The organism is Aeromicrobium phoceense (assembly GCF_013868155.1).
GTDB lineage: Bacteria > Actinomycetota > Actinomycetes > Propionibacteriales > Nocardioidaceae > Aeromicrobium > Aeromicrobium phoceense.
This window is the reverse complement of sequence record NZ_JACEOG010000001.1, coordinates 2,601,349-2,694,450: the sequence shown is the minus strand read 5'-3', so window position 1 is coordinate 2,694,450 and position 93,102 is coordinate 2,601,349. Positions and strand designations below refer to the sequence as shown.

The 93,102-nt window shown below is 71.6% G+C and carries 91 protein-coding genes and 4 tRNA genes (1 of these 95 only partly in view); 41 read left to right on the top strand and 54 right to left on the bottom strand.

What is annotated here, in order from left to right:
- Positions 1-263: 263 nt before the first annotated feature.
- The 4 genes from trpC to lgt are packed head-to-tail and all read left to right on the top strand — an operon-like array spanning position 264 to position 3,998.
- Positions 264-1,079: an indole-3-glycerol phosphate synthase TrpC gene (gene trpC, locus H1W00_RS13140; RefSeq protein ID WP_181756101.1), complete on the top strand. Its 816-nt coding sequence runs from the start codon at positions 264-266 to the stop codon at positions 1,077-1,079.
- A 39-nt stretch (positions 1,080-1,118) separates the two neighbouring features.
- Positions 1,119-2,366, top strand: coding sequence for a tryptophan synthase subunit beta (gene trpB / locus H1W00_RS13135; protein WP_181756100.1), 1,248 nt, complete (start codon positions 1,119-1,121; stop codon positions 2,364-2,366).
- Positions 2,363-3,157 carry a tryptophan synthase subunit alpha gene (gene trpA / locus H1W00_RS13130; protein ID WP_181756099.1) on the top strand — a complete coding sequence of 265 codons (795 nt, stop codon included), beginning with the start codon at positions 2,363-2,365 and terminating at the stop codon, positions 3,155-3,157. The genes trpB and trpA overlap by 4 nt, the downstream gene beginning before the upstream one ends.
- A gap of 1 nt (position 3,158) precedes the next feature.
- The gene (gene lgt, locus H1W00_RS13125) at positions 3,159-3,998 is read left to right on the top strand and encodes a prolipoprotein diacylglyceryl transferase (protein ID WP_181756098.1); all 840 of its coding nucleotides are present in this window, start codon (positions 3,159-3,161) and stop codon (positions 3,996-3,998) included.
- A gap of 32 nt (positions 3,999-4,030) precedes the next feature.
- Here lgt and H1W00_RS13120 read toward each other — a convergent pair whose 3' ends face one another.
- Positions 4,031-4,252, bottom strand: coding sequence for an antitoxin (locus H1W00_RS13120; RefSeq protein WP_181756097.1), 222 nt, complete (start codon positions 4,250-4,252; stop codon positions 4,031-4,033).
- 90 nt (positions 4,253-4,342) lie between these two features.
- Between H1W00_RS13120 and miaA the strand changes: the two genes are divergently transcribed.
- Genes miaA through galE form a run of 6 tightly spaced genes read left to right on the top strand, consistent with a single transcriptional unit; the run spans position 4,343 to position 12,249 of the window.
- Complete coding sequence (miaA, locus tag H1W00_RS13115) at positions 4,343-5,251, top strand: tRNA (adenosine(37)-N6)-dimethylallyltransferase MiaA (RefSeq protein ID WP_181756096.1); 909 nt, start codon at positions 4,343-4,345, stop codon at positions 5,249-5,251.
- A 9-nt stretch (positions 5,252-5,260) separates the two neighbouring features.
- Complete coding sequence (gene dapF / locus H1W00_RS13110) at positions 5,261-6,073, top strand: diaminopimelate epimerase (RefSeq protein WP_181756095.1); 813 nt, start codon at positions 5,261-5,263, stop codon at positions 6,071-6,073.
- Positions 6,070-7,464 carry a GTPase HflX gene (hflX, locus tag H1W00_RS13105; RefSeq protein WP_181756094.1) on the top strand — a complete coding sequence of 465 codons (1,395 nt, stop codon included), beginning with the start codon at positions 6,070-6,072 and terminating at the stop codon, positions 7,462-7,464. Before dapF ends, hflX begins: the two co-directional genes overlap by 4 nt.
- A gap of 56 nt (positions 7,465-7,520) precedes the next feature.
- Positions 7,521-9,470 (top strand): ATP-dependent DNA helicase, encoded by a 1,950-nt coding sequence (locus tag H1W00_RS13100; RefSeq protein WP_181756093.1) that lies wholly within the window; start codon positions 7,521-7,523, stop codon positions 9,468-9,470.
- 42 nt (positions 9,471-9,512) lie between these two features.
- Positions 9,513-11,258, top strand: coding sequence for a carboxypeptidase-like regulatory domain-containing protein (locus H1W00_RS13095; protein ID WP_181756092.1), 1,746 nt, complete (start codon positions 9,513-9,515; stop codon positions 11,256-11,258).
- Between the two features lie 22 nt (positions 11,259-11,280).
- Positions 11,281-12,249: a UDP-glucose 4-epimerase GalE gene (gene galE, locus H1W00_RS13090; protein ID WP_181756091.1), complete on the top strand. Its 969-nt coding sequence runs from the start codon at positions 11,281-11,283 to the stop codon at positions 12,247-12,249.
- A gap of 7 nt (positions 12,250-12,256) precedes the next feature.
- Here galE and lexA read toward each other — a convergent pair whose 3' ends face one another.
- The gene (gene lexA / locus H1W00_RS13085; protein WP_206680025.1) at positions 12,257-12,943 is read right to left on the bottom strand and encodes a transcriptional repressor LexA; all 687 of its coding nucleotides are present in this window, start codon (positions 12,941-12,943) and stop codon (positions 12,257-12,259) included.
- An 82-nt stretch (positions 12,944-13,025) separates the two neighbouring features.
- Here lexA and H1W00_RS13080 point away from each other — a divergent pair, with 82 nt between their 5' ends.
- A complete protein-coding gene (locus tag H1W00_RS13080) occupies positions 13,026-13,334 on the top strand; it encodes a hypothetical protein (RefSeq protein ID WP_181756090.1) in 309 nt (102 codons plus the stop codon).
- Between the two features lie 7 nt (positions 13,335-13,341).
- On the opposite strand, the gene H1W00_RS13075 is transcribed toward H1W00_RS13080, so the two are convergent.
- Complete coding sequence (locus H1W00_RS13075) at positions 13,342-13,812, bottom strand: hemerythrin domain-containing protein (RefSeq protein ID WP_181756089.1); 471 nt, start codon at positions 13,810-13,812, stop codon at positions 13,342-13,344.
- A gap of 122 nt (positions 13,813-13,934) precedes the next feature.
- Positions 13,935-14,861 carry a YihY/virulence factor BrkB family protein gene (locus H1W00_RS13070; protein ID WP_181756088.1) on the bottom strand — a complete coding sequence of 309 codons (927 nt, stop codon included), beginning with the start codon at positions 14,859-14,861 and terminating at the stop codon, positions 13,935-13,937.
- 173 nt (positions 14,862-15,034) lie between these two features.
- Here H1W00_RS13070 and H1W00_RS13065 point away from each other — a divergent pair, with 173 nt between their 5' ends.
- Positions 15,035-15,436 (top strand): LysM peptidoglycan-binding domain-containing protein, encoded by a 402-nt coding sequence (locus H1W00_RS13065; RefSeq protein ID WP_181756087.1) that lies wholly within the window; start codon positions 15,035-15,037, stop codon positions 15,434-15,436.
- A 184-nt stretch (positions 15,437-15,620) separates the two neighbouring features.
- A complete protein-coding gene (locus tag H1W00_RS13060; RefSeq protein ID WP_181756086.1) occupies positions 15,621-16,109 on the top strand; it encodes a hypothetical protein in 489 nt (162 codons plus the stop codon).
- 62 nt (positions 16,110-16,171) lie between these two features.
- On the opposite strand, the gene H1W00_RS13055 is transcribed toward H1W00_RS13060, so the two are convergent.
- Together H1W00_RS13055 and H1W00_RS13050 are read right to left on the bottom strand one after the other, a co-directional pair.
- Positions 16,172-16,678 carry a Dps family protein gene (locus H1W00_RS13055; RefSeq protein ID WP_181756085.1) on the bottom strand — a complete coding sequence of 169 codons (507 nt, stop codon included), beginning with the start codon at positions 16,676-16,678 and terminating at the stop codon, positions 16,172-16,174.
- 54 nt (positions 16,679-16,732) lie between these two features.
- On the bottom strand, positions 16,733-17,836 hold the full coding sequence (locus tag H1W00_RS13050) for an RNA polymerase sigma factor (RefSeq protein ID WP_181756084.1): 1,104 nt from the start codon (positions 17,834-17,836) through the stop codon (positions 16,733-16,735).
- Positions 17,837-18,232: 396 nt separating this feature from the next.
- Between H1W00_RS13050 and nrdR the strand changes: the two genes are divergently transcribed.
- The 5 genes from nrdR (at position 18,233) to H1W00_RS13025 (ending at position 25,480) form a co-directional block, all read left to right on the top strand.
- The gene (gene nrdR, locus H1W00_RS13045) at positions 18,233-18,748 is read left to right on the top strand and encodes a transcriptional regulator NrdR (protein ID WP_181756083.1); all 516 of its coding nucleotides are present in this window, start codon (positions 18,233-18,235) and stop codon (positions 18,746-18,748) included.
- Between the two features lie 84 nt (positions 18,749-18,832).
- Positions 18,833-21,751, top strand: coding sequence for a vitamin B12-dependent ribonucleotide reductase (locus H1W00_RS13040; RefSeq protein WP_181756082.1), 2,919 nt, complete (start codon positions 18,833-18,835; stop codon positions 21,749-21,751).
- Positions 21,752-21,945: 194 nt separating this feature from the next.
- Positions 21,946-23,121 (top strand): NAD(P)/FAD-dependent oxidoreductase, encoded by a 1,176-nt coding sequence (locus tag H1W00_RS13035; RefSeq protein ID WP_181756081.1) that lies wholly within the window; start codon positions 21,946-21,948, stop codon positions 23,119-23,121.
- A gap of 161 nt (positions 23,122-23,282) precedes the next feature.
- Entirely contained in the window at positions 23,283-23,909 is a 627-nt protein-coding gene (locus H1W00_RS13030) for a TetR family transcriptional regulator (RefSeq protein WP_181756080.1), read from the top strand.
- The gene (locus tag H1W00_RS13025; protein WP_181756079.1) at positions 23,906-25,480 is read left to right on the top strand and encodes an MDR family MFS transporter; all 1,575 of its coding nucleotides are present in this window, start codon (positions 23,906-23,908) and stop codon (positions 25,478-25,480) included. Before H1W00_RS13030 ends, H1W00_RS13025 begins: the two co-directional genes overlap by 4 nt.
- Before the next feature lies 1 nt (position 25,481).
- Here H1W00_RS13025 and recD read toward each other — a convergent pair whose 3' ends face one another.
- The 3 genes from recD to recC are packed head-to-tail and all read right to left on the bottom strand — an operon-like array spanning position 25,482 to position 33,786.
- Positions 25,482-27,173 carry an exodeoxyribonuclease V subunit alpha gene (gene recD / locus H1W00_RS13020; RefSeq protein ID WP_181756078.1) on the bottom strand — a complete coding sequence of 564 codons (1,692 nt, stop codon included), beginning with the start codon at positions 27,171-27,173 and terminating at the stop codon, positions 25,482-25,484.
- Positions 27,170-30,499, bottom strand: coding sequence for a UvrD-helicase domain-containing protein (locus H1W00_RS13015; RefSeq protein ID WP_338072902.1), 3,330 nt, complete (start codon positions 30,497-30,499; stop codon positions 27,170-27,172). The genes recD and H1W00_RS13015 overlap by 4 nt, the downstream gene beginning before the upstream one ends.
- Complete coding sequence (gene recC / locus H1W00_RS13010; protein ID WP_181756077.1) at positions 30,496-33,786, bottom strand: exodeoxyribonuclease V subunit gamma; 3,291 nt, start codon at positions 33,784-33,786, stop codon at positions 30,496-30,498. Before recC ends, H1W00_RS13015 begins: the two co-directional genes overlap by 4 nt.
- A 139-nt stretch (positions 33,787-33,925) precedes the next feature.
- Here recC and H1W00_RS13005 point away from each other — a divergent pair, with 139 nt between their 5' ends.
- Positions 33,926-34,507 carry a hypothetical protein gene (locus tag H1W00_RS13005; protein ID WP_181756076.1) on the top strand — a complete coding sequence of 194 codons (582 nt, stop codon included), beginning with the start codon at positions 33,926-33,928 and terminating at the stop codon, positions 34,505-34,507.
- A gap of 74 nt (positions 34,508-34,581) precedes the next feature.
- On the opposite strand, the gene H1W00_RS13000 is transcribed toward H1W00_RS13005, so the two are convergent.
- From H1W00_RS13000 to H1W00_RS12990, 3 genes are all read right to left on the bottom strand, one after another.
- Entirely contained in the window at positions 34,582-36,201 is a 1,620-nt protein-coding gene (locus H1W00_RS13000) for a solute symporter family protein (RefSeq protein ID WP_181756075.1), read from the bottom strand.
- Complete coding sequence (locus H1W00_RS12995) at positions 36,198-36,557, bottom strand: DUF485 domain-containing protein (RefSeq protein ID WP_338072901.1); 360 nt, start codon at positions 36,555-36,557, stop codon at positions 36,198-36,200. Before H1W00_RS12995 ends, H1W00_RS13000 begins: the two co-directional genes overlap by 4 nt.
- Positions 36,558-36,732: 175 nt before the next feature.
- Positions 36,733-37,242 carry a hypothetical protein gene (locus H1W00_RS12990; RefSeq protein ID WP_181756074.1) on the bottom strand — a complete coding sequence of 170 codons (510 nt, stop codon included), beginning with the start codon at positions 37,240-37,242 and terminating at the stop codon, positions 36,733-36,735.
- Positions 37,243-37,385: 143 nt separating this feature from the next.
- On the opposite strand from H1W00_RS12990, the gene H1W00_RS12985 reads away from it, so the two are divergent.
- Positions 37,386-39,056 carry an AAA family ATPase gene (locus H1W00_RS12985; protein ID WP_181756073.1) on the top strand — a complete coding sequence of 557 codons (1,671 nt, stop codon included), beginning with the start codon at positions 37,386-37,388 and terminating at the stop codon, positions 39,054-39,056.
- A gap of 5 nt (positions 39,057-39,061) precedes the next feature.
- On the top strand, positions 39,062-40,342 hold the full coding sequence (locus tag H1W00_RS12980; RefSeq protein WP_181756072.1) for a 5-methylcytosine restriction system specificity protein McrC: 1,281 nt from the start codon (positions 39,062-39,064) through the stop codon (positions 40,340-40,342).
- A 26-nt stretch (positions 40,343-40,368) separates the two neighbouring features.
- Here the strand turns inward: H1W00_RS12980 and H1W00_RS12975 are convergent, their stop codons facing one another.
- Positions 40,369-42,948, bottom strand: coding sequence for a DEAD/DEAH box helicase (locus tag H1W00_RS12975; RefSeq protein WP_181756071.1), 2,580 nt, complete (start codon positions 42,946-42,948; stop codon positions 40,369-40,371).
- A 75-nt stretch (positions 42,949-43,023) separates the two neighbouring features.
- Between H1W00_RS12975 and H1W00_RS12970 the strand changes: the two genes are divergently transcribed.
- Positions 43,024-43,866, top strand: a complete 843-nt coding sequence (locus H1W00_RS12970) for a dioxygenase family protein (protein ID WP_181756070.1) — start codon at positions 43,024-43,026, stop codon at positions 43,864-43,866.
- Here the strand turns inward: H1W00_RS12970 and H1W00_RS12965 are convergent.
- The 3 genes from H1W00_RS12965 to H1W00_RS12955 all read right to left on the bottom strand — a co-directional run bounded on the left by H1W00_RS12965 (position 43,853) and on the right by H1W00_RS12955 (position 46,951).
- The gene (locus H1W00_RS12965; protein ID WP_181756069.1) at positions 43,853-44,947 is read right to left on the bottom strand and encodes a serine hydrolase; all 1,095 of its coding nucleotides are present in this window, start codon (positions 44,945-44,947) and stop codon (positions 43,853-43,855) included. The two genes, H1W00_RS12970 and H1W00_RS12965, sit on opposite strands and share 14 nt — an antisense overlap.
- Before the next feature lie 80 nt (positions 44,948-45,027).
- On the bottom strand, positions 45,028-46,533 hold the full coding sequence (locus tag H1W00_RS12960) for an acetyl-CoA hydrolase/transferase family protein (protein ID WP_181756068.1): 1,506 nt from the start codon (positions 46,531-46,533) through the stop codon (positions 45,028-45,030).
- Between the two features lie 13 nt (positions 46,534-46,546).
- Positions 46,547-46,951, bottom strand: coding sequence for a thioredoxin family protein (locus H1W00_RS12955; RefSeq protein WP_420826884.1), 405 nt, complete (start codon positions 46,949-46,951; stop codon positions 46,547-46,549).
- A 298-nt stretch (positions 46,952-47,249) separates the two neighbouring features.
- Here H1W00_RS12955 and H1W00_RS12950 point away from each other — a divergent pair, with 298 nt between their 5' ends.
- Positions 47,250-48,167 (top strand): PQQ-dependent sugar dehydrogenase, encoded by a 918-nt coding sequence (locus tag H1W00_RS12950; RefSeq protein ID WP_206680024.1) that lies wholly within the window; start codon positions 47,250-47,252, stop codon positions 48,165-48,167.
- A gap of 269 nt (positions 48,168-48,436) precedes the next feature.
- Here the strand turns inward: H1W00_RS12950 and cspE are convergent, their stop codons facing one another.
- The 3 genes from cspE to H1W00_RS12935 all read right to left on the bottom strand — a co-directional run bounded on the left by cspE (position 48,437) and on the right by H1W00_RS12935 (position 51,107).
- On the bottom strand, positions 48,437-48,640 hold the full coding sequence (gene cspE, locus H1W00_RS12945; RefSeq protein WP_078700805.1) for a transcription antiterminator/RNA stability regulator CspE: 204 nt from the start codon (positions 48,638-48,640) through the stop codon (positions 48,437-48,439).
- A 374-nt stretch (positions 48,641-49,014) separates the two neighbouring features.
- The gene (locus H1W00_RS12940; protein WP_181756066.1) at positions 49,015-49,812 is read right to left on the bottom strand and encodes an exodeoxyribonuclease III; all 798 of its coding nucleotides are present in this window, start codon (positions 49,810-49,812) and stop codon (positions 49,015-49,017) included.
- A gap of 53 nt (positions 49,813-49,865) precedes the next feature.
- Positions 49,866-51,107 carry a geranylgeranyl reductase family protein gene (locus H1W00_RS12935; protein ID WP_181756065.1) on the bottom strand — a complete coding sequence of 414 codons (1,242 nt, stop codon included), beginning with the start codon at positions 51,105-51,107 and terminating at the stop codon, positions 49,866-49,868.
- A 65-nt stretch (positions 51,108-51,172) separates the two neighbouring features.
- Here H1W00_RS12935 and H1W00_RS12930 point away from each other — a divergent pair, with 65 nt between their 5' ends.
- On the top strand, positions 51,173-51,895 hold the full coding sequence (locus H1W00_RS12930; RefSeq protein WP_420826879.1) for a queuosine precursor transporter: 723 nt from the start codon (positions 51,173-51,175) through the stop codon (positions 51,893-51,895).
- Here H1W00_RS12930 and tgt read toward each other — a convergent pair.
- The 8 genes from tgt to H1W00_RS12890 form a co-directional block, all read right to left on the bottom strand.
- On the bottom strand, positions 51,880-53,094 hold the full coding sequence (gene tgt / locus H1W00_RS12925) for a tRNA guanosine(34) transglycosylase Tgt (RefSeq protein ID WP_338072900.1): 1,215 nt from the start codon (positions 53,092-53,094) through the stop codon (positions 51,880-51,882). The two genes, H1W00_RS12930 and tgt, sit on opposite strands and share 16 nt — an antisense overlap.
- Before the next feature lie 34 nt (positions 53,095-53,128).
- Entirely contained in the window at positions 53,129-53,533 is a 405-nt protein-coding gene (locus H1W00_RS12920; RefSeq protein ID WP_206680023.1) for a tetratricopeptide repeat protein, read from the bottom strand.
- Positions 53,534-53,588: 55 nt separating this feature from the next.
- Positions 53,589-54,254: a hypothetical protein gene (locus tag H1W00_RS12915; RefSeq protein WP_181756062.1), complete on the bottom strand. Its 666-nt coding sequence runs from the start codon at positions 54,252-54,254 to the stop codon at positions 53,589-53,591.
- Between the two features lie 49 nt (positions 54,255-54,303).
- Positions 54,304-55,449 (bottom strand): cystathionine gamma-synthase, encoded by a 1,146-nt coding sequence (locus H1W00_RS12910; RefSeq protein ID WP_181756061.1) that lies wholly within the window; start codon positions 55,447-55,449, stop codon positions 54,304-54,306.
- Entirely contained in the window at positions 55,446-56,819 is a 1,374-nt protein-coding gene (locus H1W00_RS12905; protein ID WP_181756060.1) for a cystathionine beta-synthase, read from the bottom strand. The genes H1W00_RS12910 and H1W00_RS12905 overlap by 4 nt, the downstream gene beginning before the upstream one ends.
- A gap of 36 nt (positions 56,820-56,855) precedes the next feature.
- A complete protein-coding gene (locus tag H1W00_RS12900; RefSeq protein ID WP_181756059.1) occupies positions 56,856-57,272 on the bottom strand; it encodes a TM2 domain-containing protein in 417 nt (138 codons plus the stop codon).
- Between the two features lie 20 nt (positions 57,273-57,292).
- Positions 57,293-59,593 carry a protein translocase subunit SecD gene (secD, locus tag H1W00_RS12895; protein WP_181756058.1) on the bottom strand — a complete coding sequence of 767 codons (2,301 nt, stop codon included), beginning with the start codon at positions 59,591-59,593 and terminating at the stop codon, positions 57,293-57,295.
- A 66-nt stretch (positions 59,594-59,659) separates the two neighbouring features.
- A complete protein-coding gene (locus H1W00_RS12890) occupies positions 59,660-60,004 on the bottom strand; it encodes a hypothetical protein (protein WP_181756057.1) in 345 nt (114 codons plus the stop codon).
- Between the two features lie 31 nt (positions 60,005-60,035).
- Between H1W00_RS12890 and H1W00_RS12885 the strand changes: the two genes are divergently transcribed.
- A complete protein-coding gene (locus H1W00_RS12885) occupies positions 60,036-61,004 on the top strand; it encodes an aldo/keto reductase (protein ID WP_338072899.1) in 969 nt (322 codons plus the stop codon).
- Between the two features lie 169 nt (positions 61,005-61,173).
- Here the strand turns inward: H1W00_RS12885 and H1W00_RS12880 are convergent, their stop codons facing one another.
- The 3 genes from H1W00_RS12880 to H1W00_RS12870 form a co-directional block, all read right to left on the bottom strand.
- Positions 61,174-61,764, bottom strand: a complete 591-nt coding sequence (locus tag H1W00_RS12880; RefSeq protein ID WP_181756056.1) for a hypothetical protein — start codon at positions 61,762-61,764, stop codon at positions 61,174-61,176.
- A gap of 70 nt (positions 61,765-61,834) precedes the next feature.
- Positions 61,835-63,070 (bottom strand): HRDC domain-containing protein, encoded by a 1,236-nt coding sequence (locus tag H1W00_RS12875; RefSeq protein WP_181756055.1) that lies wholly within the window; start codon positions 63,068-63,070, stop codon positions 61,835-61,837.
- Complete coding sequence (locus H1W00_RS12870; protein ID WP_181756054.1) at positions 63,067-63,645, bottom strand: DUF3000 domain-containing protein; 579 nt, start codon at positions 63,643-63,645, stop codon at positions 63,067-63,069. The genes H1W00_RS12875 and H1W00_RS12870 overlap by 4 nt, the downstream gene beginning before the upstream one ends.
- Before the next feature lie 66 nt (positions 63,646-63,711).
- Here H1W00_RS12870 and hemE point away from each other — a divergent pair, with 66 nt between their 5' ends.
- Genes hemE through hemQ form a run of 3 tightly spaced genes read left to right on the top strand, consistent with a single transcriptional unit; the run spans position 63,712 to position 66,812 of the window.
- Positions 63,712-64,773 (top strand): uroporphyrinogen decarboxylase, encoded by a 1,062-nt coding sequence (gene hemE / locus H1W00_RS12865; RefSeq protein ID WP_181756053.1) that lies wholly within the window; start codon positions 63,712-63,714, stop codon positions 64,771-64,773.
- A gap of 1 nt (position 64,774) precedes the next feature.
- Positions 64,775-66,109 (top strand): FAD-dependent oxidoreductase, encoded by a 1,335-nt coding sequence (locus tag H1W00_RS12860; protein WP_181756052.1) that lies wholly within the window; start codon positions 64,775-64,777, stop codon positions 66,107-66,109.
- A gap of 10 nt (positions 66,110-66,119) precedes the next feature.
- Positions 66,120-66,812, top strand: coding sequence for a hydrogen peroxide-dependent heme synthase (gene hemQ, locus H1W00_RS12855; RefSeq protein WP_181756051.1), 693 nt, complete (start codon positions 66,120-66,122; stop codon positions 66,810-66,812).
- 54 nt (positions 66,813-66,866) lie between these two features.
- On the opposite strand, the gene H1W00_RS12850 is transcribed toward hemQ, so the two are convergent.
- From H1W00_RS12850 to H1W00_RS12830, 5 genes are all read right to left on the bottom strand, one after another.
- On the bottom strand, positions 66,867-67,583 hold the full coding sequence (locus H1W00_RS12850) for a hypothetical protein (RefSeq protein WP_181756050.1): 717 nt from the start codon (positions 67,581-67,583) through the stop codon (positions 66,867-66,869).
- Entirely contained in the window at positions 67,580-68,107 is a 528-nt protein-coding gene (locus H1W00_RS12845) for a DUF6318 family protein (RefSeq protein WP_181756049.1), read from the bottom strand. Before H1W00_RS12845 ends, H1W00_RS12850 begins: the two co-directional genes overlap by 4 nt.
- Positions 68,108-68,318: 211 nt before the next feature.
- Positions 68,319-68,738 carry a peptide-methionine (R)-S-oxide reductase MsrB gene (msrB, locus tag H1W00_RS12840; RefSeq protein ID WP_181756048.1) on the bottom strand — a complete coding sequence of 140 codons (420 nt, stop codon included), beginning with the start codon at positions 68,736-68,738 and terminating at the stop codon, positions 68,319-68,321.
- Complete coding sequence (locus tag H1W00_RS12835; RefSeq protein ID WP_181756047.1) at positions 68,735-69,232, bottom strand: universal stress protein; 498 nt, start codon at positions 69,230-69,232, stop codon at positions 68,735-68,737. Before H1W00_RS12835 ends, msrB begins: the two co-directional genes overlap by 4 nt.
- Before the next feature lie 9 nt (positions 69,233-69,241).
- Positions 69,242-69,940 (bottom strand): pyrimidine reductase family protein, encoded by a 699-nt coding sequence (locus H1W00_RS12830; RefSeq protein WP_181756046.1) that lies wholly within the window; start codon positions 69,938-69,940, stop codon positions 69,242-69,244.
- Positions 69,941-69,977: 37 nt separating this feature from the next.
- Between H1W00_RS12830 and H1W00_RS12825 the strand changes: the two genes are divergently transcribed.
- Positions 69,978-70,814 carry a PPK2 family polyphosphate kinase gene (locus tag H1W00_RS12825; RefSeq protein ID WP_181756045.1) on the top strand — a complete coding sequence of 279 codons (837 nt, stop codon included), beginning with the start codon at positions 69,978-69,980 and terminating at the stop codon, positions 70,812-70,814.
- Between the two features lie 28 nt (positions 70,815-70,842).
- Here the strand turns inward: H1W00_RS12825 and H1W00_RS12820 are convergent, their stop codons facing one another.
- The 4 genes from H1W00_RS12820 to H1W00_RS12805 all read right to left on the bottom strand — a co-directional run bounded on the left by H1W00_RS12820 (position 70,843) and on the right by H1W00_RS12805 (position 75,382).
- Entirely contained in the window at positions 70,843-71,604 is a 762-nt protein-coding gene (locus H1W00_RS12820) for a sirohydrochlorin chelatase (RefSeq protein ID WP_181756044.1), read from the bottom strand.
- Positions 71,601-71,801 (bottom strand): hypothetical protein, encoded by a 201-nt coding sequence (locus H1W00_RS12815; protein WP_078700833.1) that lies wholly within the window; start codon positions 71,799-71,801, stop codon positions 71,601-71,603. The genes H1W00_RS12820 and H1W00_RS12815 overlap by 4 nt, the downstream gene beginning before the upstream one ends.
- A complete protein-coding gene (locus tag H1W00_RS12810; RefSeq protein WP_181756043.1) occupies positions 71,798-73,474 on the bottom strand; it encodes a nitrite/sulfite reductase in 1,677 nt (558 codons plus the stop codon). The genes H1W00_RS12815 and H1W00_RS12810 overlap by 4 nt, the downstream gene beginning before the upstream one ends.
- 264 nt (positions 73,475-73,738) lie before the next feature.
- Positions 73,739-75,382: an acyl-CoA dehydrogenase family protein gene (locus tag H1W00_RS12805; protein WP_181756042.1), complete on the bottom strand. Its 1,644-nt coding sequence runs from the start codon at positions 75,380-75,382 to the stop codon at positions 73,739-73,741.
- A gap of 90 nt (positions 75,383-75,472) precedes the next feature.
- Between H1W00_RS12805 and H1W00_RS12800 the strand changes: the two genes are divergently transcribed.
- On the top strand, positions 75,473-75,727 hold the full coding sequence (locus H1W00_RS12800) for a helix-turn-helix domain-containing protein (RefSeq protein WP_172806380.1): 255 nt from the start codon (positions 75,473-75,475) through the stop codon (positions 75,725-75,727).
- Positions 75,724-76,632 (top strand): zinc ribbon domain-containing protein, encoded by a 909-nt coding sequence (locus tag H1W00_RS12795; protein ID WP_181756041.1) that lies wholly within the window; start codon positions 75,724-75,726, stop codon positions 76,630-76,632. Before H1W00_RS12800 ends, H1W00_RS12795 begins: the two co-directional genes overlap by 4 nt.
- Here the strand turns inward: H1W00_RS12795 and H1W00_RS12790 are convergent, their stop codons facing one another.
- The 5 genes from H1W00_RS12790 to H1W00_RS12770 all read right to left on the bottom strand — a co-directional run bounded on the left by H1W00_RS12790 (position 76,633) and on the right by H1W00_RS12770 (position 78,301).
- Complete coding sequence (locus H1W00_RS12790; RefSeq protein WP_181756040.1) at positions 76,633-77,106, bottom strand: YbaK/EbsC family protein; 474 nt, start codon at positions 77,104-77,106, stop codon at positions 76,633-76,635.
- Positions 77,107-77,128: 22 nt separating this feature from the next.
- Positions 77,129-77,869 carry an SGNH/GDSL hydrolase family protein gene (locus tag H1W00_RS12785; protein WP_181756039.1) on the bottom strand — a complete coding sequence of 247 codons (741 nt, stop codon included), beginning with the start codon at positions 77,867-77,869 and terminating at the stop codon, positions 77,129-77,131.
- A 169-nt stretch (positions 77,870-78,038) separates the two neighbouring features.
- A tRNA-Val gene (locus H1W00_RS12780) sits at positions 78,039-78,110 on the bottom strand.
- Between the two features lie 20 nt (positions 78,111-78,130).
- Positions 78,131-78,201, bottom strand: a tRNA-Cys gene (locus H1W00_RS12775).
- 28 nt (positions 78,202-78,229) lie between these two features.
- Positions 78,230-78,301 (bottom strand) — tRNA-Gly (locus tag H1W00_RS12770).
- An 81-nt stretch (positions 78,302-78,382) separates the two neighbouring features.
- On the opposite strand from H1W00_RS12770, the gene H1W00_RS12765 reads away from it, so the two are divergent.
- The 4 genes from H1W00_RS12765 to H1W00_RS12755 all read left to right on the top strand — a co-directional run bounded on the left by H1W00_RS12765 (position 78,383) and on the right by H1W00_RS12755 (position 80,331).
- On the top strand, positions 78,383-79,216 hold the full coding sequence (locus H1W00_RS12765) for an aminotransferase class IV (protein ID WP_181756038.1): 834 nt from the start codon (positions 78,383-78,385) through the stop codon (positions 79,214-79,216).
- 12 nt (positions 79,217-79,228) lie between these two features.
- A complete protein-coding gene (locus tag H1W00_RS17180; protein WP_420826883.1) occupies positions 79,229-79,438 on the top strand; it encodes an HNH endonuclease in 210 nt (69 codons plus the stop codon).
- A 74-nt stretch (positions 79,439-79,512) separates the two neighbouring features.
- Positions 79,513-79,584 (top strand) — tRNA-Val (locus H1W00_RS12760).
- Positions 79,585-79,872: 288 nt separating this feature from the next.
- Entirely contained in the window at positions 79,873-80,331 is a 459-nt protein-coding gene (locus H1W00_RS12755; RefSeq protein ID WP_181756037.1) for an LURP-one-related/scramblase family protein, read from the top strand.
- A gap of 110 nt (positions 80,332-80,441) precedes the next feature.
- Here the strand turns inward: H1W00_RS12755 and H1W00_RS12750 are convergent, their stop codons facing one another.
- From H1W00_RS12750 to H1W00_RS16270, 3 genes are all read right to left on the bottom strand, one after another.
- A complete protein-coding gene (locus H1W00_RS12750; RefSeq protein ID WP_181756036.1) occupies positions 80,442-81,812 on the bottom strand; it encodes a YncE family protein in 1,371 nt (456 codons plus the stop codon).
- A gap of 95 nt (positions 81,813-81,907) precedes the next feature.
- Complete coding sequence (locus H1W00_RS12745) at positions 81,908-82,294, bottom strand: DUF1304 domain-containing protein (protein ID WP_181756035.1); 387 nt, start codon at positions 82,292-82,294, stop codon at positions 81,908-81,910.
- 60 nt (positions 82,295-82,354) lie between these two features.
- The gene (locus tag H1W00_RS16270) at positions 82,355-82,705 is read right to left on the bottom strand and encodes a nuclear transport factor 2 family protein (protein WP_181756034.1); all 351 of its coding nucleotides are present in this window, start codon (positions 82,703-82,705) and stop codon (positions 82,355-82,357) included.
- A 78-nt stretch (positions 82,706-82,783) separates the two neighbouring features.
- Here H1W00_RS16270 and H1W00_RS12735 point away from each other — a divergent pair, with 78 nt between their 5' ends.
- Entirely contained in the window at positions 82,784-83,590 is an 807-nt protein-coding gene (locus tag H1W00_RS12735) for a MerR family transcriptional regulator (RefSeq protein ID WP_181756033.1), read from the top strand.
- 31 nt (positions 83,591-83,621) lie between these two features.
- Here the strand turns inward: H1W00_RS12735 and H1W00_RS12730 are convergent, their stop codons facing one another.
- Positions 83,622-84,776, bottom strand: a complete 1,155-nt coding sequence (locus tag H1W00_RS12730) for an MFS transporter (RefSeq protein WP_181756032.1) — start codon at positions 84,774-84,776, stop codon at positions 83,622-83,624.
- A gap of 79 nt (positions 84,777-84,855) precedes the next feature.
- On the opposite strand from H1W00_RS12730, the gene H1W00_RS12725 reads away from it, so the two are divergent.
- Positions 84,856-85,443 carry a TetR/AcrR family transcriptional regulator gene (locus tag H1W00_RS12725; protein ID WP_181756031.1) on the top strand — a complete coding sequence of 196 codons (588 nt, stop codon included), beginning with the start codon at positions 84,856-84,858 and terminating at the stop codon, positions 85,441-85,443.
- Here H1W00_RS12725 and H1W00_RS12720 read toward each other — a convergent pair.
- Entirely contained in the window at positions 85,436-85,807 is a 372-nt protein-coding gene (locus H1W00_RS12720) for a VOC family protein (RefSeq protein WP_181756030.1), read from the bottom strand. The genes H1W00_RS12725 and H1W00_RS12720 overlap by 8 nt on opposite strands.
- A 58-nt stretch (positions 85,808-85,865) precedes the next feature.
- On the opposite strand from H1W00_RS12720, the gene H1W00_RS12715 reads away from it, so the two are divergent.
- Both H1W00_RS12715 and H1W00_RS12710 read left to right on the top strand, forming a co-directional pair.
- On the top strand, positions 85,866-86,471 hold the full coding sequence (locus H1W00_RS12715; protein WP_181756029.1) for a phosphoribosylanthranilate isomerase: 606 nt from the start codon (positions 85,866-85,868) through the stop codon (positions 86,469-86,471).
- A gap of 77 nt (positions 86,472-86,548) precedes the next feature.
- Complete coding sequence (locus H1W00_RS12710; RefSeq protein WP_078700849.1) at positions 86,549-86,728, top strand: hypothetical protein; 180 nt, start codon at positions 86,549-86,551, stop codon at positions 86,726-86,728.
- Between the two features lie 13 nt (positions 86,729-86,741).
- Here H1W00_RS12710 and H1W00_RS12705 read toward each other — a convergent pair whose 3' ends face one another.
- A complete protein-coding gene (locus H1W00_RS12705) occupies positions 86,742-87,200 on the bottom strand; it encodes an RrF2 family transcriptional regulator (RefSeq protein ID WP_181756028.1) in 459 nt (152 codons plus the stop codon).
- 50 nt (positions 87,201-87,250) lie between these two features.
- On the opposite strand from H1W00_RS12705, the gene H1W00_RS12700 reads away from it, so the two are divergent.
- The gene (locus tag H1W00_RS12700; protein ID WP_181756027.1) at positions 87,251-88,255 is read left to right on the top strand and encodes an asparaginase; all 1,005 of its coding nucleotides are present in this window, start codon (positions 87,251-87,253) and stop codon (positions 88,253-88,255) included.
- Position 88,256: 1 nt separating this feature from the next.
- On the opposite strand, the gene H1W00_RS12695 is transcribed toward H1W00_RS12700, so the two are convergent.
- Genes H1W00_RS12695 through H1W00_RS12680 form a run of 4 tightly spaced genes read right to left on the bottom strand, consistent with a single transcriptional unit; the run spans position 88,257 to position 92,050 of the window.
- Positions 88,257-88,439 (bottom strand): hypothetical protein, encoded by a 183-nt coding sequence (locus tag H1W00_RS12695; RefSeq protein ID WP_181756026.1) that lies wholly within the window; start codon positions 88,437-88,439, stop codon positions 88,257-88,259.
- Positions 88,436-90,478, bottom strand: coding sequence for an alkaline phosphatase family protein (locus tag H1W00_RS12690; protein WP_181756025.1), 2,043 nt, complete (start codon positions 90,476-90,478; stop codon positions 88,436-88,438). The genes H1W00_RS12695 and H1W00_RS12690 overlap by 4 nt, the downstream gene beginning before the upstream one ends.
- Positions 90,475-91,251, bottom strand: a complete 777-nt coding sequence (locus H1W00_RS12685) for an MBL fold metallo-hydrolase (protein ID WP_181756024.1) — start codon at positions 91,249-91,251, stop codon at positions 90,475-90,477. Before H1W00_RS12685 ends, H1W00_RS12690 begins: the two co-directional genes overlap by 4 nt.
- Before the next feature lie 43 nt (positions 91,252-91,294).
- Complete coding sequence (locus H1W00_RS12680; protein WP_181756023.1) at positions 91,295-92,050, bottom strand: hypothetical protein; 756 nt, start codon at positions 92,048-92,050, stop codon at positions 91,295-91,297.
- A 145-nt stretch (positions 92,051-92,195) separates the two neighbouring features.
- Between H1W00_RS12680 and thrS the strand changes: the two genes are divergently transcribed.
- A protein-coding gene (gene thrS, locus H1W00_RS12675) for a threonine--tRNA ligase (RefSeq protein ID WP_181756022.1) crosses the window boundary here: on the top strand, positions 92,196-93,102 show its 5' end (the start). The gene runs 1,079 nt beyond the window's last position; the window shows 907 of its 1,986 coding nt (coding positions 1-907); the start codon lies at positions 92,196-92,198; its stop codon lies beyond the right edge, outside the window.

Genomic DNA, 93,102 nt, shown 5'->3' with positions numbered 1-93,102 from the left:
GTCCTGTCCCGCCCCCGCCGCCGTAGGACGGCGGCGGGGGCGGGACAGGACCACCCGGGGTCTCCGGGTCGGGTCCGGTGGGCGGCTCGTTGGTCGACATGGGGCGAGCATAGGGAGGTTGAGCGGCTCCGTACACCGTGCGGAACATCGATCATGCCAGTGATGCTGTCCCGAAACGGAGGGTGCGTGCCGGTTGACCGCGGTGCGGGGATACGCTGGAGGTCAGTTCGGAGCCGAGTCCCGACAGGGGAAGGGAGAGTGCGATGACCGTGCTCGACGACATCCTCGCGGGGGTGGCCGAGGACCTGGCCGAGCGTCAGAGCCGGGTCTCCCTGGACGACCTCAAGCGCCAGGCCGACAAGCAGCCGCCGGCCCTGGATCCCATGCCGGCGTTCCGCGCCGAGGGCGTGTCGGTGATCGCCGAGGTCAAGCGTTCCAGTCCCAGCCTGGGCGCGCTCGCCGACATCAAGGACCCGGCCCAGCTCGCCGCCGACTACGCGGCCGGCGGCGCCGCCGCGATCAGCGTGCTCACCGAGCAGCGTCGCTTCAACGGCACCCTCGACGACCTGCGCGCCGTGCGTGGCCAGGTCGACGTGCCGGTGCTGCGCAAGGACTTCATCACCACGTCGTACCAGCTGTGGGAGGCGCGAGCCGCCGGCGCCGACATGGCCCTGCTCATCGTGGCCGCTCTCGACCAGAACGCGCTGGAGTCGCTCATCGACCGTGCCCGGTCGATCGGCCTGACCCCGCTGATCGAGGTCCACGACGAGGCCGAGGTGCGCCGCGCCCTCGCGGCCGACGCCGACCTCATCGGCGTGAACGCCCGCAACCTCAAGACCCTCGAGGTCGACCGCGGCACCTTCGAGCGCCTCGCCCCCCGGATCCCCGACTCGGTGGTGAAGGTCGCCGAGTCCGGTGTCCGTGGACCGCACGACGTGATCGAGTACGCGCGCTTCGGCGCCAACGTCGTGCTCGTCGGCGAGACCCTCGTGAGGGGCGACGATCCCCGCGCCACCGTGGCGGACCTGGTCGCGGCCGGCTCCCACCCGGCCCTGCAGCACCGATGGCAGCCGAGCTGAGACCACCAGCTCCCCGCCGACCCCTCACCCAGGACGACCATGACTGACATCTCCGGCCGATCGCCGTCGCGATCGGCGCTTCCCGACGGTCCGGGCCACTTCGGCCGCTTCGGCGGCCGGTTCATGCCCGAGGCCCTGATCGCCCCGCTCGACGAGATCACCCGCGAGTGGGAGGCCGCCCAGGCCGATCCCGCGTTCCGCGCCGAGCTCGACCGCATGCTGCGCGAGTACGCCAACGTGCCCAGCCCGCTGTACGAGGCGCACCGGTTCTCCCGGGCCGTCGGTGCGCGCATCCTGCTCAAGCGCGAGGACCTCAACCACACCGGCGCCCACAAGATCCGCAACGTGATCGGGCAGGCGCTGCTGGCCAAGCGCATCGGCAAGCCGCGCTGCATCGCCGAGACCGGGGCCGGCCAGCACGGCGTCGCCTCCGCCACGGCGTGCGCCTACCTCGACCTGGACTGCACCGTCTACATGGGCCAGGTCGACACCGAGCGCCAGGCGCTCAACGTCGCCCGCATGCAGATGCTGGGCGCCGAGGTCATCCCGGTCACCACCGGCAGCGCCACCCTCAAGGACGCGATCAACGAGGCCCTGCGCGACTGGGTCACCACGGTCGACACCACGCACTACCTCTTCGGCACCGCCGCGGGCCCGCACCCGTTCCCGACGATGGTCCGCGAGCTGACCCGGGGCATCGGCGACGAGGCCCGCGCCCAGGTCCTCGATCTCGACGGCAGGCTGCCCGACGCGGCCGTCGCGTGCGTGGGCGGCGGATCGAACGCGATCGGCCTCTTCACGGCGTTCGTGCCCGACGAGAGCGTGCGGCTCATCGGCATCGAGGCGGGCGGCGACGGCTTCGAGACCGGTCGGCACGCCGCCACGATCACCGCCGGCGAGGTCGGCGTGCTCCACGGTGCCCGCTCGTTCCTGCTGCAGGACGAGGACGGCCAGACGATCGAGTCGCACTCGATCAGCGCCGGCCTCGACTACCCGGGCGTGGGCCCCGAGCACGCGCACCTGGCCGACATCGGACGGGCCCAGTACCGGCCCGCCACCGACGCCCAGGCGATGTCCGCGTTCGACCTGCTGTGCAAGACCGAGGGGATCATCCCGGCGATCGAGTCGGCGCACGCGCTGGCCGGCGCGGTCGAGCTCGCCAAGGAGCTGGGCCCCGACGCCACGATCCTGGTCAACCTCTCGGGCCGCGGCGACAAGGACGTGCACACGGCCGCGAAGTACTTCGGGCTGCTGGACGAGAACGACCGGGCGGAGACCGACCGATGACCGTCGTTGACGAGCTGTTCGAGCGGACGCGCGCCGAGAACCGCGCGGCCCTCGTGGGCTACCTGCCCGCCGGGTTCCCCACGGTGGACGGCTCCATCGCCGCCATCGGCGCCATGATCGAGGCCGGGGTCGACCTGGTCGAGGTGGGCCTGCCGTACAGCGATCCCGTGATGGACGGGCCCACGATCCAGGCCGCCGCGGAGGCCGCGCTGGTCAACGGCACCCGGGTCGACGACGTGTTCCGCGTCGTGGAGGCCTCGGCCGCCGGCGCCCCCACCGTCGTCATGACCTACTGGAACCCGGTGGAGCGCCGCGGTGTCGACCGGTTCGCTGCTGACCTCGCCACCGCCGGGGGAGCGGGGCTCATCACGCCCGACCTCATCCCCGACGAGGCCGTCGACTGGGAGCGCGCCTCCCGCGAGCAGGGCCTGGACCGCATCTACCTCGTGTCGCCGTCGTCGTCCGACGAGCGGCTGGCGATGACGGCCGAGGCCGCCAGCGGCTTCATCTACGCCACCGCGGTCATGGGCGTCACGGGCCAGCGTGAGCAGACCAGCAGCCTCGCGCCCGAGCTGGTCGGCCGCCTGCGCAAGGTCACCGACAAGCCCGTCGGCGTGGGTCTCGGCGTCAGCAACGGCGCCCAGGCCCACGAGATCGCCGAGTTCTCCGACGCGGTGATCGTGGGATCGGCGCTCGTGCGCTGCCTCCTCGACCAGCCCGACGAGGCCTCGGGGCTCGCCGCCATCCGCGACCTCGTGACCGACCTGCGCACCGGCGTCGAACGGGACTGACATGACCATCGCCACGTTCATCCCCTCGCCGGAACAGGCCGTCTGGCACCTCGGGCCGCTGCCCCTGCGGGCCTATGCGCTGTGCATCATCGCCGGCGTCTTCGCCGCGATCTGGATCACCGACCGCCGGTTCGTCGCGGCCGGCGGCCGCCCCGGCGCGATCGGCGACGTGGCGATCTGGGCCGTGCCGTTCGGCATCATCGGCGGGCGGATCTACCACGTCCTCACCGATCCCCAGCTCTACTTCGGCGACGGTCGCGACCCGATCGACGCGCTGAAGATCTGGGAGGGCGGCCTGGGCATCTGGGGCGCCATCGCGTTCGGCGGCCTGGGCGCGTGGATCGCCTGCCGCCGGTACGACATCGACTTCCTGAAGATGGCCGACGCCCTGGCACCCGGACTGCTGGTCGCGCAGGCGATCGGGCGGCTCGGCAACTACTTCAACCAGGAGCTCTTCGGGCGTCCCACCACGCTGCCGTGGGGCCTGGAGATCTCCGAGCAGCACCGTCCCGACGGCTACGAACAGTTCGCCACCTTCCACCCCACGTTCCTCTACGAGGCGCTGTGGAACCTCGCGGCCGCGGCGCTGCTGGTCTGGCTGGGCAAGCGCTTCGCGCTGACGCACGGACGGGTGTTCGCGCTCTACGTCATGCTCTACACGCTCGGGCGCGGCTGGATCGAGGCGCTGCGGATCGACACGGTGAACCACATCGGCCCGTTCCGGCTGAACATCTGGACCTCGATCGTGGTGTTCTGCCTGGCGCTGGCCTACTTCGTCTGGGCCGGCCGCCGGTACCGCGAGACCCCTGAGCGTGACGTTTCCGGGGCCGACACGCCGTAGGTGACCCCGGGAACGTCACTGCCAGCGCCTCCTCAGGCCGTCGGGTCCTCGTCGAGCCGGTCCGCGGCCTCCTTGAGCCTGGCCGCCGCGTCGTCGATCTTCTCGGTGAACTTGCCGTCGGTGGCCTTGTCGGCGAGGTCCGCGACCTTGTCGATCGCGGCGTCGATGTCCTCGTCGTGCCGCGCCGCCTCCTCCTTGGCCCGGTCGACCAGCTGCTCGGCGTCCTTGCCCTTGAACCTGTCCAGGAAGCCCATGGGTGCCCCTCTCGTCGATGAAGGACCGCCCGGCGGTCCCGCACGTCACGGTACTTCGGGTCGGCCGCGTCCGCCTGAAAGACTGGGCCCATGAGACCGAGCCGTCCCGTCGTCGCCGTCGTGGGCCCCACCGCCTCGGGCAAGACGCGGCTCTCGGTCGGCCTGGCTCGTGCGGTGGGCGGTGAGATCGTCAACGCCGACTCCGTGCAGCTGTACCGCGGCATGGACGTGGGCAGCGCGAAGGCCACCGAGGCGGAGCGCGCCGGGGTCCCGCACCACCTGCTCGACGTCCTCGACCCCTCCGAGGAGGCGAGCGTCGCGGCGTTCCAGCGGGAGGCGCGCGCCACGATTGAGCAGATCCGTGGGCGCGACGCGGTGCCGATCCTCGTGGGTGGCTCGTCGCTGTACGTGCGCGCCGTGATCGATCCGCTCGACTTCCCGGGCACCGATCCGCAGGTGCGCGCGCGGTGGGCTGATCGCCTCGACGAGGTCGGTCCCGAGGCGCTGCACGCCGAGCTCGGCCTCCGCGACCCGCAGGCCGCCGCGGCCATCCTGCCCACCAACGGGCGCCGGATCGTCCGTGCCCTCGAGGTGGGCGAGCTGACGGGCGAGCCGTTCACGGCCACGATGCCCGAACCGGTGTCGATCTACCCCGAGGTCGTGATGATCGGGCTCGACGTGCCTCGCGACGTGCTCGACGCGCGCATCGACGCCCGCGTCGACGCGATGTGGGCCGACGGCATCGTTGACGAGGTCAGGGGACTGCCCGGTCTCGCGGGCTCGCCAACGGCCTCGCGGGCCCTCGGGTACCAGCAGGTGCTCGCGATGCTGGCCGGTGAGCTGACCGAGGACGAGGCGCGCGACGAGACGAAGTCCGGCACCCGGCGGTTCGCGCGGCGCCAGGACCGGATGATGCGCAAGGACCCGCGTATCCACTGGCTGCCGTTCGACGACCCCGACCTGCTCGGGCGGGCGGTGGCACTCGTCGATCACCCGTAGGCTGGGGACATGGAATTCACGTGGTTCAAGGGGCACGGCACCGAGAACGACTTCGTGCTGCTGCCCGACCACGACGGCACCCTCCACGGTGACCTCGACCCGGCATTCGTGGCCGCCCTGTGCGACCGGCGCCGCGGCATCGGCGCCGACGGTGTCATGCGTGTCGTGCGCTGCACCGCGCTGGGGCACAACTCGCCCGCGGAGTGGTTCATGGACTACCGCAACGCCGACGGCTCGCTGAGCCAGATGTGCGGCAACGGCATCCGCGTGTTCGCGCGCCACCTGCTCGAGCAGGGTCTCGTCGAGGGGCCGGAGTTCCCGATCGACACGCGGGACGGGCTGAAGTTCCTCTCCGTCGTCGGCGACGAGATCGCGGTCGACATGGGGGCTTTCACCACCGGCACGCACTCCAAGGTCTCGGCCGCCGGCCAGACCTGGGAGGCGCTCGAGGTGCACACCGGCAACCCGCACGCCGTCGCGTTCGTCGACCGCGTGCAGGACGCCGGCACCCTGCTGGAGCAGCCCGCGTTCTCCGAGTCGGTCTACCCCGAGGGCGTCAACATCGAGTTCGTCGAGCGGCGCGGCACCCACCATGTGGGGATGCGCGTCCACGAGCGCGGCTCGGGCGAGACCCGCTCCTGCGGCACCGGCGCGTGCGCCGCGGCGATCGCCACCGCCCGTGCGGACGGAGCACACGATCCCACCGAGTACCGGGTCGACGTGCCCGGCGGAACCCTGCACGTGACCGTCGAGCCGGAGCGCACCGTCCTGCGGGGACCGGCCCGGATCGTGGCCGGCGGAACGATGGAGTGGCGCGGATGAGCGACGAGACCCGTCCCGACCTCCAGCAGGGGGAGATGGACCTGCAGGACCGTTCGTCGCTGCGCCGTGTGGCCGGACTGTCCACCGAGCTCGAGGACATCAGCGAGGTCGAGTACCGCCAGCTGCGGCTCGAGCGCGTGGTGCTCGTCGGCGTGTGGACCGAGGGCACCGTCGAGGACGCCGAGAACTCCCTGACCGAGCTCAAGGCGCTGGCCGAGACGGCCGGCTCCGAGGTGCTCGACGCGCTCATCCAGCGCCGCCCGAAGCCCGACCCCGCCACCTACATCGGCAGCGGCAAGGTCGAGGAGCTGCGCGAGGCGGTGCGCGCGACCGGTGCCGACACCGTGATCTGCGACGGCGAGCTGGCGCCGAGTCAGCTGCGCAACCTGGAGGACCGCGTCAAGGTCAAGGTCGTCGACCGCGTGGCGCTGATCCTCGACATCTTCGCCCAGCACGCCAAGAGCGCCGAGGGCAAGGCCCAGGTCGAGCTGGCGCAGCTGCAGTACCAGACCCAGCGCCTGCGCGGCTGGGGCGGCAACCTGTCCCGGCAGGCCGGTGGCCAGGCCGCCGGCGGCGAGGGCATCGGCGGCCGTGGTCCCGGTGAGACGAAGCTCGAGACCGACCGCCGCCGCATCCAGGCCAAGATGGCGAAGCTGCGCCGCGAGCTCAAGGAGCTGCGCGGCACCCGCGAGACCAAGAAGGCCGAGCGCCGCCGCAACAAGATCCCGTCGGTCGCGATCGCCGGGTACACCAACGCCGGCAAGTCGAGCCTGCTCAACCGGCTGACCGGTGCGGGCGTGCTGGTCGAGGACGCGCTGTTCGCCACCCTCGACCCCACCACGCGTCGCGCCGAGACGTCGGATGGACGCGTCTACACGCTCTCGGACACCGTCGGCTTCGTCCGACACCTGCCGCACCAGCTGGTGGAGGCGTTCCGCTCCACCCTCGAGGAGGTGGCCGACGCCGACCTCGTCCTGCACGTGGTCGACGGGTCGCACCCTGACCCCGAGGGCCAGATCGCCGCGGTCCGCGAGGTGTTCGCGCAGATCGAGGCCGTCCGGGTCCCGGAGGTCATCGTCATCAACAAGGCCGACCAGGCCGACCCCCTCGTGCTCAAGGCGCTGCTGGCCCGCGAGCCGCACGCGGTCGTCGTGAGCGCCCGCACGGGGGAGGGCATCGACGAGCTGCTGAACGCGATCGAGGCCGACCTACCGGTGCCCGAGGTGCTGGTCGACGCGGTGGTGCCGTACTCGCGTGGCGACCTCGTGAACCAGCTGCACCTGCACGCCGAGATCGAGCAGCTCGAGCACGTCGCCGACGGCACCCACGTCGTCGCGCGCGTCCATCCCGAGCTCGCCGCCGAGCTCGAGCAGTTCGCCCGGGCCCACTGAACCGGTCCCTGTGGATCGGTGAGCCCGCGGCTCCGGCGGCCGGGTAGCGTTCTGCCATGCCCTCCCGACCCGGTGTGACCGACGTTCTCGGTGCCGCCGTCGCGGCGGTGGGCGGATCCGAGCGCCCCGGGCAGGTCGCGATGGCCGAGGCGGTCGCGCAGGCCCTCTCCGAGGAGCGCCACCTGCTGGTCCAGGCCGGCACCGGCACCGGCAAGTCGCTGGGCTACCTCGTGCCGGCGCTGCTGCACGACAAGCGCGTCGTGGTCGCCACGGCCACGCTCAACCTCCAGCACCAGCTGGTCGAGCGCGACATCCCCGCCCTCAAGGAGGCGGCGCGCGGCACCATGTCCACGGTGCCGCACCACGCCGTGCTCAAGGGCCGCGCCAACTACGCGTGCCTGCATCGGGTCCGGCAGGGCGCTCCCGACGACCAGGGCGTCCTCGTCGAGGTGCCCGAGGGCTCGCTGGGCGCCGAGGTCGTGCAGCTGCGCGAGTGGGCCGAGGACCAGGCGCAGGGCGGCCACGCGGGCGACCGCGACGGCGCGCCCACCCACGGCGAGCGCGCCTGGCGCCAGGTCAGCGTCTCCTCGCGCGAGTGCCTCGGCGCCGCGCGCTGCGAGTACGCCGCCGAGTGCTTCGCCGAGCGGGCCCGCGAGGACGCCGCCAACGCCCACGTCGTCGTCACGAACCACGCGATGCTCGCGATCGACGCGATCGAGGGCATCCCGATGCTGCCGGAGTTCGACGCGGTGGTGGTCGACGAGGCGCACGAGCTCGCCGCCCGGGTGACCCAGGCATCCACCGACGAGCTCGACCCCGGCCTCATCGAGCGAGCCGCCCGCCGCGCTCGGTCCTACCTCGACGACGGGGGCACCGCCGACGACCTCAGTGACGCCGCCGACGCCCTCGCCGATGCGCTCACGCACGTCCAGCCCGGCCGGATCGACGCGATCGAGCCCGCCCTCGCCGGAGCGCTCGCCCTCGTCCGCGACAGCGCCCGTGCCTGCTTCTCGAACTTCACCAAGGAGAAGGGCGAGGAGGCCGACCCGGGCCGCCAGCAGGCGCGCACCTCGATCGACGACGTCCGCAGCGTGGCCGAGCGCATGGCCGCCGGGCGCGAGACCGAGGTGCTGTGGCTGGGGGAGGGCCGCACCGGCCTGCACCTGCGCATCGCGCCGATCGACGTCTCGGGCGCGCTGCGCGAGAAGCTGTTCGGGGAGAAGACCGTCGTGCTCACCAGTGCGACCCTCACCCTCGGTGGCTCGTTCGGTCCCGTCGCCGCGTCCCTCGGGCTGGACATGAAGGGCGAGAACTGGACCGGGCTCGACGTCGGCTCGCCGTTCGACTACCAGCGCCAGGGCATCCTCTACGTCGCGCGCCACCTGCCGGCGCCGGGCCGCGACGGGCTCGAGGCCGAGCAGCTGGGCGAGATCACCGCCCTCGTGAAGGCGGCCGGCGGCCGCACCCTCGGGCTGTTCTCCTCGCGGCGCGCCGCCGAGCGGGCGGCCGAGTACGTGCGCGAGTCCCTGCCCGACCTCGACATCCTCTGCCAGGGCGACGCCCAGCTGCCCGAGCTGGCCCGCCGCTTCGCCGAGGAGCCGAGCGCGTGCCTGTTCGGCACGCTGAGCCTGTGGCAGGGCGTCGACCTGCCGGGGGACACGTGCACCCTGGTGATCATCGACCGCATCCCGTTCCCGCGCCCCGACGACCCACTCAGCAGCGCCCGCCAGCGCCTCGTCGAGCGTCGCGGCGGCAACGGCTTCATGCAGGTGGCCGCGCAGCACGCGGCGCTGCTGCTGGCCCAGGGCGTCGGACGCCTGATCAGGCGCTCCACCGACCGCGGCGTGGTGGCGATCCTGGACTCGCGCCTGGTCACCGCGCGGTACGGCGGATTCCTGGCTTCCTCCCTGCCGCCGCTGTGGCGTACCACCGACCGATCGGTCGTCACCGCGGCGCTGCGCCGCCTCGACGAAACGGCGAAGGCGGGGAATCAGGCCTCGGTTTGATACCGTGGCCCGGACTCATCGCTCAACCAGCTCGGGGATCCCATGCCGTTCCGTCTTCCCTCGCTCGCCGCTGCATGCCTGGCGCTCGTCGGATCTCTCTTCGTCGCCGTCGCACCTGCGCAGGCCGCGGGCACACTGTCGACCAAGACCGCCCTCGTGGCCATGACCGACGCCGGGTACGGCGCCGTCTGGGCGCGCTGCACCAAGAAGAAGACGTGCAAGGGCCACATCTGGGTCGACGGCGTCTCCTCCCAGAAGCGCAGCTTCAAGGTCAAGGCCCGGTCGTCGCGTTACGTGACGTTCCGCAACACGACGTGGCGCGCGAAGCCGAAGGCGGTCGTGCGGATGAGCGGCGCGGCTGCGCGCCCCATCACGCAACAGGCCAAGGTCACCTACGGCACCATCTCCGGCACCGTCGCCCGCACCGGCGGCGCGGCCGCCACCGGCGTCAAGGTCGAGCTGTGGCGCCTGGGCTCGCGCAACCGCAACGTGCTGATCTCCACCGCCAACGACGTCGAGCGCAACGGCGGCCGCTTCTCCTTCCGCGTCCGCATGGGGGCGAACAACTCCCCGTCCGCCAGCTACAAGCTGCACATCATCGGCACCTCCGGCGGCGAGCGCCGCTCGTGGTGGTTCCGTGGCAACGGCGCGGGCGCCTTCGCCGGCGGCGCACGTGACATGAGCGCGGGCACCACGATCCGCGTCACCCGCGGCGGGAAGTACCGCTACGTCGCCAACGCGCGCTACGCCTCGATCCGCGGCCAGGTCGTCAACGGCTCGAAGCCGGTCGCCGGCTCCGAGGTCACCATCGTGGGCCGTCCGCCGTACTGGTCCCGCTCCTCGCGCGTGCTGCGCGACCTGGACTTCATGTCCTGCGCCAACGTCTACGGACGCACCCGCACCAACTCCAGCGGTCGTTACGAGGTGGGGTTCCTGCCCACCTCCGGCAACCGCATCTACGCCGTCAAGCCCGCCGGTGGCCTGTGGTTCGGCGCCAACGACCGCGGCTGGGGCTCGTGCCACACGATGGTCAACCAGCGTGCCGAGGCCAGCTCCACGGGCCGCATGCTCCAGCTGCCCAACGGCGGCCTCTCCGGCCGCGTGCAGAACATCGGCCGGCACCGCACCAAGGTCTCAGTCATCGCCGGTGGCTACCAGGGCCGCTCCAGCTCGGCCAAGGTCGACCGCTACCTGACGATCCGCGAGTACGCGACGGGCCGCGCGATCCTCGCGTCCGACGTCGTCCGTGCCGGCAGCGGCCGCCAGGTGAGTCTGGGCGAGGGCTACTACTGGTTCGAGATGGGCCGCCGCACCGGCTGCCACGCCTGGTACAAGAGCCGTTACAAGAACAACGACGGCTACTTCAACGGACTCGATCGCGGGTTCGAGAAGTGGAAGGCCAAGAACTACAAGATGTACCGCCAGCACTGCCGGGCCTGGACGTCCGGCACGTACAAGCGCGTGTACGTCAAGGGCTCGTCGATGCGCGTCGGCCTGAAGAACTACAAGGGCGGCTCGGTCAGCGGTCGTGTCACGGCGAACAAGGTCAAGCCGCGCACCGAGCTGATGATCCGCCTGACCTCCACCGACGGCAAGAAGGTCTACCGCACCGCGATGACCGACGGCGGCGGCCGCTTCAAGGTCACCGGCTTGGCGTCGGGTCGCTACCGCATCGTCGTCAACGCCGACTCGTGGCGCGGCATCTCGCGCGGGTTCTCCGGTCCGAAGACCGTCAAGGTCACGCGGGGCAAGAACAAGTCCGTGGGCACCCTGAAGTTCCGGCAGTAGCCCGGCGTCCTAGGCTGCCAGCATGGCGATCCTGGTCACCGGCGGAGCCGGCTACATCGGTGCTCACGTCGTCCGGGCCCTCGAGCGCGCCGGCCTGGAGTCTGTCGTCGTCGACGACCTCTCCAGCGGCCACCGCGAGTTCGTGCGACCCGAGGTCCCGTTCATCGACCTCAACGTCCTGCACGCGAAGCAGCTGGTCGACCAGCTCGCCGAGCACCACATCGAAGCGGTCATCCACCTGGCCGCGTTCAAGTACGCCGGGGTGTCGGTCGAGCGTCCGGCCCACACGTGGCGCCAGAACGCCGGCGGCACGCTGAGCCTGCTGCGCGCCATGGAGCGGCTCGACATCGGCGCGATCGTCTTCTCCAGCACGGCAGCGGTCTACGGGACCCCCGACGTGGAGACGGTCACCGAGGACACCGCCACCCGACCGGAGTCGCCCTACGGCGAGTCCAAGCTCGTGGGGGAGTGGATGATCCGCGACCAGGCCCAGGCCACAGGGCTGCGCCACACGTCGCTGCGCTACTTCAACGTCGTGGGATCGGGTGAGCCCGACCTCTACGACTCGAGCCCGCACAACCTCTTCCCGCTGGTGATCCGGGCCCTCGCCCAGGGACACCGCCCGCGGATCTTCGGCGAGGACTACCCGACCCCCGACGGCACCTGCGTGCGCGACTACGTGCACGTGGCCGACCTCGCGGAGGCGCACGTCACCGCGGTGCGCCGGCTGCTGGCCGGCAACGAGCTCGAGCGGGTCTACAACCTGGGCAACGGCGAGGGGGTCTCCGTGCGCCAGATCATGCAGTCGGTCTCCGACGCCACGGGCATCGCGTTCGAGCCCGAGGTGATGGGACGTCGTCCCGGCGACCCGGCCCGCATCGTGGCCTCGGGCGCGCTCGCGGCGCGCGACCTCGACTGGAAGCTGACCCACACGCTCGACGACATGGTCGCCAGCGCGTGGGCCTCGCGTCCGGTCGAGCCGGCCGACTGACCTCCGGTCAGACCCGGCGCAGGACCGCGGTGACCTTGCCGATGATCTGGGCGTCGGTGCCGTCGATCGGGTCGTAGGAGGCGTTCTGCGGCAGCAGCCAGACCTCGCCGTTCTTGCGGCTGAGGGTCTTCACGGTGGCCTCGCCGTCGATCATGGCGGCCACGATCTCGCCGTTCTCGGCGACCTGCTGCTGGCGGATCACGACGTAGTCGCCGTCGCAGATCGCGGCCTCGACCATCGAGTCGCCCTTGACCTCGAGCAGGAAGAGGGTGCCGTCGCCGACGAGCGAGCGGGGCAGCGGCATGACCTCCTCGACGCGCTCCTCGGCCAGGATCGGGCCACCGGCCGCGATGCGTCCGACCATCGGCACGTAGGCCGGCTGGGGGACCGCGTCGCCGCTGCCGGTCTCGTCGACCTCGGCCGGACGCGGGCGCATCGCGGGCTTGGAGTCGGGGAGGTAGATCTCGAGCGCGCGCGGCCGGTTGGGATCGCGACGGATGAAGCCCTTGCGCTCGAGCATGCGGAGCTGGTGCGAGACGGAGGACGTGCTGGCGAGATCGCACGCGGCGCCGACCTCGCGCATGCTCGGCGGGTAGCCGTGGGACTCGATGTGGTCCTTCAGGAACACCAGGATGCGCCGTTGACGCTTGGTCAGCCCGGTCAGGTCGACCGGCTCGTCCAGGTTCTCGCTCATGCCCCGACCGTAGTCCCGGCGGAGCCGCGGATCAAACACGTGTTCGACTCGGCGTGTCCGCCCGTGGCCTAGGGTGTGGGACGTGAGCTATGTGGTGGTGGGAACGCGCGAGGGCGACCGGTGGACGGTCGACGTGTCCGGGGTGGGCACGTCCACCGTCGATGATCTGGCGCAGGTCGAGGCCTGCGCCCGCGAGGTGCTGCGCGAGCACGGCGTCGCCGACCACGCCACCGTCGACCTGCAGCTGCTGCTGCCGGACTTCGAGGTCGACCTGCGTCAGCACGGGGTGCCGGACCACGGCCTCGGGCCGGTCGAGCTGGTCAGCGGTGCGATCGCGCTCGTGGTGGTGGTCGGCGCGATCGCCTTCCTGCTCGGCCGACTCCTCGGCTGAGCGGGGCTCACAGCGGCCCGAGGGCGCGGTGGGGGTCGGCGTCGAGCTCCAGCGTCTCCAGGACCGAGAGGAGCCGGCGCTCCTCGAAACGGAAGTGGCTCTCCATGACCGCGGCGATGCCCTCGAGGTGCCGGCCGAGCTCGGCAGCCGAGGCGGAGCGGTCCACCGCGTCCCGCAGGCCGGTGACGAGGTACTCGATCATCGAATGGTCTTGGCGCAACAGGCGCAGGGTGTCGGCCAGGTCGGGGTGCGCGGCCGCGATCGCGGGGAACAGCTCGTGGTCCTCGCCCCGGTGGTGGCCCGAGAGGGCCGTGCAGAAGCCGTGGCAGAACAGCAGCAGGTCGCGCGTCGCGGGGGCGGCGGCCTCGCCCGCGGCGACGGCGGCACGCGTCACTGTCAACGCCTCGCGCAGCCGCGCGTGGACGCGGCGCAGCTCCCGGCTCCAGGCGATCAGCCTGGTCTTCTCGCCCTCAGTCACGCGAGGGCGAAGGCAACGACGAGGTCATCGTCGACTCCTTCGGATCCCACGCCTCCATGCCTGGCACGGACTGCCACCGACACGCGACGCTGTTGCCACGGTACCAAGCCTCGGCGCTGAGGTCAGTGGCGCAGCTTCTCGTCCAGCTCCTCGGTGAACCGGTCGAGGCCCGCGGCGACCTCCGCGTCCTGCGACCGCTGGCGCGCCAGGTGCTCGTCCTCGCTGAGGGTCTCGCGGGTGACGATGTGCTCGCGGGCGGCCTCGACGCAGGCGCCGAGCAAGATGGCGTACATGCCGATCCAGAGCCACAGCAGCAGCACCACGACACCCGCCAGCGCTCCGTAGGTCTTCGAGTAGTTGCCGAACAGGTCGACGTAGAGCGAGAAGCCCAGGGAGACCAGCAGCCACAGGGCGGCCGCGATCAGCACGCCCCGGTTGACGATGCCGCTCGTCGACGGCCGGTCGGGCGCGACGCGGTAGAGCACGCCGATCGCGATGGTGATGCCGCCCGCGAGCACGACCCATCGGAGGGCGTTGGCGAGCAGGCGGACCCCCGGCACGACGTCCACCACGTCGAGGACCGCGGGCACCACCGCGACGAGGGAGATGGCGACCAGCCCGAACACGACCCCGGCGGCGGTCAGCCCCAGGGCGAGGGCCTTGCGCGCGATGAAGGACCGGGTGTCCTGTAGTCCGTACAGCTGGTTGATCGCGGTGACGAGGTTGCCGATGCCGCCCGATGCCGCGTACACGGCCAGCACGATCGCGATCACGGCGCCGAGCCCGAGTGAGCTCGACGGCGCCGAGGTGAGCTGCTCGATCTGCCCGTTGATCAAGGAGGCGGCGTCCGCGGGCAGGGCGTCGGAGATCCGCGCGGTCTGGTCGGCGACGGTCGCGGGGTCGGCCACCAGGCCGTAGATCGACACGGCGGCGATCAGCGCGGGGAACAGGGAGAGGAACAGGTAGAAGGCCACGCCCGCGGCCAGCAGGGGAGCCTGGCGGGAGGAGGCTTGGCGCCAGGCGGTGAGGAAGGTGCGGACGATCGACATGCCCCGACGCTAACGGCGCGGAGCGCGCGCCGCACGACACGCCGTTCGAACAAGTTTTCGACGGTGCTCGATTTTGTCGGAGGTCGGTCGTACAGTCGTTCATGTGTTCGATAGAACACGTGATCGAATCGAACACCGCACGACACGACTGCCGAACTTCCCCGGAGGCCATCATGAGCATCACCCTCGACCACACCGCGTTCGCTCCGCTCGACCTGGCGCGCCGTCCCGTCGTCACCCGCACGACGTACGCCTCCGCCACGGCCGCGCCGTCGGCGCCCGTGCGCCTCACCGGCCGGGGCCGCGTCGCCATCGTCGCGGTGGCGCTCGCGATCATCACGACGCTGGTGATCGTCTTCGGGTCGGCCGTCGTGGCCACGGGATCGGCCTCCGACCCGGGCATCGTCACCACCGTCACGGTGCAGCCGGGCCAGACCCTGTGGAGCATCGCCGCCGAGGCGCGTCCGAACGCGGACATCCGCGCCACGGTCGACGAGATCGTCAAGCTAAACGCCCTCGAGGACGGCGCGCCGCTGCCCATCGGCTCCACGCTGGCGGTTCCCGTCCAGGACTGAGCTCCCGCTCCACCGCGCCCGCACACGGCGCCCATCGATGCCTCGGGGAAGGGGCCGGTGGGCGCCGTGTGCGTCTTCTCGCGGTGGTCCCGCGTGTTCGACACGCGTTCATCGCCGAGTCGGCCCGATCCGGACCGCGGCGGCGTAGCGTGAGTCGTGACACCGACGTCGAGGAGGTTCGCCCATGGCCATCGTCGCCCATGGTCACCAGATCCACGTGATGACCAGGTTCCGTGGTCAGGTGCTCAGCCGTGCCGGCCTGCTGCTGGCAGCCAGTGCCGTCACGTGGCTGGTGCCGGTCCGTGACGGCGCCCACGGCGTCGACACCCCGTCGGTCTGGCTGGGCAGTGCCCTGACCGAGATCTCACCGTGGATCGCCGCAGGCCTACTGGTGGCCCTGGTGGTCGCGGGATACGTCTGGCAGCGGGTGCGCCCCGCCGATATGGGCGCCCTGGCGTGGGTCGTGGCCGGGGGAGTCCTGGGCTTTGCGTCCCTGGCCCTCGTCCTGCTGAGCGGTCTGGGGGAGGGCCCGGTCTACTGGTGGCTCGCGGTGGCGGTCGTCGTCACGTCGATGGCGCTGCAGGTCCTGGCCGCGCTCGCGGGGCACGGGGTCGCGGTCCTGCAGGATCGTCGGGCGCAGGGCCGCCAGGCCCATCCCCACACTCTGGTCTGAGCCGGACAGACGTCTGCCCCGGTCGTGGACCGGGGCAGACGTGCGTTTTCGGGGTGGTGCGGTCAGCTCTTGAGATCGCCGCCGGCGCTCTCGAGGTGCGCGCGCACGAACCAGTGGAACAGCTCGAGCGTGCTGATCTGCCCGATGACCATGTCCTCGGTGACCGGGTCGAGGTCCGCGACGGCGGCCTGCGCCTTGCGGTGGTCGTCGATCAGGCCGATGTACACCTGGTCGAGGGCCTTGAGGTGCTCGGTGGTGGTGGCCCGGCCGAGGGGGTAGTCGTCCCACGACCGGCCCTCGACGATCGCGGCGGGCGTGCCCAGGGGCACCGCGCCGAGAGTGGCGATGCGCTCCGCGGTCTCGTCGACCATGTCGCGGACCTCCACGACGTGCGGGTCGATCATCTCGTGCACGGCGATGAAGTGGGGACCCACGACGTTCCAGTGCACATGCTTCAGGGTCAGCATCAGGTCGTTGAGTGCGTTCAACCGGTCCTGCAGCGTCTTCGCGATGCTCTCGCCATCGGCGATGCTGAGACCGGGAACCGTGTACTTGGGTTTGGTGGCCATGCCTCCACCGTAGGGCGCTCGCCACCGCTCGCAACCGCAGCGGATGTGACCTGCCTAGCGCTCCAGCTCGCCGCGCAGCCGCTGGTGCTCGGTGGCGCTGCGCACCCGCGCGACGGCCGCGCTCCAGGCGCGGTCGGCCTCCTCGGTGCGGTCGAGCCGGCGCAGCAGCTCGGCCCGCGTGGCGTGGAAGAGGTGGTTGTCCAAGCCCAGTCGCTCGACGCTCTCCAGGGCCGTCTCGGGGCCGTGCACCTCCGCGACCGCGCACGCCCGGCCCAGCGCCACGGCGTCGGACGGGGAGACCTGCATGAGCCGGTCGTGCAGGGCCAGCAGGCGGTTCCAGTCGGTGTCCCTCGCCTCGTGAGCCGTGACGTGGGCGGCCTGGATCGACGCACGGATCTGATAGGGGCCCGTGCGGCCGTCGCGCTGGCTGCCGCGGAGCAGGAAGAGGCCCTCCTGGATCTCGTCCTGGCGCCACAGGCTGCGGTCCTGGCGCGAGAGCGCCCGGAGGCTGCCGTCGTCGTCCAGACGGGCGTCGCGGCGCGCTCGGGTGAGCAGCATGAGGGCCAGCAGCGCCTTCGGCTCCTGCTCGTCGGGGAACAGCTGGACCACCGCGCGGGCGGTCTCGAGGGCCTCGCGCGGCAGGTCCACGGAGTAGTTCGGGTGGACGATGCCGTCGTCGAAGATCAGCAGCAGCACGTCGAGCACCCGGCCGAGGTGGCTCTCCGCCTCGCGCTCGGGGATGGCGGCACCGAGAGCCCCGCGGGCGCGGTTCTCGGCCCAGGCGATCCGCTGCGCCATGGTGTCGTCAGGAACCGAGAACGCGCCGGCCGTGTCGGGGACGGGCAGGCCGGCGGCGGTCGTGAGCATGAGCGCGATCCGGGCGGCCTCGGGCAGTGCGGGGTGGCAGCAGGCGGCCAAGGTGGTCAGGACGTGGTCGCCGTCCTCAGGCTCGGCCTCGTGAGCAGGGGAGAGGCCCGCGATCCGCGCGGTCGACCCGAGCAGGTCGTGGGCGGCATCCGGGTCCGCGAGCGCCTGGTCGACCGCGACCCGCGCGGCGCCGAGGTCGCGCAGGTGAACGGCGACGGAGGCGAGGGCGCTCAGGCGCGCCGATCGCAGCTCGGGCGGGAGGGGCAGGACCATGGTGATCTGGGACGTCATCGAGGAGCCGGTCGGAGCAGGTGGTCGTGGGACATCGTGGCTCCCTTCGGTCCGGCGCTGCCCCGATGGGGCCTGGCTGTTGGGGGTGACCCCTCGATGTTCGCCGACACGCCCGGAATCCGCGACTCGAGATCCCCAGACCCCGCCCTGACCTGCGCAAACGTCCCTCCATCGTGGGCCGATCTCGTTTCTGTCGGACTTCTTTGCGAAGTTGTTGCTTGGCGTCGATGCGCCGCGTACAGTAACCACTACATCTAGTAGTTACACGGATGTGATTCTCCACATATAGGTCCACAGGCTTCGCCCTGTTGCCCACAGCCTGTGCGGAGATGTCCACAGTTCGTCCCCAGGTTCATCCACGGGGACCCGATTTTCGGCCCACGCGAGGAGGAAACGATGCACTGCCCGTTCTGCCGCAACACCGACACCCGCGTGCTCGACTCACGCGTGGCCGACGAGGGCGGCTCCATCCGCCGGCGCCGCGCCTGCTCGCAGTGCGAGAAGCGCTTCACCACGATCGAGCAGATGCAGCTCATGGTCGTGAAGCGCTCCGGGGCCACCGAGCCGTTCGTCCGCGAGAAGGCGATCGCGGGCGTCGCCAAGGCCTGCAAGGGCCGTCCGGTCTCCACCGACGACCTGGCCTGCCTCGGCCAGCAGGTCGAGGACGCCCTGCGCGCCTCGGGCCAGGCCGAGATCAACACCCAGGACATCGGGATGGCGATCCTGGAGCCGCTGCGCGACCTCGACGAGGTCGCGTACCTGCGCTTCGCCTCGGTCTACAAGTCCTTCGACTCCGCCGACGACTTCGTCGCCGAGATCGCCGGTCTGATCGCCGACCACGCCGACATCGAGCGAGTGCTCGACGCGTCGACCCGGCCGTCGTCCCACCAGTCATCCGACCACGGGTCCTGACCCGCCCCGGTCCGTTCGACGCCCCACTCTCTCCACAACACAGCCACACCAACCTCACGCAGCACACCAGGACAGGAGCACCACATGACCGAGACGGTCGGCGGGAACTCGGGACCCGCCCCTCGCACCAGCCGCAAGTCCTCCAAGGCAGGCCTCAAGATCGAGCGCGTCCACACGACCGAGGGCGTGCACCCGTACGACGCGGTCACGTGGGAGCGGCGCGACGTCGTCCAGACCAACTGGAAGACCGGCGAGACCGTCTTCGAGCAGCGCGGCGTGGAGTTCCCCGACTTCTGGAGCCTCAACGCCTCCACGATCGTCACCACGAAGTACTTCCGCGGCGCCGTCGGCAGCCCCGAGCGTGAGCAGAGCCTGCGCCAGCTGCTCGACCGCGTCGTGCTGACCTACGTGAAGGCCGGCAAGGACTTCGGCTACTTCGCCAGCGACGTCGACGCCGAGATCTTCGAGCACGAGCTGACGTACATGCTCCTGCACCAGGTCTTCAGCTTCAACAGCCCGGTGTGGTTCAACGTGGGCACGTCCAGCCCGCAGCAGGTGAGCGCGTGCTTCATCCTGGCCGTCGACGACTCGATGGACTCGATCCTGAACTGGTACCGCGAGGAGGGCCTGATCTTCAAGGGCGGCTCCGGTGCCGGCCTGAACCTGTCGCGCATCCGCTCCAGCAAGGAGCTGCTCCGCTCCTCCGGTGGCACGGCCTCGGGCCCGGTGTCCTTCATGCGTGGCGCCGACGCCTCCGCCGGCACGATCAAGTCCGGTGGCGCCACCCGTCGCGCCGCGAAGATGGTCGTGCTCGACGTCGACCACCCCGACATCGTCGAGTTCGTCGAGACCAAGGAGCGCGAGGAGGAGAAGATCCGCGTGCTGCGTGACGCGGGCTTCGACATGGACCTGGGCGGCTCGGACATCACCAGCGTCCAGTACCAGAACGCCAACAACTCGGTGCGCGTGAACGACGAGTTCATGGAGGCCGTCGAGGAGGGCACCGGCTTCGGCCTGCGCGCCCGCACCAGCGGCGAGGTCATCGAGGAGATCGACGCCCGTGAGCTGTGGGGCAAGATGGCCCAGGCCGCGTGGGCCTGCGCCGACCCGGGCATTCAGTACGACTCGACCATCAACGACTGGCACACCACGCCGGAGTCGGGCCGCATCACCGCCTCGAACCCGTGCAGCGAGTACATGCACCTGGACAACTCCAGCTGCAACCTGGCCAGCCTGAACCTGCTGAAGTTCCTCACCATCGAGGGAACCTTCGACACGCAGAAGTTCGTCAAGAGCGTCGAGTTCATCATCACCGCGATGGACATCTCGATCTGCTTCGCCGACTTCCCGACCGAGGCGATCGGCGACACGACCCGCAAGTTCCGCCAGCTCGGCATCGGCTACGCCAACCTCGGCGCCCTGCTGATGGCCTCGGGCCTGGCGTACGACTCCGACGGCGGCCGCGCGCTCGCCGGCTCGATCACCTCGCTGATGACCGGCACGTCCTACCGCCGCAGCGCGGAGCTGGCCGGTGTGGTCGGCGCCTACGAGGGCTACGCGGCCAACGTCGACGGTCACCAGCGCGTCATGCGCAAGCACCAGGCGGCCAACGACGAGATCCGCACCAAGCACGCGATGGACATCGCCGTGCAGAAGGAGGCCACCAAGCAGTGGGCGGCCAACCTGAAGATCGGTGAGAAGAACGGCTGGCGCAACTCGCAGGCCTCGGTCCTGGCGCCCACCGGCACCATCGGCTTCATGATGGACTGCGACACCACCGGCATCGAGCCCGACTTCTCGCTGGTCAAGTTCAAGAAGCTCGTCGGCGGCGGCTCGATGCAGGTCGTCAACCAGACGGTCCCGGCCGCGCTGGAGAAGCTGGGCTACACCGGCGAGACGATCGAGGCGATCGTGGAGTTCATCGCCCAGCACGGTCACGTCATCGACGCGCCGGGCCTGCGCCCCGAGCACTACGAGGTCTTCGACTGCGCCGTCGGCGAGCGGGCCATCAAGCCGATGGGCCACGTGCGGATGATGGCGGCCTGCCAGCCGTTCCTGTCCGGCGCCATCAGCAAGACGGTCAACATGCCCGAGACGGCCACGGTCGAGGAGATCGCCGACGTCTACTTCCAGGGCTGGAAGCTCGGCCTGAAGGCGCTTGCGGTCTACCGCGACAACTGCAAGGTCGGCCAGCCGCTGTCCAGCCAGAAGTCGCAGGACGACAAGACGTCGGCCGAGGCGCCCCAGGCCGAGGTCAAGGTCGTCGAGAAGATCGTCGAGAAGCCGATCCGTCGCCGCCTGCCGAAGTCGCGTGCGTCGATCACCACGAGCTTCAGCGTCGGCGGTGCCGAGGGCTACATGACCTCCGGTGCCCACGACGACGGCACGCTGGGCGAGATCTTCCTCAAGCTCGGCAAGCAGGGCTCGACCCTGGCCGGCGTGATGGACGCGTTCAGCATCGCGGTGTCGATCGGCCTGCAGTACGGCGTGCCGCTCGAGACGTTCGTGAGCAAGTTCACGAACCTCAAGTTCGAGCCCGCCGGCCTGACCGACGACCCGGACGTCCGCATGGCGCAGTCGATCATGGACTACGTCTTCCGCCGCCTGGCGCTGGACTACATCGACTTCGACACCCGTTCGGCGATGTCGATCTTCTCGGTCGACGAGCGTCAGCGCTACCTGGACACCGGCTCGTACGAGCCGGCCAAGGGTGACGGCTCCACGGCCGCCGAGCTGGTCACCGACGAGCCCGCGGGTGCGTCGCCCCAGCAGGCCGCCGAGCTGAAGGCCGAGGCGCAGATCGCCGACGCCGACGCGGTGGCGGTCCAGATCGAGACGGCACGTCCGGCCACCGGCCAGGCGCACACCTCGGCCGAGCTGCTGGAGGAGATCACGGGTGCGGCGGTCGACAGCCCGCTGTGCATGACCTGCGGCACGAAGATGCGGCCGGCCGGCTCCTGCCACGTCTGCGAGGGTTGCGGCAGCACCAGCGGCTGCAGCTGATCGTCCACGAACCGCGGCGCGGTCGTCCCTGGGGAAGGGGACGGCCGCGCCGCTTCGTGCGTCCGGGGTTGCATCCGCGCAGGACCAGCGGCAAGCCGCTTCGTGCGTCCGGGGTTGCATCCGCGCAGGACCAGCGGCAAGCCGCTTCGTGCGTCCGGGGTTGCATCCGCGCAGGACCAGCGGACGATGGGGCCATGGAGCGACTCGTGATCGTCGGAGCAGGACTGGCAGCCGCCAAAGCGGTCGAGCGACTGCGGGAGGAGGGCTACGAGGGATCGGTGACCGTCGTCGGGGCGGAGGACCGTGCGCCGTACGAGCGGCCGCCGTTGTCGAAGGACCTCCTGCTGGGCAAGGACACCGACCCGACGGTGCTGGACGAGGAGTGGTGGGGGGAGAACGACGTTCGCCTGCTGACCGGGGCGCGAGCGGCCGAGCTCGACCGCGAGACCGGGCGGGTCCGCCTGGAGTCGGGGGAGTGGCTCGACTACGACCTGGTCGTGCTGGCCACGGGCGCGGAGCCGCGCGTCCCCGACCTGCCGGGCGCCGATCGGGCGCTGTACCTGCGCACCCTCGAGGACAAGGACCGGGTGCTGGAGGCGATCGGCTCCGGCGGCCACCTCGTGATCGTCGGTGCGGGCTGGATCGGCCTCGAGGTCGCCGCGGCCGCGCGGAGCCACGACGTCCGGGTCACCGTGCTCGAGCGCGACGACCTGCCGCTGCAGAAGGTGCTCGGCGACGAGCTGGCCACCCATGTGGCGGAGCTGCACCGCTCGCACGGCGTCGACCTGCGGACCGGCGTCTCGGTCGAGGAGGTGCTCGTCGGCGCCGACGGACCGGTCGGCGTGCGCACGTCGGACGAGACGATCGACGCCGATCACGTGCTCGTGGCGATCGGCGCGGTGCCGTCGGTGGCGCTGGCCGAGGACTCCGGGCTCGAGGTGGACGACGGGATCGTCGTGGACGAGCGGTTCCAGACCCAGGACGAACGGGTGCTGGCGATCGGCGACGCCGCCAGCGCGTGGAACGTCACCCTGGAGGACCGGCTGCGCGTCGAGCACTGGGACAACGCCATCCGGCAGGGGCGGGCCGTCGCCGACGTGCTGCTGGGTCGCGACACCGTGCACGACTGGCTCCCGTACTTCTACACCGACCAGTTCGAGTTCTCGATGGAGTACGTCGGGCGCCCGGGACCGAAGGATGCGGTGGAGATCCGCGGCGACCTCGCGGCCAACGAGTTCATCGCCTACTGGCTCGACGACGAGTCCCGCGTGACCGCGGGCATGAACGTGGGGATCTGGGACGTCAGCGACACGCTGCGCCAGATGGTGGGCACGACGGTGGACCGCTCCGAGCTCGGCGACCTGCGCTGAGCCGCCGTGGGCCCCGGGCTGCACAGGGCCCGGGGCCCGTCTCGGCGGCGGGGGCGTGCACGAGACTCCTCGACCGTAAGTGACCGAAAGCACAGACGCAACCCTGAGTTACAGCAGGATTGCAGTGGTGCAACGGATGCACAACTGCATAGAATGCAGTTGTGCAATCTTTAGTCGTCAGCCCGCTCGTGGCCGAACGCCAGCGCCAGACCTGGACGGCGATCCACCACGCTGCCGCGTCGGCCGCCCTGGAGTCGGGCCCCGACGCCGTCACCGTCGCGCAGATCGCCGCCGAGGCCGGGATCTCGCCGCGGACGTTCTTCAACTACTTCGAGTCCAAGGAGGACGCCATCATCGGCGTCCGTCCGCCGTCGGTCAGCGAGGAGACACTCGCCGCCTTCCGTGAGAACGCGGGCATGACCCCGGTCCTGCGCGTGAGTCACCTCGTCGCGGACGTCGCCGCCAGCACGATCGGCCCCGGCGTCGACCTGGTGCAGCGCCGCCGACTGGCCGCCGCGACCCCCCGCCTGCGCACCCGGCTCACCCAGGTGTTCACCGACAGCCGCAAGCACGTCGCGGCGCGCCTCGTCGAGGACGTGGACACGCCGTGGCTCGGCATCGAGAGGCTGCCGACCGACCTGCATGAGTCCCGCGCCCTGATCCTGCTGGCCGGAGCCGTCGTCACGCTCGCGTGGACGACCGACCCCGACCACTTCAACACGCACCGCGCCGCCGCCCTCGAGACGGCCATCGCCACCTTCCGAAAGGTCACCTCCACCACGCTATGAGCACCACCACAGTCACCGATCCCCACCAGAAGCGGACCGTTCGTCTCGTCTTCGCCGCGCTCATGCTCGTGATGCTGCTGGCATCGCTGAGCCAGACGGTCCTGTCGACTGCCCTGCCGACCATCGTCGGCTCCCTCGACGGTGCCGACCACATCGCCTGGGTCATGACGGCCTACCTGCTGGGCATGACGGTCACGATGCCGATCTACGGCCGCCTCGGCGACCGGCTCGGCCGCAAGCCGATGCTCCTGCTCGCGATCGTGCTGTTCACCATCGGCTCCCTCGTCGGCGCGCTGGCCCAGGACATGACCGTCCTGATCGCCGGGCGCGCGGTGCAGGGCCTCGGCGGCGGCGGCCTGATGGTGCTGTCGCAGGCCGCCATCGCCGACGTCGTGCCCGCCCGCGAGCGCGGCAAGTACATGGGCATCCTCGGAGCCGTGTTCGGCCTGTCGTCGGTCGCCGGCCCGCTGCTCGGCGGCTGGTTCACCGAGGGCCCCGGATGGCGCTGGACCTTCTGGATCAACGTGCCGCTCGGCGTGCTGGCGTTCGCCGCCGTCGTGATGCTCCTGCACATCCCCGCCGTCGAGCAGGCGCGCACCCGCGTCGATCGCCTGGGCATGGCGCTGCTGGCGATCGCCACGAGCGCGCTGATCCTCGCCGCGACCTGGGGCGGTCACCAGTACGACTGGAACAGCCCGCAGATCATCGGCCTGGCCGTGACCACGGTCGTCGCCGCCATCGCGTTCGTGCTCGTGGAGCGCCGCGCCGAGGAGCCGGTCATGCCGCTGGCGCTCTTCCGCGATCGCAACTTCAACCTCACCACCGTCGGCGTGATCATCCTGGGCGTCGCGATGTTCGGCTCGCTGTCCTACCTGCCGACCTACCTGCAGATGTCGGTCGGCGTCGACGCCACCCACGCCGGTCTCATGATGATCCCGATGATGGGCGGCATGCTCGTCACGTCGATCACGGTCGGGCAGGCCGTGAGCCGGACCGGCCGCTACCGCTGGTACCCGATCGCGGGCGCGCTCGTCACGGGCCTGGGCCTGTTCCTGCTCTCGACGATCGACATCGGCGACTCCCGCTGGGTGATCGAGGGCTCGCTGCTCGTGCTCGGCATCGGCATCGGCCTGGGCATGCAGGTCCTCACGCTGATCGTGCAGAACTCGTTCTCGCACCGCATCGTCGGCACGGCGACCGCCGCGAACAACTTCTTCCGCCAGGTCGGCGGCACCCTGGGTGCCGCGGCCGTCGGCTCGATCTTCACGTCGCGCCTGACGGAGTCGCTCAGCACGAAGCTGCCGGCGGCCGGCGGCGGGTCCTCGTCGCTGACGCCCGACTCGGTGGCCCAGCTCCCGCAGGAGATCCACGACATCGTGGTGGGCGCCTACAACGAAGCGCTCATGCCGATCTTCCTGTGGCTCGCGCCGCTGACCCTCGTGTCGGCCGCGGTGCTGTGGTTCGTGCACGAGAAGCCGCTGCGTCACACGATCGAGGCGGCCAAGAAGGACGAGTCGTTCGGCGAGCAGACGCTCGACGCCGCCGAGGCGATGACCGGCGCCGAGCGCTGACTCAGCGCACCGCCGAACGGGCGGCGAGTCGCTCCGCGATCCCACTGGATCGGGCGACTCGCCGCCCGATCGCCGTCCGAATGTCCTCGGGCGTGCCGATGACGGTCACACCGGCGACGGCCCGCGTGATGGCGGTGTAGAGCAGCTCGCGCGTCATGGCGCGCGACTCGGCTCCCGGCAGCAGCACCGTGACGTGGTCGAACTCGCTGCCCTGGCTGCGGTGGATCGTCATCGCGTAGCCGGTCTGCACGTCGGGCAGGCGCGAGGTGGCCAGCTCGCGCACGGGATCGCCGTCGAGCGCCACCTGCACGTGCTCGTCGCGGGCCACGACCACGCCGGCGTCGCCGTTGAACACCGCGAGCGGGGCGTCGTTGCGGGTGACCAGCACCGGACGGCCCGGGTACCACTCGTCGTAGCCCACGTCGGGCCGCAGCCAGGCGGTGACGTGGTCGTTCCAGGTGGTGGCCCCGTGCGGACCGTCGCGGTGCGCGCACAGCAGGCGGTGGCGGGCCAGCCGGGCGAGGGCCGTGCTCTCGTCGCCTGCCCGTCCCGCCGCGACGAGGTCGCGGGCCAGGGGCAGCAGGGTGGACTCGAGCTCGGCGTGGGCGCGAGCGGGGTCGACGAGGCGGATCGACGGCTCCCCGGCGGTCAGGAGGTCGACGGCCGTGTCGGCGTCGCCGTCGCGGACCGCGGCGGCCAGCCGGCCGATGCCCGCACCGAAGCGGTGGCTGCGGGTGAGCCGGACGACGTGGTCGGAGGACCAGCCGGCGACCACGTCGTGCAGCACCGCACCGGCCTCGACCGAGGCGAGCTGGTCGGCATCACCGACCAGGATGAGGCGGGTGTCCGGGCGCAGGGCCTCCAGCAGCCGGGCCACGTGCTCCAGGGACGCCATCGAGGTCTCGTCGACCACCACCACGTCGTGGGGCAGCCGCCGCGTGCGGTCGTGCCGGAACCGCGTGTGGTTGTCGTGGCGCCAGCCGAGGAGGCGGTGCATCGTGGACGACCGGAGGCCGGTGAGCCACGTGCGCTCGTCGTCGGTGAGGGCGAGGCGCGCGGCGGTGGCGACCACCGCCTCACGCATGCGTGCGGCCGCCTTGCCGGTGGGCGCCGTGAGCGCCACGCGCAGCGGTCGCCCCAGCGTGGCGAGCGACTGGGCCTGCAGGATGGCCAGCACGCCGGCGACCGTGGTGGTCTTGCCGGTGCCCGGCCCGCCGGTGAGCACGATCGTCCCCACGCGGGCCGCCCGCTCGGCGGCCGCCCGCTGGTCGAGGTGCTCGTCGCCCGGGAAGAGCCGGTCGAGATCGGCGGTGAGCCGCTGCTCGTCGAGTGCCGGGGGCGTCGTGGTCGCGCGGGCCGCGAGGTCGTCGCACAGGGCGACCTCGAGCTCGCGGTAGCGGTCGAGGTAGAGCAGGTCGTGCTCGGCGACGAGCACGCGGCTGAGCCGGCTCGTGCCGACGGCCTCGATCCACGCGTCGGCGTCGGGCCAGGCGAGGCCGGGTACCTCGGGGTCCTGGCGCGGGTCGAAGCAGGTGGAGCCGTGGCGGACGGCCCGCAGCGCGAACGCGAGGGCGAGCAGCGGCAGCGGACCGGACTCGCCGGTGATCCGCCCGAGGCGTGCGGTCATCAGCGCGTCGCCCGTGGTGAGGACCTCGGCGGCGACGAATTCGTCGATCGTGGCGTGCGGGGTCATCGTGCGGCCTCCGGGCGGGTTCCGTCGAGCAGGTCGGACAGCGCGATGACCAGCGCGGTGGGCGGCTGCCACGAGAACACCCCGTACGGGACGCCCTCGTGCCGCGGGGCGTCGGGCCCGACCATGCCGCGCACGTAGAGGTAGAGGACGCCGCCGAGGTGCTCCTCGGGTGCGTAGCCGCGCACGCGCCACCGCAGGAACCGGTGCAGCACGACGGCGTACAGCAGGGCCTGCAGCGGGTAGGTGCCCGAGTTCATCGCCGCGGCGAGGGCGTCGGGCCGGTACCCGCCGATCGTGAGCGGTGCGTCGGGAGCGCCGAGCCAGTTCGTCTTGTGGTCCACCACGAGGAAGCGGCCCGACGGCAGTCGCAGGGCCAGGTCGATGGAGCCGGTGAGGTAGCCGCGCAGCGACTGCTCGGCCAGCGCCGGCGAGCGCAGGCGTTCGGCGAACGGCCGGATCGGGTCACCGGCCGGAAGGTGCTGCTCGAGCAGGTCGGCCAGGTCGGCGAGGCGACCCATCGTGGCGCTGGGCTGGTCGCCGCCGCCCATCGGGATCTCGAAGTCGAGCTCCTTGAACTGCCGCTCGGCCAGCACGGTGGCCAGGTCGAGGTCGTCGGCCAGCGGGCCCAGCGGCGTGGTGAGGACGGCCTCGAACGCGGCCACGGCGGAGTCGACGTCGACCTCGACGGGCCACAACGCGAGCTGCTCGCGGATCCGGAGCTCGAGCTCGGCACGCCGGTCGGGTGCCGCGACGTCGACCTCCTCCAGCACGGCGTGCACGAGACTGCCGAACGTGGCGCCCTTCGGCAGGTCGGCCATCGGCGACAGCCGCTCGTCGCGTCCGACCTCCGCGACGACGAGGGTCTCGGACTCGTCGGTGGTGCCCTCGGTCTCGGGCTCGCTGCCGACGTGCGGCGTGGACTCCTGTTCCGCGCGGATGAGCCCGGAGTAGGAGGTGCGTCGCCACGCCAGGTCGAGGTCGCGGTCGAACGTGCGCACGCCGAGGTCGGCGGTCTCGCCGGGCGCCGGGGGCACCGGACTCGTGCGCTCGGCGACGCGCTCGAGCACGGGGCCACCCCGCTCGCTCCAGCCGCGCAGCACCGACCAGGCCGTGGGGTCGTCGGGCGTCGTGACCTCGTCGGGGACCTCCGGACGAGCGGAGTCGGGCCGGAAGAGGAGGCGGTGCAGGCCGGAGTTTCGGGCGTCGCGGGTGGGCGCCCACCACGCCACGAGCTGGGACTTCGCGCGGGTCATCGCCACGTAGGCCAGTCGCAGCACCTCGCCCGCGTCCTCGGCCTGGGCGGCACGCGAGTGGGCGGCGAAGTCGGCGTGACCCGGCCCGCCGACGTCGAGGAAGCGGCTGCCGGAGGCGTCGTGGAAGCGCGGGCGCTCGTCGCGATCGGGGCGCCACCGGTTGAACAGGAACGGCAGGTGGACGATCGGGAACTCCAGGCCCTTGCTGGCGTGGATCGTGAGCACCTGGACGGCCTTGGCGTCGCTGTCGAGGCGGCGGGTGAGCTCGGGCGACTCGCCGGCCTCGGTGCGCCGGCGGCGCAACCACTGGACGAGACCCGACAGGCCGAGCCGCTCGCGCAGCGCCACCTCGTGGAGCAGGTGGGCCACGTGGCGCAGGTCGGTCATCCGGCGGTAGCCGTCCGGCCGGGCCAGGATGCGCGCGGCGAAGACCTCGTCGGTGAGGGACTCCACCACCGCCGCCACGCCGCGCGTGCCCAGCAGGTCGGCCAGGTCGCGCACGCGCGTGGCGATGGCGTCGGTGAGCCGGTCGCCGCCGGCCACGAGGCTGGTGGCGTCGTGCCCGAGCAGGTCGGTGAGGGCGGCCGCGCGGACGAGGCCGGACCGCTGCGGGGACTCCATCGCCTCGAGGAGCGTGAGCCAGTCGTCGGCGGCCTGGCTGACCAGGACGTTGCTGCCACCGCCGAGGACCGCGGGGATGCCGTGCCGGGCGAACGTGCGCCGGACGAGGTCGGCCTCGACGCCCGTGGCGACCAGGACCGCGATGTCGCCGGCGGCCACCGGCCTGACCTCGGAGCCCGTGTCGTAGGTGGCGCCGGACGCCAGCGCCTCGGCGACGTCGACCGCGAGGTCCTCGACGATCCGCTGCCGCGCGAGGGCGACCGGGAGGTCCTGGGAGTCCTCGAAGTCCTCGCGGTCGACGACGCGCAGGCGGAAGGCATCGGGGTGGGGCAGGCCCGCCAGGCGGCTGCCGTCGTGCCGGGCCCGCACGGGACGGACGGCGATGTCGGGGTGCCCCAGCTGGGCCCCCGCGAAGGTGGCGCCGAGCGCGTCGACCAGCGGCGCGTCGCTGCGCCAGTTGACCGGCAGGGTGCGGCGCTCGGTGGCGGTGGCGGCCGCGCGCAGGTAGGTCTGGACGTCGCCGCCGCGGAAGGCGTAGATGGCCTGCTTCGGGTCGCCGATCAGCACGAGCGTGGCCACGCCGCTGAAGGCCCGGTCGAGCACGTTCCACTGGACCGGGTCGGTGTCCTGGAACTCGTCTACCAGGACGACGCGCCAGCGGTTCCGCATGAGCGTGCGGGCGGGGGAGTCGGGGTCCTCCAGGACGCTCTCGAGCCGCCGCAGCAGGTCGTCGTAGTCGAGCAGGCCGAGCTCGCGCTTGCGCTGGTCGAGGCGGCGGCGCACGGCGTGGGCGAACCGCACCCGGACCCCGGCCGGCGAGTCGGGGTCGGCCTCGGCGGGCACGAGCGCGGCGTGGGGATCGGCGACGACCGCGTGGGCCAGCGTCCGGGCCTGGCCGTGCGAGAGCGCGGGACCGTCCTCGTTCGCGTACTTGGCCACGTAGAGGTCGTCGACGATCTGGTCGACCAGCTCGGTGAGGTCGTCGGTCAGCTCGGCGGACCCGTCGGAGTCGCCGGCGGTGCCGAGGCTGCGCAGCACGGTCTGGCAGAACTGGTGGGTGGTGGCGATGGTGGCGCCGTCGAAGTCGGCCAGCGCCGCGCGCAGCCGGGCGCGTCGGGCCACGAGCTCGGTCTCGGGCACGCCGACCAGGAGACGCAGGAGCGGGTCGTCGCCGGATCGATGGGCGGCCGGGTCGCCGAGGGCGGCCTCGGCCGAGACGAGCTGGTCGCGTACCCGCTCGCGCATCTCGCGGCTGGCGGCGCGGCCGAAGGTGATCACGAGCAGCTCGGGCAGGGTGACGACGCCCTCGGCGACGTAGCGCGCCACGAGCGCGCCGATCGTCCAGGTCTTGCCTGTGCCGGCGCTGGCCTCGAGCAGCGTGGTGCCCTGCGGCAGCGGGTCGGTGATGTCGAAGGCGCTCAGCTCTGGCGCCGTCAGGGGCAGGTCGCTCACAGCTGTGCCTCCTGCTGGTGGTCGAGCGCGCCGTCCCAGAGCCGGGCGGCCAGCGTGGTGAACCCGCCGGCGACGAGGGCCTCGAACGGGGCCTTGGGTCCCCAGACGCGCACGACCTCCTCGGCGTCGCGGTCGGCGGGCGGTCCGAACGCCTTGGCCTCGCGCTGCCACTCTCGGGCGGCGATGCGAGCCGCGGCCTGGGGGCCTCGCGCCCGCTGCTGGAACGCGAACAGGCGGGCGAGCTCCACGGGCAGCGGCAGCGGACGCTGCAGGCCGTCGTCGCGCAGGTCGACGAGGTCGGCGAGCAGGCCGAGGGCCTCGTCGCGGCTGGCGGGGGAGCGCGTGACGACCTGGGCGGTGCCGCGCCCGACCTTGCCGGCGAGGTGGGCGACCCAGGGGACCTCGGGTCGCTGGAGGCCCAGCGCCAGCAGCCGCACCCAGTCGCGCAGCCGGTGGCGGCCGTGGACGGTGGAGTAGGAGACGGTGACGAGACGGTCCTCGTGCACGCCCTCGACCGTGCCGGTGAGGCGGCGGCCGTCGGGCAGGGCGACGTCGATGTCGACGGACTCCGCATCGCCCGCGCGCAGCGCCGTGGTGCCGCCCACCAGCGTGGCGACGCGCGTGCCGACATCGTTGCCGACGGCCTCGCCGAGGCGGCCGGGCGGCATCATCCCGGCGCGCCAGACCGCCGACCACGCGTCGGCGGGCGCCACGCCGCGGACCGCGTCGTCGAGGAGGCGCTGCCCGATCCGCCAGCGCTCGAGCCCGTCGAGCGTGATCGGCAGGTCCTCGTCGAGGAGCTGCTCCTCGCCGCGCAGGAGGACGTCGAGCCGCTGGCGCCAGAACCCGCGCACCGGGTTCTGCACGAAGGCGATGAGGTCGGCCAGCGCGAGGTCGTCGCGCGGCGGGGCCGGCAGCGGATCGGGCAGGAAGGGCGCGGGCTCCAGCCGCGGCCGCAGGCTGGCGCGGGCCCCGGCCAGGGCGGCGGGATCGAAGCTGAAGGGCCGTGGATCGCCGGTGACCGCACCCGGACGCAGGTTGCGCGGGTCGAACGGCTGCAGCGGGTGATGGGTGACCACGTCGACGTCGCCGGCGGTGCGGCGGACCTGGTCGAGCAGCTCGCCGAGCGGGACGGCCGGCGGGCGCGCCTGGCCGCGGTGCTCGTCGGCGCCGGTGTAGGTGACGACGAGCGTCTCGGTGGCCGACATCACCGCGTCGAGCAGGAGCTGGCGGTCCTCGGCGCGCGCGTCGCGCTCGCCGGTGAGCGGCCGGCGGGCCAGTGCGTCGTCGCCGTCGACGTGGGTGGCACGCGGGAAGGTGCCGTCGTCGAGGCCGACGAGGCACACCACCCGGTGCGGCACCGAGCGCATCGGCACCATCGTGCAGACCGTGAGGCTGCCCGTGCGGAAGTTCGCCCGCGAGGGGCGCCCCGCCCAGCGCTCGCGCACCATCGTGAGGACCTCCCCGGGGCGCAGGACCGTGGTGTCGTCGTCGAGGCGCTCGAGCTCGCGGTCGACCTGCTGGCGCTGCCAGGCGTCGCGCAACGGGACGTCGGCGAGGTCGGTGAGCATGGCGTCGATCCGCGCGGACCACTGCGCCATCGTGGCGCTCCCGGCGAACGCGTCGACGGCGCGCTCGAGTCCGTCGAGGAACGTGACGAGGCGGCCGGCCAGGTCGACGTCGCCGCTGGGCACGTCGTCGAGCGGCAGCACCTCGGCGACGAGGCGGGCCGGGTCCTCGGTGGCGGCCACCCCGGCGACGAGGCGGTCGAGGCCCGTGCGCCACGTGTTCTGCTCGACCCGCAGGCCGAACCGCTGGCGGTGGGGTCCGTCGAAGCCCCAGCGGACCCCGCTGGACTCGACCCACCCGGCGATGCGCTCGATGGCGTCGTCGTCGAGGTCGAAGCGGTGCCGGACCGGCTCGGCGCCGAGCAGGTCGAGCACCTCGGCGTTGGTGGCGCGCCCGCGCCGGGCCAGCTCGAGCACCGCGACCGTGAGGCCGAGGAGGGAATTGGTGCGCGACGCGGCGCGGTCGGCGAGCATGACCCGGAGCCGGTGCCCGGGGTGGTGGGGCGTGTCGCCGAGGATCTCGGCCTGGCCGAACGCCGCGTGGAACAACGGCGCGTACGACTCGATGTCGGGGACCATCACGAGCACGTCGCGCGGCTCGAGCGAGGGATCGTCCTGGAGCAGCCCCACGACGACGTCGCGGAGCACGTCGACCTGGCGCGCGCGACCGTGGCAGGCGTGCACCTGGACGCTGCGGTCGCCGGGTGCGGGAGCGGGGCCGGCCGAGCCGGGTCGGTCCGCCGCCACGTCGGCCTGGATGCGGCCCAGCAGTGTGCCCGGCCGCTCCACGGTCAGGGCGGGGTGCACGGTGGCCCCCGGTGCCACCGCTGCCAGGGACCGCTGGAGCTCACGGACGTCGCGGCCGAGGGCGGCCAGCAGCGGGTTGTGCAGCAGCTGGGCCGTGTCGTCGGCCTCGCGCGGGACGATGCCGGCGGCGTCGGTGAGGCGGTCCCACGCGGCGGGGGAGGGATGTGGCAGCCACAGGTGTACGTCGCGGTGCTCGGCCAGCGCCGCCAGCACCTGCAGCTCGCCCAGGGGGAGCGGGTTGTGGCCGAAGAGGTTCACCCGGGGGGGCAGGTCGCCCGCGCCCGCCGAGCCGGCCAGCGCGGCGATCGTGGCACCGATGCGCTCGTCGGGCGAGGGCGCCTGGAGCCGGGCCCGCACGCGGCGCCACACCTCGGCCTGCCAGCGCACGTCGTCCGGCAGGGGCGCGCCGGTGCCGTCCTCGTCGCGCCCGGCCGACCAGGCCTCGGTCATCGCTGGACGCTGGCGCGCGTAGGCGTGCAGGCGCGCGGCGAGCGAGCGGGCGACCCCCAACCGGCGATCGCGGCGCAGCTCACGCTCGAGCCCGGCCCGACCCTGGCCGAGGTGCCGCGCGACCGCGGCGAGCCACGGCTCGTCGAGGCCCGCCTCGATCACCTCGAGCACCCGCCACACCAGCGCGTCGGGCCGCCACGGGTCCTGCTCGTCCTCGCCCACGAGCTCGGCGACGATCGAGTGCGGCCGCGCGAACCGTACGCCCGCGGTGACCCCGTCGCCGCCACCGGGTGACGCGCCCAGCCGGTGGCTCAGGCGCTGGGACAGCCACCGCTCGGTGCCGAGCGCCGCGACCACGACGAGCTCGGTGGCGAACGGATCGTCCGTGGGCTCGGCCAGCAGGGTGGCCAGTCCGTCGGCCAGCACGTCGGTGCGCTCGGCGCGGTGCAGGTGGAAGCTCATGTCGGGCTCAGTCTGCCGTGTCGGTCCGACACCGTGGGCGACCGTGCGGGATTCCCCCGTGAGCACGGGAGACTTCGACCGCTCGCACCAAAGATCGCGAAACCGCGTCATGGGGTGCCGCGAGGGGCGTCTCATGGGCATGAGCAGAAGGACGGTGCGCAGCGTCGACCCGCTGTCGCGCCCCAGGTTGACCGTGGTCCGCGGCGATGCCGCCGACGTGCCGGAGCAGTCCCCGGAGCGGGCGGACGCCACCGACGTCCTCGCCTCGATCCTCATCGACGCGTTCGGGGACCGGGTGCTGTTCCTGTTCCACCGGCGCATCCCCGGCCAGACCGGCGACCTGCCGGTCATCGCCGTCACCTCGACCGGCGTGCACCTGATCGAGCCCCGGTGCTACCCGGGCAAGAAGGTCCGGGCGTGTCGCGACGGCAGCACCTTCGAGATCGACGGGGTGCGCCACACGCGCCTGGCCGAGCAGATGGCCGAGCACGCGGAGGCCCTCCAGGCCGCCGTCTCGACGGGCCCGCTGCCGGACACCCCGGTGCACACGAGCTACTGCTTCGTCGAGGGCGAGCTGCCGATGCGCCCGCTCGAGGTCGACGGCGTGCGGGTGCTGTCGATCCGCTCGACGCTGCGCCGGCTCCGCGCCGGCGGGCCGCTGGACGAACGCCAGGTCGAGGCGCTGCACCGCGACCTGTCGCGCAGGCTCGTGCGCTCCTGACGCACGCAAACGACGATGGGGCGGCCTCTCGGGTCCGCCCCATCGTCGTTTCTCGGTGCAGCTGTCTCAGGCGATCAGTGGTCGAGCGCCTTGCCCTCCGCGCCCGCACCGGTGAGGGCGCGGACCTCCATCTCGGCGGCCTTGTACTCCAGGTGCTCCTTGCTGGTGAGCGTGCCCAGGATGCCGAGCAGGAACGAGGCCGGGATCGAGACCAGGCCGGGGTTGGCCAGCGGGAACCACGACCAGTCCTGGTCGGGGAACATCGCGGTCTCCGAGCCCGACACCGCGGGGCTGAAGATGATCAGCCCGACGGTGATGATCAGGCCGCCGTAGATGCTCCAGAGGCAGCCACGGGTGTTGAACCGCTTCCAGAACAGCGAGTAGAGGATCGTCGGCAGGTTGGCCGAGGCCGCCACCGCGAACGCCAGCGCCACCAGGAAGGCGATGTTCTGGCCGTTGGCCGCGATGCCGCCGAAGATCGCCACGATGCCGATCACGATGGCCGCGATGCGGGCGACCTTCACCTCCTGGCCGTCCGGCGCGTTGCCACGGTGGATCACGTTCGCGTAGATGTCGTGCGCGAACGAGGCCGACGCCGTGATGGTCAGACCGGCGACCACCGCGAGGATCGTCGCGAACGCCACCGCCGACACGATGCCCAGCAGCAGGGTGCCGCCCAGCTCGTAGGCCAGCAACGGTGCCGCCGAGTTGGCCGCGCCGGGTGCCGCCGCGATCCGCTCGGGGCCGACCAGCGCCGCGGCGCCGTAGCCCAGGGTCAGGGTGAACAGGTAGAACAGGCCGATCAGCCAGATCGCCCAGACCACGGACTTGCGGGCCTCCTTGGCCGTCGGCACCGTGTAGAAGCGCATCAGGATGTGCGGCAGGCCCGCGGTGCCGAGCACCAGGGCGATCGACAGCGAGATGAAGTCGATCTTGCTGATGTCGTCGATGCCGTACTTCTTGCCCGGCTCCAGAGCGGCACCGGCGGCGGCGCCGTCACCGAGCAGGTCGGAGAAGTTGAAGCCGTATTGCGCCAGGACCCACACGGTCATCAGCAGCGCGGCGCCGATCAGCAGGATCGCCTTGATGATCTGCACGTAGGTGGTGCCCTTCATGCCGCCCACGAGGACGTAGACGATCATCAGCGCGCCGACGCCGGCGATGACGAGGGCCTGACCGAAGGAGTCGTTGATGTTCAGCAGCAGGGCCACGAGGCCACCGGCGCCGGCCATCTGGGCGAGCAGGTAGAAGAAGGAGACGACCAGCGTCGACACCGCGGCGGCGGTGCGGACGGGCCGCTCCTGCATCCGGAAGCTCAGCACGTCGGCCATCGTGAAGCGGCCGGTGTTGCGCAGCAGCTCCGCCACCAGCAGCAGGGCGATGACCCACGCGACGAGGAAGCCGATGCTGTAGAGGAATCCGTCGTAGCCGGTCAGGGCGATGGCGCCGGCGATGCCCAGGAACGAGGCCGCCGAGAGGTAGTCGCCCGAGATGGCGAAGCCGTTCTGACGCCCCGTGAAGGACGCGCCGGCGGTGTACATCTGCGAGGTGCTCTTGTTGGTGCGGCTGGCCCGGATGACGAACACCAGGGTCAGCACGACGAACGCCGCGAAGATGGCGATGTTCAGGGCGGTGTTGCCGACCTGCTCCGTCTCGGTGGCCTGCGCGAGCGAGGCCAGGGAGGAGGTGATCATGCGAGGCCCTCGGCTTCCATCTCGGCACGGATCTTCGACGAGCGCGGGTCCAGCTCACGGTCGGCGTAGCGGACGTAGGCCATCGTCACGGCGAACGTGGCGACGAACTGCAGCAGCCCGAAGATGAGACCGACGTTGATGTTCCCGAACACCTTCTGGCTCATGAAGTCCACGGCGTACGTCGAGGCGAAGACGTAGACGAAGTAGAAGACGAGGGCGGCAGCGGTCGCGGGAAGCACCCAGTTGCGGTGCTTGCGCTTCAGCTCTTGGAACTCAGGCGACGCGAGGACGGCGATGTACGCCGACTCCCGGTCGGTCGGCCCGGGGGCCGAGTCGGATTCGGTCGGATTGCTCACAGCAACACCTCCACGGTGAAGGGACATCGTGACCGACGTCACAGTGATCGCGGTCACATCCGACGCTAGAGGTGGCGCACGAGGGCGGCGATCAGGGCGCGGCGCGCATGCGACGAGCGTCCGGATCCTGCGACGAACGGTCGTCGCGCGTGGGCCGAGCGGGGACCGGCGGCGATCAGTCGGCGTCGACGGAGCCCGCGAGCTGCGCCTCGAGCCGGGGCAGGGCTTCGGGCCCGAGACGCGCGACGTGGTGGCCGGCGTGCAGCAGGAAGCGCGCCTGGCGCCTCAGGGTGGGGGGCATCGGCGGGAGGTCCTGCTCGGCCTCCCCGAGCGCGCCGGCGACATCGACGCCGATCTGATCGGGCCTGAGTGACGGGTTGCGGGCATCCACGAGACCCAGTCCGGCGCCGGTCTGGGCGGCGCTGCGCAGCAGGTCGACGGTGTGCGGCAGGTCCTCGGGGGAGGCGTCCAGGGCCAGCAGCGGCAGGAGGCGGGCGGTCAGCAGGTCCGCGACCTCGTGGGCCTCGGGCGTGAACGCCGCGTCGAGTCCCAGCCGGTGCGTCGTCGCGGCTCCGAACCCGGTCCGGGCCGCGGGGTCGGCGGCCGGCCACGTGCTCCCGTCGAGGGTGGGGACGGCGAGCGCCACGTAGCGCTCGCGGTGCCGACCGCGTGTGAACCAGCCCACACTCGCATCGTACGCAGGACATCCGCGTGTGACCCATGGAAGAAATGTGACCAGAGTCGCGTCATGGGACAGGTGCGGTGCCGTCTCACGGTCACACGGCGGAAGCCGGGCCGGGAGCGGCGGACGAGGGGAGGGCGGGACGCATGAAGGTGGAGCGCATCTGGTGGCGCGAGATCGGCGCCGAGGACTACTACACGATGGAGAAGTCCTCGCGTGGTCTCCGCGGCCGGACGACCTTGGAGATCCGCCAGATCCCCGACCTCATGGAGTTCGTCGGCCTGGACCGTAACGTCTCCCCGGAGGCGTGGCAGGACGTGCGCATCGTCCCGCGCGTCGTCGGCGACCCCGACGTGTCGGCACCGCTCGTGTTCAAGGCCCACCGCCGGCACGGCGTGTACGAGCTCCACGCCCAGAACCGCAACGACGAGCGCCATGAGCGCCACCCCGCCTGGCTGCCCCTCCACGGCTGGCCGGACCTGCGCATCCCCACCTCGGTCGAGGACGCCAAGGCGGTCCTGGCCGAGCTCGGCGGGCTGCACGTCTACGTCGCGCGCACCCAGTCGGGCCAGTACTTCGCGGGGCACACGACCGGAGCCTCCCTGCCCGCCGGCTGGCCGTCCTCCTGCCAGCCGCTGTTCACCGGCTCGGAGTCGGGCGTCATCACCGTCGGCAGCGGATCGGTGCAGACGCTGACGCCGCTCGCGCGCAAGATCCTCGAGGCCTTTCGCGACCGCAAGAGCGTGCTCGTCTACGGCCCGCCCGCCACCGGCAAGACCCACGCCGTGGCCCAGGTCCGCCAGATCCTCGACGACGCGTGGACCGGCGGCGAGGCCGTCGAGATCGACCCGCACCGCATCGACCAGCCCTTCACGTCGGGGTTCGAGGCCTCGCCGATCGCGCCCCCGGTCATCACCGACTGGGTCACCTTCCACCAGGACTACGGCTACGAGGACTTCGTCGTCGGCCTGCGCCCCACCGGCGAGGGCATCCGCCTGGCTCCGTTCGCGGGCCGCCTGCTCGACCTCGCGATCCGCCTCGACCGCCAGGGCCGCGGCTCGGCGCTGCTGGTGATCGATGAGATCAACCGCGGCAACGTGCCGAAGATCCTCGGCGACTTCATGACCTTCATGGACACGTCCTACCGGCGCGGTCGCGACGGCGACTCCCGCTCGGCGATCCCGGTGAACCTGCCGAAGGTGCAGCGCAGCCCCACCGGCGACCCGGTGACCGAGCCGATCTGGATGATCTCGGGCGACTCGTACATGCTGCCGCAGCCGTGGACGTTCCCGTACGACGTGAACATCCTGGCCACGATGAACTCGGTGGACCGGGCGGTCGCCCCGCTCGACTCGGCGATCGGCCGACGCTTCGAGCGCATCGACGCCTACGCCGACCTGGACTTCCTGGCCCAGCACCTCGGGGTCAGCATCGAGATCGCCACCGCGCCGGACATCGACGCGGAGCACTGGACGCCCCAGGCGGCCGCCGTGGCGCTGCTGGGCTACCTCAACGACGAGATCACCGAGCGCCTCGGGCAGGACTACGAGCTCGGGCACCTCTACCTGTGGAACATCGCGAGCTGGGAGGACCTCCAGCGCGTGTGGGACCACGACATCTGGCCGCAGATCCGGGACCGCTTCGGCGCTCGCCCCGACCAGCTGGCCGACCTGTTGCGCGTGAACTCGCGCAATGCTCCGCCGAACTACCCCTTCCGTACGCGGACGCTGACGGGCCGTGCCCTGGCCGTCGACTCCTTGATGGGCCAGTCCCACGAGGACACCGCGATCGCTCTCGACTTCCTGGTGCGTGGATGATGATGATGACCGGACAGACCCTGCTCGAGGGCGGACCCGCCCAGCCGTTCGCGGGCACCGCGGCCGACCTCGACGAGCTGCGGCTGCGATCGACCGAGCTGGCCACGCGCCTCGGCCTGGCCGAGGAGCCGTTCGTCATCGACGACGCGGCCGGCACGATCCAGGTCCGCGGCGTGGCGGGCTTCGTCGCCCTCGGCGACTCGACGATCGAGATCATGCCCCACGTCCTGCGTCACGACCCGGGCTGGCGCGTCTCCATGCTGACGATGCTGACCACGGTCCATCACCTCGAGTGGGTGCCCCGGGTCGATCGCGGCTCGCGCCACGCGGGCCTGTCGGACCTGCTCGGCATGATCGTGGCCGGCGCCATGGGTCGCGCGTCGTCCGAGGGGGTGCCGCGCACCTACGTCGAGCGCACCGCCGTCACGCCCTCGATCCGCGGTCAGGTCGACGCCGGCCGGATGTGGCGCCGCGTCGTGGACCCCTACAGCGTCGACTGCCGTTTCTCCGAGTTCGTCGCCGACGGCCCGGTCACCTCCGCACTCAAGTGGGCGTGCGCCGAGCTGGCCGGTGCCGTGCAGCAGCCGTGGCTCGAGTCCGAGCTGCGCGCGTACGCCGACCTCTTCCCCGAGGCGTCGCGCGACCTGCCGCCGCCGTCGGTCATGGACGGGCTCCAGCTCACGCCGCAGTTCGGCTTCCTCAGCGAGGCGCTCGACGTCGCGCGCATGCTCTCGATGGGCCCGCAGAACGGCACCAGCGGCCGGGCCGACGGTCCCACCCGCGCCTTCCTGTGGAGCACCGAGAAGCTGTTCGGGGACTTCGTCCAGGAGGTGGCCGAGCGGGCCGCCAAGGGCGCCGGCTTCACCGCCTACCGCGGTTCGCGGGCCCGGCGGCTGAACGACGTGAACGCCGCGGAGGGCGCGGTCGACACGGTGGTGCAGTCCGACTCCGAGCTCGTGGCCGTCACGGTCTGCGCCCGGGAGTACACCGAGGACCTGGCCGACGAGCTGTCCATCGGCCTCATCGCGGCCGGCCGCGAGCTCGGCGCCTCCGACATCGCGATCGTCTTCCCGGCCAGCATGGGCCTGCGGCCCGGCACCCAGCTGCGCGTGCGCGAGCCCGGAGGCCCGTCGATGCTGCACCTGCTCACCGTGGACCCCTCGGGGCTGGGGGAGCACGGCGGCATGGCGCGCGCCCTCAACGAGTTCGAGCTCGACCTGTCGATGGTGCTCACGATCGCGCAGCGCCGCCCCGTGGGGTCCCGCCGCCTCGGCGGCACCGCCTGATCGACTGATCTCGATCGAGATCACGCTCAGTGGCGCAGCTGCACCAGGACCTCGAGCTCGGAGTCGGTGAGCTCGGTCAGGGCGGCCTCGCCGGCGTTGACCACCGCGTCGGCCAGCGCGCGCTTCGCGCTGATCAGCTCGGCGATCGACTCCTCGATCGTGCCCTCGGCCACGAGGCGGTGCACCTGCACGTTCTTCGTCTGCCCGATGCGGTGCGCCCGGTCGGTGGCCTGGTCCTCGACGGCCGGGTTCCACCAGCGGTCGTAGTGGACCACGTGGTCGGCACGGGTCAGGTTCAGGCCGGTGCCCGCGGCCTTCAGCGACAGGACGAACACGTCGGTCTCGCCGTCCTGGAACGCGCTCACCATCTGCTCGCGGCGTGACACGGGCGTGCCACCGTGCAGGAAGTCGTGGCGCACCTTGCGCTCGCCCAGCCGGCGGGCGAGCAGGCGGCCCATCTGCGCGTACTGGGTGAACACCAGCGCGGCGCCGCCCTCGTCGACGATCTCCTCGACCAGCTCGTCGAACGTCTCGAGCTTGCCCGAGCGGCCGGTCAGGCGCGCCTCCGGCTCGTGCAGGAACTGCGCCGGGTGGTTGCAGATCTGCTTGAGCTGCGTCAGCAGCTTCACGACGAGGCCGCGACGACGGATGCCGGTGGAGTCGGCGATCTCCGACATCGTCCGCTGGACGACCGCCTCGTAGAGGCCGACCTGCTCGCGGGTCAGCGGCACGCGGTGGTCGGTCTCGATCTTCGGCGGCAGCTCCGGCGCGATGCCCGGGTCGGTCTTGCGGCGGCGCAGCACGAACGGACGGATGAGCTGCGAGAGCCCGGCGGCACGGTCGGTGTCGTGATCGCGCTCGATCTGGCGCGACCACTCGCGCCGGAACTGCTCGCGCGTGCCGAGCAGGCCGGGCGTGGTCCAGTCGAGCAGCGCCCACAGCTCGCCGAGGTGGTTCTCCACGGGGGTGCCCGTCAGGGCCATGCGGGCCTCGGAGTCGATCCGGCGCAGTGCCTGCGCGGCACCGCTGCCGGGGTTCTTCACGTGCTGCGCCTCGTCGGCGACCACGAGGTTCCACCGGTGGCGGCGCAGCTCCTCGACGCTGGAGCGCATCGTCGCGTACGTCGTCACGACGAAGCCGGACTTGGCGTCGGCGAGGTGGCGGCGGGGACCGTGGTAGCGGTAGACCGGGACGCCGGGGGCGAAGCGGGCGATCTCGCGCTCCCACGTGGCGAGGACCGAGGCGGGGCACACCACGAGGGTGGGCTCGGGGGAGTCCAGGTGCAGGTGCAGCGCGATGAGCATGAGCGTCTTGCCCAGGCCCATGTCGTCGGCCAGGATCCCGCCGAGCCCGAGGTCGACCAGCTGGCTCATCCAGCGCAGGCCGCGCAGCTGGTACTCGCGCAGCTGCCCGTCGAGCGACTCGGGCTGGGAGGCCGGCGTGATGTCCGCGTCCTGCTCGGACAGGCGGCGTCGGACGTCCTCGAGCCAGCCCACGGTGTCGACCTCGGTCTCGAGCCCGTCGATCTCGAGGCTTCCGGTGACGGCCGCACGCAGGGCCTCGCCGGGATCGAGGGTGCGGCCGTGACCGGCCAGCACGCGGGCGACCTGCTGCTGGTCGACCATGACCCAGCGGTCGCGCAGGTGCAGCATGCCGGACTGCGACTCCGCGAGCTGCTCGACCTCGGCGCGGGTGAGGTGCTCGCCGCCCACCGACACGCTCCAGTCGAAGCGGAAGAGCTGGTCGGAGGTGAAGGCGCGGGGCCGGTCGTGCTCGCGCTCGAGGCGCGGCTCCTCGGCGTCGACCCGGCTGACGACGCCGGTGGCGCGCACGTCGTGGCGCAGGCCCTCGGGCCACTGGATGTCGATGCGGTTGGCGAGGGCGGACACGAGGGGTTGGCCCTGGCCGAGCTCGCCCAGCTCCTCGGGCGTCACCCGGACCCGGCCCTCGCGGGCGAGCTGTGCGGCGGGCGGCCAGCTGACGGCGAGTCGCTCGAGCATCGCCACCATGGCGGGCCGCGCCGCGGGGCCGAGGTGGTGGTCGTCGCGGGTCAGCACGGTCGTCGCGGGCACCGAGGCGCGGTTCATCGCCTGGGGCCGGACGTGCAGCTCGAGGTCGGCCATGGCGTCGGCGTCCCCGCTGAGGGTGACGTCGAGCCGGTAGGAGAAGGTCTTCGGCCGCTCGATCGTGGGCCGCGGCTGCTCGGTCTCGCGACGCCGCTGGGGGGTGGTGGCCACGGCGGGCGCGCCCGCGACCAGCGCCGCCAGGAACGCGCGGATCGATGCCTGTCCCTCGGCGGGCGTGGGGCCGACGGCGCGGCCCGCGTCGAGCATCTGCTGCATCTCCGAGGAGCCGGGGGAGGCGAGCGTGCCGGTGGCCATGAGGCGCAGGGCGATGATCGAGGGGGTGGCCCAGGCGCGCACGCTGGGGTCGGCCGTGAGGGCCCGGATCCCACCGCTCAGCGGACCCACCGCCTCGTTCGCGGTGGCCTCCACGGGACCGCTCGGAGTGTCGAAGACGAACGTCGATCGCGCCGGGTCGTCCGGGTCCTGGACGAACCTGACCGGGTGCCGCAGTGCGATCTGCAACTCGGTCGGCGTGGCCATCCCTCCATTGTCGCGCACCCCTTCAAACGGCTGCTCATGTGGTATAGTTGAATCATTAACTAACAGGAGTCGACGATGAATCTGCGTCCCGAGACGGTGCCCACGCACACGCTCTCCGACCTCACGAACCGCCTGGTGCCCAGCCCGCGCATGCCGGTGCTGTTCGTCGGTCACGGCAACCCGATGAACGCCCTCGCCGACAACACCTTCACCCGCGAGTGGGAGCGCGTGGGCGCCGGCCTGCCCGCCGCGCAGGCCATCGTCGTGATCAGCGCGCACTGGCTCACCCCCGGTGGAACGCACATCACCGACGCGCCCCGCAACCCGATCATCTACGACTTCGGCGGCTTCCCCGACGAGCTCTACCGGGTGAAGTACGAGACCCACGGGGACGAGCGGGTCGCCCGCATCCTGGCCGAGCACCTGGTCGAGTACGAGGCGCGTCTCGACAGCCAGTGGGGCCTCGACCACGGCACCTGGAGCGTGCTGAAGTTCCTCGCGCCCGCGCCACAGGTGCCGGTGCTGCAGATCAGCATCGACTACTCGATGCCCCTGCCGAAGCTCTACGAGCTGTTCGGGCGCCTGCGCGACCTGCGCCGCCGCGGCGTGGTCTTCATCGGCAGCGGCAACATCGTGCACGCGCTGAACCGCGTCCGCTGGGGCGGCGGCCCGGCGTGGGACTGGGCGGAGGAGTTCGACGCCCAGACCGCCGATGCGCTCGCGACGCGGGACGTCGCCAAGCTCGTGGACCCGTACCGCTCGTGGTCGGCCGCACGGATCGCCGTGCCGACCGACGACCACTACCGCCCGATGGTGGCGGCGCTGGGCCTGCTCGAGCCCGACGAGGAGATCGGCTTCTTCAACACCGAGATCGACATGGGCTCGGTCGGCATGCGGTCCTTCATCACGGCTGCCTGACGTCCCAGCCGGCCAGCACGGCGGCGGTGAATCCGTCGAACGTGAGGTCGTCGGGTCCCGCGGGCTTCGGCCCGAGGCGGACGGCGACCACGTCCTGCGACGGCACCACGGCGAGCAGCTGGTTGCCCCAGCCGAGCGCCCAGAAGGCGTCGGCGGGCACCGAGGGCGCCAGCCGGCCCCGGAACGGCTCGCGGTCGACGTCGAAGCCGGCGGCGCGGCGCACCTCGACGACACGGCCCTCGGCGTTGTTCCACCACAGCAGCCCGTAGGCGGCGTTGCCCTCGGACGAGGTCGTGACCAGCTCGGACACCGCCTCGGGCGACAGGATCCGGCGCCCGTCGAAGACCCCGCCGTCGCGCATCATCACGCCGAGCCGGGCGAGGTCGGCGCACGACGAGACGATCCCGGCGTACGTCGTGAGCCGTCCCGCCGCGTCGCGGTTCCAACTGGTGTCGGCCAGGCCCAGTGGTTCGAAGAGGCGCTCCCGCGCGAACTCCTCGACGTCGCCGACGGTCGACCCCAGCACGGCCGACAGCACCTGGCTGGCCAGGTTGTCGTAGCGCCACGCGGTGCCCGCCGGGTCCTGCTGTCCCACGGCGAGGGCGGCGGCGGTCTGGTTGCTCGCGCCGATCATCGCCCGGTCGAGCGCCTCGGACCACTCGCGTCCCGACGTCATCGACATGAGGTGCCGCACGGTGACGTCGCGCGACGCGTCGGGCCAGTCGTCTGCGTGGCGGGCCACCGGGTCGTCGAGGTCGAGCGCCCCGTCGGCCGCGGCGACCGCCAGGAGCACGCCGACCACGGACTTCGTGATCGAGTAGACGCGTCGTGTGGCGTGCCGCGACCCGGCCGGGTGCTCGTGGATGACCTCGTCGCCGCGCAGCACCAGCGTGCAGGTCGAGGCACTGGCGTCGACCAGCCGGTCGAGCTCGCTGAAGTCCGGCGGGGGAGCCGGGCTCGGGCTCGGTGAGGCGGAGACGGTGGGCAGCGAGGCGTCGGACAAGTCGGTCCTTCCGGGAGTGGGGGACGTGCACGCGCCGAGTGCCAGCGCGCCGATCAGCAGGCCGGTCCGCCCCGCCACCCGACCGACTTTTGGAGCGGGATCAACGCCGGACCGCCGGATAGAGGTGCATTCCGTTCCACAAGTGGGCAGGGGGCGGGTCACATGCGGCCCGTGTCCAGGTAGCGCTGGTGCCACGAGAGGGCCTCGCCGAGCAGGTGGGGGGTGTGCCGGGCGTCGGGGCGGGCCGCGAGGGCGCGCTCGAGGTAGTCGCGCAGCTGCGGGCGGAAGTCCGGGTGGGCGCAGTGGGCGATGATCTGCTCGGCCCTGGCCCGCGGGGACAGGCCGCGCAGGTCGGCTAGCCCGTGCTCGGTGACGATGACGTGCACGTCATGCTCGGTGTGGTCGACGTGGCTGACCATGGGCACGATCGTCGAGATGGCCCCGCCCTTGGCCGTCGACGGCGTCAGGAAGAAGTTCAGGTAGGCGTTGCGCGCGAAGTCGCCGCTGCCGCCGATGCCGTTCATCACCGCGCTGCCCATGACGTGGGTCGAGTTCACGTTGCCGTAGATGTCGGCCTCGATCATGCCGTTCATGGCGATCACGCCGAGCCGGCGGATGACCTCGGGGTGGTTGGAGATCTCCTCGCTGCGCATGAGGATCCGGCCCTTGTAGCCGTCGATCCCGGCGTGGAACCGCTCCATCCCCTCACGGGACAGCCCGAACGAGGCCGTCGACGCCGCCCGCAGGGTGCCCGAGTCGAGCAGCGTCAGCATGCCGTCCTGGAGCACCTCGGTGTACGCCACGAGGCTCGTGAACTCGCTGTCGTCGAGGCCCTGCAGCACCGCGTTCGCGACGTTGCCCACGCCCGACTGGAGCGGCAGCAGCTCGGGAGGCATCCGGCCCGCACCCACCTCGCCACGCAGGAACTCCAGGGCGTGGTCGGCGATGGCGCGCGAGACGTCGTCCGGTGCGGAGAACGCGGCACCGGCGTCGGGCTCGCGGGTCTCGACCACGGCCACCACCTTCGCCGGGTCGACCTTCAGGTACGGCTCGCCGATCCGCTGCATCGGCTCGGTGAGCGTGAGCGGGCGGCGGTGGGGCGGCAGCGCGGTGCCGCCGTAGATGTCGTGGAAGCCCTCGAGCTCGCGCGGCTGCCAGTGGTTGACCTCGAGGATCACCCGGTCGGCCTGGTCGAGCCAGGTCTTGTTGTTGCCCACGGAGCTGCCCGGGACGAGGAGTCCGTCGGGCAGGATCGCCGTCACCTCGATGACGGCGACGTCGAGCGGGCCGTAGAAGCCGAACCACATCTGCTGGGCCGAGTGGCTCAGGTGGGCGTCGACGTAGTCGACCTCGCCGGCGTTGATCTGGCGGCGCAGCAGCGGGTCGGAGTTGTAGGGGAGCCGCTTGGCGATCGCGTGGGCCTCGGCCAGGACGCCGTCGGCCTGCGGAGCGGTGGAGGCACCGGTCCACAGGCCGATCCGGAAGTCCTCGCCGGCGTCGTGCGCGGCCCGGGCGCGGGCGGCGAGCGCGGAGGGCACGGCCTTGGGATAGCCCGCGCCGGTGAATCCGCTCATCCCGACGTTGTCGCCGGGACGGATGAATCGGACCGCCTCCTCGGCGGTCATGATCCGCTCGGACACCACGGGGCACGTCACACGGCTCATGGCCCCGAGTGTCTCAGTTCTGCGAGGCCTCCGGAACCTCGGGCGCCTGGGCCTGGGCCTCCTGCGCGTCGATCTCGCGGCGCACCTGCTCCATGTCGAGGTCGCGGACCTGACCGATGATCTGGTCGAGCGCCTCCGCCGGCAGCGCGCCGGGCTGGGCGTACAGCAGCACGCCGTCGCGGAACGCCATCAGCGTGGGGATCGAGGTGATCTGGACCGCGGCGGACAGCTCCTGCTCGGCCTCGGTGTCGATCTTGGCGAAGGTGATGTCGGGATGGCGCTCGCTGGCGGCCTCGTAGACCGGAGCGAACTGCATGCACGGTCCGCACCAGCCGGCCCACCAGTCCACCAGGGTGATGCCCTCACCGGTGACGGTGTCCTGGAACGTGTCGGCAGTCAGGTTGATCGTGGTCATGATGGCCTTTCGTCGGTTACTGCTTCTTCAACGTCCAACTCCACTGTGACATTCCGATGGTTGGGCACGTCCGCTGCTTGCGGCATGATCGGGTCATGGATCGCCGGAGCGTCATCGTCGGGGGAGCGGCCCTGGGTGCCGCGTGGCTGGCCGGATGCAGCGGCGACGACCCGAAGCCCCGCCCCAGCCCCTCCACCACGACCACCACGGCCTCCGAGCCCCCGCCCACCACGGCGAGCACGCCGCCCGCCCCCACGCCGATCGACCCGCGGATCGACGGCACGATCCTTCAGGACTCAACGTGCCGTGGGCGATCGTCTTCCTCGCCGACGGGTCGGCCCTGGTCACCCAGCGCGACGACGCCTCGATCGTGCGGGTCACCGCCGACGGCGACGTGTCGAAGGTGGGCGACGTCCCCGGCGTGGCCCCCGGCGGCGAGGGCGGGCTGCAGGGGCTCGCCGTGGCGCCCGACGAGTCGGCGCTCTACGCCTACCTCACGGGGCCCGACGACAACCGCGTGGTGCGCCTGGAGTTCGACGGCGACCGCATCGGAGCCGCCGAGCCGATCCTCACCGGCCTGGCGAAGGCGTTCAACCACCAGGGCGGAGCGCTGACGTTCGACCGCCGGGGCCGCCTCTTCGTCGCGGTCGGCGACGCGGCGAACACCGCCACCCCGCAGGACCGCTCCTCGCTGAACGGCAAGATCCTGCGCATCGACACCCAGGGGCGCCCGGTCGAGGGGAACCCGTTCGGCAACGAGGTGTGGTCCTACGGGCACCGCAACGTCGAGGGCCTGGCCTGGGACGCATCGGGGCGCCTGTGGGCGAGCGAGTTCGGCGACCGCAGCCAGGACGAGCTCAACCGGATCGTCAAGGGCGGCAACTACGGCTGGCCGATGGTGGAGGGGGACAGCGACGACGACCGCTACGTCCGCCCGAAGGTCACCTGGCCCACCTCGGAGGCGTCGCCGGCAGGACTCGCGATCAGCGGCGACCGGGCCTTCGTGGCGGCGCTCCGCGGGGAGCGGCTGTGGCAGGTCCCGATCGAGGGCACGTCCGCCGGTGAGCCGCGCGCGTTCTTCACGCGCGAGCTCGGGCGACTGCGCGCCGTGGCCGCCGCGCCCGACGGCACGCTGTGGCTGGGCACCTCCAACACCGACGGGCGCGGCCAGCCCGGCCGGTCGGACGACCGGATCGTGCGTGTCGCGATATCCGGCTGAGATTTCACTGGCGTTTCGGGCCCGCGGTGGTTATCGTCGTCGGTGGGGGACGACTCGGCACGCCGACGTCAATGGGGAATGCAGCGCCTCTGGGTCTACGACCCGCGCGGCTGCCCGGATCGTCCTTCGTCACCTCTCGTGACCACTTCGGAGCCACGAGCAGGTGAGGCGGTTCGCCGCCCTGTGAGTCCGGCTCCCTCCCGGCACTGACAGCAAGAACCCCACCACCTCTCGGTGGTGGGGTTCTTGGCGTTCGGGTCCGGGTGGACTCAGAGCGGCCGGATGTTCGCGGCCTGGAGGCCCTTCTGGCCCTGCTCCACGTCGAACTCGACCTTCTGGTTCTCGTTCAGCGAGCGGTAGCCGCCCGACTGGATCGCCGAGTAGTGCGCGAACACGTCCTCGCCGCCGTCGTCGGGGGCGATGAATCCGAAGCCCTTGTCAGCGTTGAACCACTTGACGGTACCGGTGGCCATGGTCTTTCTCCTCTTGATCCTTCTGGCGATGGTCGGACGCGCTCTTCACGCCCGACGGTCGCGACGCACATCCAACCGCGAGAGGAACCACGCCCCGGAGGGAACCGCATCCTTTTGCTGTCCAACGTCGTGCAACTGCCACCACCCTACGACACGGCGACGGGCGTCGGGAGGCTCCGAAGACGACTCGAAGCGGTGAATGTCGGATGAACGCGCCGTGGCGCTACACCCGCCGGAACGACTACGCCGGTATAGTCAGGAAGAACCACCTCACGGGGTGGTGCCCACGGCGACGCCGCGGGCCGAGCGGGGGGCGTGCATCCGGGGGGACGGCGCGTCCCCCGCACCTGTGTGCGGGGGCGATTCCGTCCGGTTCAGAGGTCGTAGTCGATCGTCAGCGGCGCGTGGTCGGACCACCGCTCGCCCCAGCTGGCGGCGCGATCCACGGTGGCCACGCGAGCGGACTGCGCCAGCTCGGGCGTCGCGATCTGGTAGTCGATGCGCCAGCCCGTGTCGTTGTCGAAGGCCTGCCCGCGCATCGACCACCAGGTGTACGGGCCGTCGACCGGCCCGGCCAGGTGGCGGTGCACGTCGTACCAGCCGAGGTCGCCGAAGAACTGGTCGAAGTAGGCACGCTCCTCGGGCAGGAACCCGGCCTTCTTGACGTTGCCCTTCCAGTTGCGGATGTCGAGCTCGGTGTGGCCGACGTTGAGGTCGCCCGTGATCAGCGCGTGGCCGTCCATGCCGCCGAGCTCGGCCATGCGCTTGGTCATCTGGTCGAGGAAGCGGAGCTTCTCCTCCTGGCGCGGCGTGCCGGCCTCGCCGGAGTGGACGTAGACGCTCACCACGGTGAGGACGGAGCCGTCGGGGAGCGTGAGGTCGGACTCGATCCAGCGGCCGGTGTCGTCGAAGAACGCGTCGCCGTTGCCGATGCGGTGGCTCGTGGGCTCGAGGCGGCTGATCACCGCGACGCCCGAGCGTCCCTTGGCGGCGGCCTCGGTGTGGACCACGTGGTAGCCGGTGCCCTCGAGGATCTCGTGCACGATCGCGTCGCGCGCGCGGACCTCCTGCAGCGTGATGATGTCGGCGTCGCGGCCCTCGAGCCACTCCTTCATCCCCTTGCGCCACGCGGCGCGGATGCCATTGACGTTGACGGTCGAGATCCTCAGCACCCTGCGAGGTTACCGGCCTGCACCCACCACTTTCGGAACGGGCGCGACGGAGGTCAGGCGGTGAACGGCGGGCGCTCGTCGAGGCGGATGGAGCGGCGGCCCGCCCAGCGCCAGACCCGGGCCGTGAGGTCGCGGTCCTCGTCGGTGACGAGGTTGCCCATCACGCGCAGCGCGATCGTCATCAGGGTGTGCGAGCGCATCCCGATCGGGCCGGCCGTGGGCAGCAGGTGCGGCACGGTGATCAGCCCGGCCAGGCGGCGCGCGATCGAGAATGAGGGTCCGTAGTGGGCCGTCAGCATCGCGGGCCAGGCGGCCTCGGGGGAGTCGCCCGTGGCCAGCAGCTCGGCGCCGATGCGGCCGGTCTCCAGGCCGTAGTCGATGCCCTCGCCGTTGAGTGGGTTCACGCAGCCCGCGGCGTCGCCGATGACGATCCAGTTGCGCCCGGACACACCCGACACGGCGCCACCCATCGGCAGCAGCGCCGACGTGGGCAGCTCGAGGTCGGCGCCCAGGTCCCAGTCCTCGCGGCGCAAGGTGGCGTAGTACTCCATCAGCGGCCGGATCTGGATCTTCGCGGGGCGCTTCGCGGTGGCGAGCGCGCCCACGCCGAGGTTCACCCGGCCGTCGCCGAGCGGGAAGATCCACCCGTAGCCGGGCAGCAGCTCGCCCGTCTCGCCCCGCAGCTCGAGGTGCGAGGAGATCCACGGGTCGTCCCCGCGGCCCGACTTCACGTAGCTGCGGCCCGCGACGCCGTAGGCGGTCTCGCGGTGCCACTCGCGCCCGAGCACCCGGCCGAGCGGGGAGCGGACACCGTCGGCGATCACGAGGCGCCGGCACGCGATGGTGTGGCGGCCCTGCGCCGTGTCGAAGACGACGCCGGCGACCGAGCCGTCGGCGGCCCGCTCGACATCCACGGCGCGGGCGCCGTCGACGCCGGTCACGCCGGCATCCAGGGCGCGCTCGCGGATCCGCGCGTCGAGCTCGGTGCGGGGAACGGCCGAGCCGTGGTCGGGCAGCGAGCCACCGGGCCACGGCAGCAGCAGCTCCTGGCCGAAGCCGGCCGCGCGCAGGCCGCGGTTCACGGTGTGCCCGCGGACCCAGTCACCGAGGTCGAGCCGCTCGAGCTCGGCGATGGCGCGCGGGGTGAGGCCGTCGCCGCACGTCTTGTCGCGCGGGAAGGTGGCGGCGTCCGCCAGCACGGTGTCCATCCCGAGCCGCGAGGTCCACGCGGCGGCGGAGGAGCCGGCAGGCCCGGCGCCGACGACGAGGACGTCGGTGGTGGTCGGCAAGCTCATGTGACGATTCTCCCACCGGGCCCACGACGCGAGGGCACGGGGCGCGCCGTGGGAGGATGGCGGTCGTGTCCACCACGCCTGCTCCGAGCCCCGACGTCGTCCGGTTCGCGTCCCGCGGCTCGTCGCACTTCGACATCCTGCTCGCCCTGTTCTGCGTCGTGATCGTCGTCTCGAACATCGTCGCGAGCAAGGCGGTCGAGATCGGCTCCGGTCAGGTCATGCTCGGGCCGGTGCAGCTGTGGCCGCTTGTGGTCGACGGGGGAGTCGTGCTGTTTCCCCTGGCCTACGTGCTCGGCGACGTGATCTCCGAGGTCTACGGACTGCGCGCCGCCCGCCGCGCGATCCTCACCGGCTTCGCCGCCGCCGCGCTGGCCACGGGCACCTTCTTCGTGGTCCAGCTCATGCCCGGCGCCTCCTGGTACGAGAACCAGGCGGCCTACGAGGCCGTGCTGGGCCCGGTCGCGCAGATCGTCCTCGCGAGCCTGGCGGGGTACCTCGTCGGCCAGCTCCTCAACTCGTGGGTCCTGGTACGGATGAAGCAGCGCAACGCCGAGCGCCGGCTCGTGGCGCGCCTCATCGGCTCCACCGGCGTGGGCGAGGTGGCCGACACGCTGATCTTCTGCGCGATCGCCGCGTCGGCCATCGGCGTCTCCACCTTCGGCGCCTTCGTGAACTACTTCGTCATGGGCGTCGTGCTCAAGGTGGGCGTCGAGCTGCTGGTCATGCCGATCACCGTGCGGGTCATCGCGTGGCTCAAGCGACGCGAGCCCACCTACCTGGCCGCCTGAGCGGCCCGACCCCCGAGGTAGCGGCCCAGCCACTCGGACTTCAGGGCCGCGAAGTCGCCGGACTCGATCGCCGTGCGCATCGAGTCCACGAGCCGCACGAAGAAGCGCTCGTTGTGGATCGAGCACAGGGTCGCGGCGTTGTACTCGTTCGCCTTGAACAGGTGGTGCAGGTAGGCCTTCGTGTAGTGGGCGCACGTGTAGCAGTCGCAGCCCTCCTCGATCGGCCCGAAGTCGCGCCGTGACGCCGCCACCATGAGGTTGTAGCGGCCGGTGGCGCTGTACACGCGCGACGACCGCGCGACCCGGGTGGGCGTGACGCAGTCGAACGTGTCGCAGCCCGCCTCGACCCCGGCGAAGAGGTCCTCGGGCTCGCCGATGCCCAGGAGGTGGCGCGGTCGGTCGTCGGGCAGCTCGTCGGTGACCCAGCGGACGATCGTGCCGAGGTTCTCCTTCTCGATCGCGCCGCCGACCCCGTAGCCGTCGAAGGCCAAGTCGGCCAGGCCGCGGGCTGCCTGCCGACGCAGGTCCTCGTGCTGCGCGCCCTGCACGACGCCGTAGAGGGCCTGGCGCGGGCGGTCGGGGTGGGCCGCCCGCAGCCGCTCGATCTCCGCGAGGCAGCGCTCCGCCCACGCCTGGGTGCGGCGCAGCGAGTCCACCTGGTACTCGCGGCTGTTCATCAGCGTGGTCAGCTCGTCGAACGCGAAGATGATGTCGGCGCCGAGCTGGTGCTGGATGCCCATCGACACCTCGGGGGTGAACCGGTGCTTCGACCCGTCGAGGTGGCTCTTGAACGTGACGCCGTCCTCGTCCACGTGGGCGAGGCGGTCCTTGCCGGGGGCGATCACGTCGTCGGCCTCGGTGCCCACGGCGTCCATCGCCAGGGTCTTCTTGAACCCGGCGCCCAGGCTCAGCACCTGGAAGCCGCCGGAGTCGGTGAAGGTGGGGCCGTGCCAGTTCATGAAGGCGCCGAGGCCGCCGGCGGCCTCCACGATGTCGGCGCCGGGCTGCAGGTACAGGTGGTAGGCGTTGGCCAGCACGGCCTGGCCCCCGAGGTCGGAGATCGACTCGGGGAGCACGGCCTTGACGGTCGCCTTGGTGCCCACCGGGATGAACGCGGGCGTGCGGATCGAGCCGTGAGGGGTCTCGATGGTGCCCGATCTTCCGGGGGCGTCCGGCAGGGTGCTTCCGACGGTGAACACGGCCCCATCCAAACAGACGGGGCCGTGTCCTTCGTCAGGCGCCGGGACGGTCGACGAGCTCGACGCGCGTGGCGTCGCGCTCGCTGGCGCCCATGGCCGCGGCGAGTCGGTGGTGCACCGCGCCCTCACCGTGGCGGCTCTGGCGATCGAGGGCCAGGCCGAGGGCCTTCTGCGCCCAGGCGCTGGTCGGCTCGAGCTCGGTGAGCGTCCGGAACGCCTGCTCGGCCGGGCCCAGGTGGGCGGCGGCGAAGTGGGCGCGTCCCATCAGCTCGCACACGGCGGCGTTGCGCGGCTCGAGCTCGGCCACGGGCCGCAGCACGCGGGCCGCCTCACGCGGAAAGCGGGACTCCAGGAGGTCCTCGGCGTAGCGGAACGCCTCCAACGGCTCCATCGCCTCGATCTTCTCGTCCGTCAGCGTGGGCTTCATCCAGATGGTCATGTTCCGCTCCTCTCGTCACCGCCTACAACGGTGCGGGGGTGCGGAATGTTCCCGGTCAGTCCTGGACGCCGGGCGTGGCCTCGGGCGTCGGCTCGACCGTGGGGTTGGTCGTGGGATCGGGCACCTGCGGCGCGGGCGCGGCGGTGGTCGGCGCGGTGGTGGGAGCGGTCGTCGGAGCCGTGGTCGGGTCGTCGGAGGGGCCATCCGTGGGCGCCGTGGACGCGGTGGGATCCGGCTCGTCCTGAGGGTCGGAGCCGGTGCCTCGGTCCTGCCAGGGCCGCCCGATCGTGGGGTTGTCGGTGTTGCCGAAGGACGCCCCCGTGGCCAGCTCGTAGGCGCCGATGGCGAGCAGCGCCGTGCCGAGGGCGAGCCCGGCCCAGACCAGGATGCGCTTCCACGACAGGTCGCGCTCGGAGTCCTCGACGGCGACGGTGGACTCCTGCTCGGTGACGAGGATCTCACCGCCGTCGACGTTCTCCTCGCCCGCGGGCGCCGATCGTGACACGACCGTGCCGCTCTCGGTGATGAACGTGGTGCCGCGGTCGAGCCCGCGCACGTAGAACGCGCTCGCGACCGACGCCACGAGGCTGCCGACCGCCGCGCCGATGATCGTGCCTGCGACGCCGAGGTAGGACGCGACCCACGCCGACGTCATCGCCGCGAGTGCACCGGCCACCAGCTGGAGCCAGGACAGTCCGGAGAAGGAGCCGTTGCGAGACATGGCCTCCAGACTAACGAGGCGGACCCACCTCTCCGGGGGCCCGCGAAGGTCAGGCCAGGGCCTGCTGCAGGTCCTCCAGCAGGTCCTCGACGTCCTCGATCCCGACCGACAGCCGGACGAGGTCCTCGGGGACCTCGAGCTGCGATCCGGCCGTGGACGCGTGCGTCATGGCCCCGGGGTGCTCGATGAGCGACTCCACGCCGCCGAGGCTCTCGGCGAGGGTGAAGACCCGGGTGCGCGAGCACAGGTCGAGTGCCGCCTGGCGCCCCCCGGCGAGGCGCAGCGAGATCATCCCGCCGAATCGGCGCATCTGGCGCGCCGCGACCTCGTGGCCCGGGTGGTCGGGCAGACCGGGGTAGCTGACGTGACTGACCGCGTCGTGGTCGACCAGCATCCGCGCGATCGCCTCGGCGTTGTCGCAGTGCCGGTCCATCCGGACCGCGAGCGTCTTGATGCCGCGCAGCGTCAGGTAGGCGTCGAACGGCCCGGGCACGCCGCCCGCACCGTTCTGCAGGAACGCGAAGGCCTCGTCGAGCGCGGGGTCGGACGTGACGAGCGCGCCGCCGACGACGTCGCTGTGGCCGCCCAGGTACTTCGTGGAGGAGTGCAGGACGATGTCGGCCCCCAGCGCCAGCGGCTGCTGGAGGTAGGGCGACGCGAACGTGCTGTCGACGAGCAGCTTCGTCCCGGCGGCACGGGCGACCTCGGCGGTCCCGGCGATGTCGGCGACGTTGAGCAGGGGATTGGTGGGCGTCTCGAGCCACACGAGCTTGGTGCGGTCGGTGATCGCCGCCGCGATGGCGTCGAGATCGTTGACCGGCACGGGCGTGTGCTCGATGCCCCAATGCGAGAACACCTTGTCGATGAGCCGGAACGTGCCGCCGTAGGCGTCATCGGGAATCACGAGGTGGTCGCCCGGCCGCAGGATCGCGCGCAGCGCCGCATCGGTGGCCGCCATGCCCGAGGAGAACGCGCGTCCGTACGTGCCGCCCTCGAGCGCGGCGAGGTTCGCCTCGAGCGCCCGGCGGGTGGGATTGCCGGTGCGCGCGTACTCGAAGCCCTCGCGCATGCCCCCGACGCCGTCCTGGGCGAACGTGGAGCTGGCGTAGATCGGGATGTTCACCGCGCCGGTGCGCGGATCGGGATCCTGACCGGCATGGATCGCGCGGGTGGAGAAGCCGCCGCCGTCGCTCATACGTGGACTCCCAACAGGTCGTGACGGGTCAGGACGCCGAGCGGCTTGCCCTCGTCGACCACCATCAGCGCGTCGCTGCCCTTGAAGGCGTCGAGCGCGGCGGACAGGTCCTCGCCGGAGCCGATGATCGGCAGCGGCGGCTCCATGTGCTGGGCCACGGCGTCGGTCAGCTGGGCGCGGCCCTCGAAGACCGCACTCACGAGCTCGCGCTCGCTGACGCTGCCGGCGACCTCGCCGATGACCACCGGCGGCTCGGGGCCGACGACGGGCATCTGCGAGACGTTGTACTCGCGCAGGATCTCGATCGCGTCGCGCACCGTCTCGGACGGGTGGGTGTGGACCAGCGCGGGCATGGCCCCGCTCTTGCGGCGCAGGATGTCGATCACGTGCAGGTCGGCCGGGTGGCCGTCGAGCGGCGTGCGCAGGAAGCCGTAGGAGGCCATCCAGTCGTCGTTGAAGATCTTCGAGAGGTAGCCGCGTCCGCCGTCGGGCAGCAGCACCACGACGAGATCGTCGGGACCGAGGCGCTCGGCCACGCGCACGGCGGCGACGACGGCCATGCCGCACGAGCCACCGACCAGCAGGCCCTCCTCGCGGGCCAGGCGGCGCGTCATGTCGAAGGAGTCGGCGTCGGAGACGGCGATGATCTCGTCGGGGATCGCCGGGTCGTAGGCCGTGGGCCAGAAGTCCTCGCCGACGCCCTCCACGAGGTAGGGGCGCCCCGTGCCTCCGGAGTAGACCGAGCCCTCGGGATCGGCGCCGATGACCTTCAGATCGGACCGCTGCTCCTTGAGGAAGCGGCCGGCTCCCGAGATCGTGCCGCCGGTGCCGACGCCGGCCACGAAGTGGGTGATCGCACCTTCGGTGTCGCGCCAGATCTCCGGACCGGTGGTCTCGTAGTGGCTGGCCGGGCCGGCCGGGTTCGAGTACTGGTCGGGCTTCCAGGCCCCCTCGGTCTCGCGCACGAGACGGTCGGAGACGTTGTAGTACGAGTCGGGGTGGTCCGGCGGGACCGCCGTGGGGCACACCACGACCTGCGCGCCGTAGGCCTTCAGCGTGTTGCGCTTGTCCTCGCTGACCTTGTCGGGGCACACGAAGATGCACGAGTAGCCGCGCTGCTGGGCGACGAGGGCCAGGCCGACGCCGGTGTTGCCCGACGTGGGCTCGACGATCGTGCCGCCGGGCTTGAGGGCCCCGGAGGCCTCGGCCTCGTCGACCATCTTGACCGCGATGCGATCCTTCGCGCTGCCGCCGGGGTTCAGGTACTCGAGCTTGGCCACGACGGTGGCCGCGCCTTCGGGTACGACGGAGTTCAGCCGGACTAGGGGTGTGTCGCCGATGAGGTCGACCACGTGGTTCGCGATGGCCATGACCCCATCATCGCACCGCGCGTCTGACGCGCCCGATCAGGACCGGAGCGGGCGCCCGTTCCCGTCGCGAGAATCCGACACGAGCGTGATGATCCCGTCGACGAACGGCCAGATCGCGCCCACGCCGCAGGTGAAGACCGTGACCAGCAGCTGGGCCACGCCGATCCCCGTGTGCCCGGTGTAGAACCGTCCGATGCCCAGGGGGATCAGGATCTGCAGCAGGCCCGCGACGATCTTCGACTTGTCCGAGAACGGGATGCCGGTCTTGGGGTCGATGCCGTACGGCGCTCCCGGCCCCGCCCATCCTCCCGGCGGAAGCGGCGGCGGGGACGACGGCGGAGGAGGGGCGGCGGGGTTCGGCGGGCCCGGGGGCCCACCGAACCGCAGCGTCGGGTCGTGGTCGCCCGCACCCGGGTCGGGATCGGGGTACGGCTCGTCCGGCGGGGTGGTCATGAGCGCACGCTACCGCTGGATCAGACCACCGCGCCCTCGTCGGGCGTGCCGCGCCCGTCGAGGATGTGCGAATACGGGTCGGCCTTGTGGCGCGGGTCCTTGTCCGGGTTGTACGGCCAGCGCTCCTCCAGCAGGACACCCAGCGTGGCTGCGGTGAACACCGTGGAGAAGTGGCCGAACAGCAGGCCGAGCAGCACCGCGATCGAGAAGTCGCGCAGCGAGTCGCCACCCAGCACCATCAGCGCCGCCAGGATGAACGTGGCGCCCATCGCGGTGTTGATGGTTCGCGGCAGGGTCGACAGGATCGCCTCGTTGACCATCTCGCGCAACGGGATGTCGCGCGTCCGGGTGCGTTCTCGGATGCGGTCGAGGACGACGATCGAGTCGTTCACGGCCAGGCCGATGATGGACAGGATGGCTGCCAGGAACACGCCGTCGATCGGCTTGCCCCACCAGGCGAAGACGCCCACGACCGCGAGCACGACCGAGGCCATCGAGACGATGGCGGCCGCGGCCCAGGTCCAGCGGAAGCGCCAGGCCAGGTAGGCCATCTGCGCGGCCACCGCGATGAGGAAGGCCAGCAGCGCCTTGTTGCGCAGCTCCTTGCCCAGCGTGGGGTCGATCGTGTCGGAGCGGACCTGGACGGTCTCGCCGCCGATCTCGGCGATCGACGAGCGCACCTGCTCGGCCTGGTCCTCGCTGATCTTGGGCAGGCGCACCGAGATGTTCTCGCCGCCGTCGGCGGAGGAGGACTGCACGACCGCCTCGGGGAACCCGGCGTCGGCCACGGCCTCGCGAGCCTGGTCGGGGGTGACCGCCTCGGCGGTCGAGTACTCGATCTGGCGGCCGCCGGCGAACTCGACGCCGAGGTTCAGGTCGCGCACGAGGATGCCGCCGATCGCCACGGTGGCGACACCGAGGGAGATGGCGACCCACATGCCCGCGCGGCGGACGAGGTAGGGACCGTGCTCGTTCAGCCAGCGACGCACGCCGGAGATGCCGGCGATGCCGCTGACCTGCGGGTGCGATCGGATCCAGCGGCGCTTGACCAGCCACTCGGTGAGCCAGCGGGCCACGACCAGGGCGGAGAACATCGAGGCGATGACGCCGATGGTCAGGGTGATGCCGAAGCCCTTGACCGGACCGGCCGACAGGAAGAACAGCAGCAGCGCGGCCAGGATCGTCGTGACGTTGGAGTCGATGATCGCGGACCAAGCCTTGGAGAAGCCGGTGGTCAGGGCCGAGAGCAGGCCGGACTTCGGATTCTCGTGATATTCCTCGCGCGCTCGTTCGTAGACCAGCACGTTGGCGTCGATCGCCAGGCCGATCGCGAGCACGAAGCCGGCCAGGCCGGGCAGGGTCAGCGTGGCCCCGAGCAGGACCAGCGCGGCGTAGGAGATGAGTGCGTAGACGCACAGCGCGATCGTGGCCATGATGCCGGTCGCGCGGTAGATGAAGATGATGAAGAGTCCGGTGAGGAACAGGCCGATGATCGAGGCCTGGATGGAGTCGTCGATGGCGGCCTGGCCGAGCGTCGGGCCGACGGTGCGCTGGTCGATGATCTCCACGGGGACCGGGAGGGCGCCACCCTTGATCAGCGCGGCGAGCTCGTCGGCGCTGGCCTGGGTGAAGTCACCGGTGATGCTGGTCGAGCTGCCGCCGCCGGACTGGCACAGCTCGGGGACGATGCCGGGCGACGAGATGACCTCGTTGTCCAGGATGATCGCGATCCGGTTGCCGGCCGCAGTGTTGGCGCAGGCCGAGTTCACCAGGTCGCGCCACGGTCCACGGCCCGTGTCGTTGAACTCGACGTTGACGACCCATTCGCCCAGGCCCTGCTGGGGCAGCGCGGCGTTCGCGTCGCTGATCCCGTTGCCGTCGAAGGCGACCGGGCCCAGGAGGATGTCCTGGCCCTGCTCGTCGGGCAGCACGACCTCGCCCTTCGCGGGCTTGGTGGCCTCGTCCGCGGGGGCCTTGACCTCGCGGAACTCCAGGGTGGCCGTCTGGCCGATGACCTCGGCGGCCTTCTTCGGGTCCTGCACGTCGGGCAGCTCGACGATGATTCGCGTGTCGCCGGAGCGCGCCAGCGTCGGCTCGGAGACGCCGAGGGCGTCGACGCGGCCGCGCAGGACCTCGAGGGCCCGGTCGGTGGACTCGGCGTTCGCCTCGATGCGGTCGGTGGACTTGGTCTCGAGCGTGATCTGCGTGCCGCCGCGCAGGTCGAGGCCCAGGTTGGGCTTCATGGTGAAGGCGATCGCGAGCGAGCCGACGATCACGACGAGGCAGACGAGGCCGCGCCAGAAGTTGGTCTTGGAGGACATGGGTGACTTTCGATGGGGGCCGAGGACGGCGAAGTACGAGGGGTGGCGAAGACGGACCGGGGCCGGTCAGACCAGCGGCGGGGCGCGCCCGGCCGGCGCGGGAACCGCCCGGCCCACCTGCGCGGCGACCAGGGCGGCGGCGAGCGCCACCAGGACTGCCGCGACCAGCGACAGCGTGGTGTCGAGCGTGCCCGCGGGCAGGTCGACGGACACGGAGTGGTCGTCCGAGGTCGCCTTGGCGACCGTGACCCGCGGCTGGGCGGGCTCGTCCCCGGCCGACATGGTCGTGCCCGTGGCACGCCGTTCGGCTCCGGAGAATCCGGCGAGGGCACCCAGCCCGAGCATGCCGGCCAGCAGCACGGCTGCCAGGGCCGCGACGAGACGTCGCACGGCATGGGTGGTCCGGATCACCCGCCGAGTGTAACCGTCCTACGGTGGGTGCGTGAGCACACGACATGTCCTGGGAACGAGCGGTATCGACGTCGGCCCCGTGGGGATCGGCTGCAACGCCTTCGGGGCGCGCATCGGCGGCGACCAGGTGACCGCCGTCGTCGACGCGGCCTTCGAGCACGGCGTGCGGTTCTTCGACACGGCCGACACCTACTCCCTCGGCGAGAGCGAGACCCTGCTCGGCGCCGCCCTGCAGGGGCGTCGCGACGAGGTGGTCGTCGCCACCAAGTTCGGCATGGACATGCAGGGGCGCAACGGCGACGACGGCGGGCGCCGGGGGAGCGCGGCGTACGTCCGCCGCGCGGCGGAGGCGAGCCTGCGCCGCCTCGGCACCGACGTCATCGACCTCTACCAACTGCACACCCCGGATCCGGGCACGCCGGTCGAGGAGACCCTCGGCGCGATGACCGAGCTGGTCGACGAGGGCAAGGTCCGTGCGATCGGTTGCTCGAACTTCACCGCGTGGCAACTCGTCGACGCCGACTGGATCTCGCGGACCACGGGGCTCGCGCACTTCGCCACCGCGCAGAACGAGTACTCGCTCTACAACCCCGCGGCCGAGGTCGAGCTGGTGCCGGCGTGCCTCGAGCTCGGCGTGGGTCTGCTGCCGTACTTCCCGCTCGCGTACGGGCTGCTGACCGGCAAGTACTCGCGCGACGCCGAGCCCGAGGCGGGCACGCGCCTGGCCGGACAGCGCGCGCGGTGGGAGGACGCGGACTGGGAGCGGATCGACGCGCTGCAGGCCTTCGCCGACGAGAGGGACATCACGCTGCTCGAGCTGGCGATGGGCGGACTCGCCTCGCGACCGGCCGTCTCCTCGGTGATCGCCGGCGTCTCGCGGCCGGAGCAGGTGGCCTCGAACGTGGCCGCCGCGAGCTGGGTCCCGACGACGGAGGATTCCGCCGCCCTCGACGACCTGCTGGCGCCGGCGCACTCGTACACGACGTTCGCGCCGCGCTGATCGGAGGGCGCGAAGGGGGAGGGGCGCGCCGGGTCGGGAGCGCCTCACGGCGCGTGGCCGCTCGTAGCGGCTGATGTTGGGACCCGGGGCTACCTCGACCCGGCGCACTCACCATTTTAAATGCATCGGATCCAAATTCAAAGGTGACCGGGGCAACTCGGGAACCGGCTCAGTGCAGCTCGCCGCGACGCTCCGCCTCGGCGGCCGCCCGCAGGTGGCGTGCCGTGTCGACGAGGCGGGCGGCGCTGGCGGCATCGCCGCCCTCCATCTGGCCGCGGCCCACGCCGACGATGTGCGCGAAGGCCGCCGCGCGGTCCAGCGAGACGTCGAAGTCGGCGGCGACGATGCCCCGCACGACCGTGTCCACGAGCTCGACGACCTCGTTCGGTCCGGGCGGGTCGACCACGCCGGCGAGGACCTCCTGCACGGGTGCGTAGGCACGGCCGGCGGCGAACTCGCGCGACGCCTGCACGGGGTTGTGGTGCACCCACGTGCGCAGGGCGTAGAGCCGCCACAGGGCGCCCGCGACGGTCTCGGGAGGGGCCTTGGCCCAGAGCTCGGCGATGACTCCCATGCCCTCGGAGTCGGCCAGGTGCAGCACCCGCTCGACGAGGTCGCGATCGGCGTGGTCGCGGGCCCCTCGCACCAGCAGTGAGGCGATGCGGTGGCCGGCGGCGGTGCGTTCGGCCGGGTCGTCCGGGTCGGGCAGCGAGTCGAACACGGCTGCCCCGGGCAACGACGGCTTGTGGAAGTCGGCCATGCATTCGAGCGTAAACCCGGGCCGGTGACTGCGTGAGCAGATGTCCGGTGTCGTGCGCGTGCGCCGCGAATCAGGGGTCGACGAGCGCGGCCGCGATCGGCGCGGCCACCAGCTCGATCTGCCAGTTCCGGCTGCCCCGCTCGCGCAGCTCCTCGGCGATCGAGGCCGCGTCGAGGTCGGCGGGCGGCTGCCAGGCGAGCGCGCGCACGATGGCCGGGCCGATGAGGTTCTCGGCCGGGACGTTCTGCTGCTCGGCGATCTGGGTGACCTGCGCGCGCACCCGGACGAGCCGGGCGGCCGCGACCGGGTCCTTGTCGGCCCAGGCGCGCGGCGGCGGCGGGCCGTCGGAGCGCTGGCCCGAGGTGGGCAGCTCGTCCTCGGGCAGGCCGAGGGCCTCCTCGATCGCGTCGAACCACTCGTCGAGGAACCGGCGCGGACCGCGACGGCGCATCGTGGGGTCGTTCTTGAGCGCGGTGAACGAGTCGGGGGCGTGCGTGGCCAGCGACACGATCGACGCGTCGGGCAGGATGCGGCCGGGAGTGATGTCGCGGTCCTCGGCGATCCCGTCGCGGGCGTGCCACAGGGCCCGAACGATGGCCAGGGCCCGGCGGCTGCGGATCTTGTGGATGCTCGAGGTGCGTCGCCACGGGTCCTTGCGCTCGGGCGGCCCGGTGAACGACAGCAGCGCGTCGAACTCCTCGCGCGCCCAGCCGTCCTTGCCGGCGGCCTTCAGGTCGGCCAGCACGAGCTCGCGCAGCTCGAGCAGGACCTCCACGTCGAGTGCCGCGTACTCCAGCCACGGCTCGGGCAGCGGCCGGGTGGACCAGTCGGCGGCCGAGAACTCCTTGGCCAGGCTCATGCCGAGGTAGTGCTCCACGAGTGCCGCCCGGCCGACGCGCGGCAGGGTCAGCAGCCGGCCGGCGAGCTCGGTGTCGAACAGCGAGGTGGGGCGCAGCCCGACCTCGGCCAGGCACGGCAGGTCCTGGGTGGCGGCGTGCAGGATCCACTCGGCGTCGCCGAAGGCCAGGCCCAGCTCGCTGAGGTCGGGGAAGGCGATCGGGTCGATCAGCCAGCTGCCCGAGCCCTCGCGGCGCACCTGCACGAGGTAGGCACGCTGGGAGTAGCGGTAGCCCGAGGCACGCTCGGCGTCCAGGGCGATCGGTCCCTCGCCGAGCGAGATCTCGGCGCAGGCGCGGGCCAGCGCGTCGTCGGTGTCGACCACCGGGGTGAGCGGCTCGCGGAGGCCGAGTCGGGGGAGGACGGGCTCAGGAGCCTCGTCGATGATCTCTTCGGGTTCGTTCGTCAACGGGAGGCGCGCCTACGGGTGAGTGGGACGACGCCGGGCGCCAGGGGCGGCAGGCCGGCGAGCTTGCCGAGCAGTTCCATCCACGCCGAGGCGTGGGGCTCAAGCCCGCCGTGGGGCGTCCAGGAGGCGCGCACCTCGATCTGGGCGTCGGTCTCGTCGTCGGTCATCGCGCCGAAGCCCTCCGAGCGGACGACGGTGATGCTGCCGGCCGGGTTGGTGTGCTCGGCGCCCGCGTCGTCGAGCGCGTCGGTCAGCCAGCTCCAGCCGACCTGGGTGATGAGCGGGTCGGTGGCCATCTCCTGCTCGATGTCGGCACGGGCGAACGTGACGCAGCGGAACGTGCCGTTCCACGCGTCGTTGCCGGCCGGGTCGTGCAGCAGGATGAAGCGCCCGGTGCCCAGCTCGACGTCCGCGACGACCACGTCGGCGGTCATGGCGTGGGCGAACGGGGCGATGCGCTGCGGAGCCGGCATCTCGCCGAGCTCGAGCTCCGGGCGCGCGACGGCGCGCTTCACTTCCTCGACAGCCCGCGTGAACGGTGCCGGGATGCCTTCAAGCTTGGTTCGGGCGCCCACACCGTGATCTTAGGCACGGAATGCGGGGGCGGGAGGCTCGACACGCAGGCGTGACAGACTCGTGACGTGACCAACGATGTTCGCGACGCCTCCGTCGACAGCGCCCTCACGAGCCCGTTCCTGCGTGCGTGCCGTGGACTCGAGCCCTCCCACACGCCGGTCTGGTTCATGCGGCAGGCGGGACGCTCCCTGCCGGAGTACCTCGCGATCCGCGAGGGCGTGCCCATGCTCGAGTCGTGCTTCCGCACCGACATGGTCGTCGAGATCACGATGCAGCCGGTGCGCCGCCACGGCGTCGACGCGGCCATCTTCTTCTCCGACATCGTCGTGCCGCTGAAGGCGATCGGCGTCGACCTGGACATCGTCCCGGGCACCGGGCCCGTGGTGGCCGACCCGATCCGCTCGGCCGACCAGCTCGGCACCCTGCGTGACCTGGAGCCCGACGACGTCACCTCGATCACCGATGCCGTGCGCGGCCTTGTAGGCGAGCTGGGTGGGACGCCGCTGATCGGCTTCGCCGGTGCGCCGTTCACGCTCGCGTCCTACCTCGTCGAGGGCGGCCCGTCGCGCGACCACCGGCGCACGAAGGAGCTGATGTACGGCGATCCCGACCTGTGGCACGCGCTGCTCGGCCGGATCGCGGCCATCGCGGGCCAGTTCCTGCGGCTCCAGATCGAGGCCGGTGCCTCCGCGGTCCAGCTGTTCGACTCGTGGGCCGGGGCGCTGTCGCCGTCCGACTACGACACCTACGTGCGTCCGCACTCCGAGGAGGTCCTCGCGTCCGTCGCCGACCTCGACGTGCCGCGGATCCACTTCGGCGTCGGCACGGGCGAGCTGCTGTCGCGCATGGGCGAGGCGGGCGCCGACGTCGTCGGTGTCGACTGGCGCGTCCCGCTGGCCGAGGCGATCGGCCGGGTCGGCGATCGTGCCGTCCAGGGCAACCTCGACCCGACACTGCTGTTCGCGCCCACCGAGGTCGTCCACGCCCGCGCCGCCGAGGTGATCGAGGCCGGACGTGCCGCCAAGGGCCACGTCTTCAACCTCGGGCACGGCGTGCTTCCCGCGACCGACGCCGACGCGCTGACGCGGCTGGTCGACTTCGTGCACGCCTACGAGCCGGAGGCCTGACGTGCGCGTCGCCGTCGTGGGCGGCGGGATCGCAGGACTCTCCGCGGCCTTCCACCTGGCTGCCGCGGGTGCGAAGCCGGTGGTGCTGGAGGGCTCGCCCGAGATCGGCGGCAAGGTCCGCCAGGCGCGACTCGGCGACCTGACGGTGGACGTGGGCGCCGAGGCGATGCTCGCCCGCCGACCCGAGGCCCTCGACCTCGTCGATGCCGTCGGCCTCTCCGCCGACGTCGTGGCGCCCGAGCCGATCCCGTCGATGGTGTGGAGCCGTGGGGCCCTGCGTGCGCTCCCGCCCACGATCATGGGCGTGCCGTCCGACCTCGCTGCGCTCGACGCGTCGGGCGTGCTCGCGGGCCCCGTGACCTCGACGCCGCTGCCCGTGCCCGACGAGGACGTCTCCGTCGCGCAGTTCGTGGGCGACCGGCTGGGACGCGAGGTGGTCGATCGCCTCGTCGAGCCGCTGCTCGGCGGCGTCTACGCGGGCCACGCCGACCGGCTCTCGCTCCGCGCCGCGGCCCCGGTGATCTCCGAGCTCGGTCCGGACCTGCTGGCCGGCGCCGCCGCGCGGGCCGCCGCCCCGAAGCCCTCCGGACCGGCGCTCGTCGGGGTCCGCGGCGGAGTGGGGCGGGTTCCCGGCGCTGTCGTCGAGTCCGGCGGCTTCGAGGTGCGCACTGGGGCCACCGTGCGATCCGTTCGCCGCGACGGTTCCGGGTGGGAGCTCGTCGTGGGTCCCACGACGGCGCCCGTGCGCGAGCGCTTCGACGCCGTCGTGATGGCCGCTCCCGCGCCGGCGGCGTCCCGGCTGCTGGCCGAGGTCGCCCCGCGGGCCGCCTTCGCCCTGGCGGGTCTGGACTACGCCTCGATGGTGGTCGTGTCGCTGCTGGTCGAGGGCGCCGACCTGCCGTCGGGCACCGGCTTCCTCGTGCCCCCGGTCGAGCCGCTGGAGATCAAGGCCGCGACGTTCTCGTCGCGCAAGTGGGCGTGGCTCGCGGAGGCCGCCGGCGGCGCCACGGTGCTGCGCGCGTCAATCGGGCGCGCGGGCGACACCGCGGTGCTGCAACGCGACGACGCCTCCCTGGTCGACCTCGCCGTGGCGGACCTGCGCTCGGTCGTCGAGCCCGGGGGAGCGATCGGTTCGGTCACGGCCTCGACGGTGCAGCGCTGGGGCGGGGGTCTGCCGCAGTACGAGGTCGGACACCGCGACCTGGTGCGCACGGTGCTCGACGACGTGGCGACGGTGCCCGGGCTCGAGGTCTGCGGCGCGGCCTACGAGGGTGTGGGGATCGCTGCCGTCGTGGCCACCGGGAGGGCCGCGGCCGAGCGAACCGTGGCCGGGTGAGAATGGACGCATGAGTTCGCACGAGGTCGACCCTGAGCAGATCAACTCCACCATCCGCTACGCGATGTACTCGGTGTTCCGGATCGAGCGTCCGCTGGGCGACGGCGACCGTGCCGCGATGGCGGCCGAGGTCGACGCGCTCTTCGAGAAGCTCGACGACGTCGTGGTGCGTGGCACGTACGACGTGAGCGGGATGCGCGCCGAGGCCGACCTGATGATCTGGTGGCACGCCGCCACGGCCGACGCCCTGCAGGACGCCTACAACGCCTTCCGCCGCACGGAGCTGGGCTCGCACCTCGCGCCCGTGTGGTCGAACGCGGGCCTGCACCGCCCGGCGGAGTTCAACCGCTCGCACGTGCCGAACTTCCTGGCCGACAAGAACACGCTCAAGTACATCTGCGTGTACCCGTTCGTGCGCTCGTACGAGTGGTACCTGCTGCCCGACGACGAGCGTCGTCACCTGCTGCGCGAGCACGGCGAGGCCGCGCGCGACTACGCCGACGTCCGCGCGAACACGATCGCCTCGTTCGCCCTCGGCGACTACGAGTGGCTGCTGGCGTTCGAGGCCGACGAGCTGCACCGGATCGTCGACCTCATGCGTGAGCTCCGCGCCACCGGCGCCCGCCACCACGTGCGCGAGGAGCTGCCCTTCTACACCGGCCGTGCCCTCTCGGTCTCCGAGCTGACCGCACTCTGGCCCTGAGCCCTCCGCCGCCCGCCCCCACACTCGTGCCTCCGGTTTGCGCCACTCGCGAAGTCAGCGCGTGAGGACGGGCCGCGCCTCGCGGACGCGCAGTGTCGTGGCGGGGCCGGCGGCAGTGATCGTGGTGTCGAGATCCTGCCATCCGCCGTCGTCGATCCGGTACGTGACCCGGTAGGTGACGTCCACGCGTGCGCTGACGCCGCCGGGTCTGCGGTAGCGGTGGATGACGTCGAGCGCGGGATAGGGACGGCCGGGCCTGGTGGTGGTCTGTGCCGTCCCGTCGCCGTGGTGCCAGGTGTAGCTCGCGGGCGTCGCCCGCAGGTCGACGGTGGAGTCGAGGATGTCCACGGTCTCCTCGAACGGTGCCGCGCTGGTGTGGAAGATCGTCTCCAGGTTCACCAGCGTCGACCCGGCCGGCTGGACCGCCACGCGCAATCGGGGCAGCCCGACGCGCTCGACCGCCTCCACAACGTCGCCGGGCGTCACCTCCCGCTCCGGGGCCTCGGTGGGGTTCGCCGGCTCTGGCATGGGAATGCACTCCTCCTGAGGGAACGGCGCCTCCGGGCGGCAGTACAGAGGGTCGGTTTCTTGCTCCACCGGGGCCGGCTCCGGCACACCTGGGTTCCGCACGCGGATGGGCGCGGGCGCGGGCGCGGGCTTGCGCAGTTCGATGTCACCGATCTCCACTCCGGGCTTGAACGGATCGGGGCTTACGGTGGGATCGGCGGGCAGAGACAAAACAGCAATCGTGCCGAGTAGTGCGATGATCACTCGACACCGCCGGTCACGAACTGGGTGATGCGCCACTCTTCGTCGTAAGTCAGACCGAACGTCACGAGGTCTTCGGTGGCAGGAAAATTCTTGGCGGCCGAGTCCGCGGACTCCTGAACGGTTCCGGCCGATATCCGGAGTGTTGTAGTCGCGAGTGTCTCTGCAGCTTTGTCTCGCTGGAACCGCAACTCAGTCGCTGAGCGCGTCCAATCCCTTCCCTCGGCGCCCCCACCGTTTCGGTAGAGGCTTCGGAATAGATCGACGTACCGCGTGCAACCTTCACAACTAGGACTTGAGAGGCGCGCCAACTCCTCGACATCACCGGTCTTCGACGCGTAGTCGAGAATTCTCACGTAGTGAGCGACAAACGTGGCCGCGCCGTTCGGCGTGAATTCCTGAGCCACCGCGGGCATGGGCGGCAGGGTGGCGTCAGGGTTCGCGGGCGTCGTGGCCGCGCTGGTCGGTTCAGTAGGCGGCGGGTCGTCCTCGCCGCAGGCGCTCATCGTGAGCGCGAGTGTCGCCACGAAGGCACACGTCAGTATCCGCATCGTTCCCCCGAACTACGTCACTTCGAGTTACGCACTCTAGCGACGGCCCGCGGGGACGTCAGCCCTCCGTCTCAGGCCTGTGGACGAAGGCTCGGACACGAGCAAGCGGTGCCCACCGCATCCCCGCGCCAGGAGCGAAGAAGGGTGGACACCGCTGCACATCTCGTGCGCCCGGGGGCGCGGGTTGTCAGTCCGCCTGCAGGTCCAGCGCGATGCCGTTGATGCAGTAGCGCAGGTCGGTCGGAGTGGCGAAGCCCTCGCCGGCGAACACGTGGCCCAGGTGCGAGCCGCAGTTGGCGCAGCGAACCTCGGTGCGCTTCATGCCGAGGGTGGAGTCCTCGATGTACTCGACGCGGTCCTCCGCCAAAGGGGAGTAGAACGACGGCCAGCCGCACTGGGCGTCGAACTTGGTCTCGCTGCGGAAGAGCTCGGCGTTGCAGCCGCGACAGCGGTACACGCCCTCGGTGGCGTCGTGCTCGTAGTCGCTGCTGAAGGGTCGCTCGGTCCCGGCCTGACGCAGCACGTGGTACTCCGCGGCGCTGAGGTCCTTGCGCCACTCGTCGTCGGGACGGTCGACCGCATAGGTCTTGTCAGTCTGGTTGCTCACATCTCCGCCTGTTCGTCGAAAGTCAGGTGTTCCAACAGGTGCAACGTCGGGACGTCCAGTTTTCTTCTCGCTCGCGACGTCCAATCGAGGTGAAGGAACTCACGCACCACGTGCGGCTCGGTCAGGATGATGACCTCCTCGCACGACTTCTCCTTCACGACGTCCACGAGCGCGTCGATCGGGTCGTACTCGACGAGCTTGGTGGTGACCTTCTGGCCGCGCTCGGTGAGCAGGGCGGCGGAGGCCTCGAGCTCGGACTGCCCGTCCTGGCGCAGCTCGTCCTCGATGCGGGTGTAGGCGGCCGGTTCCTCCAGCGGGACGAACTGAGCCCCGCCGAACGCCGTCATGGACGCACTCAGCGCTGCCGGGGACGAGTCGACCGGCAGCAGCATGTGATACGTGACGTCGTCGTCGACACCCTCATGCAGGGCGAGGATCTGATCGGCGTCCAGGGCGATGAGCTGGCGTTCCACCAGCAGGGCCACGTTGTACATGCCCCCAGCCTAGGCCGCGCGGCGGTCGCGGACCCAGCGTGTCAGCAGGACGCCGTCCTCCTCGACCACGTGGCCGAGTCGCATCGGCAGCTCCACGGCCCGTGCTCCCTCGGTGATCCGCTTGGCCGGGCCGCCCACCAGGTGGGGCGAGATGGTCACGCAGGCCTCGTCGACGAGGTCGAGATCGACCAGGCTGCCGTGAAGCGCGGGGCCGCCCTCGCACAGGATGCGGTTGAGGCCGCGGGCGGCGAACGCGTCCAGCACCGCGGGCCAGTCCACCGCGTTCTCCCCCGCGACGACGACCTCGGCGGTCTGCGAGAGCCGCTGGCGGGCCTCGGCGGGGGAGGAGGCCGGCGTCAGGATGATGAGACCCGGGGTCAGCAGCGACTCGGGGATGTCGAGGTTGCGGCTGACGACGGCGAGCCGCGGCACGCGCGGGCGGCCCTCGCGCAGCGACTCGTGGATCGAGTCAGCCGAGATGGGGTGGTATCCCTCGGCGCGGGCGGTTCCCGCGCCCACGAGCACCACGTCACTCAGGCTGCGCAGGACCTTGAACACCGTGGCGTCCGGCTCACCGCCGAGATGGCCCGACAGGCCCTGGGGATCTTGGACCCCGCCGTCGACGGAGGCGACGAAGTTGGTCCGCAGCCACGGCTTGTGGGAGTCGGGGTAGGCGTACAGGTCGGCGAGCTCGTCCAAATCCGGCATGGCACCACGGTAGGGCGACCTGGGGCATACTGCCGAGATGACGGACCTGCGCTCCCTCCTCGCGACCACCGGACCGATCGACCTGTCCACGAGGCCCGCCGATGACACACCGGGCTTCGAGGGGACGAAGAAGGATGCGCTGCGACTGCTCCCGGGCATCGGCGAGCGCCTGATGGACTCCCAGGAGCTGCTCTTCGCCAACGGCCGCGCCGGGACGACCGACCGGAAGGTCCTGATCCTCCTGCAGGGGATGGACACCTCCGGCAAGGGCGGCACCCTGCGGCACGTGGCCGGGCTCGTCGATCCCCAGGGCCTCAAGATCACCGCGTTCAAGGCCCCCACGGAGGAGGAGCGGCAGCACGACTTCCTCTGGCGGATCCGGCCGCAGCTGCCCGAGCCCGGGATGATCGGCGTCTTCGACCGCTCGCAGTACGAGGACGTGCTGATCGGTCGGGTGCGCCAGCTCGTGCCCGCCGAGGAGATCGAGCGCCGCTACGACGAGATCAACGCCTTCGAGAAGGAGTTCGTCGACGGCGGGGGAGTCCTGCTGAAGTGCTTCCTGCACATCAGCGCCGACGACCAGAAGGAGCGACTGGGCGAGCGGCTCGACGACCCGACCAAGTACTGGAAGTACAACGCCGGCGACCTCGACGAGCGCGCGCTGTGGCCGCAGTACCAAAAGGCCTACGAGATCGCGCTCGAGCGCTGCTCCACCGAGCACGCGCCCTGGCACGTCGTCCCGGCCAGTCGCAAGTGGTACCGCAACTGGGCCATCGCCACGATGCTCGGCGAGACGCTCGAGGGGCTCGGCCTGGACTGGCCCGCGGCCGACTTCGACGTGGAGGAGCAGAAGAGGCGCCTGGCCACGATGTGACCGGGCGCCCCTTCCAGCTCTCGAACGGTCAGACGTCCGCGAAGAGGGCGTCCATCGGGACGAGGTCCACCGCCCCCACGGCGTAGCGGGCCAGGATGACCTCGGCCACCTCGTCGGCCACGCCCAGCGGCTCGGCGACCGCCACGGCGCCGGCCTCGAGTGCCAGCTCCTTCGCGCGGTCGGGCAGGACGCCCGGCGCCAGGAACAGCATGCCCACGGCGATGTGCCGACGACCGTCGGCCCGGTGGGCCCGCACGGCCTCGCTGGCCGCCGGCGGGGCACTGGAGGCGAACGCCGCGATCGTGGGCAGCTTGTGGTGGGCACCCCACGCACGGGCGGCGCGGGAGACCATCGCGTTGGCCATCGGGTCGGACGAGCCCGCGCCGGTGAGCACGAGGGCGTCGAGCTCGCGGACGCGGTTCTCGCGCAGCGCCTCACGCAGGCGGCGGTCCAGGACGTTGAGGAACGTGCCCTCGATGCCGAGGACCTTGGTGACCTCGATGCGGACGTCGTGCTTGGCCGAGGCCGCCTTCGCGGCCTGGGGCACGTCGACCTTCGCGTGGTAGGCCTCGGTGAGCAGCAGCGGGACCACGACGATCTCGCTGAAGCCCTCGGCGACCAGCCGCTCGACGACCTCGTCGAAGCTGGGGCCGCACAGGTCCAGGAACGCGGACTCCACGCGGAGATCGGGGCGCATGCACGCCACCACCTCCGTGAGGGCGTTGATGGTCTCGGCCGATCGCGGATCGCGGCTGCCATGGGCCAGGGCGATCAGTGCGGGTGCGGTCATCGTGCATTCCTCCCTTCCTGCGGTGCGGTGCTGGTGATGTCGGTATCGGTGGTGGTGCGGGCCAGGTGGCCCAGGAACTTGAGCCGGAACGCGCGCAGACAGCTGCGGCACTCCCACTCGCCGTGCGTCTCGCCGTGGGGACGCAGGTCCTCGTCGGCGCAGTACGGGCACGAATAGGGGACGAGGCGCTCACTCATCGCAGGACCTCCTCGTCGGCCCGGGCGACCCAGGCGGCGAAGGACTCGCCGTCCTCGCGGTGCGCCAGGTAGGTGCGCGAGAGCTTCTCGACGTAGTCGGGCAGCTGGTCGCCGGTGACCTTGTGGGCGCGGAGCTTGCGGCCGAAGCCGGCGTCCAGGCCCAGGGCGCCACCGAGGTGGACCTGGAAGCCCTCGACCTGCCGGCCGTCCTCGTCCATGACGAGCTGGCCCTTGAGGCCGATGTCGGCGGTCTGGATCCGTGCGCAGGAGTTCGGGCAGCCGTTCACGTTGACCGTGATCGGCGAGTCCAGCTCGGGCACGCGCTGCTCGAGCTCGTCGATGAGGTGGGCCGCGCGGTCCTTGGTGTTGACGATCGCGAGCTTGCAGTACTCGATGCCGGTGCAGGCCATCGTGTGCTGACGCCACTGCGACGGTCGGGCGTGCAGGCCCAGCTCGGCCAGCGCGGCGACGAGCGACTCGACGCGATCCTCCTCGATGTCGAGGACGACGATCTTCTGCATGGGCGTGAGCGCGACGCGGTCGGAGCCGTGCGCCTCCACGACGTCGGCCAGCTGCTGCAGCATCGGGCCTGAGATCCGGCCCACCGTGGTGGCGGCGCCGACGTAGAACCTTCCGTCGACCTGGCGGTGCACGCCCACGTGGTCGACCGGGGTGTCGGGCACCGGGGGAGCGTCGAGGTCGATGAGCGTGCGCTGGAGGTACTTCGTCTCCAGCACCTCGCGGAACTTCTCGATGCCCCAGTCCTGCACGAGGAACTTCAGGCGGGCGCGCGACCGCAGCCGGCGGTAGCCGTAGTCGCGGAAGATGCTGACGACGCCCTCCCAGACCGCGGGAACCTCGTCGAGCGGCACCCAGGCGCCGAGGCGCAGGGCGAGGTGCGGGTTGGTGGACAGGCCCCCGCCGACCCAGACGTCGAAGCCGGGGCCGTGCTCGGGGTGGACCGCACCGATGAACGCCACGTCGTTGATCTGCGGGACGACGTCGTGACCGGGGTGGCCGCTGATGGCCGTCTTGAACTTGCGGGGCAGGTTGGAGAACGCCTGGTCGCCGATGTAGCGGCTCTCGATCGCGTCGATCGCCGGCCGGCCGTCGATGATCTCGTCGGCCGACACGCCGGCGACGGGGCTGCCCATGATGACGCGCGGGCAGTCGCCGCACGCCTCCTGCGTCGACAGGCCGACGGACTCGAGGCGCTGCCAGATCGTGGGGACGTCGCGCACGTCGATCCAGTGGTACTGGATGTTCTGGCGGTCGGTGACATCGGCCGTGCCGCGACCGAAGTCGACCGAGACGTCGGCGATCGCGCGCAGCTGCTCGAGCGAGAGCTGGCCACCGTCGACGCGCACGCGCATCATGAAGCGGTCGTCGTCGAGCTCCTCGGGCTCCAGCGTGGCGGTCTTGCCGCCGTCGATGCCGGCCTTGCGCTGCGTGTAGAGGCCCCACCAGCGGAAGCGTCCGCGCAGGTCGCCGCCGTCGATGCTCTCGAAGCCGCGGTGCGCGTAGATGTTCTCGATCCGGGCGCGGACGTTGAGCGGGTTGTCGTCCTTCTTGGACTGCTCGTTCGCGTTGAGGGGCTCGCGGTAGCCCAGGGCCCACTGACCCTCGCCCTTACGGCGGCGGGGACGGGCAGGTGCTGCTGGGGTGGTGGTCATCGGTGCTCTCTGTCGCGTGGCTGGGCGCGAGCGTCATCGCTCAGCGCGGGGGCTGCGGGGTGGGGCAGATCAACGACACATCATGGAGCGCGCACGACCGAGGTCGACGTGGAGTCGTTCCACGAGCCAGGTGGTCTGTGCGGCGAGCATGCAGACAGTCTGTCCAGTGAGACGGGGGTCCAACAAACGGACGTCTCGAAATACGAGACTGTTGTCCGTATCGCGAGACGCGAGAGGGGCAAGTGCTGGAATTCCAGCCTGAATTCACACGGCCGGTTGAGCCCTCTCGACGATGCCACGCAGGTCGAGGCCGCTGGGCAGCGTGCCGAACGTGCCCGCCCACTGCCCGCCGAGGCGTGAGGCGCAGAACGCATCGGCCGCGGCGGGACTGGAGTACCGGATCATCAGGGAGCCCTGCAGGATCGCCGCCATGCGCGAGGCGACCCAGCGCGCCGAGGCCTCGGCGTCGGCGGGATCGGCCAGGCGGCGGAGCACCTCGTCGACCGCGGCGTCGAGGCGCGCGTCCTCGCCGCGGACGGTGCCGACCTCGGTGCGCCAGGCGTCGAGGGTGCCGTTCTCGCGCGAGAGCGCTCGCAGGACGTCGAGGGCGTTGACGTTGCCGCTGCCCTCCCAGATCGAGTTGAGCGGGGACTCGCGGAACAGCAGCGGCATGCCCGACTCCTCGGCGTAGCCGTTGCCGCCGAGGCACTCGAGCGCCTCGCCGACCATCATCGGCGTGCGCTTGCAGACCCAGTACTTGGACAGGGCCAGGCCGATGCGCCGGAGGTTGCGCTCGTGCTCGTCGTCGGGCCGATCCATCGCCGCGGCCAGGCGCAGGCCGGCCAGCATGCCCGCCTCGGACTCCAGCGCGAGGTCGGCCAGTACGCCCACCATGGCGGGCTGGTCGATGAGCCGCGCGCCGAAGGCCGAACGGTGCCGGGTGTGCCACGCGGCCTCGGCGAACGCCTTGCGCATGATCGAGGCCGATCCCAGGATGCAGTCCATCCGGGTGGCCGAGACCATCTCGATGATCGTGCGGATCCCGCGCCCCTCCTCGCCGAGGCGCACGGCCCAGGTGTCGTCGAACTCCAGCTCACTGGAGGCGTTGGACTTGTTGCCGAGCTTGTCCTTCAGTCGCACGATCGTGAGCGGGTTGCGCGAGCCGTCGGGCAGCACGCGCGGGACCACGAAGCAGGTGGAGCCGGAGTCGGTCTGGGCCAGGACCAGGAAGACGTCGTTCATCGCGGCCGAGGTGAACCACTTGTGGCCCGTGAGCCGGTACTCGCCCCGGACATCGGTGGCCTTCGCGATGGTGCTGTTGATCCGCAGGTCGGAGCCGCCCTGCTTCTCGGTCATGCCCATGCCGGCCAGCAGGCCCGCCTTCTCCTGTGGCGCGCGCAGCCCGAAGTCGTAGGTGGTGGAGGCCAGGCCCGGCGTCCACTGCGCGGCCAGCTCGGGGTCGGTGCGCAGCGCGGGCACGACCGCATAGGTCATGGTGATGGGGCACATGTGGCCCTGCTCCACCTGGCCCCAGGTGTAGAAGCCGGTGGCCCGGCGCAGGTGCGCGGCGGGGTGGTCGGAGGTCCAGGGCGCAGCGGTGAGGCCGAAGCCGACTCCGCGCTCCATGAGCCAGTGCCACGAGGGATGGAAGCGGATCTCGTCGATGCGGCGCCCGAAGCGGTCGACCGGCTCGTGGACCGGCGGGTACTGGTTGGCCAGGTGCCAGTGCTCGCGCGCCTCGGCCGTGCCGGCGAGCGCGCCGATCGGCTGGAGGTACTCGCGGATCTCTCCCGCCTGGGCGCCGCCGAGTGCCGCGACGGCGTCCATCAGCGGGGTGTCGGCGGCCGCGATGTTCACGTCGTCGAAGGGCACGGCCTGGTTCTCGGGGATGCGCTGCACGGGATCCATGGACTCACCGTAATTCCTCGCGGCGACAGGCCTGCGGGCATAGCGCGCGTGCTATGGACAGGCATAGCACGCATGCGATACAGTCCCGGCATGCGAGGACCGATCGAGCACGACGACTTCTACGAGGGCATCGCCCGTCAGGTGGTCGAGCAGCGATCGCTCCGGCGGCTCTCCCAGCGTGAGCTCGCCGATCTGTGCGGCACGACCCAGTCGGCCATCGCACGGTTCGAGTCCGGCTCGCGCCCGCCCAAGCTCGACACGCTGCTGCGGATCGCCGCGGCACTGGACTGCGAGCTCGACGTCACGTTCCGCCCGCGCACGCGCCCCACGAAGGAGTCCCGATGAGCACCCGAGTCGACACCGAGCAGATCGAGTCCACCCGCAGCGAGAAGCTGCTCGCGGTGCTGTTGGCCGCCTTCCTGCTCGTGGGCGCCGTGTGGTTCTACGCGAAGGTTCCCGCCTGGGTCGACGGCGCGCTGCCGCAGGTCGACGACAGGGCCGTGGTCCAGGCCGAGAGTCGACAGGCGGAGGCGGACCAGGCACGGTGGGACGCCGAGACCGAACGCGATGAGGCACGACTTCAGCTCGACCTCGAGCGGGAGGAGTACAAGGTCGCGCTGCAGGAGGGGGAGGGCGCCGCCGACGCACGGCAGGAGTACGAGGAGGCCCAGGCCGAGTACGACCGGGTCGACGCCGAGCTGGAGGCCGCCACCGCGGCGGCCGGCACGGCCGAGGAGGAGGCCCAGCAGGCGCGGGAGGCCTACGACCAGGAGAACCGCTCGGGCCTGAAGGCCTGGCTGGTCGCCGGCATCAGGCTCGCCTTCATCGCCGGGTGGACGTTCGGCGCGTACCAGCTGATGGCCCGGCTGCGGCGACGCGAGTCCCGGTATCTCACGCTCGCGTTCGCCGGCGCTGCGGTCGGCGCCATCATGGCGCTCGTCTTCGCGGTCGACTACATCACCGACTACGTCGATCCCCTGGACCTCGGGCCGTTCGTGCTGTCGGCCCTCGGCGTCGTGGCCACCGTGGTGGCGTTCCGGGTGCTGCAGAAGCACCTCGCCGCTCGGGTGCCCGGCCGCCGGGTGCGCAAGGGGGAGTGCCCGTTCTGCGGGTTCCCGCTGCACGACGCCGGTCTGGACGGCGGACCGCACTGTGCAGGCTGCGGGCGCGACGTCATCGCGGACTGCGCCTCCTGCGGCGCGCCCCGACGTGTGGGTTCGCCGCACTGCGCGGCGTGCGGCGCGCCCTGATCAGGGCAGACGACTCACCGTGACCCACCCGGCGGCGCCCGACAGGTCCTCGAGCTCGGCGGGAGTCAGCTCGATGGCCGAGTCCGCGCTGCCCGCCGCCGGGAACACCGTGTCGAAGCGCTTGAGCGAGGTGTCCAGGTGGATGGTGGCGTTCGCGGGGTTGGCGAAGGGGCAGACGCCGCCCACGGGGTGACCCGTGAGCGCCTCGACCTCGTCGGCCCTGAGCATGGTGGCCTTGCGGCCGAAGGTGGCCTTGAAGGCGGCGTTGTCGGTGCGCGCGTCGCCGGCCATCACGACGAGCACGCACGTGTCGGGGGAGTCGCCCCGGAACGACAGGGTCTTGGCGATGCGGGCCGGCTCGACGCCGAACGCCTCGGCCGCCTCGGCCACCGTGGCGCTCGAGCCGGCGGTCTGGATGATGTCACCCGCACGGCCGTGACCGGTCAGGAACTCGCGCACGCTCTCGATCGACATGGCTCGATCCTGCCCGACGACGTCAGGCGCGCGGGAGACGGTCGGCGAGACCGGAGTTCTGCAGGAACTGCTCGCTGAGGAAGCGGCTGCCCTCGTTGTTGGGGTGGACGCCGTCGGGCGCCTGCTCGAGTGTCAGTGGCTGCGTCTCGACCCAGGAGAAGCCGTGGCGCTCGGCGGCCTCGCGCACGATGGGCCGGATGATGCGGCCCTTGCGCTCCTTGGTGGTGCCCCACGGGGTCAGCACGAGGACGTCGTCGTGCGACCGGCCGAGCTCGTCCCAGACCGCGGCGAGCTCGTCGAAGAAGCCCTCGGCTGCACGCTCGATCTCGGTGCGGGTGGCCTCGACGACCCGGCCGTCCTTCGTGCAGCGGCGCCAGTCGTTGCGCCCACCCTCCACGACGAGGATCCGAGGGGCGACGGCGCGCACCGTGTCGAGGCGCGACGTGAACCGGGTGTGCTCGCAGCTGCTGCTGCGCGACAGGAATCCGGTGCCGCCCATGGCGTCGAGCTGCGGCTCGAGCCCGAGCTGGAAGGCGACCATCGCCCACCAGCCGGGATAGCGGCTGTGCCGGTCGCCGTAGTACGAGGAGTAGGAGTCGCCGATGACGAGCATCTTCTCGGGCGCCGACGGGGCGACCAGCGGCGTGACCGTGGGACTGGCCGCGGCGGGCGTGGAGGGTGCTGCGGCGCCGGCGCTGGTGACCAGTGCGGTCAGGGTGCCGGCGACGGTGAGGACGACAAGTCCGAGGCGCCTGCGGGGCAAGTGGGCACGGCTCGTCACGCCGGTTCCTCCGTGGTGTCGTTACTGGTGAGTCAGTAGAAGATAGCGTGCCCGGCCGCCCGGTCCGCGAGCCACGCGGTGACATTCTCGTGTCGCGGACGGGAGGGGCACACGACGAAGCCGCAGACCGTGAGGCCTGCGGCTTCTTCTGTGGGCGATACTGGGTTTGAACCAGTGACCTCTTCCGTGTCAGGGAAGCGCGCTACCGCTGCGCCAATCGCCCTTGATATTCAGTTTTCCGAGAGGTGGGTACGGGATTTGAACCCGTGTAAACGGATTTGCAGTCCGTTGCCTCGCCTCTCGGCCAACCCACCGCAGATGGGTCTGCCGAGACCCTCTCCGAGCGGACAACGAGATTCGAACTCGCGACCCTCACCTTGGCAAGGTGATGCTCTACCACTGAGCTATGTCCGCAGCGACCGATTTCCCGGCCGACAAGAAACATTAACCGATGGGTCCGGAGCGCACCAAACCGGGTCGGCATAAGGTCGGGGCATGAAGGCGTGGGTCAACGGTCAGCTGCTGGAATCTCCGCACGATCGGGCGCTCAGTGTGCTCGATCACGGTCTCGTCGTCGGCGACGGCGTGTTCGAGACGGCCGCCGTGATCGACGGCGAGCCGTTCGCGATGACGCGTCATCTGGACCGGCTGGTGACGTCGGCCGAGGGGCTCGGCATCGGTCGGCCCGACGTCGAGGCCGTCCGCGAGGGGATCGCGGCGACGATGGCCGGGCAGGAGCTGCCGTTCGGACGGATCCGCATCACCGTGACCTCGGGTGAGGGTCCGCTCGGGTCGCCGCGGGGGAGCTCCGGGCTCACCCACGTCGTGGTCACGGAGCCGGCCGACCGTCCACCGCCGGTCAGCGCGATCGCGACCGTCCCCTGGACGCGCAACGAGCGCGGCGCCCTGGCCGGACTCAAGACGACCTCGTACGCGGAGAACGCGAAGATGGTCGAGTACGCACGGGCCCGGGGCGCCTCCGAGGCGGTCATGGCGAACACCCGCGGCGAGCTGTGCGAGGGCACCGGCTCGAACATCATGTACGTGCTCGACGGGCAGGTCGTCACGCCGACGCTGGAGTCGGGCTGCCTGGCCGGCATCACCCGGGCGCTGGCCATCGAGTGGCTCGCGGACGAGCTGGACGTCGTCGAGCGCAACGCGCCACTGGAGGTGCTGTTCGAGGCCGACGAGGTGATGCTCGTCGGGACCACGCGCACCATCCAGGCGATCAGCCGCGTCGACGACCGCGAGCTGCCCGCGCCCGGCCCGATCACCCAACGGGCGCAGGAGATCTGGCGCGCGCGGGAGGCCGAGACGACTGACCCGTGACGACACCTTGGGCTGGCGACCAAGAAGCAGCGCCACGCGATCTGGCCCTGGCAGGGCGGCGAGTGCGCGAGCGAGGGCTGCCGCGACCCGATCGACCACGTCCACCACGAGATCCCCTGGTCGCTTGGTGGGCCCACGGAACTCGGTGTGATGACCGGTCGTTGCGCCGTCTGTCACACCCACGTGCAGTCTCGCGAGGGCACGATCCGGGCGGTCGCGTAGAGCGGTGCGGGTATGGAGGACATGCCCCCGTTCGTGCTGCGCTGGGAGTGTGCGTTAGTCTGGTCGTCGCACTCGGGCGATTGGCGCAGTGGTAGCGCGCTTCGTTCACACCGAAGAGGTCACTGGTTCGAACCCAGTATCGCCCACCCGAGGAAAACCCTGGAATCGCAACGATTTCGGGGTTTTCGCTTTTCGGGCGTAGTTCTCCTAACAGCGTGGACCACTCGCGTCCGTGCGCGGTCGTCGGACCCCGCCCCATCTCGCCGCGTCCTGACCCCCAGGGGCCCTTCGCAATCATCTCCGCAGTGGGAGGACTTCGGGCCGAATCCTTGGAACCGTGCGAGGACGCCGCTCACCAGCCAGCGGCCTTTCAACGACGAGAGGACACGACCGTGCGGTTGCGCCGCGGAGGATTGGACGGACCCACGTTCCAGATGCGCCAGAAGATGATGGCGATCGGGGACGACTTCTGGATCGAGGACGAAGATGGGAACAGGGCCTTCAAGGTCAATGGCAAGGCCGCTCGAATGCGTGAGACCTTCGTCCTGGAGGATCCGCGCGGCCAGGAGCTGTCAAAGATCCAGGAGAAGAAGCTCAGCGTCCGCGACAAGATGGTCATCGAGCGCGGTACCACCAGGGCCACGGTGCACAAACGGCTCTTGGGCCTGCGCGACCACTACGTCATCGAAGTTGATGGCGGCGAGAGCCTCAAGGCTCACGGCAACGTCGTCGATCATGAGTACGAGATCGAACGCGCCGGGGACACGGTGGCAACGGTGTCCAAGAAGTGGTTCAGGATCCGCGACTCCTACGGTGTTCAGCTGGCCGAAGGTCAGGACATCCCGCTGATCTTGGCGATCACGGTCTGCGTGGACGCCATGTCAGCGGGCTGAAGAATGGCTCGCGCCCCACGTAGGTGTCCCCTCCGTGCGCGACGCGGATCTTGAGCACGATCCGTCGGCCGTCAGATGCGGGGCTTCTCCGTTCGCAGGCCCGGTCCTGATCAGCCGAACAGGCCGCGCTCCACGGTGCCGAGTCGCACCCGCTGAGGGTGGTCGCCGACGGGCAGGTAGGCGATCTCCTTCTTCGTGCGGACGTCCAGGACCGCGACGGAGTCGGAGTCCGACAGGGAGATCCAGCACGTGTCGTTCAGGCCCTCGGTCGTCCAGTAGGGCTTGAGGTAGCTGTGCCCGGTGGTCGCCGTGTCGAAGAGCGTGGGCGCGCCGGTGGCACGGTCGACGAGGGCGGCGTAGTCGTCCATCGTGCCGGCCACGCAGAGCGTCGTCCCGTCCTTGTCGATGGACAGGCCGTGGTGCGCGGAGTCGTTGACGTACTCGGTGATGGGTATCTTGGGCACCCGGTTCGGCAGCGGGATGAGGCGCGTCACGGCGCCCGTGCGGGGCTCGGCGATCTTGCCGGTGGAGTAGTCGGCCTTGCCGTTGATGTCCGCGGCCATCGTGTCGAACTCGACGTACCCGTGGAAGTAGGAGACCTGGAAGTAGACGAAGCGCTCGCCCGGGGCGATCGCCATCGGCCGGACGGCCGAGCTCATCTTGGGGTGGCCTGCCTCGGCGAGCTCCTTGCCCATGTCCCAGCGCTTGTCGATGCCGAAGTCGTCGTTGCGCACGATCTCGAACCACCGGTCTCCCTTGGTCCAGTCGCCGAGGGGGCCGTCGAGGGCCGTGTAGGCCGAGCCGATGGAGGCGTGGAAGATGCGCTGGCCGTCGGCGCTGTAGTTGTTCTCGTGCGGGGTGTCGCCCGACTCGAACGTGCGCAGGCGGTCACCCATCTTGACGCTCCGGCCGTCCGGCAGCGTCTGGTCGACCATGGCGAACTCGATGACCTGGCGCTCCACGGAGTCGCTGACCAGGAGCCGCTTGCCGTCCGGGGAGAGGCCGGCGTGGTCGCTGCGGTAGCCGTCCATCGGCTGCTCGGCGACGATCGAGTCGCTGTCGCCGGCGACCGCCTTCGCGATGTCGATCCACACCACGTCGGCGAAGCTCGGCCGGGACACGGCCAGGTACCGGCCGTCCTTGGTGCTGAACATGTCGTCGACGAACTGGTCGTGGCCCTGCCCGGGGCCGACGCGCACTGCCGTGAACGTGATCAGGCGCAGGGGGTTGCGATTGATGTCGCGCAGCTCCTGCGCCTTGTCGGGGATCAGGTTGATGCCCGACCTGAGGATCTTCGGGTCGTGGGCGTCCACGATCGACGCGGTCCCGGCCCAGTTGTTGCCCACGAACATCACGTCGCGCAGCGAGTCGGGGCTCGCCGAGGCGGCTCCCGTCGCCGCCGCGGACGGGATCAGGGCGGCTGCCGTGACGGCGGCGGCCAGGGTGGCGGCGATGCGGGCGGGGCGTGAGCTCTGGGGCATGGATGGATCATGCACCCGGTGTAACTCGCTGTGACACCCCCTGTCTCACTCCTTGGTGATCTGGGTCACATTCGCCGTCTGGAGTGCACGGTCGGTCAGGCGAGGACGCCGATCACCACCGCGATGATGCCCAGCAGCGGCAACGTCCCCTGCTTGATGGCGGCGCCCCGCTTGGAGGGGTCGGACAGCAGCAGGACCAGCGCCGCGGCGGCCATCGAGCCGATTCCCGCGAGGACGAGCGCCACGCCGACGTCGTCCGAGTCGCTCGCGATGAACGCGATCCCGACGGCGGTGACGATGGCGAGGAAGAGGTTGTAGAAGCCCTGGTTGAACGCCAGCTGCTTCGTCGACTCGGCCTCCTCGAGGCTCATCCCGAACGTGGCGCGCGTGCCGGCGCTCGTCCAGGTGACCGACTCCATCACGAAGATGTACACGTGCAGCAGGGCTGCGAGGCCCGCGAGGATCACACCGGCGACGACCATGTCTTGGGTCCCTTTCGTGGACAGTCCTTCGAGGGTAGGTGCTCGCCCGCGTGGATCGCGTCAGGCGCCGATGAAGAGCTCGACGATGCGGTCGTCGCGCAGCGTGAAGCGGTAGGCGAGGTCGGCGACGCCGCCCGGGAAGTCGCCCTCGAGCCTGACGTGCGCCACTGCATGCGTGTCGTCGATGCGCTCGGCGCCGGTCAGCTCGGTCGTGTAAGTGAACTCGCTGCCCGCACGGGTCAGGAAGTCGCGGATCTCGTCGAGGCCGCGGAAGGTCTCGCCCTGGTCGGTGACCACGGCGTCGGGCCCGAAGTGGGCGAGGGCGGCGTCCGTGTCCTGCCTCGTGTGAGCGTCGAGGTAGTCGCGGATGGGAGCCGGCAGCTGGGCCGGGGAAATCGTCGTCGATGTCATGCGACCAGCCTCCGGCGTGCCCCTGCGGGAGGGTCAAGGACTGGACCCTCCCGCAGGGGGAGAGTGCACACTGATCACGTGCTGGCGATCGGCGAGTTCTCCCGGATGACGCATCTGAGCGTGCGCACGTTGCGGCGGTACCACGAGGCGGACCTGCTCGTGCCCGACACGGTGGACGACCAGACCGGCTACCGGTACTACAGCGCCGACCAGATCCCCACCGCCCAGGTCATCCACCGGCTGCGGCAGCTCGACGTCCCGCTGGCGGACGTGCGGCGCATCCTGCTGACGTCCGATGCCGAGGCGCGAGCGTCCCTGTTCGCCGACCACCTCGACCGGCTCGAGGCCGAGCTGCAGCGCACCCGCGCGGCCGTGGTCAGCCTGCGCCGGCTGCTCCAGCCCGAGCCGGCGCCGCTCGACGTCGAGCTGAGGTCGGTGCCGGAGGCGACGGTGGCGGGCATCGAGGCCGAGGTGGACCACGCGGACGTGCTGACCTGGTACGCCGGAGCGATGGCCGAGCTCGACGCGGGCGTCCGCGAGCCCACCGGTGTGCCCGGGGCACTGTTCGACAACGAGCTGGTCGAGGTCGGCCGGGGGCGCATCCTGCTGTACCGCCCCACGCCCCGACCCGAGGCCGTCGGGCGCATTCGGCCGGCGACGCTGCCGGCCGTCGAGCTGGCGGTGACGACCCATGTGGGCCCGCACGACGACATCGACGTGAGCTACGGGGCGGTAGGCGCCTGGCTGGTCTCCAACGCCCTGGCGGTGGCCGGCCCGGTGCGCGAGACCTACCTGGTCGGCCCCCGCGACACCGACGACCCGGACGCATGGCGGACCGAGATCGGCTGGCCCGTGTTCCACGTCGGCGGAGGGACCGGGACGTGACCCGCCACGCCATCGAGCACCCGCCCTCGTCCTAGGTCGCGAGCTCGCGCGGTCGCACCGCGGCAGCCGCGACCCCCAGGGCGGCCGCCACCGCGAAGGCGAGCCGTGTGCTGGAGGCGTCCGCCACCGCGCCGAGCGCCGCCGCTCCGACGGCCTGTCCGAGGGCGAGGACGAGGAAGCCCCAGCCGACGCCCGCGGCCGGGCTCCGCGGATGCACGCGCGTTCCCCACAGCAGGAGCAGGCCGCTCGCGGCGATGTAGGCCGCGCCGAAGGCGGCCAGCGCGAGGCACGCGGCGACGAGGCTCCCGGGCCAGGCGGCCACGGCGGCGGTCGCACCGGCGAGAATCAGCGCGGTCGCCGTCCAGGCACCGCGGAGGCCGAACCGCTCGGTGAGGTCGCCCGCGGCGGCACCCAGGACGCCGAAGGCGCCCAGCAGGATCCACGCGATGGTCGAGGCCTGCTCGCCGAGGTCACCGTCCCTGACCAGGAGGTCGCGCCCGAACGTCCAGACGGCGGCACTGGCGACGCCCGTGAGTGCAGCGGCGACGGTGAGCCGCACGCTGCCGGTGGGAAACAGTGGCCGGGGGAGCAACGGGTCGCGTCCGGCGCCTCGTCGCTCGCCGTGCGGCACGCCCAGGGCGGCGCCGAGGGTGGCGAGGGCGCTCAGCAGGGCGAAGGCCAGCCAGGCGGTGCGCCACTCCTGCTGGGTGAGCAGCGCGATCGGCCCCGCGACGGCCACGCCCACGCCGGTGCCGGCGTTGATGACGGTCTGGGTGCGGGCCTGCCGCTCCCGCGCCACGGTGTGGGCGACCGCGTGGGCGAGCGCCGGCGAGACGACGCCCGTGCTCGCTCCGCCGAGGAGGACGCCGAGGACGAGCACCGGGGCGCTCGGCGCCAGCGCGACCGTCAGCGTTCCGGCGGTGGCGAGGGTGCCGGCCGCGACGGCGACCGCGCGCCCACCCAGCCGCGGGGCGAGCGTGGACGACGCCAGGATCGCGACGCAGTAGACGACGTACCCGCCCGCCGCGATCGTGCCGGCCGCGGCGGCGCCGAGGGCGAACTCGTCCCGGAACGCCGGGACGAACAGGCCGTACGCGAAACGCGCCAGTCCGTAGCAGGCGCCGATGAGGCAGAGCCCCGCGGCGCTGAGCGCGAGCTCGTCGCGACGCGACGCGACGGAGCTCATCGGCACGAGAACTTCACTGATCGGTGAACCACGCTCTCGACGGTACTACACTGACCGGTGAAGTCGATCGGAGGAACACATGGGGCAGTCAGCCATCGGGCACGAGGAGGTGCTGCGCGTCCCCGACCTCACGCCCGGGGCCCGGCGGATCCTCGACGCGTCGGCCGACCTGTTCTACCGCCACGGCATCCACGCGGTGGGGGTCGACGCCATCGCCGCGGCCTCCGGCGTCACGAAGCGCACGCTCTACGACCGCTTCGGATCCAAGGACGCCTTGGTCGCCGCCTATCTGCGGGCTCGGCACGCCGCGTGGTGGGACCGCCTGGAGGAGCGGCTGGCGTCGGCACCTGCGCCGCGCGTGCTCGCCGTCTTCGACGCCTACGCCCTCGACGCCCCGTCGATCGACCGGGGCTGCGCGTTCCTCAACGCCGCGGGCGAGCTGCCCGCCGGACACCCGGGTCAGGCCGTGATCCGGGCCCACAAGGCGGCCGTGCGGAGCAAGCTCGAGGAGCTCCTGCGCGTGGACCGCCCCGACGTGACCGACCCTGCCGCAGTCGCCGACCACCTCTTCCTGCTCCTGGAGGGCGGAGTCGCGCAGCGCGGGATCGACGGCGACGGACGGATGCTCGCCGTGGCGCGGGAGACCGCCGCACGGCTCGTCAGCTGACGGGCGGGAACCCACCGGCCCGCACCAGGTTGCCGTGCAGGTCGATGACGTGGAACTCCGTGGCGCCCCACGGCTCGTCACGTGGGGAGCTGAGGACCGCCGGCTCCGGGACCTCGACGTGGCTCCACTCGGCGTGGCACGCGCGCGCCGCCTCGGGGTCGGGGAAACGGAGGTAGCAGGCCACGTCGTTCGTCCAGCGGTCGACCGAGGCGTCGAGCCAGAAGTGCAGCTCGATCGCGAGGCGCTCGTGCCGCAGAACCAGGTACTCGTCCCAGCGCCCCCGAGGAATGAAGCCGAAGCGCTCCCAGAAGCTCGTGGTGACGTCGAAGTCGGCGCTCGGCAGGATGGGGATGGTCTCCGTCACGCGGACAGTGTCTCCCGTGGTGGGCCGCCGGGCCAGGCCCGACTGCGAGGATGGACGCGTGTACGTCAAGATCTGCGGCCTCCGCACGGCCGAGCACGCCCGCGTGGCGACGAGTGCCGGGGCCGACGCCGTGGGCGTGGTGATGAACCGGACCAGCTCCCGGCGGGCCACCGACGACGAGGCGCGCGCCGTGATCGAGGCGGCCCGTGGCAGCGCCGACTCCGTGCTGGTCGTCAACGACATGCCGGCGGAGGACGCCGCGCGCACCGCGCGCCGCCTCGGCTTCGACGTGCTCCAGCTGCACGGCCGGGCCTACGACCAGCAGGACTTCGCCGCCGCGCTGGAGGTCGTCCCGCGGGTCTGGCGGGCGACCTCGCTCGACCTCGACACGCCGCTGGAGGTGGGCGCCTGGGGCGAGGAGGTGCTGCTGCTCGACGCCCCGAAGCCGGGGTCGGGGGAGCGGTGGGACCTCTCGGACCTCGCCGACCGCGCGCCGGACGGCACGTGGCTGATCGCCGGCGGCCTGTCCCCGGCGAACGTCCGTGAGGCGGTCGAAACAGTGAGGCCCTGGGGCGTCGACGTCTCGAGCGGCGTGGAGACCGCGCCCGGTGAGAAGTCGTCGGAGCTCATCCGCGCCTTCGTGGAGGCGGCGCTGCGGGCCTGAGGCCCGGTTGCGGGTGCACCCGCGCGCTCGCGACAGTGGGAGCAGCGGAACCCTCCGCGACGGTGGGAAGGCGTGACATGGCCAACGGAACGGCGGCCGCCGGCGGCGGCGCGATCTACGGTCTCGGGATGTTCGGCGCGTGGGTGTGGTTCTGGACCGAGGCCGACGGCCTCTGGGAGCACCTCTACGCGATCTTCCAGGGCCTCTTCTGGCCCGCCTACATGGTCTACGAGGCGTTCGCGGCGCTGGCGTCCTGACGAACGGGAGCGCTCAGCGCGAGCGCCAGGCCTCGATGTGCTCGGTGCGCTTCATGACCGACGACGGCAGCGCGCCCTCGGCGAGCTGCTCGATCGTGACCGTCTCCAGCACCTCGCGCAGGGCGTCGCGCGCGGCGATCCACACCGGCTTGAGGATCTCGGCCCGGCCGTTGTACTCGACGGCCTCGGGACGCAGCCCGTAGATCGAGACGATGGGTCCGTCGACGGCCCGGAAGACGTCCGCGACGGTGACGGCGTAGGGCGGTCGGGCCATCCGCCAGCCCCCGGACTGCCCGCGCTGGGACAGCAGGATCCCCGCCTTGCGCAGGTCTCCCAGGATGGACTGGAGGAACCCGTGAGGGATGTCCTGACGACGGCCCAGCTCGTCGGCGGTGACGGGCTTGTCACCCGGTTCGGCCGCCAACTCGATCAGCGCCCGCAGCGCGTAGTCGGACTTCGTCGAGACTCTCACCGCCCCAGTGTCGCAAAGCCGACCGGCCGTTCCGTGACTATCCTCCGAATGTGACGACTGCTTCCCCTTCCCCCGACGTCTCGAACCTGACCGCCGCCCCGCTCGCGCACGTCGTGCGCGGCGACCTCGTCGAGTCGGTGCACCTGGGCCACCTCGTCGCCCTCGGAGTAGACGGCACGCCCGTGCTGACGCTCGGTGACCCGGAGGTCACGATGTGGCCGCGCTCCAGCGTCAAGCCCTTCCAGGCCGTCGCGATGGTCCGCCACGGGCTCGACCTGCCCGAGCGCCTCATGGCCCTGGCTGCCGCGAGCCACAACGGCGAGCCCGACCACATCGCCGGTGCGCTGGCGATCCTCGCCCGTGCCGGACTCGACGAGCGCGCCCTGCGCAACCCCCCCGACCTGCCGGGGGGGACGACGGCGATGCGCGACTGGCTCGAGAGCGGCCAGGGTCCCGAGCAGATCAGCCATAACTGCTCGGGCAAGCACGCCGCGATGCTTCTCACGTGTGTGACGGCCGGCTGGGACACCGAGACGTACCTGGCGCCGGACCACCCGCTGCAGCGCGCGATCCGCGAGACGATCGAGGAGTTCACCGGCGTGCCCGTCAGCCACGAGACCGTCGACGGCTGCGGGGCTCCGCTGTTCGCCACCACGGTCACCGGACTGGCGCGCGGGATCGGACGGCTCGCGGCGTCGCCGCAGCAGGCTCCCGACTCGGCCGAGGCGCGCGTGGCGCACGCGATGTCGACGCACCCGCACATGGTCGCCGGCGGGCAGCGTCCCACCACGACCCTGATGCGCGCGGTGCCCGGCCTCGTGGCCAAGGACGGTGCCGACGGCATCTTCACGGCCGGCCTGCCCGACGGGAGCGCCGTGGCGTTCAAGGTGCTCGACGGGGCGGAGCGACCCCTCGCGCCGGTCCTCGTGACCGCGCTCGACGCGCTCGGTGCGTTCTCTGGGGACGACGTGGACCACGAGGCCGTGGAGTCGCTGCGTGAACGCGCCGTGCTGGGCGCGGGCCGGTCCGTCGGCGCGATCCGCGCGACGTTCTGAGCTAATTCGCCCGCTGGCGCACCCAGTCGATCACGGCCACGTCGCTCGTCCGGAACCGCTCGACCTCCTCGCCGCCGTCGCACCGGCACAGCACGACCTCGGCTCCCGCGGCGTCGGTCTCCACGAGGCGACAGGTGCCGCCGTGGGTGACCCACCGTTCCAGGTCGTCGATCCGGGAGGTCATGCCTCGGCCGCCCAGGTGCGCAGCTGGCGGTGCACGTTCCACGCGCCGACGATGACGGGGGAGTCGCCCAGCTCCGGCACGTGCTCCGCGAGGTCGGGGTCGATCTTCCAGTCGCGGGGATGGATCAGGACGGCGTGGTTCTGTGGGCCGCCGATGCCGCCGTGCGATCCGACCTGCCCCTCGAAGGCGTGGATCCCTCCGAGCTCGTCCACGGTGGAGATCACGACGAGGTCACCGGAGTCGGGCAGCGCGTGCAGGCGCGCGAGGTCGAGCGCCGTGCGGGACGGGAAGCCGCGAAGTGGATCGTTCCCCGTGGAGGCGCCGTCGGGGCCCAGGCCGCGGGTGCCGTCGGCCCCCAGCACGAGTGGAGCGCCGGCGTCGTCGGTCGACAGCACGAGGCCGACGCCGGGGCTGGCCAGCAGGCCGGGCACGAGGCGCGGCCACGCGGCGTCCACCTCCGCGAGCGTGGGCCGTGAGTCACTCCGCGGGAACCAGACCATGCCGAGGTTGCCGCCACCGGTGACGACCACCTCGGGGTCGGCGGAGTCGGACACGACCTTCTCCGGCTGGCGGTTGCCCTCGCCCACGACGGAGGAGGCCAGCGCGTTCAGCGGGCCGAGCTCCTCGCCGCCGCCGGTCGTGGTGAGCAACGACGCCCCGCCGCGGTCCGGACGCATGAGCGCCGCCACGTGGTCGGGGAACGAGCAGCCCGCCAGTTGGGAGAACGGTGCGCCGAGGCTCTGCCCGTGGTCGGACACCAGCACCAAGTCGTAGGGGGTGGCGACCGAGCGGGCGACCTCCTCGAGCGCCGCCAGGACGCCGTCGAGGCCCTCGATCGCGCGCATCGCCTCGGGACGTTCCGGTCCGGCGTGGTGGGCGATCTCGTCGTAGTCGACGAAGTCCACGAAGATCATCGGCGAGCCGCTCGCCATCTCCTCGGCGACCAGCGACAGGTTGAGCTTGCGCAGCAGCACGTTCGTCACGCCGCGCAGGACGACGTAGCCACCCTTGCGCGGGATGCGGGGCTGCACGTCGCGGGCGCGCTGGCGATAGCCCTGGTGGAGCTCCTTGAGCACCTCGCCGACGGTCATCACGAGAGCGCCGGGCAGCAGGAACGGACGGATGAAGAAGGCCAGGTAGGCGGAGCCGGAGCCGAGGTCGCGGGCGCGGGTCGCCTTGCTGATCGTGAGGTAGGCCCGCGACGATCCGCCGGTGTAGGTCGTGCTGATGGCGCTGCCCTCGGTGAGCAGCCCCGAGCCGGGCGGGAACCGTGACTCGACGAGCCGTGAGTCGGCCGGGTTGCCCGCGGCGAGCAGCCGGCCCGACCGCCGGTCCCACCAGCGGAACGCCGGGACGTCGGGGCTCCCGTGCAGGAAGCCGGCCATGCTGGCGGGGGTCGTGCACGGGATGGTGGCCCACCACCCGCTCAGCGTGTGGCTGGAGCCGATCCAGCGGGCGATGTTGGGTGCCTGGCCGCCGGCGATGGCGCGCCGCAGCACCGGCAGCGCCAGGCCGTCGAGCTGCACGATGAGCATGCCGCGCCCGTCGGAGTCGGTCCGCGAGCGCAGGGCACGCGAGGTGCGGGCGGTGGCGGCGCCGACCACGTAGCCGCTGTCGGTCGCCCCGGAGAACCAGCGACCGACCGCCATCACCGCGGAGGCGACCAGCAGGACCACGACCGTGTCCCCGACGGAGAGGTTCGCCCGGGCGCCCAGGCTGATGGCGGCGCCGAGCACGAGCACCTGGGCGCCGAGACCGAGGGCCATCGCGAGCAGCACGCTGCCGCGCGAGGCCAGCAGGCGCAGGGGAGTGGCCAGGATGACGTCGACGAGGAACATCGCCACCATGACGACGAGGACGAGCTCGAGCTCGTCGTAGACCTCCTCGCCCACGGCGAGGAGGCCGAGGGTGACGCCGACCCCGACGACGACGACCGTCCACAGCGCCTGCAGGAGGTCCGGCACGCGCGGCACCCACCGAGATCGTCGTGCGGCCTGCACGGGTGCGGCGGCCCACCCGACGGGCGTGGTCTGGCTCACACCGGCATGGTCCCACGCGGCAGGGGCGTGCGGACACCCATCGGCGGCATCACGACGCGGGCTCCGAGCCCGGCACCCGCGGCCGCGGCACGGAAGCGCGGCGCGGGCCGCTGGAACCACTGCTCGTGGGTGGGGCCGGAGGAGCGCAGCACCACCGGCCAGTACGTGCCGTGGTGGACGGGGAGGATCCAGCGGGCGCCCACCGCGCGGACCGCCTCGACGGCCTGCTCGGGGTCGAGGTGCCCGTCGCCGAGGGACGGCCCCCAGCCGCCGATCGGCACCAGGGCGAGGTCGACCGGCTCGACCGCCGCGAAGTCCATCACGCCGGTGTCGCCCGGGTACCAGCAGGTGGTCCCGTCACGGCCGAAGCGAAAGCCCAGGGAGGTCGCCTCCGCGGCGCCGGGCCGCTTGTCGCGGCGACCGTCGTGACGGGCGGGCAGCACCTCGACGTCGACACCGGCAACGGTGAGCCGGTCGCCCGGCACGACCTCGATCGTCTGGAGGCGCTCCAGCGAGCGCACCGCCTGCACCGCCCCGCGCGGGACCACGATCGGCACCGCGTCGTCGAACCGGCGCAGGGTCGGCAGGTGCAGGTGGTCGTGGTGCAGGTGCGAGATCAGCACGAGGTCGGCCCGGGTGGCGTGAGCCGGCGGAGGGTCCGAGGCGCGCCGCACGTGGAAGAGCCGCCGGGACATCAGCGGATCGGTCACCACGGTGGCCCCCGGGAGCTCGATCGTGACGAACGAGTGTCCCCACCACGTGACGGCCGTCATGCCTCAGTGTGGACCATCCGGGGGCCCCGGTGACAGGGATGTGTCAGCGCGCGGCGAGCGCGGCGCGGGCCGCGCTCATGCCCATGAACTCCGAGTCGTCCTCGGCCGACATCAGCTCGCCGTTGGCGAACGTGGCGTAGACGTCGATGTCCTGCTTGCCGCAGCCCTGGTAGACGCGGTCCTCGAGCTGCGTCACGCCCTTGGCCTGCAGCGCCTTCACCTCGGCGATCGCCTGGTCGATGAGCACGACGAACTCCGGCATCTCGTCGCCCATCAGCACCTTGAGCGCCTCGAGCTGGGCGATGAGCTTCTCGGGCGTGTAGCGCTCGCCCTCACCGGCCGAACGCAGCTTGGAGGAGACGGTCGCGACGCTGTCGCCCTTGACGTCGGGGGAGAACGCGGCGTCGGCCTTGAGCGTGCGCATGTTGAGCACCGAGGCGCAGCGGCCCTGCTTGATGACGAGGCGCTGCTTGGCGAAGGCGCCGCGCTTCTTGCCCTTGTACTTGTAGGTGATCTTCGTCGTCACGATGTACGCGCCCGGCTTGAGCTTCACCGCGGAGCGGTTCTTGCGCAGCACCTTGCCACCCTGCTTGATGGTCATGGCCTTCTTGAGGACCTTGACCTTCTTGGCCGTCTTGAGGTTCGGCTTCACCAGCGCCGTGCCGTACCAGTCGATCGACTTGTTCGAGATCTTCTTGATCGTGACCGGCTTCGGGGCCGCCTGGGCGGGGGCGGCGACGAGCGTCGCGCTGGCGCCGACGGCGAGGGCGGCCAGGAGGCCGAGGATGGTGCGGCGCATGAGTGACGCCTTTCCGAGATGAGGGGCAAAGTCGACCTAGCGTACTCGGGCAGGGACAGTCCCCGTGCCGAAACGACGACCTCGGTAGGGTGAGCCCAAGAGCGCCGCCCAGCCGTAGGGGCCGCCCAGTCACCGAGGGGTTCACATGAGTCTGTCCGTCACCGTCGCCGGAGCCCAGCAGCAGGTCGACCCCGGGACGCGGGCGTGGCAGCTGTTCTCCGAGGACCCGCAGGTGATCGCCGCACGCGTCGGCGGCGATTTGGTCGACCTCGCGCGCGAGCTGGCCGACGGCGACGAGGTGGAGCCGGTCGCGATCGACTCGCCCGACGGTCTCGACATCCTGCGCCACTCGACGGCCCACGTCATGGCCCAGGCCGTGCAGGAGCTCTTCCCGGACGCGAAGCTCGGCATCGGCCCGCCGATCACGGACGGCTTCTACTACGACTTCGACGTCGAGGTCCCGTTCACCCCCGAGGACCTCGCGAAGATTGAGTCGCGGATGAAGAAGATCGTCAAGGAGGGCCAGAAGTTCAGCCGTCGTGAGATCAGCGACGACGACGCCCGCGCCGAGCTGGCCGACGAGCCGTACAAGCTCGAGCTGATCGGCCTGAAGTCCACCGCCGGGAACGGGTCGATGGAGGGCGCTGCCGAGGGCGCCAGCGTCGAGGTCGGCGAGGGCGGCCTGAGCATCTACGACAACCTCAAGCGCGACGGGTCGCTGGCGTGGAAGGACCTGTGCCGCGGCCCGCACCTGCCCACCACCAAGCGGATCCCGGCGTTCACGCTGATGCGCTCGGCCGCGGCCTACTGGCGCGGCGACGAGAAGAACAAGCAGCTGCAGCGCATCTACGGCACCGCCTGGGCGTCCAAGGAGGACCTCGAGGCACACCTGCACCGCATCGAGGAGGCCCAGCGCCGCGACCACCGCCGCCTGGGCACCGAGCTCGACCTCTACAGCTTCCCGGACGAGATCGGCTCGGGGCTGCCGGTCTTCCACCCGCGCGGTGGTGTCATCAAGCGCGAGATGGAGGACTACGTCCGCCGCCGGCACA

What these genes read in the sequence shown, in the direction of transcription:
- trpC (WP_181756101.1), top strand. Translation starts at nt 264, where the DNA reads ATGACCGTGCTCGACGACATCCTCGCGGGGGTGGCCGAGGACCTGGCC.
- trpB (WP_181756100.1), top strand. Translation starts at nt 1,119, where the DNA reads ATGACTGACATCTCCGGCCGATCGCCGTCGCGATCGGCGCTTCCCGAC.
- trpA (WP_181756099.1), top strand. Translation starts at nt 2,363, where the DNA reads ATGACCGTCGTTGACGAGCTGTTCGAGCGGACGCGCGCCGAGAACCGC.
- lgt (WP_181756098.1), top strand. Translation starts at nt 3,159, where the DNA reads ATGACCATCGCCACGTTCATCCCCTCGCCGGAACAGGCCGTCTGGCAC.
- H1W00_RS13120 (WP_181756097.1), bottom strand. Translation starts at nt 4,252, where the DNA reads ATGGGCTTCCTGGACAGGTTCAAGGGCAAGGACGCCGAGCAGCTGGTC.
- miaA (WP_181756096.1), top strand. Translation starts at nt 4,343, where the DNA reads ATGAGACCGAGCCGTCCCGTCGTCGCCGTCGTGGGCCCCACCGCCTCG.
- dapF (WP_181756095.1), top strand. Translation starts at nt 5,261, where the DNA reads ATGGAATTCACGTGGTTCAAGGGGCACGGCACCGAGAACGACTTCGTG.
- hflX (WP_181756094.1), top strand. Translation starts at nt 6,070, where the DNA reads ATGAGCGACGAGACCCGTCCCGACCTCCAGCAGGGGGAGATGGACCTG.
- H1W00_RS13100 (WP_181756093.1), top strand. Translation starts at nt 7,521, where the DNA reads ATGCCCTCCCGACCCGGTGTGACCGACGTTCTCGGTGCCGCCGTCGCG.
- H1W00_RS13095 (WP_181756092.1), top strand. Translation starts at nt 9,513, where the DNA reads ATGCCGTTCCGTCTTCCCTCGCTCGCCGCTGCATGCCTGGCGCTCGTC.
- galE (WP_181756091.1), top strand. Translation starts at nt 11,281, where the DNA reads ATGGCGATCCTGGTCACCGGCGGAGCCGGCTACATCGGTGCTCACGTC.
- lexA (WP_206680025.1), bottom strand. Translation starts at nt 12,943, where the DNA reads ATGAGCGAGAACCTGGACGAGCCGGTCGACCTGACCGGGCTGACCAAG.
- H1W00_RS13070 (WP_181756088.1), bottom strand. Translation starts at nt 14,861, where the DNA reads ATGTCGATCGTCCGCACCTTCCTCACCGCCTGGCGCCAAGCCTCCTCC.
- H1W00_RS13065 (WP_181756087.1), top strand. Translation starts at nt 15,035, where the DNA reads ATGAGCATCACCCTCGACCACACCGCGTTCGCTCCGCTCGACCTGGCG.
- H1W00_RS13060 (WP_181756086.1), top strand. Translation starts at nt 15,621, where the DNA reads ATGGCCATCGTCGCCCATGGTCACCAGATCCACGTGATGACCAGGTTC.
- H1W00_RS13055 (WP_181756085.1), bottom strand. Translation starts at nt 16,678, where the DNA reads ATGGCCACCAAACCCAAGTACACGGTTCCCGGTCTCAGCATCGCCGAT.
- H1W00_RS13050 (WP_181756084.1), bottom strand. Translation starts at nt 17,836, where the DNA reads ATGACGTCCCAGATCACCATGGTCCTGCCCCTCCCGCCCGAGCTGCGA.
- nrdR (WP_181756083.1), top strand. Translation starts at nt 18,233, where the DNA reads ATGCACTGCCCGTTCTGCCGCAACACCGACACCCGCGTGCTCGACTCA.
- H1W00_RS13040 (WP_181756082.1), top strand. Translation starts at nt 18,833, where the DNA reads ATGACCGAGACGGTCGGCGGGAACTCGGGACCCGCCCCTCGCACCAGC.
- H1W00_RS13035 (WP_181756081.1), top strand. Translation starts at nt 21,946, where the DNA reads ATGGAGCGACTCGTGATCGTCGGAGCAGGACTGGCAGCCGCCAAAGCG.
- H1W00_RS13025 (WP_181756079.1), top strand. Translation starts at nt 23,906, where the DNA reads ATGAGCACCACCACAGTCACCGATCCCCACCAGAAGCGGACCGTTCGT.
- recD (WP_181756078.1), bottom strand. Translation starts at nt 27,173, where the DNA reads ATGACCCCGCACGCCACGATCGACGAATTCGTCGCCGCCGAGGTCCTC.
- recC (WP_181756077.1), bottom strand. Translation starts at nt 33,786, where the DNA reads ATGAGCTTCCACCTGCACCGCGCCGAGCGCACCGACGTGCTGGCCGAC.
- H1W00_RS13005 (WP_181756076.1), top strand. Translation starts at nt 33,926, where the DNA reads ATGAGCAGAAGGACGGTGCGCAGCGTCGACCCGCTGTCGCGCCCCAGG.
- H1W00_RS13000 (WP_181756075.1), bottom strand. Translation starts at nt 36,201, where the DNA reads ATGATCACCTCCTCCCTGGCCTCGCTCGCGCAGGCCACCGAGACGGAG.
- H1W00_RS12985 (WP_181756073.1), top strand. Translation starts at nt 37,386, where the DNA reads ATGAAGGTGGAGCGCATCTGGTGGCGCGAGATCGGCGCCGAGGACTAC.
- H1W00_RS12980 (WP_181756072.1), top strand. Translation starts at nt 39,062, where the DNA reads ATGACCGGACAGACCCTGCTCGAGGGCGGACCCGCCCAGCCGTTCGCG.
- H1W00_RS12975 (WP_181756071.1), bottom strand. Translation starts at nt 42,948, where the DNA reads ATGGCCACGCCGACCGAGTTGCAGATCGCACTGCGGCACCCGGTCAGG.
- H1W00_RS12970 (WP_181756070.1), top strand. Translation starts at nt 43,024, where the DNA reads ATGAATCTGCGTCCCGAGACGGTGCCCACGCACACGCTCTCCGACCTC.
- H1W00_RS12960 (WP_181756068.1), bottom strand. Translation starts at nt 46,533, where the DNA reads ATGAGCCGTGTGACGTGCCCCGTGGTGTCCGAGCGGATCATGACCGCC.
- cspE (WP_078700805.1), bottom strand. Translation starts at nt 48,640, where the DNA reads ATGGCCACCGGTACCGTCAAGTGGTTCAACGCTGACAAGGGCTTCGGA.
- H1W00_RS12935 (WP_181756065.1), bottom strand. Translation starts at nt 51,107, where the DNA reads ATGAGCTTGCCGACCACCACCGACGTCCTCGTCGTCGGCGCCGGGCCT.
- H1W00_RS12920 (WP_206680023.1), bottom strand. Translation starts at nt 53,533, where the DNA reads ATGACCATCTGGATGAAGCCCACGCTGACGGACGAGAAGATCGAGGCG.
- H1W00_RS12915 (WP_181756062.1), bottom strand. Translation starts at nt 54,254, where the DNA reads ATGTCTCGCAACGGCTCCTTCTCCGGACTGTCCTGGCTCCAGCTGGTG.
- H1W00_RS12910 (WP_181756061.1), bottom strand. Translation starts at nt 55,449, where the DNA reads ATGAGCGACGGCGGCGGCTTCTCCACCCGCGCGATCCATGCCGGTCAG.
- H1W00_RS12905 (WP_181756060.1), bottom strand. Translation starts at nt 56,819, where the DNA reads ATGGCCATCGCGAACCACGTGGTCGACCTCATCGGCGACACACCCCTA.
- H1W00_RS12900 (WP_181756059.1), bottom strand. Translation starts at nt 57,272, where the DNA reads ATGACCACCCCGCCGGACGAGCCGTACCCCGATCCCGACCCGGGTGCG.
- secD (WP_181756058.1), bottom strand. Translation starts at nt 59,593, where the DNA reads ATGTCCTCCAAGACCAACTTCTGGCGCGGCCTCGTCTGCCTCGTCGTG.
- H1W00_RS12880 (WP_181756056.1), bottom strand. Translation starts at nt 61,764, where the DNA reads ATGGCCGACTTCCACAAGCCGTCGTTGCCCGGGGCAGCCGTGTTCGAC.
- hemQ (WP_181756051.1), top strand. Translation starts at nt 66,120, where the DNA reads ATGAGTTCGCACGAGGTCGACCCTGAGCAGATCAACTCCACCATCCGC.
- H1W00_RS12835 (WP_181756047.1), bottom strand. Translation starts at nt 69,232, where the DNA reads ATGTACAACGTGGCCCTGCTGGTGGAACGCCAGCTCATCGCCCTGGAC.
- H1W00_RS12830 (WP_181756046.1), bottom strand. Translation starts at nt 69,940, where the DNA reads ATGCCGGATTTGGACGAGCTCGCCGACCTGTACGCCTACCCCGACTCC.
- H1W00_RS12825 (WP_181756045.1), top strand. Translation starts at nt 69,978, where the DNA reads ATGACGGACCTGCGCTCCCTCCTCGCGACCACCGGACCGATCGACCTG.
- H1W00_RS12820 (WP_181756044.1), bottom strand. Translation starts at nt 71,604, where the DNA reads ATGACCGCACCCGCACTGATCGCCCTGGCCCATGGCAGCCGCGATCCG.
- H1W00_RS12815 (WP_078700833.1), bottom strand. Translation starts at nt 71,801, where the DNA reads ATGAGTGAGCGCCTCGTCCCCTATTCGTGCCCGTACTGCGCCGACGAG.
- H1W00_RS12810 (WP_181756043.1), bottom strand. Translation starts at nt 73,474, where the DNA reads ATGACCACCACCCCAGCAGCACCTGCCCGTCCCCGCCGCCGTAAGGGC.
- H1W00_RS12805 (WP_181756042.1), bottom strand. Translation starts at nt 75,382, where the DNA reads ATGGATCCCGTGCAGCGCATCCCCGAGAACCAGGCCGTGCCCTTCGAC.
- H1W00_RS12800 (WP_172806380.1), top strand. Translation starts at nt 75,473, where the DNA reads ATGCGAGGACCGATCGAGCACGACGACTTCTACGAGGGCATCGCCCGT.
- H1W00_RS12795 (WP_181756041.1), top strand. Translation starts at nt 75,724, where the DNA reads ATGAGCACCCGAGTCGACACCGAGCAGATCGAGTCCACCCGCAGCGAG.
- H1W00_RS12790 (WP_181756040.1), bottom strand. Translation starts at nt 77,106, where the DNA reads ATGTCGATCGAGAGCGTGCGCGAGTTCCTGACCGGTCACGGCCGTGCG.
- H1W00_RS12765 (WP_181756038.1), top strand. Translation starts at nt 78,383, where the DNA reads ATGAAGGCGTGGGTCAACGGTCAGCTGCTGGAATCTCCGCACGATCGG.
- H1W00_RS12755 (WP_181756037.1), top strand. Translation starts at nt 79,873, where the DNA reads ATGCGCCAGAAGATGATGGCGATCGGGGACGACTTCTGGATCGAGGAC.
- H1W00_RS12750 (WP_181756036.1), bottom strand. Translation starts at nt 81,812, where the DNA reads ATGCCCCAGAGCTCACGCCCCGCCCGCATCGCCGCCACCCTGGCCGCC.
- H1W00_RS12745 (WP_181756035.1), bottom strand. Translation starts at nt 82,294, where the DNA reads ATGGTCGTCGCCGGTGTGATCCTCGCGGGCCTCGCAGCCCTGCTGCAC.
- H1W00_RS16270 (WP_181756034.1), bottom strand. Translation starts at nt 82,705, where the DNA reads ATGACATCGACGACGATTTCCCCGGCCCAGCTGCCGGCTCCCATCCGC.
- H1W00_RS12730 (WP_181756032.1), bottom strand. Translation starts at nt 84,776, where the DNA reads ATGAGCTCCGTCGCGTCGCGTCGCGACGAGCTCGCGCTCAGCGCCGCG.
- H1W00_RS12725 (WP_181756031.1), top strand. Translation starts at nt 84,856, where the DNA reads ATGGGGCAGTCAGCCATCGGGCACGAGGAGGTGCTGCGCGTCCCCGAC.
- H1W00_RS12710 (WP_078700849.1), top strand. Translation starts at nt 86,549, where the DNA reads ATGGCCAACGGAACGGCGGCCGCCGGCGGCGGCGCGATCTACGGTCTC.
- H1W00_RS12695 (WP_181756026.1), bottom strand. Translation starts at nt 88,439, where the DNA reads ATGACCTCCCGGATCGACGACCTGGAACGGTGGGTCACCCACGGCGGC.
- H1W00_RS12685 (WP_181756024.1), bottom strand. Translation starts at nt 91,251, where the DNA reads ATGACGGCCGTCACGTGGTGGGGACACTCGTTCGTCACGATCGAGCTC.
- H1W00_RS12680 (WP_181756023.1), bottom strand. Translation starts at nt 92,050, where the DNA reads ATGCGCCGCACCATCCTCGGCCTCCTGGCCGCCCTCGCCGTCGGCGCC.